The 113,950-nt window shown below is 70.2% G+C and carries 94 protein-coding genes (1 of these 94 cut by a window edge); 59 read left to right on the forward strand and 35 right to left on the reverse strand.

Features of this window, described 5'->3' with window-relative positions; all coding sequences use genetic code 11:
• The 7 genes from VFZ09_RS02945 to VFZ09_RS02975 form a co-directional block, all read left to right on the forward strand.
• On the forward strand, window positions 1-2,211 hold a 2,211-nt coding region (locus VFZ09_RS02945), incomplete at its 5' end, for an RHS repeat-associated core domain-containing protein (RefSeq protein ID WP_329725917.1).
• Complete coding sequence (locus tag VFZ09_RS02950) at window positions 2,201-2,704, forward strand: SMI1/KNR4 family protein (RefSeq protein WP_329725918.1); 504 nt, start codon at window positions 2,201-2,203, stop codon at window positions 2,702-2,704. The genes VFZ09_RS02945 and VFZ09_RS02950, both read left to right, overlap by 11 nt.
• A gap of 136 nt (window positions 2,705-2,840) precedes the next feature.
• Entirely contained in the window at window positions 2,841-3,149 is a 309-nt protein-coding gene (locus tag VFZ09_RS02955) for a hypothetical protein (protein ID WP_329725919.1), read from the forward strand.
• Between the two features lie 286 nt (window positions 3,150-3,435).
• On the forward strand, window positions 3,436-3,984 hold the full coding sequence (locus tag VFZ09_RS02960; protein ID WP_329725920.1) for a hypothetical protein: 549 nt from the start codon (window positions 3,436-3,438) through the stop codon (window positions 3,982-3,984).
• A gap of 49 nt (window positions 3,985-4,033) precedes the next feature.
• A complete protein-coding gene (locus VFZ09_RS02965; protein WP_329725921.1) occupies window positions 4,034-4,471 on the forward strand; it encodes a hypothetical protein in 438 nt (145 codons plus the stop codon).
• A 568-nt stretch (window positions 4,472-5,039) separates the two neighbouring features.
• Window positions 5,040-6,065, forward strand: coding sequence for a dihydrodipicolinate reductase (locus VFZ09_RS02970; RefSeq protein WP_329725922.1), 1,026 nt, complete (start codon window positions 5,040-5,042; stop codon window positions 6,063-6,065).
• A gap of 104 nt (window positions 6,066-6,169) precedes the next feature.
• The gene (locus VFZ09_RS02975; protein ID WP_329725923.1) at window positions 6,170-7,648 is read left to right on the forward strand and encodes a potassium/proton antiporter; all 1,479 of its coding nucleotides are present in this window, start codon (window positions 6,170-6,172) and stop codon (window positions 7,646-7,648) included.
• A gap of 9 nt (window positions 7,649-7,657) precedes the next feature.
• On the opposite strand, the gene kefC is transcribed toward VFZ09_RS02975, so the two are convergent.
• Entirely contained in the window at window positions 7,658-9,442 is a 1,785-nt protein-coding gene (kefC, locus tag VFZ09_RS02980) for a glutathione-regulated potassium-efflux system protein KefC (RefSeq protein WP_329725924.1), read from the reverse strand.
• 269 nt (window positions 9,443-9,711) lie between these two features.
• Between kefC and VFZ09_RS02985 the strand changes: the two genes are divergently transcribed.
• From VFZ09_RS02985 to VFZ09_RS03010, 6 genes are all read left to right on the forward strand, one after another.
• Window positions 9,712-11,091 carry a sigma-54 dependent transcriptional regulator gene (locus tag VFZ09_RS02985; RefSeq protein ID WP_329725925.1) on the forward strand — a complete coding sequence of 460 codons (1,380 nt, stop codon included), beginning with the start codon at window positions 9,712-9,714 and terminating at the stop codon, window positions 11,089-11,091.
• Between the two features lie 206 nt (window positions 11,092-11,297).
• A complete protein-coding gene (locus tag VFZ09_RS02990; protein WP_329725926.1) occupies window positions 11,298-12,950 on the forward strand; it encodes a chemotaxis protein CheA in 1,653 nt (550 codons plus the stop codon).
• Window positions 12,951-12,974: 24 nt separating this feature from the next.
• A complete protein-coding gene (locus VFZ09_RS02995; RefSeq protein ID WP_329725927.1) occupies window positions 12,975-14,669 on the forward strand; it encodes a methyl-accepting chemotaxis protein in 1,695 nt (564 codons plus the stop codon).
• Between the two features lie 12 nt (window positions 14,670-14,681).
• Entirely contained in the window at window positions 14,682-15,200 is a 519-nt protein-coding gene (locus tag VFZ09_RS03000) for a chemotaxis protein CheW (protein WP_329726041.1), read from the forward strand.
• Window positions 15,201-15,275: 75 nt separating this feature from the next.
• Complete coding sequence (locus VFZ09_RS03005) at window positions 15,276-16,181, forward strand: protein-glutamate O-methyltransferase CheR (protein WP_329725928.1); 906 nt, start codon at window positions 15,276-15,278, stop codon at window positions 16,179-16,181.
• Between the two features lie 3 nt (window positions 16,182-16,184).
• Entirely contained in the window at window positions 16,185-17,246 is a 1,062-nt protein-coding gene (locus VFZ09_RS03010) for a chemotaxis response regulator protein-glutamate methylesterase (RefSeq protein WP_329725929.1), read from the forward strand.
• Between the two features lie 83 nt (window positions 17,247-17,329).
• Here the strand turns inward: VFZ09_RS03010 and VFZ09_RS03015 are convergent, their stop codons facing one another.
• Genes VFZ09_RS03015 through VFZ09_RS03025 form a run of 3 tightly spaced genes read right to left on the reverse strand, consistent with a single transcriptional unit; the run spans window position 17,330 to window position 18,437 of the window.
• Window positions 17,330-17,671, reverse strand: a complete 342-nt coding sequence (locus VFZ09_RS03015; RefSeq protein ID WP_329725930.1) for a peroxidase — start codon at window positions 17,669-17,671, stop codon at window positions 17,330-17,332.
• A 30-nt stretch (window positions 17,672-17,701) separates the two neighbouring features.
• Window positions 17,702-17,944: a peroxidase gene (locus VFZ09_RS03020; RefSeq protein WP_329725931.1), complete on the reverse strand. Its 243-nt coding sequence runs from the start codon at window positions 17,942-17,944 to the stop codon at window positions 17,702-17,704.
• A 31-nt stretch (window positions 17,945-17,975) separates the two neighbouring features.
• On the reverse strand, window positions 17,976-18,437 hold the full coding sequence (locus VFZ09_RS03025) for a carbonic anhydrase (RefSeq protein ID WP_329725932.1): 462 nt from the start codon (window positions 18,435-18,437) through the stop codon (window positions 17,976-17,978).
• 139 nt (window positions 18,438-18,576) lie between these two features.
• Between VFZ09_RS03025 and VFZ09_RS03030 the strand changes: the two genes are divergently transcribed.
• The 12 genes from VFZ09_RS03030 to VFZ09_RS03085 all read left to right on the forward strand — a co-directional run bounded on the left by VFZ09_RS03030 (window position 18,577) and on the right by VFZ09_RS03085 (window position 39,220).
• A complete protein-coding gene (locus VFZ09_RS03030) occupies window positions 18,577-19,284 on the forward strand; it encodes a hypothetical protein (protein ID WP_329725933.1) in 708 nt (235 codons plus the stop codon).
• Window positions 19,281-19,847: a hypothetical protein gene (locus tag VFZ09_RS03035; RefSeq protein ID WP_329725934.1), complete on the forward strand. Its 567-nt coding sequence runs from the start codon at window positions 19,281-19,283 to the stop codon at window positions 19,845-19,847. The genes VFZ09_RS03030 and VFZ09_RS03035 overlap by 4 nt, the downstream gene beginning before the upstream one ends.
• The gene (locus tag VFZ09_RS03040) at window positions 19,844-20,821 is read left to right on the forward strand and encodes a hypothetical protein (RefSeq protein WP_329725935.1); all 978 of its coding nucleotides are present in this window, start codon (window positions 19,844-19,846) and stop codon (window positions 20,819-20,821) included. Before VFZ09_RS03035 ends, VFZ09_RS03040 begins: the two co-directional genes overlap by 4 nt.
• Before the next feature lie 115 nt (window positions 20,822-20,936).
• Entirely contained in the window at window positions 20,937-26,156 is a 5,220-nt protein-coding gene (locus VFZ09_RS03045) for a hypothetical protein (RefSeq protein WP_329725936.1), read from the forward strand.
• A gap of 45 nt (window positions 26,157-26,201) precedes the next feature.
• Window positions 26,202-27,476, forward strand: a complete 1,275-nt coding sequence (locus VFZ09_RS03050; RefSeq protein WP_329725937.1) for a hypothetical protein — start codon at window positions 26,202-26,204, stop codon at window positions 27,474-27,476.
• Between the two features lie 124 nt (window positions 27,477-27,600).
• The gene (locus VFZ09_RS03055; protein WP_329725938.1) at window positions 27,601-30,756 is read left to right on the forward strand and encodes a TonB-dependent receptor; all 3,156 of its coding nucleotides are present in this window, start codon (window positions 27,601-27,603) and stop codon (window positions 30,754-30,756) included.
• 15 nt (window positions 30,757-30,771) lie between these two features.
• A complete protein-coding gene (locus tag VFZ09_RS03060; RefSeq protein WP_329725939.1) occupies window positions 30,772-31,482 on the forward strand; it encodes a hypothetical protein in 711 nt (236 codons plus the stop codon).
• Between the two features lie 145 nt (window positions 31,483-31,627).
• Complete coding sequence (locus VFZ09_RS03065; RefSeq protein ID WP_329726042.1) at window positions 31,628-32,851, forward strand: TolC family protein; 1,224 nt, start codon at window positions 31,628-31,630, stop codon at window positions 32,849-32,851.
• Window positions 32,848-33,921 (forward strand): efflux RND transporter periplasmic adaptor subunit, encoded by a 1,074-nt coding sequence (locus tag VFZ09_RS03070; RefSeq protein WP_329725940.1) that lies wholly within the window; start codon window positions 32,848-32,850, stop codon window positions 33,919-33,921. Before VFZ09_RS03065 ends, VFZ09_RS03070 begins: the two co-directional genes overlap by 4 nt.
• Entirely contained in the window at window positions 33,921-37,028 is a 3,108-nt protein-coding gene (locus VFZ09_RS03075; RefSeq protein ID WP_329725941.1) for a CusA/CzcA family heavy metal efflux RND transporter, read from the forward strand. The genes VFZ09_RS03070 and VFZ09_RS03075 overlap by 1 nt, the downstream gene beginning before the upstream one ends.
• 117 nt (window positions 37,029-37,145) lie before the next feature.
• Window positions 37,146-37,829, forward strand: coding sequence for a response regulator transcription factor (locus VFZ09_RS03080; RefSeq protein WP_329725942.1), 684 nt, complete (start codon window positions 37,146-37,148; stop codon window positions 37,827-37,829).
• Window positions 37,826-39,220 (forward strand): HAMP domain-containing sensor histidine kinase, encoded by a 1,395-nt coding sequence (locus VFZ09_RS03085; RefSeq protein ID WP_329725943.1) that lies wholly within the window; start codon window positions 37,826-37,828, stop codon window positions 39,218-39,220. The genes VFZ09_RS03080 and VFZ09_RS03085 overlap by 4 nt, the downstream gene beginning before the upstream one ends.
• On the opposite strand, the gene VFZ09_RS03090 is transcribed toward VFZ09_RS03085, so the two are convergent.
• A complete protein-coding gene (locus tag VFZ09_RS03090) occupies window positions 39,203-39,883 on the reverse strand; it encodes a hypothetical protein (protein ID WP_329725944.1) in 681 nt (226 codons plus the stop codon). The genes VFZ09_RS03085 and VFZ09_RS03090 overlap by 18 nt on opposite strands.
• Window positions 39,884-39,941: 58 nt before the next feature.
• Here VFZ09_RS03090 and VFZ09_RS03095 point away from each other — a divergent pair, with 58 nt between their 5' ends.
• Window positions 39,942-40,667 (forward strand): hypothetical protein, encoded by a 726-nt coding sequence (locus tag VFZ09_RS03095; protein ID WP_329725945.1) that lies wholly within the window; start codon window positions 39,942-39,944, stop codon window positions 40,665-40,667.
• A gap of 9 nt (window positions 40,668-40,676) precedes the next feature.
• On the opposite strand, the gene VFZ09_RS03100 is transcribed toward VFZ09_RS03095, so the two are convergent.
• A complete protein-coding gene (locus VFZ09_RS03100) occupies window positions 40,677-41,330 on the reverse strand; it encodes an MBL fold metallo-hydrolase (protein ID WP_329725946.1) in 654 nt (217 codons plus the stop codon).
• A 135-nt stretch (window positions 41,331-41,465) separates the two neighbouring features.
• Here VFZ09_RS03100 and VFZ09_RS03105 point away from each other — a divergent pair, with 135 nt between their 5' ends.
• The gene (locus VFZ09_RS03105) at window positions 41,466-43,073 is read left to right on the forward strand and encodes a lipase maturation factor family protein (RefSeq protein WP_329725947.1); all 1,608 of its coding nucleotides are present in this window, start codon (window positions 41,466-41,468) and stop codon (window positions 43,071-43,073) included.
• A 12-nt stretch (window positions 43,074-43,085) separates the two neighbouring features.
• Here the strand turns inward: VFZ09_RS03105 and VFZ09_RS03110 are convergent, their stop codons facing one another.
• Entirely contained in the window at window positions 43,086-43,862 is a 777-nt protein-coding gene (locus VFZ09_RS03110; protein WP_329725948.1) for a lysophospholipid acyltransferase family protein, read from the reverse strand.
• A 190-nt stretch (window positions 43,863-44,052) separates the two neighbouring features.
• On the opposite strand from VFZ09_RS03110, the gene VFZ09_RS03115 reads away from it, so the two are divergent.
• Window positions 44,053-44,901 (forward strand): Ig-like domain-containing protein, encoded by an 849-nt coding sequence (locus VFZ09_RS03115; protein ID WP_329725949.1) that lies wholly within the window; start codon window positions 44,053-44,055, stop codon window positions 44,899-44,901.
• A 96-nt stretch (window positions 44,902-44,997) separates the two neighbouring features.
• Here the strand turns inward: VFZ09_RS03115 and VFZ09_RS03120 are convergent, their stop codons facing one another.
• From VFZ09_RS03120 to VFZ09_RS03160, 9 genes are all read right to left on the reverse strand, one after another.
• Window positions 44,998-46,713 (reverse strand): OmpA family protein, encoded by a 1,716-nt coding sequence (locus VFZ09_RS03120; protein ID WP_329725950.1) that lies wholly within the window; start codon window positions 46,711-46,713, stop codon window positions 44,998-45,000.
• On the reverse strand, window positions 46,710-48,716 hold the full coding sequence (traA, locus tag VFZ09_RS03125; protein WP_329725951.1) for an outer membrane exchange protein TraA: 2,007 nt from the start codon (window positions 48,714-48,716) through the stop codon (window positions 46,710-46,712). The genes VFZ09_RS03120 and traA overlap by 4 nt, the downstream gene beginning before the upstream one ends.
• Window positions 48,717-48,853: 137 nt before the next feature.
• Complete coding sequence (locus VFZ09_RS03130) at window positions 48,854-49,216, reverse strand: helix-turn-helix domain-containing protein (protein WP_043412376.1); 363 nt, start codon at window positions 49,214-49,216, stop codon at window positions 48,854-48,856.
• 533 nt (window positions 49,217-49,749) lie between these two features.
• Window positions 49,750-50,178 carry a hypothetical protein gene (locus tag VFZ09_RS03135; protein WP_329725952.1) on the reverse strand — a complete coding sequence of 143 codons (429 nt, stop codon included), beginning with the start codon at window positions 50,176-50,178 and terminating at the stop codon, window positions 49,750-49,752.
• The gene (locus tag VFZ09_RS03140) at window positions 50,175-51,182 is read right to left on the reverse strand and encodes a hypothetical protein (protein ID WP_329725953.1); all 1,008 of its coding nucleotides are present in this window, start codon (window positions 51,180-51,182) and stop codon (window positions 50,175-50,177) included. Before VFZ09_RS03140 ends, VFZ09_RS03135 begins: the two co-directional genes overlap by 4 nt.
• Before the next feature lie 23 nt (window positions 51,183-51,205).
• Complete coding sequence (locus VFZ09_RS03145; RefSeq protein ID WP_329725954.1) at window positions 51,206-51,757, reverse strand: hypothetical protein; 552 nt, start codon at window positions 51,755-51,757, stop codon at window positions 51,206-51,208.
• A 145-nt stretch (window positions 51,758-51,902) separates the two neighbouring features.
• Window positions 51,903-53,645, reverse strand: a complete 1,743-nt coding sequence (locus tag VFZ09_RS03150) for a GTPase (protein WP_329725955.1) — start codon at window positions 53,643-53,645, stop codon at window positions 51,903-51,905.
• Between the two features lie 84 nt (window positions 53,646-53,729).
• Window positions 53,730-55,031, reverse strand: a complete 1,302-nt coding sequence (locus tag VFZ09_RS03155; RefSeq protein WP_329725956.1) for a protein kinase domain-containing protein — start codon at window positions 55,029-55,031, stop codon at window positions 53,730-53,732.
• A gap of 3 nt (window positions 55,032-55,034) precedes the next feature.
• Window positions 55,035-56,399, reverse strand: a complete 1,365-nt coding sequence (locus VFZ09_RS03160; protein WP_329725957.1) for a sigma-54 dependent transcriptional regulator — start codon at window positions 56,397-56,399, stop codon at window positions 55,035-55,037.
• An 82-nt stretch (window positions 56,400-56,481) separates the two neighbouring features.
• Here VFZ09_RS03160 and VFZ09_RS03165 point away from each other — a divergent pair, with 82 nt between their 5' ends.
• The gene (locus VFZ09_RS03165; protein WP_329725958.1) at window positions 56,482-56,679 is read left to right on the forward strand and encodes a hypothetical protein; all 198 of its coding nucleotides are present in this window, start codon (window positions 56,482-56,484) and stop codon (window positions 56,677-56,679) included.
• Window positions 56,680-56,694: 15 nt separating this feature from the next.
• Window positions 56,695-57,831, forward strand: a complete 1,137-nt coding sequence (locus tag VFZ09_RS03170) for a thiol reductase thioredoxin (RefSeq protein ID WP_329725959.1) — start codon at window positions 56,695-56,697, stop codon at window positions 57,829-57,831.
• Window positions 57,832-57,847: 16 nt separating this feature from the next.
• Here VFZ09_RS03170 and VFZ09_RS03175 read toward each other — a convergent pair whose 3' ends face one another.
• From VFZ09_RS03175 to VFZ09_RS03190, 4 genes are all read right to left on the reverse strand, one after another.
• Window positions 57,848-59,224 carry a hypothetical protein gene (locus VFZ09_RS03175; RefSeq protein WP_329725960.1) on the reverse strand — a complete coding sequence of 459 codons (1,377 nt, stop codon included), beginning with the start codon at window positions 59,222-59,224 and terminating at the stop codon, window positions 57,848-57,850.
• Complete coding sequence (locus VFZ09_RS03180) at window positions 59,221-60,369, reverse strand: metallophosphoesterase (RefSeq protein ID WP_329725961.1); 1,149 nt, start codon at window positions 60,367-60,369, stop codon at window positions 59,221-59,223. Before VFZ09_RS03180 ends, VFZ09_RS03175 begins: the two co-directional genes overlap by 4 nt.
• Window positions 60,370-60,421: 52 nt before the next feature.
• Window positions 60,422-61,543: a helix-turn-helix transcriptional regulator gene (locus VFZ09_RS03185; RefSeq protein WP_329725962.1), complete on the reverse strand. Its 1,122-nt coding sequence runs from the start codon at window positions 61,541-61,543 to the stop codon at window positions 60,422-60,424.
• A 183-nt stretch (window positions 61,544-61,726) separates the two neighbouring features.
• On the reverse strand, window positions 61,727-62,275 hold the full coding sequence (locus tag VFZ09_RS03190) for a hypothetical protein (protein WP_329725963.1): 549 nt from the start codon (window positions 62,273-62,275) through the stop codon (window positions 61,727-61,729).
• 201 nt (window positions 62,276-62,476) lie between these two features.
• On the opposite strand from VFZ09_RS03190, the gene VFZ09_RS03195 reads away from it, so the two are divergent.
• From VFZ09_RS03195 to VFZ09_RS03225, 7 genes are all read left to right on the forward strand, one after another.
• A complete protein-coding gene (locus VFZ09_RS03195; RefSeq protein WP_329725964.1) occupies window positions 62,477-62,890 on the forward strand; it encodes a hypothetical protein in 414 nt (137 codons plus the stop codon).
• Between the two features lie 16 nt (window positions 62,891-62,906).
• Window positions 62,907-65,438, forward strand: a complete 2,532-nt coding sequence (locus VFZ09_RS03200; protein ID WP_329725965.1) for a putative metal-binding motif-containing protein — start codon at window positions 62,907-62,909, stop codon at window positions 65,436-65,438.
• 46 nt (window positions 65,439-65,484) lie between these two features.
• Entirely contained in the window at window positions 65,485-66,426 is a 942-nt protein-coding gene (locus VFZ09_RS03205; RefSeq protein WP_329725966.1) for an MBL fold metallo-hydrolase, read from the forward strand.
• A gap of 94 nt (window positions 66,427-66,520) precedes the next feature.
• Complete coding sequence (locus tag VFZ09_RS03210) at window positions 66,521-66,934, forward strand: hypothetical protein (RefSeq protein WP_329725967.1); 414 nt, start codon at window positions 66,521-66,523, stop codon at window positions 66,932-66,934.
• A gap of 123 nt (window positions 66,935-67,057) precedes the next feature.
• Complete coding sequence (locus VFZ09_RS03215; protein ID WP_329725968.1) at window positions 67,058-69,034, forward strand: PAS domain S-box protein; 1,977 nt, start codon at window positions 67,058-67,060, stop codon at window positions 69,032-69,034.
• Window positions 69,024-70,943, forward strand: coding sequence for an ATP-binding protein (locus VFZ09_RS03220; RefSeq protein WP_329725969.1), 1,920 nt, complete (start codon window positions 69,024-69,026; stop codon window positions 70,941-70,943). Before VFZ09_RS03215 ends, VFZ09_RS03220 begins: the two co-directional genes overlap by 11 nt.
• A gap of 130 nt (window positions 70,944-71,073) precedes the next feature.
• Window positions 71,074-72,516, forward strand: coding sequence for an IS4 family transposase (locus VFZ09_RS03225; RefSeq protein WP_329726043.1), 1,443 nt, complete (start codon window positions 71,074-71,076; stop codon window positions 72,514-72,516).
• A gap of 68 nt (window positions 72,517-72,584) precedes the next feature.
• Here VFZ09_RS03225 and VFZ09_RS03230 read toward each other — a convergent pair whose 3' ends face one another.
• A complete protein-coding gene (locus tag VFZ09_RS03230) occupies window positions 72,585-73,412 on the reverse strand; it encodes a hypothetical protein (protein ID WP_329725970.1) in 828 nt (275 codons plus the stop codon).
• A 297-nt stretch (window positions 73,413-73,709) separates the two neighbouring features.
• On the opposite strand from VFZ09_RS03230, the gene VFZ09_RS03235 reads away from it, so the two are divergent.
• The 4 genes from VFZ09_RS03235 to VFZ09_RS03250 all read left to right on the forward strand — a co-directional run bounded on the left by VFZ09_RS03235 (window position 73,710) and on the right by VFZ09_RS03250 (window position 76,402).
• Window positions 73,710-74,456, forward strand: coding sequence for a MotA/TolQ/ExbB proton channel family protein (locus tag VFZ09_RS03235; protein WP_329725971.1), 747 nt, complete (start codon window positions 73,710-73,712; stop codon window positions 74,454-74,456).
• A 103-nt stretch (window positions 74,457-74,559) separates the two neighbouring features.
• The gene (locus VFZ09_RS03240; protein ID WP_329725972.1) at window positions 74,560-75,045 is read left to right on the forward strand and encodes a biopolymer transporter ExbD; all 486 of its coding nucleotides are present in this window, start codon (window positions 74,560-74,562) and stop codon (window positions 75,043-75,045) included.
• Between the two features lie 14 nt (window positions 75,046-75,059).
• Window positions 75,060-75,644 (forward strand): biopolymer transporter ExbD, encoded by a 585-nt coding sequence (locus VFZ09_RS03245; protein ID WP_329725973.1) that lies wholly within the window; start codon window positions 75,060-75,062, stop codon window positions 75,642-75,644.
• A gap of 83 nt (window positions 75,645-75,727) precedes the next feature.
• Window positions 75,728-76,402: an HAD family hydrolase gene (locus VFZ09_RS03250; RefSeq protein ID WP_329725974.1), complete on the forward strand. Its 675-nt coding sequence runs from the start codon at window positions 75,728-75,730 to the stop codon at window positions 76,400-76,402.
• On the opposite strand, the gene VFZ09_RS03255 is transcribed toward VFZ09_RS03250, so the two are convergent.
• The gene (locus tag VFZ09_RS03255) at window positions 76,389-76,634 is read right to left on the reverse strand and encodes a hypothetical protein (RefSeq protein WP_329725975.1); all 246 of its coding nucleotides are present in this window, start codon (window positions 76,632-76,634) and stop codon (window positions 76,389-76,391) included. The two genes, VFZ09_RS03250 and VFZ09_RS03255, sit on opposite strands and share 14 nt — an antisense overlap.
• A gap of 179 nt (window positions 76,635-76,813) precedes the next feature.
• Here VFZ09_RS03255 and VFZ09_RS03260 point away from each other — a divergent pair, with 179 nt between their 5' ends.
• Window positions 76,814-79,294 (forward strand): MASE1 domain-containing protein, encoded by a 2,481-nt coding sequence (locus VFZ09_RS03260; RefSeq protein ID WP_329725976.1) that lies wholly within the window; start codon window positions 76,814-76,816, stop codon window positions 79,292-79,294.
• 1 nt (window position 79,295) lies between these two features.
• Here VFZ09_RS03260 and VFZ09_RS03265 read toward each other — a convergent pair whose 3' ends face one another.
• Window positions 79,296-79,862 carry a YqaA family protein gene (locus tag VFZ09_RS03265; RefSeq protein ID WP_329725977.1) on the reverse strand — a complete coding sequence of 189 codons (567 nt, stop codon included), beginning with the start codon at window positions 79,860-79,862 and terminating at the stop codon, window positions 79,296-79,298.
• Between the two features lie 130 nt (window positions 79,863-79,992).
• Between VFZ09_RS03265 and VFZ09_RS03270 the strand changes: the two genes are divergently transcribed.
• From VFZ09_RS03270 to VFZ09_RS03295, 6 genes are all read left to right on the forward strand, one after another.
• A complete protein-coding gene (locus tag VFZ09_RS03270) occupies window positions 79,993-80,655 on the forward strand; it encodes an LON peptidase substrate-binding domain-containing protein (RefSeq protein ID WP_329725978.1) in 663 nt (220 codons plus the stop codon).
• A 69-nt stretch (window positions 80,656-80,724) separates the two neighbouring features.
• Entirely contained in the window at window positions 80,725-82,614 is a 1,890-nt protein-coding gene (gene nadE, locus VFZ09_RS03275; RefSeq protein ID WP_329725979.1) for an NAD(+) synthase, read from the forward strand.
• Window positions 82,615-82,785: 171 nt separating this feature from the next.
• On the forward strand, window positions 82,786-83,802 hold the full coding sequence (locus VFZ09_RS03280; RefSeq protein ID WP_329725980.1) for a hypothetical protein: 1,017 nt from the start codon (window positions 82,786-82,788) through the stop codon (window positions 83,800-83,802).
• Between the two features lie 138 nt (window positions 83,803-83,940).
• On the forward strand, window positions 83,941-84,264 hold the full coding sequence (locus VFZ09_RS03285) for an FKBP-type peptidyl-prolyl cis-trans isomerase (RefSeq protein ID WP_329725981.1): 324 nt from the start codon (window positions 83,941-83,943) through the stop codon (window positions 84,262-84,264).
• Between the two features lie 9 nt (window positions 84,265-84,273).
• Window positions 84,274-84,654, forward strand: coding sequence for a thioredoxin (trxA, locus tag VFZ09_RS03290; protein WP_329725982.1), 381 nt, complete (start codon window positions 84,274-84,276; stop codon window positions 84,652-84,654).
• A 1-nt stretch (window position 84,655) separates the two neighbouring features.
• Complete coding sequence (locus VFZ09_RS03295; protein WP_329725983.1) at window positions 84,656-85,291, forward strand: HAD-IA family hydrolase; 636 nt, start codon at window positions 84,656-84,658, stop codon at window positions 85,289-85,291.
• Here VFZ09_RS03295 and VFZ09_RS03300 read toward each other — a convergent pair.
• The 3 genes from VFZ09_RS03300 to VFZ09_RS03310 all read right to left on the reverse strand — a co-directional run bounded on the left by VFZ09_RS03300 (window position 85,257) and on the right by VFZ09_RS03310 (window position 89,587).
• Window positions 85,257-85,610: a cytochrome c gene (locus VFZ09_RS03300; RefSeq protein ID WP_329725984.1), complete on the reverse strand. Its 354-nt coding sequence runs from the start codon at window positions 85,608-85,610 to the stop codon at window positions 85,257-85,259. The two genes, VFZ09_RS03295 and VFZ09_RS03300, sit on opposite strands and share 35 nt — an antisense overlap.
• Window positions 85,607-87,091, reverse strand: coding sequence for a PQQ-dependent sugar dehydrogenase (locus tag VFZ09_RS03305; RefSeq protein ID WP_329725985.1), 1,485 nt, complete (start codon window positions 87,089-87,091; stop codon window positions 85,607-85,609). Before VFZ09_RS03305 ends, VFZ09_RS03300 begins: the two co-directional genes overlap by 4 nt.
• A 93-nt stretch (window positions 87,092-87,184) precedes the next feature.
• Complete coding sequence (locus VFZ09_RS03310) at window positions 87,185-89,587, reverse strand: YfhO family protein (protein WP_329725986.1); 2,403 nt, start codon at window positions 89,585-89,587, stop codon at window positions 87,185-87,187.
• A gap of 60 nt (window positions 89,588-89,647) precedes the next feature.
• Here VFZ09_RS03310 and VFZ09_RS03315 point away from each other — a divergent pair, with 60 nt between their 5' ends.
• From VFZ09_RS03315 to VFZ09_RS03325, 3 genes are all read left to right on the forward strand, one after another.
• Entirely contained in the window at window positions 89,648-91,297 is a 1,650-nt protein-coding gene (locus tag VFZ09_RS03315) for a glycosyltransferase family 39 protein (protein ID WP_329725987.1), read from the forward strand.
• Window positions 91,298-91,416: 119 nt separating this feature from the next.
• Window positions 91,417-91,998, forward strand: a complete 582-nt coding sequence (locus VFZ09_RS03320; protein ID WP_329725988.1) for a Uma2 family endonuclease — start codon at window positions 91,417-91,419, stop codon at window positions 91,996-91,998.
• Between the two features lie 57 nt (window positions 91,999-92,055).
• Entirely contained in the window at window positions 92,056-94,251 is a 2,196-nt protein-coding gene (locus VFZ09_RS03325; RefSeq protein WP_329725989.1) for a hypothetical protein, read from the forward strand.
• 4 nt (window positions 94,252-94,255) lie between these two features.
• Here VFZ09_RS03325 and VFZ09_RS03330 read toward each other — a convergent pair whose 3' ends face one another.
• On the reverse strand, window positions 94,256-95,653 hold the full coding sequence (locus VFZ09_RS03330) for an FHA domain-containing protein (RefSeq protein WP_329725990.1): 1,398 nt from the start codon (window positions 95,651-95,653) through the stop codon (window positions 94,256-94,258).
• A gap of 219 nt (window positions 95,654-95,872) precedes the next feature.
• Between VFZ09_RS03330 and VFZ09_RS03335 the strand changes: the two genes are divergently transcribed.
• Window positions 95,873-97,447, forward strand: coding sequence for a sigma-54-dependent Fis family transcriptional regulator (locus VFZ09_RS03335; RefSeq protein WP_329725991.1), 1,575 nt, complete (start codon window positions 95,873-95,875; stop codon window positions 97,445-97,447).
• Here VFZ09_RS03335 and VFZ09_RS03340 read toward each other — a convergent pair.
• Window positions 97,413-97,868 (reverse strand): FHA domain-containing protein, encoded by a 456-nt coding sequence (locus VFZ09_RS03340; RefSeq protein ID WP_329725992.1) that lies wholly within the window; start codon window positions 97,866-97,868, stop codon window positions 97,413-97,415. The two genes, VFZ09_RS03335 and VFZ09_RS03340, sit on opposite strands and share 35 nt — an antisense overlap.
• A gap of 186 nt (window positions 97,869-98,054) precedes the next feature.
• Between VFZ09_RS03340 and VFZ09_RS03345 the strand changes: the two genes are divergently transcribed.
• Complete coding sequence (locus VFZ09_RS03345) at window positions 98,055-99,665, forward strand: sigma-54-dependent Fis family transcriptional regulator (protein WP_329725993.1); 1,611 nt, start codon at window positions 98,055-98,057, stop codon at window positions 99,663-99,665.
• Window positions 99,666-99,739: 74 nt separating this feature from the next.
• On the opposite strand, the gene VFZ09_RS03350 is transcribed toward VFZ09_RS03345, so the two are convergent.
• The 5 genes from VFZ09_RS03350 to VFZ09_RS03370 form a co-directional block, all read right to left on the reverse strand.
• Entirely contained in the window at window positions 99,740-100,240 is a 501-nt protein-coding gene (locus VFZ09_RS03350; protein ID WP_329725994.1) for a GGDEF domain-containing protein, read from the reverse strand.
• A 12-nt stretch (window positions 100,241-100,252) separates the two neighbouring features.
• Window positions 100,253-100,870: an EcsC family protein gene (locus VFZ09_RS03355; protein WP_329725995.1), complete on the reverse strand. Its 618-nt coding sequence runs from the start codon at window positions 100,868-100,870 to the stop codon at window positions 100,253-100,255.
• Between the two features lie 15 nt (window positions 100,871-100,885).
• A complete protein-coding gene (locus tag VFZ09_RS03360; protein ID WP_329725996.1) occupies window positions 100,886-101,329 on the reverse strand; it encodes a hypothetical protein in 444 nt (147 codons plus the stop codon).
• Window positions 101,330-101,435: 106 nt separating this feature from the next.
• On the reverse strand, window positions 101,436-101,828 hold the full coding sequence (gene panD, locus VFZ09_RS03365) for an aspartate 1-decarboxylase (RefSeq protein WP_329725997.1): 393 nt from the start codon (window positions 101,826-101,828) through the stop codon (window positions 101,436-101,438).
• Window positions 101,829-101,926: 98 nt separating this feature from the next.
• Complete coding sequence (locus VFZ09_RS03370) at window positions 101,927-102,769, reverse strand: LEA type 2 family protein (protein WP_329725998.1); 843 nt, start codon at window positions 102,767-102,769, stop codon at window positions 101,927-101,929.
• Window positions 102,770-102,858: 89 nt separating this feature from the next.
• Here VFZ09_RS03370 and VFZ09_RS03375 point away from each other — a divergent pair, with 89 nt between their 5' ends.
• The 3 genes from VFZ09_RS03375 to VFZ09_RS03385 are packed head-to-tail and all read left to right on the forward strand — an operon-like array spanning window position 102,859 to window position 106,281.
• Entirely contained in the window at window positions 102,859-104,376 is a 1,518-nt protein-coding gene (locus tag VFZ09_RS03375; protein WP_414640668.1) for an alpha/beta hydrolase, read from the forward strand.
• 1 nt (window position 104,377) lies between these two features.
• Window positions 104,378-105,112, forward strand: coding sequence for an ATP-binding cassette domain-containing protein (locus VFZ09_RS03380; protein ID WP_329726000.1), 735 nt, complete (start codon window positions 104,378-104,380; stop codon window positions 105,110-105,112).
• The gene (locus VFZ09_RS03385) at window positions 105,109-106,281 is read left to right on the forward strand and encodes an ABC transporter permease (protein ID WP_329726001.1); all 1,173 of its coding nucleotides are present in this window, start codon (window positions 105,109-105,111) and stop codon (window positions 106,279-106,281) included. Before VFZ09_RS03380 ends, VFZ09_RS03385 begins: the two co-directional genes overlap by 4 nt.
• A gap of 78 nt (window positions 106,282-106,359) precedes the next feature.
• Here the strand turns inward: VFZ09_RS03385 and VFZ09_RS03390 are convergent, their stop codons facing one another.
• Both VFZ09_RS03390 and VFZ09_RS03395 read right to left on the reverse strand, forming a co-directional pair.
• Entirely contained in the window at window positions 106,360-106,488 is a 129-nt protein-coding gene (locus VFZ09_RS03390) for a hypothetical protein (protein ID WP_329726002.1), read from the reverse strand.
• A gap of 61 nt (window positions 106,489-106,549) precedes the next feature.
• Window positions 106,550-108,382: a hypothetical protein gene (locus tag VFZ09_RS03395; RefSeq protein WP_329726003.1), complete on the reverse strand. Its 1,833-nt coding sequence runs from the start codon at window positions 108,380-108,382 to the stop codon at window positions 106,550-106,552.
• A 295-nt stretch (window positions 108,383-108,677) separates the two neighbouring features.
• Between VFZ09_RS03395 and VFZ09_RS03400 the strand changes: the two genes are divergently transcribed.
• The 3 genes in view from VFZ09_RS03400 to VFZ09_RS03410 are tightly spaced (at most 4 nt apart) and all read left to right on the forward strand, a layout consistent with a single transcriptional unit that may run on beyond the window.
• A complete protein-coding gene (locus VFZ09_RS03400; RefSeq protein WP_329726004.1) occupies window positions 108,678-109,865 on the forward strand; it encodes an HlyD family secretion protein in 1,188 nt (395 codons plus the stop codon).
• 4 nt (window positions 109,866-109,869) lie between these two features.
• Window positions 109,870-112,572 carry an ATP-binding cassette domain-containing protein gene (locus VFZ09_RS03405; RefSeq protein ID WP_329726005.1) on the forward strand — a complete coding sequence of 901 codons (2,703 nt, stop codon included), beginning with the start codon at window positions 109,870-109,872 and terminating at the stop codon, window positions 112,570-112,572.
• On the forward strand, window positions 112,556-113,950 hold the 5' portion of the coding sequence (locus VFZ09_RS03410) for an ABC transporter ATP-binding protein (RefSeq protein WP_329726006.1). Its footprint extends 738 nt past the window's final position; the window shows 1,395 of its 2,133 coding nt (coding positions 1-1,395); its start codon is at window positions 112,556-112,558; the stop codon falls past the right edge of the window. Before VFZ09_RS03405 ends, VFZ09_RS03410 begins: the two co-directional genes overlap by 17 nt.

Raw genomic sequence — 113,950 nt, forward strand, 5'->3', positions numbered from 1 at the left:
GGAGAGCGGACGGAGTACGGGTACGACGCGCAGTGCAACCTCACCCGCGTCCGCCTGCCCACGGGAGGGCAGGTGCGCCTGGAGTACGACCGGCGGGGCCGGAGGGTTTCCCTGCGGGACGCGCGCGGTGGCGGGCAGCGGGTGCGGTACGACCTGCTGGACAGGCCGGTGCGGGTGGAGGGGCCTGGCCACGAGGTGTGGGAGACCCACTACGACGCGGAGGGCAACCTCCTGGAGGAGAGAGGCCCGCTACGCCGGGTGAGCCTGGGTTACACGGGCTTCCACTGGCCCGCGTACCGCGAGGAGGCCGGCACGCGCCTGAGCTGGCGCCACGACGCCGAGGGCCGGCTGGTGGAGGTGAAGAACGAGGTGGGCGAGCTGTACCGCTACACCCGGGACGAGCTGGGGCGGGTGGTGCGCGAGGAGGGCTTCGACGGGGCCGCGTGGGACTACCAATACGATGCGGCCGGGCGGCTGAGACAAGCCATCCAGCCCAGTGGACGGACACGGCACTTCGCCTACGACGAGGCCGGCCGGCTGACACGGGTGGAGTACGGCGATGGCACCTTCCGCGCCTTCCGCTACCGGGTGGATGGGGCGCTGGTGGAGGCGGAGAACGAGTCGGGGAAGGTGGCCCTGACGAGGGACTCCCTGGGACGGGTGGTGGCCGAGAAACAGGCGGAGGGGGAGGTGACGTCGCGCTACTCGCCTTCTGGCCACCGTATGGAGGTGGAGAGCAGCCTGGGCGCGCACCAGAAGCTGCTGCGGGACGCACTCGGGACGGTAAGGGGGGTGACGTACAGCTCACCCGGCAGGCCGGAGTGGGCGGTCCGCATGGAGCGGGACGCGGGCGGGCTGGAGGTGTCGCGGTGGATGCCGGGCGGGGTGGTAGCCACCTGGAAGCATGACGAGGCGGGCCGCCCCACGGAGCGGCGCACCCTGGTGGGCGGTGGGACGGTGGCCCAACGCACCTGGCGCTGGCGTCCCGAGGGACAGCTGGCGGCCATGTCGGACGCGGCGCATGGCCACACCGAGTACGTCCATGACGCCTGGGGACGGCTGGTGGGGGAGAGACTGCCCGACGGCAGCCTCCAGCACCGGGCCATGGACGCGGTGGGCAACCTCTACCGACACCCCGGGATGAAGGACAGGCGCTACGGCCCGGGTGGACGGCTGCGGGAAGCGGATGGCACCCGTTACACCCATGACGCCGATGGCAACCTGACGGAGAAATACACGCCCGAGGGCACCTGGCGTTATGGCTGGAATGGAGCGGGCCTGCTCTCCGAAGTGCAGCGGCCGGATGGCCTGCGCGTGCACCTGGAATACGACGCGCTGGCCCGGCGCACGAGGAAGGTGGTGCTGGGCACGGAAGCGGAGGATCGGCCAGTACCCAAGCGCGAGGTGCGCTTCCTATGGGACGGAGATGTGCCCCTGCACGAGGTGGCCTCCTCCGAAGACGTCACCACCTGGCTGTTCGAGCCGGAGAGCTTCGCCCCACTGGCCAGGGAGGACGCCACGGGGCGCTACGCCGTGGTGGCGGACCACCTGGGTGCCCCCACTGAGATGTATGACGAGCTGGGGCAGCTTGCCTGGCGGATGCAACTGGACGCCTTTGGTGTGGGCAAGGCCGACGTGGCCCTGAAGCCGTGCCCCTGGCGCTGGCCGGGACAGTACGAGGACGAGGAGACAGGCCTCCTCTACAACCGCTTCCGCTACTACGACGCCTACGCCGGGCGCTACATCAGCCAGGACCCACTGGGGCTCGCCGCCGGGCCCCGCCTCTATGGCTACCCCGTGGATCCGCTCTCCGCCACCGACCCCTTGGGGCTGAGTGAATGTGATAATGCCGCAAAGAAAGTAAAACCCTTCGATATCGTTCCGTATCGTCCCACCAACTCCGGCTTGGAGCACCACCATGGCGTACTGGATGTATGGGCCAGCAAAAACATTGCAGGCTATATCTCCAGAGCCAGCGACTCCGTTTCCATGGCCCTGACGAAGACACAACACGACGCCACAAAAGCCGTATACAGGGAGTGGCTATTCGAACGGACCGGAAAGCGCGTGGGAGGAGCCGTGGATTGGTCCAGTGTTTCACCACGGGAGGCCCAAGCACTGAGTGAAAGAATGTTTGATGCGGCTGGCGTTCCCGCAGCAGCGCGCTCCGAGTATTACCAGGCATTCAATAGGTATATCCATGGCCTCTGATCATCCTGAAATCGATGCACTCGTCGAAGCCATCCGAAAGAAAAATGATTGCGTCGTGCGTCCCCCCGCCGGACTTCCGACCCCTCGCGCCGACCATCAGGTCCCCGGCGATCTGCTCCACTTCTATAATCGGTGCGGCGGATGCATCCTCTGGTCGTCGGCGCCCTACTCAGTAGAGATTGTAGCGCCGGGCGGGGTAGCTCGAAGCAACCCGGAAATAATTGGCGAGGAAGCGCCTGATGACATCACCGATTCCTGGTACATCATCGGGCGAAGCAGCTCTGGGGAGGCCATCAGCATTGATCTGGCTTCCTCCAGGCTCGGCAAGTGTTATGACAGCTTCTGGGATCGGCATGGTGTGCCGGGAAGCTGCCCTGTCATTGCTCGCTCTTTCACGGAGCTCTTGCGTCACCTCCTTGATGCACGCGGGGAGCATTGGTATTGGCTTCGCCCGGATTTCACTCCTCTGGGTGACGCCTATGCCGAGCAGTGAGGGCCCGCCGCGCTCCAGCTTTGCGCTCCTTCCCAAGAGTCCTTTCTAGAAATCGCTCCAAGAACGAGCAACAGCAAGATTCAAGCAAACAAAACCGATGACAGTTCCACCACTCGAGGTATTCGGAAAGCTTTTGATGACGCGTGTTCGCGATGAATCCATAGAACAATGGGATGGCCTCATTGCCGGACAATTGAAGGGAAACACCGCCGCGAGAGTAAATGAACTACTCGCTGGCTGGAGCGATGAGCAACGGGCGGTTTTGAATGCCTTGGTACCCGCGATCGTCGACACGACATTGCATCACCTGCTCTGGACCATTGAACAAGAGGAGACGGTATCCTTATCGATGATCGAGGGACCACAGCTTCGAGATGTGAGTGATGGCCTTGCTGGCGATCTCATTGGCTGGAAGAAGCGATACAGCAAGCAACGAGACTTTTGAAACAGGCATCTACTGCCGCACGAGGAGTCCTCCTCCAAAAACGTCCCCACCTGACAGCTTGAGCCGGAGGGCTTCGCCCCACCGGCCAGGGAGGACGCCACCGGGCGCTGAGCCACGAGCAACGCGGACAATATGCCCTCACCGTATCACTGACGACCAGGGCCCCGAGTCTCGAAAGGAGACGCCCGGACGTATGGTGTAACGGAAGTCAGTTGAATGTTCCTATATCTTACTGTGAGAACAATGGGATGGCCCGACATCCCCACCTCTAGTTCCAGGATCTGCCATGCCACTCTTCACCATGTGCGGGCACGACAACGATCTGAGCTTCTTCAAAGATAGAAATGATGTGAAGCGATGTTCGTCCTGCGGATTATTGGTAGCCAAGTGGAAAGAGAACCTCAGCGTCGTATCTGTCCCGCGGCGTTTACGGTACGACGTGTCGAGCAGCTACGATGGTGTCGTTGTCGTGTCGCAGCGCTTCCGCGATGTCTATGAGCGTACCGGTCTGACGGGTCTGGAGTTCACTCCGCTCACCGGCGGCTACTTCGCTCTGCGGGCGACCCATACCGTGGTCTTCGACTCGGCCAGGCGCGGGACGCGATTCGTCAAGAAATGTGACGCATGCGGCCAGTACGAATCGGTGGCTGGCGCGGCCCCAGCGTTCTTGGTGGATGGCGAGGCGATCGGCGAACTGGCATTCGCACGCACGGACTTGGAGTTTGGGTCCGGAGATGAGAGGGCTCCGGTGTTCGTCTGCGGCGCTCGTGCCGCCGAGGCCCTCCGAGGGGCGAAGCTGAAGGGGATGGACTTGGAGAAGGTTGAAGGCACATGAACCGGACGCCTTCGTAAGCACTCAGCAACACCCTGTGGAGCTTCCCTTCATGAGAATTTCAATCGGGCAAATCTACACAAAACCCGGTGTGAGCTTTCCTTTTTCGCATCGAATGCAGCGTTGGCTGGGAGAAGAGTTGTCGTCTGCTGCCAACGCCGCCGCCGAGTTCGAAAAGAAGTATGGCACCGGCTTCAATCTCGTGGTTCGTGTCAGTGCGGACACACAAATATCGGACAATCAGATAAAAGGGCCGACCGTCTTCAAGAGAGACAAGGATGTAGAATTCACCGTGTTCCTTCCATTCGATATCATTGTCGCGTCGGCGGGAGGATGTCGCGTTGCCGTGGATTATCTTCTGGGTGGAATCCGCACAGTCTTCCAGCAGGCTGGTATCGGCCTCGAAAGGTTGGATGAGAAAAAGGCGTTCATCCTCGAGCACATCTGTTCGGATCCGACGATGCTCACCATGCCTTGGCCCCACGGTTGAGGACAGGAAAACGGCACATCCAGCCTACATTCCGCACATCGCGAAGCTGCTTTCGTACTGATTTCAAAGGCGGCTCAATCAGGGCAGGCCTCAAATAATCGGGCCTCCGCTTGAAGCTCGAAGCTCGTTGATGGAAGGAGGACTCCACGGGGCGCTACGCCGTGGTGACGGACCACCTGGGCGCTCCCACCGAGATAGCTGGGGCAGAGCGCCTGGCGGATGCAACTGGACGCCTTCGGCGTGGGCAGGGCCGACGTGGCCCTGAAGCCGTGCCCCTGGCGCTGGCAGGCTTGATTCAAAGTCCTACGATAGAAAGAAGTCATCCCACCCGGCCCTACGGGAGAAGTGTAGTCCCGCCTACAGGTGCCCACTGCGGCGAGCAGCCGCGGGCTGATCGCGTGGGAGAGCAGCGGCAGCAGGGGTTGAGAGCAGGGGCGGTCAGGTTCACGGGCCCCTGCCTCACGAAGGAGTGCGCCGGTGCACAGTCCAAAGCGTTGGCACCTTTCCTTCAGTGGTCATTCCCCTGTGGGCGCAAGATGCACCCCCGGAACCTTCATGGGGGACATGCATGAGCAAGAGACCGATCCGGATCATCCAGTGGGGTTGTGGACTGATGGGGCAGATCCTCATCCGCACCCTGCGCGAGAAGGGCGGCGAGCTGGTGGGGGCCATCGACCACAACGCGGCACGCCGGGACCGGGACGCGGGTGAGGTCGCGGGCCTCGGGCCCCTGGGCGTCCGCATCCACCCTCCCGAGAAGGCCGAGGCCGTCTTGCGCGAGGCCCGCGCCGACGTGTGCATCCTGTGCACGCGCAGCACCATGGCCGAGATGGCGGACGCCCTGCGCATGGCCGCCCGTCACGGCGTCAACGCCATCACCATCGGTGAGGAGGCGTTCTACCCCTGGACCACCTCGAAGGCGCTGACCGAGGAGCTGGACCAGTTGGCCAAGGCCAACGCCTGCACCCTCACCGGCTCGGGCTACCAGGACGTGTTCTGGGCCAACCTCATCACCGTGCTGGCCGGCTCCACCCAGCGCATCGACCGCATCGTGGGGCTGACCCAGTACAACGCCGATGACTACGGGAGCGCCGTGGCCCAGAAGCATGGCGTCGGGCTCGACCTGGACACCTTCGCCACGAAGATTGGCGCCAGCAGCGCGCCCTCCTACGTCTGGAATTCCAATGAGTGGCTGTGCGCCCGGTTCGGCTGGCGCATTCGCGACATGTCCCAGCAATTGCTGCCCACCACCCACACCGCTTCCCTGCGCTCGCCGAGCATGGGCCTCGAGATTCCCGCCGGGCATGCCACGGGCATGAAGGCGGTGGTGGTGACGGAGACGCACGAGGGCCCCGTCATCGAGACGCACTGCGTGGGCAAGCTCTACGCACCCGGCGAGGTGGACCTCAACGAGTGGACGCTCCGGGGCGAGCCCGACACCACGGTGACCATCCGCCAGCCGGCCACGCCCGCGCTCACGTGTGCCGTGGTGCTCAACCGGTTGCCCCAGCTGCTGTCCGCGCCCGCGGGCTTCGTCACCACCGACCGCTTCGAGCCCGCGCCCTACGTCACCCGCCTGGAGACGCCGGCGTAGCCCCCGCGCCAGCGGCTCGAGCCGTACGCCGGTGCACATTCCCGGGGGCGGGCGCGCTTCCGCCCCCGTGCATTGGCCCGGCTCCATGCTAGAGGCGTCCGGGAATGCAGCTCTACGAGCCCACGGCGACGGCCTTCCTGCTCACCGCGCTCGGTGTGCTGATGGGCGGGAGCGCGCTCTTCAGCCGTGCCGCCGGACGTTTCGGCGTCCCCGTGGCCCTGCTCTTCATCCTCCTGGGCGTGCTGGGCGGCTCCGAGGGCCTGGGTGGCATCGCCTTCGAGAACTACGGCTTCACCTTCCGGCTGGGCACCGTGGCGCTGGTGCTCATCCTCTTCGACGGTGGCCTCAACACCCCGCTGTCCGCGATGCGCCAGGGCCTCAAGCCCGCGGCGCTGCTGGCCACCGTGGGCGTCATGGGCACGGCGGCCGTCACCGGTGTGGCCGCGCACCTCTTCGGCTTCGAGTGGAAGCAGGCCCTGCTGCTCGGCGCCATCGTCTCCTCCACGGACGCGGCGGCCGTCTTCTCCGTGCTGCGCGGCAGTGGCCTGCACCTCAAGCGCCGGGTGGGCGTGACGCTGGAACTGGAGTCCGGCCTCAATGACCCCATGGCCGTCATCCTCACCATGGCGCTCACCGGGGCGCTCGTGAGCGGCGAGCCCCTGGGCTGGCACATCCTGCTGGAGGCCGCCGTGCAGATGGGGGTGGGCGCGGCCCTGGGCGTGGGCTTCGGCTACGCGGGCCGGCTCCTGCTCACGCGCGTGCACCTGGCCGCCGGTGGCCTCTACCCCGTGCTCACCCTGGCGCTGGCCTTCCTCGCCTTCGGCCTGCCCACGCTCTTCAACGGCAGCGGCTTCCTCTCCGTGTACGTCGCCGCCGTCGTCATGGGCAACCAGTCCTTCCCCTACCGCAGTGGCCTGTTGCGCGTGCATGACGCCATGGCGTGGCTCGCCCAGGTATGCATGTTCCTCATGCTCGGCCTGCTCGCCTTCCCCACCAGGCTCGTGGAGGTGGCCTGGGTGGGGACGGGCATGGGCCTGGTGCTGGCCTTCCTCGCCCGGCCCCTCGTGGTGATGCTGTGCCTGCTGCCCTTCCGCTTCCCCCTGAAGGAGTCCGTCTACGTGGGCTGGGTGGGCCTGCGCGGCGCGGTGCCCATCATCCTCGCCACCTTCCCCGTGCTGGCCCGGGCCCCGGGGGCCTTCTCCATCTTCAACGTGGTGTTCTTCATCGTGGTCGTCAACACGCTCGTCCCCGGCGCCACCGTGCCGTGGCTCACGCGCTGGCTGGGGCTCGTCTCGCTCGCGCCGCCTCCGCCCCCGGCCGCGCTGGAGCTGACGTCCATGTACCAGCTCGACGGCGAGGTGGTGCCCTTCTACGTGGACCCCGCCTCGGCCGTGGCGGGCGCCACCATCGCCGAGCTGCCCCTTCCCGGCTCCGCCGTGGTGACGCTCATCTTGCGCGGCAAGGAGCTGGTGCCCGCCAAGGGCGCCACCCAGCTGCTGCCCGGCGACCACGTCTACGTCTTCTGCAAGCCCGCGGAGCTGGCCGAGGTCCACCTCCTCCTCGGCCAGCAGATGGACGAGTGAGCCGGCCGCTCAGGCCGACTTCTTCTGTTTCTGCTCGTCCTTCTCGAAGAGCTCCTGCAAATCCTGTCGCGCCGCCTTCGCCAGCTCGGTGAGCTTCTTCACGTCCTTGTGGTGCATGTACGAGGTGCGCAGCAGCGCCTCGTCGTGCTCGCGGAAGCGGTCCATCGCCGTCTTGGCCTCCGACCAGGTGAGGCCCAGCTCCTGGAGGATGCCGCCCGTCATCTCCAGGCTGCCCGCGTACGTCTCGCGCATGACGTGGTGGATGCCCAGGTTCATCAACTGGTAGGCGTGCTGCCGGTTGCGGGCCCGCGCGAAGATGGTGAGGTGCGGGAAGTGCTGAATCACCGTCTCCGCCGTGCGCACCGAGGCCTCCACGTCGTCGATGGCCAGCACGAACACCCGGGCCTTGTCCGCCCGCGCCGCCCGCAGCAAGTCCAGCCGGGAGGCGTCCCCGTAATGGATTTTCGTGTTGCCGAACTTCTTGAGGAAGTCGATGTGCTCGGGGCTGGCGTCCAGGGCGGTGAAGCCGATGTGCTTGACGTGCAGCAGCCGGCCCACCACCTGCCCCACGCGGCCGAAGCCCGCGATGATGACGGGGTGGTCCTCCTCGGCCGCCACGTCGAAGTCGCGCTGCTCCTTCTTGTGGAAGCGCGGCCGGACGAAGCGGTCATACACGAGGAAGAGCACCGGGGTGACGGCCATGGAGAGGCTCACCACCACCACGAGCAGGTCCGCCAGCTCCCGCTCCATCACCCGGAAGCCCACCGCGAGCCCGAAGAGCACGAAGGCGAACTCGCCGCCCTGGGAGATGACCACCGCCAGGCTCAACGACGGCTCGTTGCTCTTGAAGGCCCACCGGCCCAGCGCGTAGAGCACCAGCGCCTTGGCCAGCACCAGCCCGAGCACCAGCGCCACCACGCGCACCGGGCCGCTGGCCAGCAGGCCGATGTTCACCGACATGCCCACCGCGATGAAGAAGAGGCCCAGCAGCAGGCCCTTGAAGGGCTCGATGTCCGCCTCCAGCTCGTGGCGGTACTCGGAGTCCGCCAGCAGCACACCGGCGAGGAAGGCGCCCAGCGCCATGGACAGCCCCACCTTGCTCACCAGCAGCGCGGTGCCCACCACCAGCAGCAGCGCCGTGGCGGTGAAGAGCTCCTGGCTGTGCAGCGAGGCGACGAAGCGGAACACCGGCCGCAGCACGTAGCGGCCTCCCAGCACCACGCCCGCCAGCACCCCCACCACCTTGAGCGCCGACACCCACCCGGGCTCCGTCGACTGCGCCACCGGCTCGCCCAGGAAGGGCAGCAGCGCCAGCAGCGGGATGACGGCCAGGTCCTGGAACAGGAGGATGCCGAAGGAGGCCCGCCCGTGCTCCGTGGTCAGCTCGTTCTTCTCCGCGAGCAGCTGCAGCGCGAAGGCGGTGGAGGACAGCGACAGCCCCAGGCCGGCGATGAGCGCGGTGGCCGGCTTCAGCCCGAGCGCCATGCCCACCGCCGCCAGCACCGCCCCCGTGGCCACCACCTGCACCCCGCCCAGGCCGAACACCGACTTGCGCAGCTCCCACAGGCGCGAGGGCTGCAGCTCCAGGCCGATGATGAACAGGAACAGCACCACGCCCAGCTCGGCGAAGTGCAGGATGCTCTCCACGTCGGAGATGAGCCCCACGCCCCACGGCCCGATGACCATGCCCGCCGCGAGGTAGCCGAGCACCGAGCCCAGCCCCAGCCGCTTGAAGATGGGAACGGACACCACCGCGGCCGCCAGGAAGATGAGCGCCTGTTGCAAGAAGGACATGGCCCCCTTCATGACATTGCCGCTCGAAAGAGGGCAAGGCGCGTGGTCGTTGAAAGGGGGCCCGGTGGAATGGCACCCGGGCCCTTTCCTGTTGGTTTCACCTCATACATCGGACCCGACCCATTCATGCCGCTTCATTCCTTCGACACACCGGGCCGCGGCCATCGTCCAATGTATCGTTCAGGAGCATCACGGCCCGGTCTCCGTGGGCAACGGACCCGAGGGTGGAGCCGGGGTCCGGGTATATCTCCCGGCCGAGGGGGAGCCGAGTGCAGCGCCGCATCCTGGTAGCCGATGACGAGCCGGCGGTCCGCTTCGGCCTCCGCCACTTCTTCGAGGCACACGGCCTGGAAGTGGTGGAGGCGCGGACGTGCCATGAGGCGCGCGAGCTCTTCCGCGGCTACCGGCCGGACCTGGTGCTGCTGGACTACCGTCTGGCGGATGGCACCGCGTTGGAGTTGCTCCCGGAGATGCGGGCGATGGACCCCTCCATCCCCGTGCTGGTGCTCACCGCGCACGTCTCCATCGAGACGGCCATCCAGGTCATCAAGCTGGGCGCGGAGCACTTCCTTCCCAAGCCGGTGGACCTGCCCACCCTGTGGGTGATGGTGGAGCGGCTGCTGGAGACCCAGCGCACCCGCCGCCAGCAGGAGGCCCTGGCCGCCAGCCGGGCCGAGGAGCTCAACCCCTTCCTGGGCACCAGCCGCCTCATCCGCGAGCTGGAGGCCACCGCCCGCCGCGTGCTGGACAGCGACCGCCCCGTGCTCCTCCAGGGCGAGACGGGCAGTGGCAAGGGCGTGCTCGCCCAGTGGCTGCACCTGCACGGCCCCCGGGGCGGCGGCCCCCTCGTGCAGCTCAACTGCGCCGGGCTGCTGCCGCAGTTCCTCGAGACGGAGCTCTTCGGCCACGAGCGCGGCGCCTTCACCAGCGCCGTCAGCCGCAAGCACGGCCTGCTGGAGGTGGCGCACCGCGGCACCGTCTTCCTCGACGAGATGGGTGACATGGACCTGCAGGTGCAGCCCAAGCTCCTCAAGGTGCTGGAGGAGAAGCGCTTCCGCCGGCTGGGCGAGGTGGAGGACCGCTCGGTGGACGTGCGCCTCATCGCCGCCACCCACCAGGACCTGGCCGAGGCCGTGCGCACGCACCGCTTCCGCGGCGACCTCTACTTCCGCATCAGCACCCTGCCGCTGCACCTGCCCGCGCTGCGCGAGCGGCCCGAGGACATCCCCGTCATCGCCCGGGAGCTGCTCGTGCGGCTCTCCCGCGAGCTGGGCCGCCCCGGGTTGGACCTCACGCCCCAGGCCGAGGCCGCCCTGCGCGCCTGGCCCTGGCCCGGCAACCTGCGCGAGCTGCGCAACGTGCTCGAGCGCGCCGTGCTCCTCGCCTCCACCCCCACCCTGCGCCTGGATGACCTGCGCTTCAACCACGCCATGGCGCGGGCGCTCTCTCCCTCGCCGCTGGAACCCCGGGGGCCCGCGTGCGAGGACTCGGAGTTGGAGCTGACGCTGCGGGAGGTGGAGCGCCGCCACATCGAGCGCGTGCTCGCCGCCGAGGGCGGACACGTGGAGCGGGCGGCCAGGCGGCTCGGCATTCCCCGCAGCTCGCTGTACCAGAAGCTCAAGAGCCTGGGCCTGTCGTCCAAAGTCTAGAATCCAGATTCCAGCGGGAGGTGCGGGCGGCCTCCCCTCGCTTGCTCCGCGTGGAGGCGAGGGGAGAAGCGGGGCGGCATGTCTGGATTCTGGAATCTGGAATCCAGCGGCTGGACAGAGCGCGCGAGGGGGGCGCCCCGGGACGCAATTCCAGGGAGTTGTCATCCGCCGAACAATGGCGTGGGGATTGCTGTTGACGCGGGCAGATGAATCCCGAGTTGGAGAAGGTTCACGCCGTCTTCCTCACCGAGACGGAAGAGCAGCTCGTCAGCCTGGAGCAGGAGCTGTTGGCGCTGGAGGCGTCTCCTGGACCGGAGACCTTGCGAGCGGTCTTCCGTACCGTCCACACCCTGAAGGGCGGTACCGCCGTCATGGGCTACACGGCGGCGGTGGAGCTGGCCCACACGCTGGAGGAGCTGCTCACCCGGCTGGAGGCCGGGGTGCTGGTGTTGCACTCGGGGCTGGGGACACTGCTGCTGCAGTCGGTGGACGCGCTGCGCGAGCGGGTGGGCCTGCGGCCCGTGACCGAGCCGGACCTGCGCCTGCCGGCCAGTGACGTGCACAGCCTGCTGGCCTCCACGGTGGCGGCCTCGCGGCCCATGGGCCAGGGTCCGGCGTCCGGGGGCGCGGAGTGGCACGGGCCCGGGGCGTCCGCCGGGCCCGCCGAGCCGTCCCCGGCCCGCGAGCGCACGCTGCGCGTGGGGTTGGACCGGCTGGACCGGATGTTGGATCTCACCGGGGAGATCGCCATCGCGCGCGGGCGGCTCGCCACCCTGCTGGCCCAGGCGCACCGCTACACGCCCGAGCAACTGCTGGAGGCGCACCGCGAGGCGGATGCGCTCTACCTGGACCTGCAGGAGCTGGTGATGAAGGTGCGGATGGTGCCCATCGGCCGCACCTTCCAGCCCTTCACGCGCACGGTGAGGGACTTGTGCCTGGCCACCGGCAAGCGGGTGCGGCTGGAGATGAGCGGCCAGGAGGTGGAGGTGGACACCACCGTCACCGAGCTCATCCGGGATCCGCTCACCCACCTCATCCGCAACGCGATGGACCACGGGATGGAGACGCCCGAGGTGCGCGAGGCGCAGGGCAAGGAGCCCACCGGCACGCTCGCGCTGCGCGCCTGCCACGAGGCGGGCAACATCATCATCCATGTGTCCGACGACGGAGCCGGGCTGGACCGGGCGCGCATCCTGGCGCGGGCGCGCGAGCGCGGGCTGGTGGGCCCGGAGGAGACGCCGGAGGACGACGCGCTCTTCCGCCTCATCTTCGAGCCGGGCTTCTCCACCGCCGAGCGCGTCACGGAGCTGTCGGGACGCGGCGTGGGCATGGACGTGGTGAAGCGCAACGTGGAGCAGCTGCGCGGCACCATCACCGTGGACACCGCGCCCGGCAAGGGCACCACCTTCGGCCTGCGCCTGCCGCTCACCCTCTCCATCATCGAGGGCTTCTCGGTGGGGATGGGGGAGGAGACGTACGTGATTCCGCTGGAGCACGTGGTGGAGTGCGTGGAGCTGCCGCCCGGCGAGTGCCGCCCCGGCCGCACCGGCGTCTTCAACCTGCGGGGCGAGCCGCTGCCCTACCTGCGCCTGCGCGAGCACTTCTCGCTCGGGGGCGAGCCGCCGCCGCGCGAGAGCATCGTCGTCATCGGCTATGGCCGGCGCCGGGCGGGCATCGCGGTGGATACGCTGCTCGGCCAGGGCCAGACGGTCATCAAACCCCTGGGCAAGCCGTGCCAGGGCCTGCCCGGGCTGGCCGGCTCCACGCTGCTGGGCGATGGCCGGGTGGCCCTCATCCTGGACGTGCCCGCGCTCCTGCAACAAGCATTGAAGGCCGTCCCCGCTGCCGCCGTGGCCTGAACCTCGCTGCTCTCCGGAGTCGCCATGACCTGGTTCAACAACCTGAAGATCGCCTCCAAACTGCTCGTCGCCGTCCTCCTGCTGTGCGTCAACGCCGCCGTGCTGGGGACGGTGGCCATCCAGCAGCTGGAGCAGATACGCCTCGCGTCCGAGGAGGTGACCCAGAGCTGGTTGCCGGGCATCCGTTTCATCTCGGATGCCAACACCCACCTCGGCGCGCTCCGCAACACGGAGCTGCTGCTCCTCTCCTCGGCGGATGCCGCCCAGAAGGACGGGCTGGAGCGGCGGATGCGCGAGGCGGACGAGGCCCTCCGGCACGACTTCGAGCAGTACGCGCCGACCATCGTGCTGGAAACGGATCGCCGCTTGTTCGAGGAGGCCCGGGCGCGGTTGCGGGACTACAGGGCGGAGCACGAGAAGCTCGTCCTCCTCGCCCAGCAGGGGACGGACACCGCGGAGCGGCTCCTCGGCGCCAGGGAGCGCACCCGGGTGGCCTATGACGCCCTCTCGGCGAAGCTGGATGAGCTGGTGGCGCTCAACCTCCAGGCCGGAAAGGACGCCACCGGGCGCGCCAACGCCGCCCATGAGGAGATGAAGCGCTCGATGTTCTTCATGTGCGTGCTCTCCGGCGTCCTCTTCGTGGTCATCGGCGTGATGCTGTCCCGCTCCATCTCCCGGCCGCTGAGCGACGCGGTGGGGGTGGCGGACCGCATCGCCGGCGGAGACCTCTCCGTTCACATCGACGTGCGGCGCGAGGACGAGGTGGGGCGGCTGCTGGCCTCCATGCAGCGCATGGTGCAGAAGCTCTCCCAGGTCATCGGCGAGGTGCGCGAGGGCGCCAACGCCCTGGCCTCGGCCTCCTCCCAGCTCTCGGCCTCCTCGCAGAACCTGGCCCAGGGCAACAGCGAGCAGGCCAGCAGCGTGGAGGAGACCACCTCCAGCCTGGAGCAGATGACGGCCAGCATCGGACAGAACCGCGGCCACGGCCATCAGATGGAGCAGATGGCCGTGCAGGGCGCCAGGGACGCGGAGGAGGGGGGCCGGGCGGTGCGGGAGACGGTGGAGGCCATGGGCTCCATCGCGGAGAAGATCTCCATCATCGAGGAGATCGCCTACCAGACGAACCTGCTGGCGCTCAACGCGGCCATCGAGGCGGCGAGGGCGGGAGAGCACGGCAAGGGCTTCGCGGTGGTGGCCACGGAGGTGCGCAAGCTGGCGGAGAGGAGCCGGACGGCGGCGAAGGAGATTTCCGGGCTGGCGACGAGTAGCGTGCAGGTGGCGACGCGCTCGGGGCAGTTGCTGGAGGCGCTGGTGCCGTCGATTCGCAAGACGGCGGACCTGGTGCAGGAGGTGGTGGCGGCGTCGGCGGAGCAGACCAGTGGCGTGACGCAGATGAGCAAGGCGATGCAGCACGTGGGAGCGGTGACGCAGCGCAACGCGTCGGCGTCCGAGGAGCTGGCGTCCACGGCGGAGGAGGTGTCCTCGCAGGCGGAGGCGCTCCGCGAGCTGGTGTCCTTCTTCCAGCTCGAGGCGGACACCGAGCGCTCCTGGCGCCGGGTGTCCCCGCCTCCTTCCACCGGGCGGCCGGGTGGGCGGGTTGCCTCCGCGGGGCGTGGGTTGAAGGCCGCGGCGGAGGGCCTGGGCTCCATGACCCCGGCCACCCGGGTTCCCGTTCCCTCCGCGCTCCCGGACGAGGACCGCGAGTTCAAGCGTTTCTAGAGGCCCACCGTGATGAAGACACAGACGCCCGCCGCCTCCACGCAGTACCTCAGCTTCATGCTCGCCGGAGAGGAGTACGCGCTCGGCATCCTGCAGGTGAAGGAGATCATCGAGTACGACACGGTGACGCGCGTGCCGGGGACGCCCTCCTGGGTGAGGGGCGTGTTCAACCTGAGAGGCAGCGTGGTGCCGGTGGTGGACCTGGCGGTGAAGCTGGGCATGGCGCCGTCCACGCTCAGCCGGTGGAGCTGCATCGTGGTGGTGGAGGTGAAGCTGGGCGGCGAGCGCGTGGTGCTGGGACTGCTGGCGGACGCCATCGGACAGGTGATGGAGCTGGAGCCCTCGGCGGTGATGCCGCCGCCCTCCTTCGGCACGCCCGTCCCCGTGGACTACCTGCTGGGCATGGGAAGGTTGGGCACGGGCAGGAAGTTCGTCCTGCTGCTGGACATCGACAAGGTGCTCAGCAGCCAGGAGGTCCTGGCGGCCAGGACGCTCCGGGCCCCGGTGGATGCTTCCTCCAGCACCTCCTGACGAGGCACTTCGCACCATGACCTGGTTCCGCAACCCGAGGAGCTCCTCGAAGCTGCTCGTCGCCTTCGGTGTGGCATGAGCGAGGCGCAGCGGGAAGAGAGCACCTTCGTGCTGCCTCGTGAGTTCGCGCCGCCCACCGAGCGGGAGTTCGCCGGGTACCAGCGGCTCGTCTACCGCGAGGCGGGCATCTGGCTGTCCGAGGCGAAGAAGGCGCTGCTGGTGGGGCGGGTGTCGCGGCGGCTGCGCGAGCTGGGAGGGATGACCTTCGGCGCCTACCTGAAGCGGGCGGAGGAGGACGAGACGGAGCGGGTGCGGCTGCTGGACGCGCTCTGCACGCACGAGACGCACTTCTTCCGCGAGCCCCGGCACTTCGAGCTGCTGGAGCGCGAGGTGCTGCCCCGGTGGCGGGCGCACGGGGACACCGGCACGGGCGAGGGGCGCCGCGTCCGGGTGTGGAGCGCGGGGTGCTCCTCGGGTGAGGAGCCCTTCTCGCTGGCCATGGTGCTGCGCCACCACCTGCCCCCCGAGGAGGGCTGGGACATTCAAATCCTGGCGACGGACCTGTCCACGCGCGTGCTGGAGCGGGCGCGCCAGGCGCTCTGGCCGGTGGACAAGGCGGAGGAGATTCCGAAGCCGTACCTCCGGGCGTACATGCTGCGCGGGGTGGGCAGCCAGGAAGGGAAGATGAAGGCGGGCCCGGAGCTGCGCTCGCTGGTGCGCTTCCAGCGGGTGAACCTGAATGACGGGCGGGGCGTGGTGGGGCGCTTCGATCTCATCTTCTGCCGCAACGTGCTCATCTACTTCGACACGGCCTCGAAGACGCGGGCGGTGGAGCGGTTGCTGAGCCACCTGTCTCCCCAGGGGTTGTTGTTCCTCGGACACTCCGAGAGTCTCACGGGCCCCGGTTGGGGTGTGCGCACGGTGATTCCCACCGTCTATGCGCCGAGGCCCTTGACCCGGGATGCCACCCGGCGAGGGTGAGGCATGGCTCCCGTGTTGCGAGTGCTCGTGGTGGATGACTCGGCGGTGGTGCGGCAGGGCGTGCTCTCGCTCCTGCAGCACGTGCCGGGCATGGTGGTGGAGGTGGCGTCGGATCCGCTCATCGCGAAGCAGAAGATGAAGAGCCAGCGGCCGGACGTCATCCTGCTGGACCTGGAGATGCCACGCATGGACGGGCTGACGTTCCTGCGCGAGCTGATGCGGGAGCAGGAGCCGGTGCCGGTGGTGGTGTGCTCGGGACTGGCGGGGCCGGGGACCGAGACGGCGGTGCGCGCGCTGCAGGAGGGCGCGTTGGAGATCATCCCCAAGCCGCAGCTGGGTGTCGGCGAGTTCCTGCGCGAGTCCCGGGCGCGGCTGGTGCGCTCGCTACGGGACGCGGCCCGGGCCCGCTCGCGGCTGGTGCGGCGGGGGACTCCGGTGAAGGAGGAGCCGGAGCGGCCACCGCCCTCGATGCTGACGGTGACGACGGACCGGGTGGTGGCGGTGGGGGCCTCCACGGGCGGCACGGAAGCGCTGCGGCAGTTGCTGGAGCGGATGCCTCCGGACTGCCCGGGCATCGTCATCGTGCAGCACATGCCGGAGCAGTTCACGTCGGCCTTCGCGAAGCGCTTGCACCAGCTGTGCCGCATCGAGGTGAAGGAGGCGGAGCAGGGAGACCGGGTGCAGCAGGGCCGGGCGCTCATCGCGCCGGGCAACCGGCACCTGCGGGTGCGGCGCACCGGCGGCCACTACCAGGTGGAGCTGATGGACGGAGGGCGGGTGTCCGGCCACAAGCCGAGCGTGGACGTGTTGTTCCAGTCGGTGGCGCGAGCGGCGGGGGAGAACGCCATCGGCGTGTTGCTGACGGGGATGGGCGAGGACGGCGCGGACGGGCTGCTGGCGATGAAGCAGGCGGGCGCGGACACGCTCGCCCAGGACGAGGCGAGCTGCGTGGTGTTCGGCATGCCGCGGGCGGCCATCCAACGGGGCGCGGTGGACGAGGTCGTCTCCATCACGGGGATGACGGACGCGGTGCTGCGCCGCGCCCGCCGCGTCCGCGTGCACTGATTCATGACGACGACTCATGACGACACCGCGTCCATTTCCCCTCGCCCTCCGGGAGAGGGGATATTGAGGGGATATGGGTCAGCTCAAGGACCCTTCTTGTCTCCAGGCGCCGGGGGCGCGACATAGCCCCCCTTGGAGAGCCGCTCGGCGCTGCGCTCGTAGACCTCGGCGGGGTGCTCGCGAACGCCCGTGGCATCCGCCCACCGGTTGTAGAAGTTGAAGAGCGCGCAGACGGTGATGGCGTCATACACGGCCTCGTCCGTCCAGCCCGCCGCCTTCACGGCCTCCACGTCCTCCTGCCGGATGTGCTCCGGCTCGCGATTCACCTTCTCCAGGAAACGGAACAGCACCCGCTCGGCCTCCGGAATGGGAGCCGTGTCGAGGTTCTCCAGGATGGCCTGGACCTTCTGCTCATCGCCCAGCATTCGCGCCGCGACCGCGGCGTGGGAGTTCGTTCAAAACACACACTGGTTGCGCCGCGAGGTGAAGGCGGCGATCAGCTCGCGCATGCCCGCGGGCAGCGGCGAGGGCCCACGCATCGCCGCCTGGGTGAACTGCGCCAGCGCCTCCGTCATCTCCGGCTTGAACGCGAACAGGTACCAGAGCCCGGAGGGCGCCGCTCCGCTGCCGCGCGCGCGCCGGATGAGCTCCGAGTAGGAACCCGTGCCTTCGTGCGTCTCGACGTCCTTGAGGAACATGCGCCCAGTGTACCAGAGCGGCCCGGAAGCCTCAGTCCTCCTGGATGGGCTCGAAGCGGATGGCCGTGCCGTGCGGGCGCACGAAGTAGAGGTGCACGGTGACGGTGGGGAAGGCCTTGCGCAGCTCCGAGGCGGCGGTGCGCAGGTCCGTGAGCTGCTGCTCGGCGACGAAGTCCGCACCGAGCGAACCGTGGCGGGTCTGGTAGTAGCCGCAGCCGGCATGGGCCAGCAGCAGCACCTCGGAGATGTGGTGGCCGCGGATGAGGAAGTGCGCCGCGCGCGTCACCATGTCGCTCTCCAGGTAGTCGGCGGACCACCGGTTGAGCAGCCCGGGGCCTCCCGGGAGCGTCAGCGTGTCGATGCGGTCATGGCCCAAGTGCTTCGCCAGGTCCTCCACCGCGTCCGTGAAGCGTCCGTCCGAGCAGTAGACGGCGAGCACGTGGGGGTGGGTGGCCTCGTAGGGGACGTGTGAGATGAAGGGCGGAGCGGACATGTCCCCAGGCTACTCCGGGCCAAGCCGCCCGCCAGCCAACCAGGATGGACTCTGACGGCCCCAGCCCTGTTCATGCCATGGTCCTGTCCGCTGCTGCTGCCGAGTGGAGTCCTTCTGGCAGGGAGGGTGGAGCACGGGAATGGACGAACAGGCCATCTTGCAAAAGGTTGAGCACTGGTATCGGACAGGAGCCGAGCAGGCACTTGCCGAGGTTCTGCCCTGGCTCGAACGCTGGCTTCCCATTCCCCAGGGAGTCGTATGCGCTCTCGGTGCCGCGGAGGTGGAGGCCCTGCGCATGGAGGTGCTCGAGGAATTGTTGGTGGGTAATCCGGAGCAACCCCCCCGGTTGTTGGGGGCGGAACGGCCTCGTGCCTTCGCCCGGGTCGTCTTCAAGAATCGTCTGTGGGATGCCCTTCAGGCACAGGTGCGTGAGCCGGACGTCCGTGACTCCGGTATTGCCGCCGAGATCGCCGCACGGACCCATGCGCGAGGCCCACCAGATATCGAACTCCTGCTGGAGGACAGGGAGGAGCAGTTGCGACTCCAGCATGCCGTGGAGGCGCTGGCCTCGTTCCGGCTCGATGAGCGTGCGGCGCTGCTGCTCTTGCACTCGCCCGACCGGCTCTCCAATGCGGACTGGGACGGTCTTGCCCTCAGGCACCCACCGCCTCCACCCGAGCGGCCAGAGCAGGTGCTCGACCGGAGTGAGATTGCCACCCTGCTCTATCCCCAAGCCCCTCCTGAGCAGGCCTACGAGCGCACGGGAAAGCTCATCCAGAGGGCTTACGGCAAGCTGCGCCGCGTGCTCGGCGTACCCGACGAGGCCGAAGAGAAGGAGATGCCATGACCGCACCCGCCAGGCTACCCGACAATGTCCATGCCCTGCGGCGGGGCTGGCAACGGGAGAAGCATGTGCTCAAGCACCTGTATCGGTGGACCGAGCGCTGGGACTTCATCGTCGAGGGCTTGCCTTCCCACCTGCGTGAGCGAGCCCTCCAGGCGGGGTGCTCCCTCATCGACCGCGTGCAGCGGGGTTCGGAGCGCCGTGAGCTCGTGGCTCCCTCCTGCAGGCAACTCCTGCAGAAGGACCATGATGCATTCTACATGCCCACCTACATGCGCTCCGTCGACACGGCGCGTGCCAGAGGGCGTGCCAAGTCCCTGGGTCCCTCCAGTGGGCGGCTTTTCCTCGTGGGCGACAATGGGGTGCTGGTTGTCGTGACGGAGGGTTTCGATCAACGCCCATCCCGGGTGCTCTCGGCCTATCGCTACCACGGCCTGCCTCCCGAGCAGCACCGTCCCGAGAAGTTCGTCGAAGCGGCCGTGGACTACTGGCGGGACAAGAAGGTGCTGTCCGAGGGCGCCCTGGCGAAGGCGCGGGCGCTTCAGGATGACGAGGAGTCCCCATGAGCACGACTCATCCCTGGATTTCCTCCGCCCAGGAGGAACTGCTGGAGCTGGAACTGCGGCACGCGGCGCGAGGGCTCGAGCCTCGTGCCGCCTACCGGGTGCTCGTTCTCGAGGCACGCCTCGCCCAGGCCCGTGCCGCTGGATGGGAGGCCGGGCTTCGTCGCGGCCAGGAGGAGCTGGCGCGTCTTGCCGCTTCGGCCGCGGCGCTGCCCGACCCGCGTCTGCTGCTCGAGCGCCTCGAGGCGCTCCTGCTCGGCGACGAGGACCCCTTCGGGGAATTGATGGATGCCCTGCTCGACGTGGACAACGCGGCAACGGTCGATGATGCCCTCGGCCGCACGCAGGCGGCTCGCGAGCTGGTGCTCATGGCGGATGCACGGGTCTCGCTTTGCCCGGCCCGTGTTGGCGCGTTGGGAGAGCTGGCCGAGCAGCGTCTCGAGACCCTGTCTGGACAGGCGAGTGTCTGGAGCCTCTGGCAGACGGTCGCGCAGGCGGCCGTTCAGGCCGTGGCCGAGGTGTTGCCTCCTGTCACCCCGGCTCCGGACTCGCTGTCCCGCAGCCGCCTGCTCGCGCGGCTGCGCAAGGCGCGCATCGTGGAGGATGTGTCGGCGGCCCCCCTTCTCGCGCCCCTGTTCGCCGTGGCGGCGGCGGAGGGGCGTGAGCCTGGCGTGGAGACATTCTCCCAGGGGGCGGTGGACCTCTACCTGGAGGACGGAGAGGTGCGTGTGCTGGTGGCGCTGCCCCGGGGGAAGAAGCCCGTGGGAGACGTGGCGCTTCGCGTGAGCATGGAGGAGCGCTCCATCACCTGGAGCTTCCGTATCTGGAACTGGTCGAAGTCGGCCGTCATCGCGCGCCTCGGGAAGGTCGAGGAGTTGCGCGAGCGGCTGCGGCGCGAGGGCTTCTCCGCGCCCCTGACACGGCTCCAGTTCATGGTGAGCCTGGCCCTGGAGGACGTCCGCGATGATGACACGTGAGACGTGGGCGCTTGCCCGCGCGGTGCTAAGAGGCGAGGGCGGGGCTCCCAGGATTCCTCCTCTGCGGGTCGCGCTCGCGTCGGCCCTCCCACGGGTCGCCGAGGAGCTCCGATGCATGGAGAAGTCACCCGGAGCGGCCGCTGCCCCGGGGCTCACCGCGCTCTGGTTGTCGCTCGAGCCCGATCAGTTCGACGACGAGGGCTTCGGCACCCCGCAGCTGGGCGCTGGCTGTCTCGAAGCGGCCGAGATCCTCGGCATCCAGCTTCCTCCCCGGCCGTTGCCCTCGCGGCGGGCCTGGTTCAAGGAGTCCCAGGAGCGCTTCGCCGACTTCCGGAGCCACCGGCGGAGTCTGGCCTGGCCGCGTGTGTTCGCCCCGGTCGTGAATGCTGCTCCCGTCAGGGTGTTCCACGCGGTCCTGCCAGGAGCGCCTCGCGAGGAGGATGACGCCATCCGCGAGACGGCCTCGCTCGTGCAACGCTTCCTCGGTGTCGCCACTCCCTCCTGGGCTCTGGAGGGGGACGCACCCGGCCCGTCGAAGATGGCAGCGCTCTTCGTCCGTGCGCTCCTCGAACGGTGGCCCGAGGCGGGAGGGGTGCTGGCCTCGGGAGCGCCCGGTGGCCTGGGGGAACTCCTGGATCTCGGCATCACAGGCGCGCTGGATGCGCGGGGGCTCGCGGTTCCGGTAGGGGGGCTGGAGGACAAGGTGCGGAGCTTCTTCACGCGGTGCCCCGAGGGCCGCCTCTTCGTCCCCGCTTCGCAGTGGCGGCAGGCGCGTGCCTACCTCGACCAGCGCTACCCTCCAGAGAAGGAGGGGTCCTCTGACGAGCAGTCGATGCGTGGGTGGCGGCTCCAGCCCTTCCGGAGCGTGCTCGAGCTGCTCATACGCCTGGGGCTTTCGACGCCCGCGCTACCCGACACCCAACTCTTCGAGAAGCTCCGTCAGGCTTCCCAACGCATCCCGCTCTGGAACAGGGACATGCGAGCGGTCTCGGAGACCCTCGAGCTCCAGCTCGTCCGCCATGGCGAGAGGCCGCGGACCCGGGGGGCGACTCCGGGAGTCCGAGAGGCGGAACTGCTGGGGGAGATTCGTGAGCACACGCTCTGCGAGCGCTCGCGCACCGCCTATATCGAAGGAGGCCCCGGCAGTGGGAAGTCCATCGTGCTGCGCAGGCTGAATGCCCGGCTGTACCAGGAGGACAAGCTGCTCGGCCCGGCCTTCCGCATCGAGGCGCGCCCGCTCGTCAGGGCCGGTCTCTCCCTGGACGTGGCGCTGCATGGCGCGCTCAAGAGCTGGCTTCGTCTCGAGGAGTGCCAGCGGCTGCTGGAGCTGGCTTGGTCACCCGAGCTCGCCGGGAGTGTGTGGTTGCTCATCGATGGGCTCGACGAGGTGCCTGGAGACGAGCGAGGTGCCATCCGCGAGTTCATCTCCCGGTGGCCCGGTCCGTCCATCCTGGGCTCGCGGCCCCTGCCCAATGAGGTGTCGGGTTCTCCTCACGTTCGCGTTCAGCCCCTCGACGAATTCCAGCAGAAGCAGCTCTTCGAGATGGAGGGCAAGCCAGGGCACCTGGATGTCCTCACGGGCAAGCAAGCCCTCCGGACGCGAGACCGGCGCAAGGAGATGGTCGCCGACCTGTGCTCGACTCCGCTGGGAGTCTCGCTGCTGGCGATGCTCTCCGAGGAGGAATTGGGAGAGCGCCTGGATGTCCCCGCGGTGCTCGAGCGGTGCATCGCCAGACTGATCGAGCGCGCGCAGTCCGCCGGACGCATCTCGAAGTCCACGCGGCTGACGGTTCTCTCCCAGGGGGGGCTCGGCATCCTGGGCGCCGCTGCCTGGTCGATGATTCGCAGGGGTGATGGCACGCTGACCCTCGAGGACCTCGCGGCCATGAAAGGCCCCAAGGAGACCCGGGACGCCGTCTACGAGGTGCTCGAAGACAGCGACTTCGTCCAGCGAGCGGGTCCGGACCTGTACCAGTTCTCCCACAAGAGCTTCGCCGAGTTCTGCGCGGCCTACCACCTCATCGGGCAGCCCGCGGCGGAGGAGGAGCTGCTCGCCCTGGTGGGGGAACCGGGGGCGGAGGCCGTGGCCTTCCACTTCGGAGCACGGCTCTCCGAAACCGGGCGGCTGACGCGCTTCATCCAGCGGCTGACGAACAATCCCCGCCGTCCCATGTCCTCGCTCGCGCTCGCGACGAGGCTGCTCGTCGCGAATGGTCCGGACCGCGTCGAGGTGGGGGCCGCGCTCGAGACCCTCGGACGGCGCCTGCGCGTGGTAAGCCATTTCGACACGCCAAAAGGACACGGTCTCTTGCTCCCGGGAGAGCTCGAGGAGGATGGCGAGCTGTGGCTTGCGCTCGAGCGGTGGGGCGGAGCGCTGCGGCCTCATGCCGATGCGTTGATCGCGGTCTGCCCACCCGCTGTTGGACGGTTCCTGCGCGGAGAGCTCCCCCCGCTGCGGTACGTGCACGAAAATTTCTATCAGCGGCAGAGCGATGAGCATGCGGCTGCCTCCCTCGCGGAGGAGCTCGCCACGCGGCTGGGCCTGGAGCCGCCACTGCCGGTGCTCATCCGGTTCGGATGCGCCGAGTCCCTGCTGCTCGCCAGACCTCCAGGCCCCTGGCTGCTCGAACTCGAGTCGTTGTTCGAGGCACCCCAGGATGAGGCTCGTGACGACGTGGCCTTCAAGGCGACCTCGGTGTGGGCCCGGCGAGCTTCCGAGCGGCATCTCGAGTATCTGGAGGCGTTGTCCCGGTGCATCCCGGCCGCGGTGGCGCCTGTCCTGGAGACGGTGCGGCGCCAGGGCACCTGGGAGCAGAAGCGCGAGGCGCTCCTGCGTGCCGCCCTCAACTCCCTCGAGCTGGGGGAGACGGACAAAGAGGGAGACTGGATGGCCAGGGTGCGCTTCGCCCGGCAGGCGACGGGGATTCCCGCCGAGCGGTGGTTGGCGCAGTGGGAGCTGCTCTGGACCTGTGGGCTCGTTGGGGACACGTCTCCACGAAGCAAGCTCCTCGAACCGCTCTACGCGGAGTTCATCGACGATGCGTGTGGCCCCGCCCGGTGGCGCGCCCTCATCGCCCGGGCGAACCTCCAGGGCTCCGTTGACGTGGAGTTGCTCCACAAGTCGCTCCACGATGGGTTCCGCGCCGTTCGAATCGCGGCGATTCGCCAGCTCGTACGCCAGGGAGAGGCCCTCGGCGTGGACGACGTACGGCTCGCCCTCGTCTCGCTGGATGATCATGAGCGTTGGGTGGCCTTCGAGGCCATTGGCGCCGGGAAGACGGCTCCGATCGAGCTGCTCCTCGCGGTGCTCACGCGAGAGAAGCCGCCACGCCCCGAGCCCCAACGCTACGAGGCCTGGCTTCCAACGGAGACGCCGTGGGAGTTGGCCGTTAGCGAGGGAGGTGAGGAAGCGCGCAGGCATCTGCTCCAGGAGGTCGTGCAGCGGGTGCGGGAACGGCCCTGGCCGCAAGCGCTCCTCGCCATGCTCGACGGTCCTTACGCCTCCGTGGCCGAGGAGGTCTTTCCCACGAGCAGCATGGACGCGCCGCTCATGAGGACGCTGTTGGAGGGGGGCAGCCCGAGCCAGCGCCGGTTCGCCGTCAGGCACCTCCCCTGGGGCGAGGAGGAGCTGCTCGCTCCCTATGTGGAAGACGCGGATCCGGAGATCGCCAAACGGGCACGTGAGCTGCTGGAGCGCAAGCACAAGTCCATGCGCTCGCAGTCCGAGTCGGACATCCATCGGTCCGAGGAGCGCGAGCGTGACAAGAAGCAGCGGGCCAGGGAGACCCGTTCCTTACTCTCCCTGGACAGGGTGGCACGCACCGGATCATTCGAGGAACTCTGGGGCCTCCTGCCGCTGCACCGGTTGCCCCTCTACTCGGAGTCACAGAAGGCCTACTTCGCCGACGAGAAGAAGCTTCGGGCGGAGGGCGAGGGGCGCTGGCCCGTCGAGAGCATCTCCGACCGGCAGCGCAAACCCATCCTGCAGCGGCTCCGTGAGCTCTACCGGCCGCATCTCCAAGCCCTGCTGCTCGAGGGACTGAAGGATGAGGACTTGAAGCCGTTCTCCATCTCCCTGCTGCGGGACAACCCGTCCGGGGAGGAAGTGCTTTCGCTCATTCCCGCCGGAGGCGAGTCGCTGGAGAGTGCTGTCAGGATTCTGGGCGGCACGAGCCAGTCCTCCACGGCCGCCCAGCGCCTGCGCGAGCTGCTTCTGTCCGGACGGCTGCGGCCGAAACCCGTGAAAGGGGAGCCCTGGCATGATCCCGTGGCCCAGGCTCGTCATGAGAAGGAGCGTTTCCAGGGGGACGCATGCCTTCAACTCGCGTCACTCGATGGCGTCATGGGGTTGCTCCCGCTCCTGGAGCCGGATGTCCCCAAGGACTGGCGGACCAGGGCCCTCAACCACCTCTCCGTCATGCTCTGCCATTGGGAGCGCCCACCCGCGCGTGGGCACGAGGCGCTCGACTGGGCCCGCAGGGGCGCGGTGAACGCGGGGGATGAAGTGCTTCGGGAGCAGGCCTTCCGGTTGTTGGCGTTCTTCGGGGATGCTGAAGATGCGGCCCGATGGCGCCCCGCCTTGGAGCAACGGGAGCTGCCGCCCCGCCACCTCGCGGCTGTCATCCGGCTCGTCGCACGGTTCGGAGTGGAGTCGGAACTCCCGGTGTTCAGGTCGCTGTTGGAGCATTCGACCGAGGCGGGCACCGAGGCGGGAATCGCACTGGCGCGGGTGGGAGGCGCGAGCGTGGTCGAGGAGCTCGTCCAGTTGCTGGAGTCACCGCCCTCCACCTTGCGCTCCGAGTGCCACCCGCTCGAGGTCCCCAGATGGCATTCGGCCGCGGCGGAGACCGTCATCCGTTTCGGGGATGGCCCGCAGGCGAAGCGCTGTGCTCGGGTGCTCGCGAGAGATCACGGAGTCTGGCACGTGGCCGCCCGCCATCTACGGCTTCCCGAGCACCTGCTGTTCTTCGCCGAGCATGTGGGCTCCAAGGATCCTGGCGCGGACCATGATGACGGCTATGACGATGCGGAGCGCTTGTTGAAGCGCATGATCGCACGGGTCGGCGCCGGGCCTGCCCACCGCGTCATGCTCGAAGCCTGTCTCTGGGGACATCCTTTCAGGAGCGCTTTCGAGGACTTCGTCGAGGAGAAGCTCCAGGCCAGTGATGGCGAGCTGCTTCTGGAACGGCTTCGAGAGCAGCCGGATCATGGCCTCATCCTGCTCTGGTTGAAACAGCTCTCGGTGGAAGAGGAGTTGATCGATGCGGTGTGGCGGGAGAAGGCCGTCCCCTGGTGGCTCCCCGTACCTGCCTCCGATTCCGCTCCCCCAGCGTGACCAGGGATTCAATGGAGACCGCCAGCTGGTGCAAGCTGCGCCGCCATGAACCCTACCGCCACGGTGTTGATGTTGTCGCTGCTGGGCGCTCCGCCCGCTGCTCCCCAGGATCCGCTCTGCGCGAAGCGCGCGCCCTGCCGCGTCGTGGAGACGCTCGACGCGGGCAAGGACGCGCAGGGCCGCGCGCTGCAGGTGAAGGCCCTGGAGCTCGGGTGGGCGGACGCGGACACGTCGGCCGAGTTCGTCGGGCGCAAGTTCGGCCCGAGTGGCCGCAAGGAGGATGGCTCCCGTGAAGAGGGCCTGTGCGAGGCCCGGGAGTGGTGGCTGATGCGCCCGTCCCAGCCCGCCCAACTCCTGCTGTCCGTGTGCAATGACGGCTATGGCTCCGCGGGCGTGGGCGAGGACCTGGTGACGGTGGCGGACAACCGCTTCACGCACGAGCAGAGTGGCGGCAGCCGCCAGCGCTGGTCCGTCTCGCGCACGTTGCAGCTCTCCCCGCTGCGCCTCGTCATCGAGGGCCACCGGAGCACCGATGGCATGGACGCGGAGCAGAAGGAGAGCGGGGACTACTGGGACGCCGAGCAACTGCGCGGCGAGGTCGTCCGGGCCGCCCCCGAGTGCGAGGCGGGGCAGACCTCGCTGGGAGAGCGGACGCTGCCGTTCCTCCCCCAGGTGCAGGTGGACAAGGCGTACCTGGAGGGCGGGTGGAAGCAGGCGGGGCTCGGCGCGTGCGGCTTCGAGGCGGGCAACTTCCTGCTGGGCACCCAGGACGATCCGAAGGACGCGGGGCTGAAGGCGCTGCTGGTGGCGCCGGACACGCTGCTCGTCGAGGTGCGGGACAACAAGTGGACGGGCCCGAGCGCGAAGTGGCTCAACGATGACCACGTGGAGCTCTGGCTGGCGCCGCAGCCGCCCCAGGACCTCACCGGTTGCGGCAAGCCCTCGCGCGAGCAGCTGCCCTCGCAGTGGGGCATCCGCGTCGTCGATGGACAGGTGTTCCCGGCCTTCGGCTCGCCCAAGCAGACGCTCCAGGTGGAGCGCGCCGAGCTGCCCGGCAAGAAGGGCTACCGGATGAAGCTGAAGCTGCCCACGCCCTTCCAGGCCATCAGCGTCGTGTACAGCGACAGCGACAGCGGGAAGAAGCAGGAGCGGATGCTCGCCACCAGCGCGGTGAAGTTCGGCCGGCCCGAGACGCTCAACCCCATCCGCGTGGTGCCTCCGGCGGAGGCCACGTGCGCGGTGAAGAATGGAGCGCTCACCGTGGTGCCCGGGCCGGCGAAGAAGACGGAGCCCGACGTCGCCGTCCTGCGCATGGAGTAGCGCGGCCGAGCCTGGAGGCGTTGGAGGCGCCCATCTTGTCTTTCCGTGGAATCACAGTGTAGCACGGAAGACAGTGGCGCTGGCCCGCATGCCGTGGGCCGGCGCCCGACAGAGGGCCCTTCCTTTGAATCGACGTCTCCAGACAACCCAGGCGCGCGTCCTCGTGGCCGCGCTGATGCTGGGCGTGTGCATGTGGATGCCACCCGCCCTGGCGCAGCAGAGCACCTCCGTGCTGACCGGCACGGTGGTGGACGCCAGCAACAAGCAACCCGTCGCGGACGTGGTGGTGACCGCGACCTCTCCCTCCCTCCAGGGCGAGCAGCTCGCCGTCACCGACGCCACCGGCCTCTACCGGCTGCCGCAGCTGCCTCCCGGCGTCTACACCCTGCGCTTCGAGAAGGAGGCCTTCCAGGTCCTCGCGCGCGACAGCATCACCCTGCGCCTCAACAGCACCGTGCGCTTCAACGCGGAGCTGCTGCCCGAGGGCATGTCGGTGACGGTGGACGTGGTGGCCGCCGCGCCCGCCGTGGACGTGGGCTCCACCCGCACCGGCGTGAGCGTGGACACGGAACTGATGAACCGTCTGGCCGTGGTGCGCCCCGGCTCCAAGGGCTCGGCATCCCGCTCCTTCGAGAGCCTGGCCGAGCTGGCCCCCGGCGCCAACGCGGATGCGTATGGTGTGTCCATCGGAGGCACCACGTCGCCGGAGAACGGCTTCCTGGTGGATGGCCTGTCCACGGGCAACCCGGCACTGGGCATCCTCGGCACGCCGCTGTCCGCCGAGTTCATCCAGGAGGTGAACGTCATCACCGGTGGCTTCATGCCCGAGTTCGGCCGCTCCACGGGTGGCGTGATGACGGCCGTGACGAAGTCCGGCTCCAACCAGCTCCACGGCTCGGTGTTCGGCAACCTCGCGCCGGGCTTCCTCGAGGGCACGCCTACCCGCATCGCGCGCGAGGGCACCGTCATCACCACCCGCCAGCAGCTGTGGAACCTGGGGGACTTCGGCGCCACCCTGGGCGGCCCCCTCGTCCAGGACAAGCTGTGGTTCTTCGCGGGCGTGGCGCCCTCCTTCACGCGCCGGGTGCTCGACCGCGGCCTCAACGCCTTCGTGCTCGGCGAGGACGGCACGGTCCTCAAGGGCGAGGACGGTTTCTCCCTCACCACGCCCATCCCCAACGGCGCCACCCGCTACTTCGCGGACCAGCGCTCCGTGCAGTACCTCGGCAAGCTCACCTGGCAGCTGCACACCGACCACAGCCTCTCCCTGTCGGTGTATGGCACGCCGGGCAGCTCGGGCGGCAACGGCCGTTTCGGCTACAACCTCGACAGCGGCGCCGTCGAGGTGGAGAACATCAACGGCACCTACGAGGCGCTCGCCCACAGCTATCAGCAGGACGCGCGTGACATCTCGCTCAAGCTGTCCTCGTCCTTCCTGGACAAGCGCGTGCTGCTGGATGCGAACGTGGGCTGGCACCACCAGTACGACAACACGATGCCCGTGGACGGCAGCGGCATCGGCAATGCCGCGGGCCTGTCCGGCACGCCCCAGTTCGAGATGCGCCGCACCGGCACCCGCGCCGCGCCCAACTACTACTCCATCAACGACTTCGAGCAGCTGGCCGACCCGTCCGTGTGCGACCCCGCCGGCACGACGAACGCCGTGCGCTGCCCCGTGGCCAACTACTTCCTGGGCGGCCCCGGCTTCCTGCTGGACCGCACGGTGAACCGCTACCAGGCCAACGCCGTGGGCACCCTGCTGCTCAACGCGATGGGCCACCACGTCATCAAGGCCGGTGTGGACGCCGAGGTGATGACCAACGTGGACGCGCGCGCGTACTCGGGCCGGCGCCTCATCCAGGAGGCCACGGATGGGAAGACCTTCACGGACTTCCGCGCGTTCGGCTACCTGCTGGGGCCGGACCAGGTGGAGATCCAACCGCAGGTCAACACCTCCACCCGCGCCGACGCCGTGGGCGCCTTCCTGCAGGACAGCTGGAGCATCCTGGACCGCGTCACCCTCAACGCGGGCCTGCGCTACGACACGCAGACCATCTACGGCACCGGCGGCGACGTGGCCTTCGAGCTGCCCAACCAGCTCTCCCCGCGCGTGGGCGTCGTCTACGACTTCACCCAGAAGGGCCGCTCCAAGCTCTTCGCCAGCTACGCGCGCTACTACCAGAACGCCGTGCTCGCCATGGTGAACTCGCAGTTCTCCAACATCACCCGCATCCGCGCCACGCGCAGCCGCGCGCCCCTCGGCGGCGGTCCGGGGTGTGATCCGCTCACCCAGGCCGCGCCCTACACGGAGTGCGCCGACACGCGCAACATCATCCCCAGCGGCGGCAGCACCACCATCAGCCGCCTGTACAACCAGACGTTCGCCATCAACAGCCCGGTGGATCCAGACCTCAAGCCCCAGTCCTCGGACGAGTTCGTCGTGGGTGCCGAGTACGAGGTGATTCCTCGCGGCACGCTGGGCGCCAGCTACACCCGGCGCTACATGAACGACGTCATCGAGGACATGTCCACCAACGAGACGACGAACTACTTCATCGGCAACCCGGGCCGGGGCATCGCCGAGGCGTTCGACAAGGCCGTGCGTGACTACGATGCCGTGTCCGTCTACTTCAACAAGGCGTTCGCGGACCTGTGGCTCGTGCAGGCCAGCTACACCTGGTCCTATCTGCGCGGGAACTACTCGGGCCTCTACCGCCCGGATGCCAACCAGCTCGCGCCCAACGTCACGTCGGACTTCGATCTCGTCTCGATGATGCAGAACAAGGAGGGCCCGCTGCCGTTGGACCGCACGCACGCCATCAAGGTGTTCGGTGCCCGCGAGTTCGTGTTCTCGCCCACGACGAGCCTCGACGTGGGCCTGTCGTACCGGGGGACCTCGGGAGCGCCGCTCAACGTGCAGGGCGCGCACTCCATCTACGGCGTGGGGTTCAGCTTCATCCTGCCGCGCGGCAGTGGTGGCCGGCTGCCCTGGGTGCACAACGTGGATGCCCACGTGGGGCTCAACTACAAGCTGGGCCGGGGACTCACGGGCTCGCTGACGCTCGACAGCTTCAACCTGTTCAACTTCCAGGCCGAGACGTCGCGGGACCAGAACTACACCTTCGACACCGTCGACGCGCTGGTGGGTGGCAAGCCCGCGGACCTCGAGACCGTGAAGAACCGGGGTGGCAGTGCGGTGACCCTCAACCCCAACTACGGAAAGCCCACCTCCTACCAGACGCCCCGCAGCATCCGCTTCGGCGCGCGCGTCTCGTTCTGATCTGGAGTCCCCATCATGAAGACACATCGAGCCCTTGTATGGATGGTGCCGCTGGGATGCGCGGCCTGGCTGGGAGCGTGCGGCGTGGAGCAGCCGGCGCCGCAGTGCACGGTGGGCCGCGGCGACCATGCCGTGCGCTACACACTGAAGACGGGAACGGGTGCGTGCGCCCGGAAGACGGCGGAGATCGTCGGCGCGCAGGTGTTCCGCGAGCCGGGCTCCGGCGTGCCGCCCTCGCTGGTGCTGAAGCCGAAACCGCTGGCGGACAACGAGGGGAAGGACGCGGACCCCACGCACTCCGTCACGTCGTTGGGAGACTTCACCACCGAGTACCCCACGCAGGAGCGGGTGTGCGAGGTGCCGGAGATGACCGAGGCGCGGCAGGTGGTGAGCCCGGAGCCCGGGACGACGGTGGAGGTGAGCTACCGGTGGAGCGGCCTGCGCATCCAGGGGCAGGCGGCGATTCCGGGCACGCAGTGGACGGCGGAGCTGACGTACACGGAAGGGGACTGCACGGCCACGTACGAGGCGGTGGGCCTGTTCCCGGCCATCAAGTGCGAGCGCCAGGAGAAGGACGCCGATGGGAAGACCATCACCGTGCGAGACCCGCGCATCTGCGAGCAGCCGCGGCCGGGCTTGTCGATCGACCCGGCGTTCCCCGTCAGCTGTGACGAGAGCACGAACCTGTGCGTGCTGGACGGCCAGCCGCCCGTGTTGAAGCCCTGAGCCCATCTCCCCTCTCCCCTCGGGAGAGGGACGGGGTGAGGGTGCCCGTCACCCGGGTTCCCACCCCGAGCGAGAACCGTGACTCTGAGAAACCTCTCAGAGTCCTCTCAAGCGCCCCTGACGCGAGGCCTTTACGGTGCGCGTCATGGTTGCCGTCCTCGCCGCGCTCCTGTTGGCCGCTTCGCCCCCGGAGGTCACTCCGCTGACCTTCGAGGAGGCGCTCGCGCTGGCCGGGCGCACCCCGGGTGCCGAGAGCGCCGCCCGTGCCGCCGAAGTCCGCCGTGCCGAAAGCGCGCGGCTCTCTCCGTTCGTCTTCAACCCTCAAGTCACCGTGGAGCCCGGCTACCGCCAGAGCGCGGGCGCGCGCGGTGCCGACTTGCGCGTGGGGGTGAGCCAGACCTTCAGCCTCTCGGGGCAGACGGGCGCGCGGGACACCACCGTGCGCGCCGAGCAGTCCGTGCTCGACGCCGAGGCCCGCGCCGTCCTGCTCGCGCGCCGGCTGGCCATCGCCGAGGCGTGGCTGCGGCTCTGGGCGGCCGAGCAGGCCAGCGCCCAGAGCGCGCAGGAGCTCCAACTGGCCGGGACCTTCCGCGAGGCGGTGCGAGGGGCGGCGAAGCTGGGGGCCTCCACGAAGCTGGAGGAGGCCGAGGCCAGTGCGTACCTCGCGGAGGCGCGGCTCGCCGGGCTGGACGCGGAGGGCCGGGTGGCCGAGCGCCGGGTGGAGCTGGCGAGGCTGCTCGGGAAGGATCCATCCCAGCCCCTCCAGGCCACGGGCGAGCTGCCCGAGGTAGAGCTGCCCCCGGAGGCCGAGTGGGCGCCCCTGGTTGCGCGGGCCTCCCGGCTGCCGGAGGCGGAGGCGCGGAAGCTCGAGGCCTGGCTGGAGCGGGCACGGGCGGCCGAGGCCCACGCTTCACGGGGCACCCTGCTGCAAGTGGGCGTGGCCGGGCTGCGCGAGTTCGACGGGGCCGCGGGAGGGGCCCTCACGCTGACGCTCACGCCGTCCCTCTTCGAGCGGGGAGAGCGGGACCGGGGCACGCTGCTGGCCACCGCCGAGCGGCTCGAGGGCGAGGCACGGGACGCGGGCCAGCGCGCCGCGGCCGGGCTGGTCCTCTCGCTCCATGAAGTGGAGCACGCGCGCGAGGTGTTGGCGGCACTGAAGGGCGAGCTGCTGCCCGCCGCCGAGGAGGCCGCCCGGTTGCGCGAGCTCCTCTTCCGGTCCGGGGACGCCACCGTCCCCGAGGTGGTGCTGGCGCGCCGCGCGCTGGCCGCCGCCCGCATCCGTCTGGGCCACGCTCGCGCCGAGGAGGCCCGGGCGCGTGTGACGGCCCGCTTCTTCCTCGACACCCTTTCCGGAGTCCCCACGCCATGAGCCGTTCCGCGCTCCTCTCTTCCGTCCTCCTGCTGGGCGCGGCCCTGGGCTGCTCCTCGCCACCGCCCGCCGTGCCCGCGGCGCCCGCGCCCGCGCGGTCCAGCGCGAGCAGCGCCTGGGTGCACCCGCGTCCTCCGCGCGGCGTGTCCCTCACCGAGGCCCCGGCCCAGGTGCTCCCGCCTCCCGAGGGCGCGGCGGCGCTCGGCCTGCCCTTCCGGGGGAGTGTCGCGCGCATCGCCGTGCGGCCCGGCCAGAAGGTGCGCAAGGGCGAGGTGCTCCTCGAGGTGCTCCTGCCCGAGGTGGTGCGGGCCGCGGGGGACTACGAGGCCGCCTCCCTGCGCCGCGAGGCCTATGAGCGCCGCACGGCGCAGCTGAAGGCGCTCCAGGAGCAGGGCATGGCCCGCGTCTTCGAGCTGGCCGAGGCCGAGGCGAATCTGGCGGAGGCCCGTGCGGCGCAGCAGAGCGCGCGGGCCCTGTTGAAGGTGGCGGGGCTGGAGGGCCCGGCCGCGGCCGGAGTGGCGCAGCGGGGGACGGTGGCGCTGCGCAGTCCGGTGGACGGCGTGGTGACGGAGGTGGAGGCGGTGCTGGGGCAGACGTACGAGGCGGGCGGGGCGCCTCTGGTGCGCGTCGCGGGCGAGGGCCCCGCGCGCCTGGAGGCCCGGCTCTCGCTGGCGCTGCCGGAGGACACCGCCTTCGAGTTCTCCGCGCCGGGCCTGGAGGCCGTGCCGGTGCGGCTGGTGGGGCGAGCGCCGTCGGTGGACGCGCGGGATGGGACGCTGGCCGCGTGGTTCGAGCCCGAGCCGGTGCGCTCCCTGCCGGCGGGCCTGCGGGGGACGCTGCGGGTGAGGGCGGACGGGCTGCCGGAGGTGAAGGTGGTGCCCGCGCGGGCGCTGGTGCTGGAGGGCGGCGAGGTGGCGGTGCTGGTGCGCGAGGGCGAGGGCCACCGCCGTCAGCCGGTGAAGGTGGTGGGACAGTCCGGTGTGGACGCGCTGGTGCACGGGCCGTTGAAGGAGTCGGACGCGGTGGCGGCGGATGCCGCGCGCGTGCTCATGACGGGAGGGGAGGGGTGATGATGGAGCGGCTGGTGAGAGGCTCGGTGAAGCACCGGGGCTGGACGCTGGGGCTCACGGCGCTGTTCGCCGTGCTGGCCTCCCTCGTGGCGGCGAGGATGGAGCTGGACGCGCTGCCGGACATCTCCACCAACCAGGTGCTGGTGCTCACCCGCGCTCCGGGCATGACGCCCGAGGAGGTGGAGCGGCTGGTGACGCGGCCGGTGGAGACGGCGCTCGGAGGCATGCCGGGCCTGGAGGGACACCGCAGCCTGTCTCGCTACGGCATCTCCTCGGTGACGGCCGTCTTCGGGGACGGCGTGGACCCGTACCGGGCGCGGCAGCTCGTGCAGGAGCGGGTGAACGCGCTGGCCGGCGCACTGCCTCCGGGCGTGGAGGCCCCGGAGCTGGGGCCCCTCACGGGAGGCCTGGGGGAGATCTTCCACTTCACCCTCAGCTCGTCCCAGCGCACGTCGGCGGAGCTGCTGGAGCTGGCGGAGCTGCGGGTGGCGCCGCTGCTGCGCGGGGTGCCCGGCGTGGTGGAGGTGAACAACTGGGGTGGGCAGCAGCGCACGCTGGAGGTGCGGGCGGACCCGGTGAAGCTGGCGCAGCGCGGCCTGACGCTGGAGGCGCTGCGGCGGGCGCTGGAGGACGTGTCGGGGAGCGTGCCCGGGGCGAGCCTCGCGACGGGGGACCGGCAGGTGCTGGTGCGCGCGGTGGCGCGGCCTCCGGGCCCGAGCGAGCTGGGGAGCGCGGTGGTGGAGGGCGCGAATGGCCAGACGGTGCGGCTGGCGGACGTGGCCGAGGTGGTGCCGGGGGCGCTGCCTCGCATCGGCACGGCGGTGGCCAACGGCCGGGGCGAGACGGTGTACGTGATGGTGCAGATGTTGCGCGGGGCCAACGCGCTGGACGTGATGGAGGGCCTGCACGCGCGGATGGAGCGGGTGCGCGAGGTGCTGCCCGAGGACGTGCGGGTGGACGAGGTGTACGACCGGAGCACGCTGGTGCGCGGCACGCTGCGCACGGTGGGGAAGAACCTGCTGGAGGGAGGCCTGCTGGTGGTGGCGGTGCTCTTCCTGCTGCTGGGCAGCTTCCGGGCGGGGCTGGTGGTGGCCTCGGCGATTCCGCTGTCCATGCTGGGCGCGGCGGTGGGCATGGTGCTGCTGGGGATTCCGGGCAACCTGATGAGCCTGGGGGCCATCGACTTCGGCCTGCTGGTGGACGGCGCGGTGGTGATGGTGGAGGCCGTCTTCCACCATGTGGGGCACGAGCGGACGGACCGCAAGGGGTGGCGGGAGAAGGTGGCGCACGTGACGGGCTCGGTGGCGCGGCCGGTGTTCTTCTCGGTGCTCATCATCCTGCTCGTCTACGTGCCGGTGCTGGCGCTCAGCGGCGTGGACGGGAAGATGTTCCGCCCCATGGCGATGACGGTGATGCTGGCGCTGGCCACCTCGCTGGTGCTGTCGCTCACCTTCATTCCGGCGGTGGCCAGCCTGGTGCTGCGGCCCGAGGACATTCCCGAGCACCCACCCCTGCTGGTGCGCTTCTTCGACAGGGTGTACCGGCCCGTGTTGGACCACATGGCCCGGGTTCCGCGCCGGGTGGCGCTCGCGGCGGGGGTGCTGCTCGCGCTGGGCGTGGGCCTCTTCCTGCGCGCGGGCAGCGAGTTCGCCCCGCAGCTGGACGAGGGGGACATGGTGGTGCAGACGACGCGCGCGGCGGACATCCGCCTGGAGGCGGCGGCGCGGGAGGCGGGGCACCTGGAGGCGGTGCTGCTGAAGCACATCCCCGAGGTGACGCAGGTGGTGTCGCGCGTGGGCAGCCCGGCGGTGGCCACGGACATCATGGGCCTGGAGCAGGCGGACGTCTTCGTGCGGCTGAAGCCCCACGCCACCTGGCGGCCGGGCCTCACGCGCGAGGCGCTCATCGAGGAGATGGCGGCGGTGCTGGAGGCCGAGGCTCCGGGGAGCGAGCCGGCCTTCACGCAGCCCATCCAGATGCGTTTCAACGAGCTGCTGGGCGGCACGGTGACGGACGTGGCGGTGAGTGTGTACGGGGAGGACCTGGGCGAGCTGCGGCGGCGGGCCGAGCAGGTGGCGGCGGAGGTGGCGCGGGAGCCGGGAGCGGCGGACGTGCGGGTGCTGGCGCCGCCGGAGGTGCCGATGCTGGAGGTGGTGCCCCGCGCGTTGGACGCGGCGCGCATGGGCTTCAGCGTCCGCGGGGTGCTGGAGGCGGTGCAGGCGGTGCGCACGGGGCTGGAGGTGGGGGCCACGTATGACGGGGCGGTGCGGGTGCCCATCGTGCTGCGGCTGTCGGGGGCGGAGGGGGCCTTCTCGCTGGCGGAGCTGCCGTTGCCGGTGGCCTCGGGAGGCACGGTGCCGCTGTCGCGGGTGGCGGACGTGAAGCTCGTGTCAACGCCCGGGCTGGTGAACCGGGAGGACGGACAGCGGCGCCTGGTGGTGGGCTTCAACGTGCGCGGCGCGGACCTGGGTACGGTGGTGGCGCATGCGCGGGCGCGGGTGGCCTCGGCGGTCCGCCTGCCGGACGGCTATCGCCTGGAGTGGGGCGGCCAGTACGAGACGCTGACGGAGGCGGCGCGGCGGCTCTCGCTCGTCATCCCCGCGGTGCTGGTGCTCATCGTGGCCGTGCTCTGGTTGACCTTCCAGCGCCTGCGTCCGGCGCTCATCATCTTCACCCACGTGCCCTTCGCGTGCGTGGGGGGCGTGGTGGCGCTCGTGCTGCGGGGGATGCCGGTGTCCATCTCGGCGGCCATCGGCTTCATCGCCCTGTCGGGCATCGCGGTGCTCAACGGCGTGGTGCTGATGTCGAGGCTGCTGCACCACGAGGCCGGCGGCCTGCCGGTGAAGGAGGCGGTATTGCTGGCGGCGCGGGAGCGCTCGCGGCCGGTGCTGATGACGGCGCTGGTGGCGGCGCTGGGCTTCGTGCCGATGATGCTGGCCACCGGCGTGGGCGCCGAGGTGCAGCGCCCGCTGGCCACCGTGGTGGTGGGCGGGCTGGTGACGTCCACGCTGCTGACGCTCGTCCTCCTCCCGTCGCTCTACCCGTGGTTCGCGGGCGCGCGGGCCGGGAAGACCCGTCTGGAGGACGGTGTCCTGGTGGAAGTGTAGCGACACCCCTCAGTGACTCCAGCCCGCTCGCCCGAGGTGCGGGCCGCCGCGCCGTTACCGCTTGGAATGGGGAGGGCGGTAGGAGACGCTGACGGGCCGTGTGAAGGAGGCCCGCGCATGAAGCTGCTGCTCGTCGAGGACGAGGAGAAGATGGCCCGGCTGCTCCAGCGGGGCCTGACGGAGGCGGGGCACCAGGTGGACGTGTGCCAGCGGGGCGAGGACGCGCTGGAGCAGGCGCTGCAGATTGCCTACGACGCCGTGCTGCTGGACTGGAACCTGCCGGACCTCGACGGGCTGGCGGTGTTGCGGCGCTGGCGCCAGCAGGGGCTGCGCACGCCGGTGTTGATGCTCACCGCGCGGGGCACGGTGGGGGAGAAGGTGGTGGGCCTGCGCGCGGGGGCGGACGACTACCTGGTGAAGCCCTTCGCCTTCGAGGAACTGCTGGCGCGGCTGGAGGCGCTGCACCGCCGGGGAGATGCGCAGGGGCCGGCGCAGCAGGTGGGCCCGCTGGTGCTGGACTCGAGGCGGCGGGTGTTGCGGCATGGAGAGCGGGAGCAGGTGCTGACGGGGCGGGAGTTCGCGCTCTTCGCCGAGCTGGCCAGCCACGTGGGCGAGGTGCTGGCGCGCTCCACGCTGCTCAGCCACGTGTGGGGTGACAGCTTCGATGGGCCGCCGAACATCGTGGACGTGTACGTGGGGTACCTGCGCGGGAAGCTGAAGAAGCTGGACGTGGAGCCCGGGGTGTCCATCCAGTCGGTGCGAGGCGTGGGCTTCCGGCTGGTGGTGGAGGAGCGCGGGTGAGGCTGGCGACACGGTTGTGGCTGCTGGGGGCGCTGGTCCCCATGGTGGGCATCCTGTTGACGCTGACGCTCGCGGGGGAGCTCTTCGAGGCGTGGTTGGCGCGCTCGGTGGACCGGGGGTTGCTGGCGCAGGCGGCGGTGGAGTCAGTGAGTCTGCTCGATGGACCGGGAGGCCAGCCGCACCTGCACATGCTGAGCTCGCCGCTGGAGCACGATGTGCGCCCCTTCGCGCCGGTGGCCGAGGTGTTCTCTCCGGAGGGCCAGCGGCTGGTGTCCTATCCGTCCACGGAGGAGGGAGCACATGGGCCGGCGCCCGCGCCGCATCCGCCGGGAGAGCCGCCGCGCTTCGAGACGGTGCGGGACGTGGAGGGCGAGCGGTGGCGGCAGCTCACCCTGGGCATCCGGGCTCCGGCGGGTGGGGTGTACACGCTGCGGCTGTCGGCGTCGCTGGCGCAGCAGGACTCGGCGGTGCGGGCCTTCCACGCGGTGACGCTGGCGGTGGCGGCGCTGCTGGGGGTGGTGCTCTTCGGACTGCAGACGTGGCAGGCGCGGTGGCTGGCGGGGCGGCTGAATCAACTGCGGGGGCTCATCGGCCGGCTGCGCGAGGGCGAGCTTCCCGCGGGCGCGAAGGAGGGGCGCGGGGGAGACGAGGTGTCCGAGGTGGAGGGGGCGTTGCGGGAAGCCTCGGCGCGGCTCCACGAGGCGCGGGAGGGGCAGGAGCAGCTCATCGCCCGGGCGGCGCACGAGCTGCGCACGCCGCTGGCGTTGATGCGCACGAGCCTGGACCTGGCGTTGTGGAAGGAGCGGGACGCCCAGTCATTGCGCGAGGCGCTGGAGGAGACGCGGCGCGAGGTGGAGCGGCTGAGCGCGCTGGCGGGGAACCTGCTGGACCTGGCCTCCTTCGGGCGAGGGGGTTGGGAGGTGCGAGCGGGAGACCTGCGCGAGGTGGTGGAGGACGCGGCGGCGGCGGCGCGTGCCGAGGCGGAGGGGCGGGGCGTGTGGATGACGGTGGAGGGGCCGGAGCCCGCGCCGTGTACCTTCCATGCGGCGTCGGTGAGGCAGGCGGTGGACAACCTGCTGTCGAACGCGCTGCGGTACGCGCCGAAGGGGACGGAGATCTCGGTGCGGCTGGAGCGCGAGGGGGCGAGGTGGAGGCTGTCGGTGAGGGACCAGGGGCCGGGCATTCCGGCGGAGCACCGCGAGTCGGTCTTCCGGCCCTTCCACCGGGTGGAGCCGAAGGGAGGGGGAACGGGCCTGGGACTGGCGGTGGTGCAGGAGGTGGCGAAGCGCCACGGAGGGCGGGCCTGGGTGGCGGACACGCAGGGCCCGGGAGCGGAGGTGGTGCTCGAGCTCCCGGTGGAAGGCCCGGGTACCTCAACCGTTGCCGCGTGAATCCCCTCTCCCGAGCACCACATCCAGCCGGCAGTGCACCTGGAGAGACAACCCCACCTCCTCGAGGGACACGGGGGCCTGCTCCACGGCGCCCGCGGGAGCGCAATCCACCACGTGAAGCGGAGCCTCGGCCGAGCCCAGGGCGGAGGCCACCTCGCGAGCACGCTCGACGAAGCGGCGGAGCAGCTCGGCGCGATGAAGCTCGGGCTGCGAGACGAAGGCCTCCACGGAGCCGAAGCCGAAGCGGGGCTGCTTCTTCGACTCGCGGCTGTCGCGCTCCATCTCGTGGCACACGCGCACCAGCGAGCCCACGCGGGAGCTGCGCGCCCAGAAATCCAGCTCGGCGGGGAGGGGGAGCACCAGGAGCCCATCCACGGCGACGAAGGTGCGGTCCTCGTCCTCGGGGAGCGACAGCTTCTTCGGGGCCGAGCGGTTGAAGCGCGTGTCCCTCGGCCGGAGCGTCACCTCGGTGCCGGTGGCCTCGCGGGCGCGGCGTTGGAGCTGCTCGCACGCGCGCTGCAGGAGGGGCAGGGTCTGCTCGATGCCCTCCGACTCGAGGGAGACGGTGAAGGCCACGCGCAGCTGGTCTGGCCGGACGACGAGCTCGGCGCGGAGGGGGGCGGGCTCATGCAGGGAGGGCGCGTACTTCTCTTTGTAGGACATGGCGGACGGCGAGCCTACCTGCTGGCAAGCTGCGCGGCACATTCCACTGGAGTCCCTCATGCAATTGCGTCACCTCGTCTTCCCCGGTTGTGTGGTGCTCGTCTGTCTGTGGACCTCGTGTGGCCGCTCCTCGGTCTCGAGCGCCGTGGCCAGCTCGTACGAGCCCGAGCCCGTTCCCCCCCTCGCGGCGGTGGAGGAGGGCCTGAAGGTGAGGCCGGACGTGCTGCGCGTGTCCTTCGCCTTCCGGCAGGAGTCGGAGTCGCTGGAGCAGGCGGTGCCGAAGCTGAAGGCGGCGGTGGAGCGGTACGTGCGCGCGGCGGCCGAGGCCTCGAAGGTGGAGGTGGCGGTGAAGATGAAGGACGTGGGCCTGGACTCGGGCGGCAAGCGGATGGCTGGAAGCGGAAGCGACGGGATGGCGCACGGGGTGCTGGAGGTGGCGCTGCCCGAGGCGCAGGACTTCTGGGCGCGCACGGCGCTGGTGGCCACGCTGGTGAAGGTGGGGAGCCAGGAGGCGGCCGCGGCGGAGAAGGCGAACACGGGCCTGCGGGCGTCGTTCGGCTTCCCGGTGGCGCAGGTGCGCGACCCGGAGGCGCGCCGGGACGAGCTGATGAAGCGGTGGGTGGAGCGGGCGCGGGGCTTCATCGCCCAGGCGCAGTCCGAGCGGGCGCCGTTGCAGCTCGCCGCCTGCGAGCCCCCGGGCGCGGTGAAGCAGGAGCCCGAGTCGGTGGATGAGGTGGTGCTCTCGTTGGCGGTGAGCTGCCGGCTGGACGCGGTGGCGAAGTAGCCGCTCCGCTCAGCGGGGCTCGGGTGGGGCGGGGGCCTCGGTGTCCTCGTCCAGGGCGCGCCGGAGGGCGGAGGCGCCGTCCTGGAGGATGGGGCGGCCGTGCGCGAAGCAGAGCACCTCGACGGGCAGGTGGTCGAGGATGCGCTGGATGCTCAGCCGGGTGCGGCCGGGCTCGTCCTGGTACTGGCTCTCCACGAAGCGCGGCGTGCCGTTGTCGACGTGGGTGAGGAGGTCCGAGAGGAAGATGACGCTCCGGGGCCGCTCCATCCAGAGGGCGAACATGGACTCGACGGGGCCGGGGGTGTGGTAGGCCACGAGGCCGCCGGGGAGGTTGTCGCCCGCGTCGTAGGTGGCATCCGGCGAGTCCTCCAGGCCGTAGGCGTCGCGGGGGGCCCACACGGGAGCGCCGAAGAGCTTGCGGAAGTGCCAGGCGGCGCGCTGGTGGTTGCCGGCGGTGAGGACGATGGCCTCTACCCGGCCGAGCTTGCGCAGCGCCTTGTCGTCGATGGGCAGCGGGTCGATGAGGGTGACGGAACCATCCTCGGCGACCACGGCGTAGGCCTCGCTCTCCACGCCGCCGATGCGGTCATCCTTCACACTCCAGCGGTGGATGCCGGGGAGCACCTGCACCGTCCGGTGGGCTCGTTCCTTGGGCTCGCTCATGCGGCAAAGCTAGGCACCCGCGTACACGGCGCGTGGAGGCCCGGCCGCTCGGGCCCTTCCGGGGCGAGGGATTGGGCTCTCCCGGCACGGGCCTTCCGCTGCTCCCAGCTTTGACGAGAGAAGGAGGGGAGCCCCATGCGTGCTGTCCGCCCCCAGGGCGCCAAGGCGTTCTTCCGGATGCTCCGTGAGCTACCCGCCCGGCGGCCGGGCAGGCGTACGCGAAGACGCGGGGACGGGCTGCTCGTCAGGCTCGCCGAGCGCTCGGTGGCGCCGCCGCGGCACCGGCTCGTGCGCCAGGTGTTCTTCCGGGCCCTGGGCGGCATCTACCTCATCGCCTTCACCTCGTTGGCGCGGCAGGTGCGGGGCCTCTATGGCTCGCGCGGCATCCTGCCCGTGAAGGATCTGACCTCCTCGCCCCGGATGACGGCGATGGGGCACGAGCGGTACCTCTGGTACCCCTCGTTGTTGTGGCTGGATGCGTCCGACCAGACGCTGGTGCGCGGCCTGCGTGCGGGCCAGGTGCTGTCGCTGGCGGTGATGGCGGGCGTGGCGCCCCAGGTCTCGCTGACGGGGCTGTGGGCCCTCTACCTCTCGTACGTCTCGGTGGGGCGGGAGTTCCTCTCGTTCCAATGGGACGCGCTGCTGCTGGAGATGGGGCTGCTCGGCCTGCTCACGGCGCCGATGGGACTGAGGCCCGGGCCGGGCCGGTACGAGCCCACCGCGGCGCAGGTGTTGCTGTGGCGAGCGCTCCTCTTCCGCCTCTACTTGGGCTCCGGGGTGTCCAAGCTGAAGTCCGGCGACGAGACGTGGCGCCAGCTCACCGCGTGCGACTCCTACTATGAGACGGCGCCGCTCCCCACGCGCGGCGGCTGGTACGCGCACCACCTGCCGCACCAGGTGCAGCGGTTCTCCACGGCGGCGGTGCTGGCGTTGGAGACGGTGGCGCCCTTCCTCGTCTTCGCGCCGAGGCAGTTGCGGCTGCTGGGTTTCTGGCTCTTCACCGGGCTGCAGGGCGTCATCATCGCCACCGGCAACTACGGCTTCTTCAACGTGCAGTCGCTGGTGCTCGGGCTGTGGCTGCTGGACGACGCGTCGCTGCGGCGCTTCCTGCCGGCCCCGCCGCCCGCGAGGCCGAGGCCCTGGTGGCGCACACTGGGTGCCTGGCTCCCCGCCGTGCCCTTCCTCGTCCTGGGGATGAATGAAATCCTGGCCCGCTTCAACCGTCCCCGCGGCGCGCCACGGTGGCTGGAGTGGCTGGAGATGCGGGCGCGTCCGCTGCGCGCGGTGAATCCCTATGGCCTCTTCGCGGTGATGACGGTGCGCCGGCCGGAGCTCGCCATCGAGGGCTCCGACGACGGCGAGACGTGGCACGAGTACACCTTCCGCTACAAGGTGAGCGACCCGGAGCGGCCCCCGAGGCAGGTGGCCCCCCATCAGCCGCGGTTGGACTGGCAGATGTGGTTCGCGGCGCTGGGCTCGCCGCCCGTCTGGCTGCTCGCCTTCATGCTGCGGCTGCTCGAGGGCTCGCCGGACGTGCTGAAGCTGCTCGCCATCAATCCCTTCCCCGAGCACCCGCCGCGCTACGTCCGCGCCACCCTGTACGACTACCGGATGACGGACCGGGAGACGCACCGGCGCACGGGGGCGTGGTGGAACCGCGAGCGGTTGGGGCTCTACCTGCCCCCGCTGAGTCTGGCCCCGGGGGGGACGGCGAGCCGGTTGCAGTGGCACGCCGGGGAGTGAGCGAAGGGGGGCTCAGCGGCCGGGCTCGGGGGGAGGGGCGTGGGCCGCCGGGCGCTCCACGGGGGCGGGGGCCTCGTCCTCGGCCTCGGGGGCGGGGCCGGCGTAGACGCCGCGGTACTCCGGGGGGAGCAGCCCGGCCACGCGCCGCATCATCGCGTCGGTGAGGGCCTGGCGCGGGTCCTCGGCACCGGCGGCCTCGGCCTCGAGCTCCTCGAGGAGGAAGGGCGTGCCGAAGCGGACGGTGAGGTGGGCGCGGCGCACCTGCTCCCGGCCCATGTCCCGGTCATCGATGGGCATGAACTTTTCCGTCCCGGTGAGCGCCACGGGGACGATGGGGACACCGGCCCGGCGGGCGATGAGGGAGGCGCCCTTCTTGGCCCGGGTGAGGGCGCCGGTCCGGCTGCGGCCGCCCTCGGGGAAGATGAGGACGGAGTGGCCCGCCTTGAGCGTCTCGACGGCGCGTTTGATGGGCTCGATGTCCGAGGAGTTGGGGCGGATGAAGATGGTGTCCACGGCCTCGGTGCCGAGCCGGGTCATCACGGTGCCCTGCAGTTTGATACCGGCCAGGAAGTACACCTTCCGGGGCCGCAGGGCGCGGACGAGCGTGAAGCCATCCGCGTTGGACAGATGGTTGCAGATGAAAAGGCAGGGCGGGGGAGGGAGGTTCTCCCGGCCGAGGACCTCCTCGGTGGTGCGCAGGTGCCAGAGGGAGTCCATCAGCGTGCGCACGGCGGCCCGGCGAGGGCGTGCGGGCAGGACGGAGAGCAGCGTGAAGACGTTGTGGATCAAGGCCGGTGACCCCCTGGCTCGAACCTCCTCGTCCAAGATGTGCATTCCAGCGTCGGGTACCCGGCGGAAGGGGGCAACCGGGCGGACGGGCGCACTTGCAAATCATTGCGAACTGGCCGTATCGAAATACAGTCATGCGCGCCGCTGTTCGTGAGGCACGCTCGTACGCCCGCAAGCCCCCCTGACCTCCGTGAAGACCCCGACGTTCACCCGCTCGCTGCTCCTGTCGTCCGCGCTGCTGCTCGGTGCCTGCCGTTCCGCGCCCGAGTCGCTCACCCTCTCCATGCCGGAGAACCGGCCGCTGCATGCCCATGGGGAGTCCGTGGTGCTGCAGGCGGTGGCGCTCGATGGAAATGGCCAGCCGGTGGAGGACCCGAAGCTGAGGTGGGTGAGCTCGGCGCCGGAGGTGGCCACGGTGGAGAACGGGGTGGTGGTGGCGCGCAAGTCCGGCAAGGCGAAGATCTCCGCCGCGGCTGGAAAGGCGCGGGCCTCGGTGGAGGTGCAGGTGTCCATCCCGAGCCTGGTGGACATCCGGGTGGATGGGGCGGACTTCCTGCTGGCGGGCAACTCCATCGCCATCTCCGCGGTGGTGAAGAACGAGCTGGGCAAGCCGCTGGTGGACGTGCCGCCGGTGTGGACGACGAGTGACCCCACGGTGGCGCGGGTGGAGAACGGGCGGCTGATGGGGGTGGCGCCCGGGAAGGCGACCATCACGGCCACGGTGCCGCCGCTGAGCCGCAACCTGCAGGTGCAGGTGGTGCGCTCGGACTTCGCGCGGGTGGAGGTGGATCCCACGCACCTGGTCTTCGCGAAGGTGGGCCAGAAGTTGCAGCTGCGCGCCAAGACGTTCAACAACCGGGGCGTGGCGCTGAGTGACGTGCCCGTGACCTGGTTCAGCTCGGACTGGTCGGTGGCGACGGTGTCGGCCACCGGGCAGGTGACGGCGGTGGGTCCGGGGCGCACGGTGGTGACGGCCACGGCAGGCAGGCGCAAGGCCGCCGCCGAGGTCGTCTTCGAGGTCAAGACGGCCCAGCGCTGAGCCGTCGCTGCCTGAATCCACTTCTACGCGCGTAGAAGTGAAACGGAGCATGGAGGCTCTTCCACGCTCCGTTGGGAGGCTTGGGGTGTCTGGCTGCTACCGCCTACCCTTGGTCCCCTTGACGGGCAGCACCTGCTCGGCGGCGGGGTCCGGCGGGCAGGGCGGCATCACCGTGCCCTCGACGGGGGGCATGATGGTGAACTCGACGCGGCGGTTGAGGGCCATGTTCGACTCGGAGTCGTTGGCGGCCAGCGGGCGGCTGCGGCCGAAGCCCGCCGAGCACAGGCGCTCCACGGCGATGCCGCTGTCGAGCAGGAAGTTCATCACGCTGGCGGCGCGGCGGCGCGACAGGTCGTAGTTGTACGCGTCCGTGGCCCGGGCGTCCGTGTGGGCCTCGACGAGCACGCGCTGGATTTCCAGGTGCTTGAGCAGCTGGTCGGCCACCTCATCGAGGATGGGGAAGGACTCGGGGAGGATGACGTCCTGGTCCGTGGCGAAGTGCACCTGGTCGAGGATGACGATCTTGTTCCCGTCGATGCGCGTGAGCGGGCAGCCGTCGCGGCCCTTTTGGCCCTGCGGGTGCTCGGGGCAGCGGTCGAGCCGGTCCGCCACGCCATCGCGGTCCTGGTCCGATTCGGGGCAGCCCCCGTTGTCCTCGAGGCCGGGGGAGGTGGGGCAGCGGTCGAGCCGGTCCACCATGCCATCACGGTCCTGGTCCGTATCGGGGCAGCCCCCGTTCTCCACGGGGCCGGCGATGGACGGGCAGACATCGCCCTTGCCGATGACGGAGTCGCCATCGGGGTCCACGGGGGGCTCGGGAGGATCGATGTAGCGCTGGATGGCCGCCGTCTCGGGGCCGGGGGCCCAGAGGAGGGAGGTGAAGAGGCGCAGGGTGGGCGCCGTCAGCGAGCAGCCGCAGCCGCCGCCACCGCCCACGGTGACGTGGAGGCCGAGCGCGGTGTTGTACCAGCGCAGGCCGACGAGCAGCTCGGCGGGAATCTGCTGGGGGTCCTCCGGGAGCTTCTTCAGGGGCGTGCTGCCGGAGAGCATGCCCACGGCGTTGATGCCCCAGCCGCGGATGAGGGGCAGCTCGGCGCCGAGCCCGAAGGTGGCGGCGCTGCCCCACTGCACCCCGGCGAACTCGTAGTCCGGGCGCAGCCACAGGCCGGTGTTGAGGGCCAGCAGGGCGCCCGATTCGAAGCGGTAGTCGAAGATGAGCCCGAGGTTGCCGGTGACCGCGCCGTCACTGGCGAAGGCTTCCTGGAGACCGGTGGGGAAGCCCAGGCCGAAGGTGAGCGCGGAACCGAACCCCGCGTCCTCGGGCTTGCCGCGGCGCAGGCCGGGGACGGCGACCTTGCCGTTGAGGCGCAGGTCTCCGGGCGTGAAGGACTGGATGAAACCCTCGGTGCCGATGGCCTCCAGGTTGTCACCGGCCTGGGCGAGCACCAGGGGCATGTCCACGCCGAGCTCGGCCCAGCCGAAGAGGCCCACGGAGGCCACGGCATCGAGCTGGAGGCGGTTGCCCACCACGCTCATGACCTTGGAGTTGGTGCCCGCGGCGACGAGCACCAGCGGATCCAACGCGAGGTTGAAGAAGGCGCCGCCGGAGACGGCGATGCTCTTGTCCAGCTCGAGGGGGCGGGACGGGTCGTAATCGCCCATGGGGCGGGACTGGCCGACGATGACCAGGTCCCGGGGCGCGCCGACGGGGCGGAAGGCCTGCACGTCGAAGCGGGTGTCCTGGGCGGAGGCGTTCCCGGAGGCGGCGAGCCCCAGGGCGAGTCCGAGGGCGATGGGGGCGGAGTGCTTCACGCGGAGCCTCGCGAGCGGAGGGCGAGGAAGGCGGCCAGGAGGAGCAGCAGGCCGAGGCCGCCGGGAGTGCTGTCCGCGGTGGTGCCGCAGCAGAAGCCGCCTCCCTGGGGCTCGGTGCCGGGCATGCGCCGGCCGCGCTCACACTGCTGGGTGTTGGCCGAGCAGTGCTGGACGCCGAGGCAGTCGTTGCTGTCGACGCAGGAGGTGGTGCAGACGTTGAGGGCGGTGTCGCAGGTACCGCCGCAGGGGCAGTGGGCGTCGGCGAAGCACTGGACGCAGGCGTCGCCGTAGCACACGGTGCCCTCGGCGCAGCTCACCGAGCAGGTGGAGGCGGAGCAGGTGCGCGTGGTGGGGTCGCACGTGCCGCCGGGGCCGCAGTCGGCGTTCTCGCGGCAGCCCACGCAGGAGCTGCCCCGGGTGGTGCCGTCCGTGAGGCAGAAGGGCTGCTCGCCGGGGCAGGACTCGCAGCGCTCACCGCAGCGCCTGTCCGTGGTGCAGGAGGCACACTCGCCACTGACGCAGAACTTGCCGTCACCGCACTCGAGGTCCGAGCGGCACTCGACGCACACCTGGCCGTCCATGCAGTAGGGCCGGTCCGAGGGGCACTTGACGCACTGGGAGCCGCAGCGCTCGGAGGTGTTGCACTCGGCGATCTGCTCCACGCAGCGGCCGTTGGCGATGTCGCACTTCTTGCCGCCGGAGCAGTCCGCGTCGCCGGTGCACTCCACGCAGCTGGGCGAGGCGCCGGGGGAGGCCGCAGCGCACTGGAGGCCGCCGGGGCAGCAGTTGCAGGAGGTGCCCGCGCAGCTGTCGTTGGTGGAGCAGGGCTGGCAGGTGTTGCCGGCGCAGGTCTCTCCGCGAGGGCAGTGGTCGTCGGTGACGCACTCGTGGCACTCGTTGTCGGCGCCGCAGAACTCGCCCTTGGGGCAGTGCGCGTCGGTCTTGCAGCCACGGCACTGGTTGGTGTCCGGGTCGCAGCGGCCGTTGGGGCACTGCGTGTCGTTGTCGCACTGTGCGCAGGTGAACGTGCCGTTGCGGTTGAGGCAGAGCGGGGTGGACGCACCGCACGGCGAGCAGCTGGGGCCGCAGAAGATGGAGGAGTCGCAGGGCGCGCACAGCGCCGCGCCGTTGCAGTAGTAGCCTGGACCGCACCCGTTGTTGCCAGCCGTGTTGGCGTACTGGCGGTTGCACTGCTCGCACTTTGCAGGATCCGAATACGACGGGCGCCCGCTCTCCGTCTGATAGAAGGCGGTGGGCTGCATCAGGGTGAAGCCGTCGTCCTTCAAGCTGATGATGGGTAGCTGCGTCGCCTCGTGGTCAATGTCCGCATACGTGCCGATGAAGGTGGACAGCTCCAGGGCCGAGTCACCACCCAGAGCCGCGTACAGGAGCTCGACGGGATAGAGCCCCGGCTTCTTGAAAGTGACGCGATTTGTGGTGTGCCAGCTTGAGAAGCCTCGGATGGGCGTCCGCTCGATGACTCGGTGGCCGGTCTTCTGGTCGTAAATGACGAGCGACACGCCGTCATCTGTGTAGACGCCAAAGTGGAGCGGCTTATCCACCAAGTCTGGCGTGACGTTCAGGTAGCCGCGCAGACGGGTCCCGAATGGAGTGCTGGTATCATTCCTGTAGAAGGGACACCCGCCCGACGCGCACCCGGCAACGGCATCGGTGAAGTCGCCAAAGCTCTGCCGCTGCACGCTCTCCAGGTTGTTGTTCGATAGATCGAACGTGGTGCGGAGCACGGAGGTGGCCGGCTTCATCGCACCCGTGTCCATGAAGACGTTGAAGTAGTAGCTGTAGCTCGACGCGTCGCTGCGGAAGTCGGCGTCTGGACTCGAGGACACCTTCGATGCGGTGCAGAGACCTGTTCCCGGCAGCTTCGGCGAGGCCGCGACCGGGTCTCCATCAATCACCACGGCGGGCAGCGGCTGCGGCTTGCGGCTCTGGGCATGTGCCACCCCCGCCAGCGTCACCAGCAGTGCCACCAGCAGGACGGCCATTCTTCGGAAGGGATGTAGGTACACGGGGGCACACGCAGCATCCCCCGGCCTACTTCTGCGGTCAAGTTGAAGGCCGGGGTCACTGTATAGAGGGAACCCGACTCTACCCCGGCTCCCGGTGGGCCTCCAGCGGCGGCCTACTCCTTCTTGAGCGCCACCGCGAGCCGGCCCAGCAGCTTGATCTGCCCGGAGTCGAGCTGCCGCAGCACACGCAGCACCGCCCGCACTTCCGGCTTCTCACCCTGCTCGCTCGGCGGGTCTGCGAGCCGCAGCGAACCATCCGGCCCGGCCAGCCCCAACAGCTCGTCCGCTGAAATCCTCAGCGCGCGGCACAGCCGCAGCAACGTCGGAACGCTCGGCACCATGCCGCCGCGCTCGATTCGTCCGTAGACCTCTGTCACGAGATCCACCATTTCCGCCACATCCGCCTGGGTGAGCTGCGCACGCAGACGGGCCGTCCGGGCGGCCTCTCCAATCGTCTTCGCCAGTTTCTTGTCCATACCTGAACCCACCCTGAAATGTAGGCAAGGCGGAATACGACGCATCAGGTTGTCGGAACAGGACTGCAAAGGTCATTTCTTCAACCCTATTTTTGAAGTCACCCTGTCCTGCCCTGGTTCCCGTGAAGGCCGGCCCCTGCCGCCTTCTTCTCCAGCGTCCAACCCGCTCATCCCTCTGGGAAACCCATGTGCGACGTGTCCCTACCCGCCTCGTGTGGTCCGCGAGATGCGGTTGGACCCACTGTGCACGAGGGGTCTGACACGGTGGGCGTTCAGGAGGAGATGCGGCAGGTCGTCCCGGCTGCGCGGAGCCGTACGGGACCGGAGGTCGGGCCGACCGGGCGGATCGGGTCGGGCGGACGTGAGGCCCGGTGGGGTGCCACCTTCCTGGGCGCGGGCCGGGGAGAAAGGGTGGCGGTCGCTTCGGCACCGTTCATCCAGGGGCGGGGGTGCATCACGCGCCGGGCCGCAGACGCGGGCCTTGCACCGTGGAGGAGCCGGGAGCGGATGGAGACAGCGGAGCCGAGGCGGGCTCAGGCGTCGGCGGGCAGGTAGACGCGGTGGTCATGGGGCAACTGGCCCGAGCCGGCCAGCTCCAGGTACTCCTCGAGGCTGCGCACGGTGGCGATGACCTCGGGGACGCCGTCGCGCGTCACCAGCACCGCGCCGATGGTGCCGGGCCCGGCGGCGAAGATGGCCGAGAGGGCGGCCTTCTGCTCGGGGCTGGGTTGGGCCCGGACGTGCTCCGCGATCATCACCACCAGACCCATCAGCGCGGTCGCCACCACGACCACTCCTGGCCAGTCGATCTTCCAGGGAGAGCCCGGATGGTAGGTGCTCCGGCAGTACTCAAAAGCCGTGACGAGCCCGAAAGCGAACGGCCATACCCTCAATCCGAGCCGCCACAACGAAAGACGCTTCTTGCCGCCCATCAGTCCCAGCACCTGGCCTGCTCCCTTCATCGCCCGCCACGTGAGGGGCGATCCAGGGCTCGGCGGACCCCTTGCTCCACCTGCTCGCCCGTGAGTGCGTCCACGACATAGTACCCGGCGAAACCGACGATGAATCCCACGGCGTTGCCGAGCAGGGGAACCTCGGAGCCCCACAGCGCGCCCACGAGGCCCGCCGCGACCGCGGAACTGAGGCTACCTGAAATGAAGGCCCGCGTTCCCGTGGCGACGTAGTCCGTGCGGCTGTGCTCCTCGTCATCCAGCGCCAGCGACGCCAGCGTGAAGACAGAGGCGGCCACGGCACCTCCCGCGAAGCCACCCATGGCCCTGCCCGCCCCCGTCGCCCACCGGGTGTTCATCCCCTGGCCCATGAGCTTGCGCGACAGCTCACTGCCCGCCTTGGACGTGACCAGGTTCTGGGTCGCGCCGCCTACCAGGCCTGAAGTTCCTCCGGTTGCTCCTGCCTTCAGTACGGGCACGATGAAGTCCGGTCGTTTCTCGTAAACGATATGGCCGAACTCGAAGAGGACGCTCACCACGGCACCCCCTGCCGCGCCGCGTCCGCCCGCGATGGCAGCGGAGACGGCATGTCCACGCACGCCGCCGCCATGGCGGGCCACCATCAACAACTCCGGGAAGACCCACCGGTCTATCTGCGCGGGAGTCATCCGCGGATTGGCGGTGGCCACCTGCTGGCGGAAGCGCTCCAGGTGGATGAGGTGCTGCGTGGTGAGCCCATTGCTCTGCACCCGGCTGGCGATCTTCTCGCGCAGGGCGCGCAGCGCGTTGTCGGCCCGCTGGCGCACCGGGCCCGGAGTCCCCGTGCTCCTGCGCGCGTTCTCCAGCGCCTCGTACGTGCGGTACACCGTCCCGTTGAGCCGCACCGGCTCGTGCTCCAGGAACCTGTCGGCTATCTCCCGGTAGGCCTGCTTGCGGTAGTTGTTGGCGTCCCGGAGCGCGTCCTGGAAGGGCTTCACGTCATCCGCGTTCACGGAGATGTACCCGTTGCGCAGCAACAGGGCCTCGCCCGCGGAGGGCGTCAGGTGGGGATACAGGGCCGCGCGTGCCCTGGCGTAGGCGGCCGGCGCAGGCCCACCACGTCCCGTAGCCCCCGCAGGTAGGTGGCGAAGGCTTCCCCGCCGTCTTCCGAGCGCACGCTCGTCTTCACCGAGCTCAGCCCGCCCAGGCGGTTGCGCAGGTCGAAGATGGGGTGGTTGTAGCGCAGCGCGTTGAGGTCCTGCTGGGCAACGAAGCCGCCGTGCTGAGCCGAGAGCTCGCCGAGCCTGCCGCGCCAGCCGCTCCGGGAGAGCGGAGTCAGGCCTGGGCTCTGGGAGAAGGCGCTGGGGGCATGACTCTCGAAGCCGGGGAGGTGATGCAGGCTGTTGATGTATCCGGACAGGGCCGAGGACGTCACCTTCGGGATGGAGTGACGCCACGGCCACTCCTCGAGCTGTTGCCGGGTGAGGACTTCGCCCGAGGAGCACGGGCGCTCGCCGGGCGGCACCTCGACGACGGCGAGGGCTGCTCCGCAGGGGACGAACTGGAAGTACTCCCCCGTCCGGCTCATTCCACCCTTCGTCGGAGCGCCCATGTGCTGCCCTCCCGGAACACCGGTATCCCGAGGCCCCCATCCTGGCCGCAGCCGTGCTCCAGGGACAAGGGGAGGCGCGTCCCGGGTTCTCCATCGGGCATCGCACGCATTCAGGGCTGTACGAGGGGTCTGACACGGCGGGTGCTCAGGAGGAGATCCGGCAGGTCGTCTCGGACAGGGTGGAGGCGGTGCGCGCCCAGGAGGAAACCTGGGTGTCCAGGTGCTCGAGGAGCCCGGCGAAGAAACGGCGCTCCAGGGCCTGGGCGAGCGTGGCGCCGTGGGCATCGGCCCACTTCTGGGTGAGGCGCTCGCGGATGTCCGCGCCCAGCGCGTCCACGAAGCGCTCCAGCAGGGGCGTGGACAGGAGCGTGCCGGCCCAGATGACGGCGTCATGGCCGAGGCCGCCGGTGGCCACCGTCACCACCGCGGCGGCGCCCGAGGGCACCGAGTAGACGAGCGTGGTGAGCGTCTGCAGCACCTCCTCGCGCAGGCCGCCCTGCAGCTCGTGGCCCACCAGTCCCCGGCAGAAGGCGTAGAGGCTCTCGCGGTCGGCGGTATGGGCTTGAATCGCCTCGAGGCCCAGGGGCTCCTCCAGGCGGGCCAGGGTGGGCGGGCCGAAGGACTCGGAGAGCAGCTCGCGCGTCCGGGCGTCTCCGTGCCAGGCGGCCACCTCGGGGGCGAAGAGCTCCACCAGGCGCCGCACCCCATCGCGCAGGGTGTCCTCGGTGAGCTGGCCCGCGGGGGCCGGAGTGGGCTCGGGGCCGGTGAAGGAGCGGCGCACCTGGCGCGAGAGGAAGGTGAGGGCGGTGGCCAGCCCCCGGAAGGGCAGGCGCACGTAGCGGTGGAAGGCACTGCGCGCGTCCAGCTCGTCGCGGAAGGCCTCCACCAGCACGTCCGCGGGCACCGCCTTGAGGGCCGCGTGCCGGCCCACTCCGAGCAGCTCGTGGCGCAGCCGCTGGCGCAGCCGCTCCGGCTCATGGGCGGCGCGGGTGGCGGCCCGGGCCAGTTGCTCCATCTCCGCGCGCGCGTCCCGCAGCGAGGCGGCCAGGGCGCGGGCCTTGAGGGCCTGGGCGTGCTCGGCCTCGCCCAGCAGCGCGGTGAGCGCGGGGGCCGCGTCCAGCGGATTCGTGGCGAGCGGTTTCTCCCCGGCCTCCACCTCGGGCTGGTGCGGGGCGAGGTAGCGCGCCAGGGGCGGGTGGCCCACGTCCGAGGCCAGCTTCTCCAGGTGCCCGCGCGCCACCTCCTCGCGCGTGGCCTCGTTGTAGACGAGGAGGTAGGGGCGGCCGTGGCCCACGCCAGCGCGCAGGAAGTCCACCAGCGCGGCGTTCTGGTACGTCTGCCGGCTGACGACGAAGACGAGCACGTCCACGGTGACGAGCAGGGCCTCGGCGCGCTCGCGGTTGTCGCGGTAGACGCTGTCGAAGTCCGGCGTGTCCATCACCACCAGGCCCCGGGGCACGGCGCCGGCGAGCACGAGGTAGAGGCGCCCGGCGGGCCCGGGCTGGTCCACCGGCGCGGCCTCGCCCGAGGCCACGGGGACGATGTCGTAGCGGCTCGTGAGGAAGTCCTTGAGCGAGCCCGTCCAGGTGTCCGGGTGCGCGGCGGCGAGGCACTGCTTGGTGAGGCCTCCCTCGGGGCGGGCCGGGGACAGGGGCGTGCCCACCAGCGCGTTGAAGAGGGTGGACTTGCCCACGTTGTTGGGCCCGGCGATGGCCACCAGCAGCAGGGGGGCGTCGGCGCCGCCCAGGCGGGGCAGCAGGTCGCGCCGCAGCCGCTCCACGAGGCGTCGGGCGGTGTCCGCGTCGGAGGGCTCGGGGAAGCGCTCGGGGGGCGGGAGGGCGTCGCGGGCGGACTCGAGGGCGGTGCGCAGGTGGGCGAGGTCGTTCATCCGGAGGCCGGAGGACAGCACGTGGCGGGCCGGATGCCCACGGAAGACGTGCCAGGTCTGTCGGCCCTGGACGAATGCGCCCCCTCAACGGCGCGAGCGCAGGGCCCGGCCCACCTTCCGGGCCAGGTCCGTGGGGTCCAGGGGGAGCGGCACGTAGTCGTACACGCCGCTCGCGACGGCACGGGACATCAACGAGAAGTCCTCGCCACTGCCGCAGAGCAGCACGGGCGGCGCGTGGGGCCGGGTGGCCAGGGTGCTCGCCAGCGCCAGGGCTTCCTCCTGGGCCTGATCGCTCCGGGGTACCACCACCAGGGCGTGGAGGCCCTCCAGGGAGTCGCCCTCGCGGCAGGGCACCACCCGGTAGCCGGCCACCGCCAGCGCGGTGCCGATGCCGTGGGGCGGGGCGGAGCCCTCCGGCTCGATGACGCCCACGGGCCGTGCGAGCACCTCGGGCGTGGGCGCGGGAGGTGGAGCGGGTGGAGGCTGCGTGCGCTCCTGCTTCTTGCCCTCACCGCGCAGGGGCGGCGGAGCCAGCGACTCGCGCAGCCGGGCGGCCAGCTCCCGCGCGCTCGCCGGACGCTGGGCCTTCGTCTTGGAGAGGCACGCGAGCACCAGCTTCTCCAGGGCCTCGGGAATGCCCCGCTCCGGCCGGAGCTGGCGCACGGGCGGAGGCGGGCGGTAGAGGTGCCCGCTCATCACCTCCACGGCGGGCGACTCTCCGAAGGGGGGCTGGCCCACGAGCAGCTCGTGCAGCAGGCACCCCACGGAGTACAGGTCCGCGCGCCCATCGGGCGGCTCCCCGCGGCAGTGCTCGGGAGACATGTACGCGGGCGTGCCGAGCACCTGTCCGCTCCCGGTCAGCCGGGCCTGTGGCTCCTCGTGCACGAGCGCGGCCAGCCCGAAGTCGAGCACCTTCACCGTGGGGGCGGACAGCTCGCCCACCCGCATCACGTTGGAGGGCTTGAGGTCGCGGTGCACCATGCCCAGGCCGTGCGCGGCCTCCAGCACGTCCAGCACCTGCGCGGCGAGCTCCACCGCTGCCTTCACCTCCAGCTGGCCATGGGTCTCCAGCACTTCGTCGAGCGGGATGCCGAACACCCGCTCCATGGCGAGGTAGAGCACCTCCCCGTCGGCGCCGTGGTCGAAGAGGTGCACCACGCCCGGGTGCTTCAGCCGGGCCAGGAGCTGCGCCTCGCGCTGGAAGCGGGCCACGGCGCCGGGCGTCTTCGCCACATGCGGGTGCAGCACCTTCAGGGCCACGTAGCGCTCGAGGCCCAGCTGCTCGGCCTCGTACACCGTGCCCATGCCGCCCTGGCCAATCTTCCCCGTCACCTGGTAGCGCCCGGCCACCACCCGGCCCGGCCGGAAGTCCCCCGCCCCCGCCATGGGCTACTCCCCCGAGCCCTTGATGCGGTCCAGCTTGCGGTAGAGCGTCTTGCGGTCCAGCCCCAGAATCTGCGCGGCGAGCGACTTGTTGCCCTTCACCTCCTCCATGACGCGGAGGATGTAGCGGCGCTCGACCTCCTCCAGCGTGGTGAGCTCCGAGGGGTCTCCGCTGGCCACCACCACGTGCGAGGCGCGGTAGGCGCGAATCTTCTCCGGCAGGTCCTCCACCGTGAGGCGCTCGGCGCCGGTGACGGCCACCGCGCGCTCGATGCAGTTGCGCAGCTCGCGCACGTTGCCGGGCCAGCTGTAGCTCATCAACCGCTCGGCCACGGCCTCGTTGAGCCCCGTCACCCGCTTGTCCGCGCGCGCGGCGAAGTGCTCGATGAAGTGCTGGGCCAGCAGCAGGATGTCCCCTCCGCGCGAGCGCAGCGGCGGCAGCTCCATCTGCACCACGTTGAGGCGGTAGTAGAGGTCCTCGCGGAAGCGGTTCTCCTCCACCATGCCCTCCAGGTCGCGGTTGGTGGCGGCCACCAGGCGCACGTCGAAGGACACCTCGCGCTCCCCGCCCACCGGCCGCATCACCCGCTCCTGCAGGGCGCGCAGCAGCTTGGGCTGCAGGCCCAGGGGCATCTCCCCCACCTCGTCGAGGAAGAGCGTGCCGCCGTGGGCCTGCACGAAGAGGCCCGAGCGCGCCGCCTTGGCGTCGGTGAAGGCCCCCTTGGCGTGGCCGAACAGCTCGCTCTCCAGCAGGGCCTCGGGCATGGCCGCGCAGTTGACGGCCACGAAGGGCCCCGAGGCGCGCCGGCTCTTCTCATGGAGCGCCCGGGCCACCAGCTCCTTGCCCGTGCCGCTCTCGCCGTTGATGAGCACCGTGGCGTCCGAGTCCGCCACGCGGCCGAGCAGGTCATACACCTTGCGCATCGGCGGGCTGGAGCCGAGCAGGCCGCCCAGGCGCTGGGACTCGGTGACGACCTTCTTCAGGCGCACCACCTCGCCCTTGAGGTGATGGTGCTGCACGGCGCGGGCGAGCGTCAGCGCCAGCGCCTCCAGGTCCACCGGCTTGGTGATGAAGTCATAGGCGCCGGCGCGGATGGCGGCCACGGCCGTCTCCATGCTGCCGAAGGCCGTCAACACCACCACCGGCAGCTCCGGCAGGTTGGCCACCACGCGCTCGCACAGCTCCGTGCCGCTCAGCCCCTGCATGTTCAGGTCCGTGAGCACCACGTCGAAGGGCTGCTCCATCAGCAACGGCAGGGCCGCGTTGGGCTCGCCCAGCGTGGTGACGGTGAAGCCGCGCCGGGTGAGGCGGTTCTGGAGCATCTCCAGCATGCTCGGGTCGTCGTCGATGAGAAGGACTCGGCCGCTCATCGGGGCACCATATCCCACTCCCGGCACCGCCGAGGCGCCTTGCTTTCTCCCCTGCCCGCCCCCGGAGTAGGGTACCGGGCTCATGAGAACACACCTCTCCAGCCTGCTCGTGGTGGGCCTGCTGGCCTGCTCCGCCGCGCGCACCTCGGCCGTGTCCGAGCCCGCGGCGTCGCATGCCCGGGCCTCCCTGCCGTTCATCGAGGATGACTACTCGCGCGCCCTGTCGGAGGCGAAGTCGAGGGGATTGCCCCTCTTCGTCGATACCTGGGCCCCGTGGTGACACACGTGCCGCTCGATGCGTGCCTTCGTCTTCACGGATGAAGCGCTCGCGCGGCACGCCGGACGGTTCGTCTGGCTCGAGATCAACACGGATGTTCCCGGTAACGCGCTGTTCCAGGAGAAATACCCGGTAGAGAACTGGCCCACCCTCTTCATCATCGACCCGCGGGAGGAGAAGGCCCTCGTGCGCTTCGCGGGCAGTGCCACCGTGCCGCAACTCGAGAAGCTCTTCGAGGACGGTGAGCGGGCGTACCGTGGCGTCGCCCAGGGTCCCGAGGCGCTGCTGGCGCGCGGCGATGCCCTCTATGGCGAGGGCAAGGAGGCCGAGGCGGCGGACGTGCTCGCCCAGGCGCTGGCCGAGGCTCCGGCGGACTGGTCCCGCCGTGGCCGCGCGCTGGAGTCCACCCTCATCGCCCAGTACGGCGCGAGCCGGCACGAAGCCTGTGCCCGGACGGCGCTGGCGGAGCTGCCCAAGGTGCCGCACTCGGCCTCGTGGGCGAACGCCGCGGCGCTCGGGCTGTCCTGTGCGTTGCAGGTGCCGCGGGGCACCCCGGATGCGCAGGCGCTGAGGGACTCACTGGAGGCGAAGGCGCGCGAGGCGCTCTCGCCGGACATCGTCATGCCGGGGGATGACCGCTCGGGCGTGTACGACGTGCTGGTGCAGGCCCGCTCGGAGGCGAAGGACGAGGCCGGGGCGAAGGCACTCGCCGGGCAGTGGCTCACCTTCCTCGAGGGCGAGGCGGCCAGGGCTCCGACGCCCGAGCAGCGCACGGTGTTCGACTCGCACCGCATCGGCGCCGCGATGGTGCTGGGAGACCTGATGCGGGTGGTGCCGGCCATCGAGCAGAGTGAGAAGGACCTGCCGGACGACTACAACCCGCCCGCGCGGCTGGCCAACCTCTACCGGCGGCTGGGACGGCTGGACGATGCACTGGCCGCGAGCACCCGGGCGCTGTCGAAGGTGCGGGGCAGCCGGCGGTTGCGCGTCCCCTCGGAGCGGGCGGACATCTACGTCGCCCGGGGGGAGAAGGACGAGGCAGTGCGCACCCTGGAGGAGGCGATCGCCTATGCGAAGACGCTCTCCGGGGCCCAGGCCTCGCCGCGCATGGTGGACGCCCTGGAGAAGAAGCTGGCGGCCACGAAGGCGAAGTGAGGGGACGGGCCCGTGCTCAGGGCCCGTCCTCGTCGAACAGGTCGCCCGGGTCGTTCTGCCACCGGGCGAGCTGTTCCCGGGTGGGGAAGCCCTTCACCTGGTAGCGCTCGGGGTAGAGCCCCTCCACCGGCGCGAGCAGCTGTCCGGCCACCCGCGACACATCTTCCCATCGGGCAATGCCCACCGGTGGGGCCTCGGGGCCGAGCGCCGGATCCATGAAGAAGATGACCTCGGCGCGAGGAAGCACGGCGTCCACGCCCTTGAGCCAGACGGCGTAGCTGAGGCTGCGCCCGCGCTCGTCCTGGTACGGGGTGTAGGCGGCCACGAAGAGGTCCACGCCCTTCTCCTCGTAGAACTTCTCCAACTGCTGCGTCTGCTCGTCGTAGTCGCGCGCCCGGGTGAAGAGCTCCAGCTTGCGGAAGTCCCTCCAGGCGTTGCTGAGCCGCTCGGGCATGAAGGGCACCCAGCCCTCGGGCGCGAGGCGCATGGCCCGGCCGTCCAGCGCGCGCGGCGCCATCATCGCCCCCAGGGCCCGGGTGGCCACCTGATTCAGCCCGTCCTCGTCCTCGGAGCCGGTGATGAGGAGCAGGTCGCGATGGGGCACGAGCACCACTGGCGTCCCCTTCACCTCGCAGCGCCGCACCACCTCGTCGAGCAGCATGCGTGAGGCCGCGTAGCTGTCCTCCCAGGGGGCCTTGCAGGTGCCGGGGGCGAGCTGCTCGAGGGGCTCGGTGCTGCGCGGGCGCAGGTTCTCCACCGCCATGCCGAGCGCCTGCTCGAAGGAGACGCCCCAGCGCGTCAGCTCCTCGGGCCCGAGGTAGCGCAGCGTGTCCGGCCCGTCGAAGGCCAGGCCCACGCCGAGGAAACCTCCCAGGGGCTTCCATGCGATGGGCAGCGGCTTGCCCGGCGGGCCCTTCATCACCAGCCGGAGCTGCTCGAAGAAGGTGCGGCTGCGCACCACCGGCAGCAGGTTCGGCCGGGCCTCGGCGAGCGTCGCCGGCAGGTCTGGCAGGTTCTGCACGCGGGCGAGCCGGGCGAGGACCTCGTCCCGTTTCTCCGGTGGCACGGCGTGGTACTCGTCGAAGAAGTTGGCCAGGAACACCAGCGTCCCATCCGGGCCCCCGAGCCGCAGCACGAAGCCCTCTTCGTCGTAGTGGATGGGGCGAGTCTCGCCCGAAGCACGCAAGGCCTCCATGGCTCGCCGGGCGAAGGCATCCCGCTCCGCCTGCTCCTGCTCGGGGGACGTCTCCTCCTGGCCCTCGGAATGCTCCGAGAGCTGCGCCTCCGTGGCCCGCGCCTCCCGGGTGGTCGCGCGCAGGGGGGCCGCACACCCGCCCAGTCCCATGCTGCCCACGAGCGCCAGCCCCACGAGTCTCCGTGTCGTGCTCATCATCCCTGTCCTTCCTGGTGCCCGTTGAGGTCGAAGAGCTCGAAAGCCTCCACGGGCGACTCGCGCATGCCGCCGTCGGTGAAGATGAGCACCGCCTCGCCGGGGCCGGTGGGCGGAGGGGTGCCGAGGCTGTACTGGAGCGTGGTGCCGTCGGTGACGAGGTAGCGCAGCACGCCGTCCCGGTAGCCCTCGCGCGGCATCGCGAGCAGCTCACGGGTGCGCTTGTCGCGCGTGTGGCCCACCACCTGGGTGAGGCCGGGCGGGAGCCGGTGCGGGTCGAAGCGGCGCCGGGGCGTGGCGGCGCGGTGGGCGGCGTCCTGGGGGAGCAGGCTGGGGCGGTGGTAGAAGATGCCGCGGCCCTCGCCGTACGTGGCGCTGCCGGGTTGGTGCAGCCCGGGCATGGAGAAGGGCCCCTCCTTCCAGTGGGCCACCGCGGTGGCGAGCGCCTGGTTCAGCGCGTCCGCCACCGTGGGCGCGTGGGCCTGGTGGGACTCGGGCAGGCCCACCACGCGCAGGTCCTCTCGCGTGACACCCGCGTGCAGCACGAGCAGGTGCTCCGCCGCGGCGTGGGCCACCCGGAAGCGCCCGGCGCGCAGCAGGTACGCCACCCAGTCCCGCTGCACCTCGCGGAAGTTGCCGAAGTCACGGGCCGCCAGCTCCACGTTGGGCAGCTCCGGGTAGCGGGTGAGGAAGTCGCGCTCGCGGGCCTCGTCGGTGTCCTCTCCCCGGTAGATGCCATCCGCCTCCGCCTGGGCGGCGGCGAAGCGCGCGTCGGTGAAGCCGGCGAGCTCTCCCACGCGGCCGAGGTCGTGGTTGCCCAGCAGCAGCACCGCCTGGTCCGCCGGGTGCGCGGCCATCCACGCCACCAGGTGCAGCGCGCTCGTGGCCGCCTCCTCGCGCTCGGCGGGCCTGCCCCAGTCGAAGTGGTCCCCCACCGAGAGCAGCTGTACCTCGGGCCGCAGCCACCCGTCCGGGCCGAGCAGGCCCTGGTGGTCGAGGATGGCGAGGAAGCGGGTGAAGTCCGCCTGCGGGTCGCCAATGGCGAGGCGCCGGGTGCGGCGCTGGCCGTCGGGCGGGGTGGAGTGGGGGCCACGGCGGACGGCGTCGGCGGCGCGGGCGAGGGCGGACGGGAGACGGGAGGAGCTCACGAGGCCCCATCCTAGTCCCGCCCGCGAGCCGGTGCCCGGTTGCCCGCCCCGCTCAGGAGGCCAGGAAGCACTTGGCGATGAGCGCCGAGCGGCTCTCCACCTGCGCCTTGGCGAGGATGCGGGTGACGTGCACCTCCACGGTGCGCTCCGCGCAGCCCAGGTGCAGGGCAATGGCCTTGTTGGACTCCCCGCGCACGAGCCGGCCGAGCACCTCCATCTCCCGGGCGGTGAGCCCCCAGCCGGAGCTGAGCGTGTGCACACGGGCGAGGGCCTGCTGGGGCTCGCCCTGGACGATGGCCAGGTAGTGCGCGGGCGCGCCGTTGAGGCGCAGGGGGGTGAAGGTCAGCTCCGCGCCTGGCGGTTCGCCCTTCAGGTGCTTCTTCAGGGCCTCCGCCACCAGTCCGGCGTCCTGCTCGAGCCGGGCCCGCCCCATGCTGTTGGCGAACGCCACCCGGCCGGTGGACGTCACCACGTACGCCGCGTGGCCGAGCGACTCCAGCGACGCCTCCAGGGCCGCCTGGAGCATCCCCGCCTCGCGCAGGCGCGCCTCCAGCGCCAGCCTGCGCTGCATCGAGGGGATGAGCTCGCGCAGCAGTTGCACCTCCCGCGGATTGAAGGGCTCCGAGCGCATCGCGCCCACCCACCCCAGCAGGGCCGGGCCGTCGCAGACGAGCACACGCAGGAACGTCATCCGCTCCAGTCCGCACTCCTGGAGGAAGCCGCCGATGGAGGCGCGCACCTGCGTCTGGATCCGCGCCTGCTCCTCCGAGGGGATTCCGAGCGACTTCCAGAGGGTGAACCGGTCATCCCGTGGCGCGGCCGGGTGCGCGGAATCCGGCCCGGGCGCCTGGAACTGCAGCTCCCGGTTACGCTGGGAGGGTTGGGGGTTGGCGGGGTTGAAGTACCCCCAGGGGTCGCGCCGGGTGCCCACGAAGCCGTCCAGGGACGCGTAGGCCGCCTCCGGCGTGATGGGGAAGCCGGAGAAGTGCAGGTAGCTCACCTGGTAGCGCTCGGGCCCCACGTCCACGCCATACGCGAGGCTACGCTCCGCGCGCAGGGCTTCCCGCAGGGCTTCCACCAGGGCGGGCAGGACATTCACTCCCGGCTCCACGAGGTCGAGCCGGGCCCGCAGGTCCTCCAACAGTCGTTGATCCTGCGAATCCAATGGTTCCAAGCTAAATCCGACTATCTATAGGCGTGTTGACGGTATTGCCAAGGAGCACCTTCAAGGATGCGAAGGACTGACACCCACGGTGGAGTGTCTAAGTATTTCCCCGCATGGAATGAGGACATGCAGTCGCAGGCCGCGTGACCCGGTTCCCAGGAGTGCCCGGGCCGGGTCACATGACGCAATTGGCTAACCCGCGGTGATTTCGCGCTGGATGAAGCGCCGCCGGTCCGCCTCGGGGCGCGAGTACACGCCCGACGCCGCGCCAATGAACATGCCGAGCACGTGGAGCGCGGTCCACCGCCAGAAGCCAAGGCCATACATGAAATAGAGCAGGTCCGGCGTGTCGAAGCCGTAGAAGAAGGCGATGGTCGCCGGCACCGCCACGGAGGCGAGGGCCGCGGCCACGAACGCGCGCTTCCACCGCCGGGCGAAGAATCCGCCGAAGACGCCGCCCAGCATGCCGTTGAGGAACGGCATCCAGAAGGTGATGAGGCTCACGAACACCATGGTGAGGGTGCCGATGACGAGGCCCCGGTTGTGGAACACGAGGCCCTCGGTGGGCACCTCGCGCACGAGCACCTCGTGGTAGCCGCTTTCCTCGATGTCGGGCATGGGCTCGGAGGCGGTGGTGCGCACCTCGCGGCCTCCCAGCAGGCCCCGCTGGCACTGGCCGTCCTCGAGGACCTCGCGGCGCGTCTTCGGTTTGGGATTCTGGGGATCGATGAAGTCGGACATGCGTGCTCTCCCGGTGGGTGGAGGCGGAAGGCTCCGCCGCTGGTGATGCCGTTGAAGATGCGACATCCCGGTGCGGGCGACAGGGGGGGCCGCCCCAGGGGAGGGCAGGCGTGGGGGCGGGCGTCACGGGGCTTGGCGGCCGGGTGCTGGCCGGTATGCTGCGCCTCCCTCGTGCCCTTGTCTGGCCGGATGGAGTCCCCCATGCGTTCGATGCGTCCCCTGCTGTGCGTTGCCCTGATGTCCCTCGGCGTGCTGTCGGCCTGCGCGCTGCGCCCGTACTACCGGCAGGTCCTGCCGCCCGACATGTCCGCGATGAAGCCCGCGGCGGCCCAGGGCAAGGGCGAGACGGTGCTGCTGCGGGTGGTGGAGCCGGGGACGGGGCGGCCCATTCCGGGCGCGCGCATCCTGCTGAGCATGCACCTGGGACGCGTGTCGCTGGTGAGTGACCAGGAGGGCCTGGTGCGGATGCCGGTGACGCCGGAGCTGCTCGCGGAGAATCCCCTGGTGGAGGTGGTGCTGCCCGCGGGCGTACAGGGCTACACGTTCCAGCCGGTGAAGCAGGAGCCCGAGGCCGCACCGGCCGGCGAGTTGGCGCCGCAGCAGTCCCAGGATTGAGGTAGGCTCCGCGTCCATGCGTCACGCATGGATTGCCGGATGCCTGCTGCTGCTCACCGCCTGTTCGAACAAGGTGACGGACAGCGCGGTGGCCCTCACGGTCAAGTACCCGGGCTACACCCCCCTGTGCCTTCGAGTGACCGCCTCGGATGCGGCGGCCTCGGAGCGCCGGAGCGAGGAGCTCATCTCCCAGTCCAAACTGGCCACGGACGAGGACCGGACGCTCATCCTCGCCGTGTACCGGGAGAAGAGCTGGAGCCAGCAGTTGCAGGTGGCGGTGGCCTCCTACGCCACGGCGGACTGCACGGGCTCGGCCATCGAGACGCGCCAGCTGGACACGGCGGTGACGCTGCCCGAGAAGGGCTCCGTGCCGGCGGAGCTCGCGCTGCTGGCCCAGGACGCGGACAAGGACGGCCATGCCGCCCGCGCTCCGGGGGTCGAGGGCACGGACTGCGACGATTCCCGGGACACCGTGCACCCTGGCGCCACGGCGGTGTGTGACGGGCCGGCCAACCTCGGCACGGACTTCAACTGCGACGGCAAGCTGGACTGCAACGGCGGGACCTGCACGAGCGCGGCCATGTGCGGCTCGGGTTTCTGCGTGGGAGGCGTCTGCTGCGACAGTGCCTGCGATGAGCCGGCGTCGCAGTGCCGGGGCGCGGGGACGTGTGGTACGGGCACCTGTTCCTACCCGGTCAATGCCGGCGCCTCCTGTGACGACGGGAGCAAGTGCACCAGCGGCGATACGTGCAACGCCAGCGGGACGTGCACGGGCTCGACGACGAAGACGTGCAACACGCCGCCGGGCCAGTGCTTCGATGCGGCGGGCACCTGCGAGCCCTCGACGGGCGATTGCAAGTACGCGCCCCGCCCCACCACGGCGTCCTGTGACGATGGGAAGAAGTGCACCGTCGATGACAGGTGCGATGGCAGCGGGGCGTGCGTGGCGGGCTCGCCGAAGACGTGCAACACGCCGCCGAACACGTGCCGCGAGGCGACGGGCACCTGCGAGGAGGCGACAGGCGATTGCACGTACGCTGCCCGCGCCACCACGGAGTCGTGCGACGACAAGAACAAGTGCACCGACAACGACAAGTGCGATGGCCTCGGAACGTGCATGGGCACGGAGAAGACGTGCGATTCGCCGCCGAGTCAGTGTCACGCGGGCACGTGCGATCCCTCCTCGGGCTCGTGCAACTACGCGCCCAAGCCTGTGGCTGCGACGTGTAACGACGGCCAGGTCTGCACGAAGTCGGACCAGTGCGATGGCGCGGGGAACTGCGGCGGCACGCTCGACTGCTCTCCGCCGAGCACCTGCGAGAAGGCCCGCGCGCTCTGTGCCGCCGATGGCACGTGCCAGTTCGAGGTGGACTCCGCGCAGGTGGGGAAGATCTGCAGCCGCCTGGATGGGAAGAAGGGGACGTGCCAGGTGGATGGGGAGTGCAAGCCGTTCCAGTTCAGCTACACCGTCACGAGCAACTTCGATCCGGTGGCCATCGCGTCCGAGACCATCAATGACCTGGACATCTCGTGTGGTGCCACCTTCGACTCCTCGGGCACGCCGGCGTGGACGTTCGCGCCGGGCTGCAGCTTCACGCCGCCCACGCACGTGGTGACGGCGGACGACGTCGTGGTGATTGCGGTCCGGAACCTCACCGTGAATCAACCCCTGCGGGTGGTGGGCTCGCGGCCGGTCGTCCTGGCGGTGTATGGCGATGCCACGCTGAACGACGAGATCCTGGCCCACTCGGCGCGTGCGGAGTCGCGGGGCGGCGCCGGGAGCGGCGTGGGGTGCACGGGACGGACGGGGGGGGCCGGCAATGTCAGCGGGAATGATGGAAGTGGTGGTGGAGGAGGTGGCCTCGCGACGGAGAGTGGCACCGGTGGCGCCAATGATGACGGCTCCGCGGCAGGAGGTTCGAAGGGGGGCGCCCTGCTGACGAGCGGTTTCTCTCCGCTGGTGGGCGGCTGCCAGGGGGGCGCGGGAGGCGGCATCACGGGCACGACTCCGGGGGCGGGAGGCCGGGGAGGTGGGTCGCTGCAGCTCTCCGTGGCGGGCACGCTGACGCTGGCGAGCGTGGTGAGCGTGAGTGGCGCCGGAGGCGGAGGGGGTGATTCCACCGTCAACAACGCGGCGGGAGGTGGCGGAGGCGGTAGCGGCGGAATGCTGGTGCTCGAGGCCAGGAATCTCGTGGTCGAGGCCTCCGCCCGGGTCACCGCGAATGGCGGCGCGGGCGGTGAAGGCTCCGACGCGCAGGGCGGGACGCAATCCCCGGGAGTCGCGGGAGCGGATGGAAGTCTCGTGACCGCCACTCCGGTGGCGGGAGCTGACGGCGGTGCGGTGAATGGAGGCGCGGGAGGCGCGGGTGCGGCGGGGAGCGCCGGTCCTGGCGATGGTCTCGCGGGAACGGGCTCGGGTGGCGTCCATGGTGCTGGAGGCGGTGGAGGTGGTGCCGCCGGTCGCATCCTCCTGCGAGGCGCGTCGAGCTGCTCCGCCATTCCCGCGGGGGCCGTCATCAGCCCGGATACTTCGCCCAACTGCCCTTGAGCGGCATATGGTGTGGAGCGTCTCCCCAGGGAACGGAACGCTCCACATGAAGAAGTTTCTCCTCTCCGCGTTGTTGGTGGTGCCCGGCGTGGCGTCGGCGCAGTTCGACGAGGCCTCGCTCGCGAAGGTGCAGGTGAAGTCCACGCCGGTGGCGGGCAACGTGCACATCGTCGAGGGCGCGGGCGGCAACATCGGCGTCTCGGCGGGTCCGGACGGCATCCTCATCGTGGATGACCAGTTCGCCCCGCTCGTGCCGAAGATTCGCGTGGCGCTCGGCAAGCTGACCAAGGGCAAGGCCAAGGCGCCCGAGTACGTGCTGAACACGCACTGGCACTTCGACCACACGGGCGGCAACGCCCTCTTCGGCCGCGAGGGCACCATCGTGGCGCACAAGCACGTGCGCACGCGGCTGATGAACGGGCTGGAGAGCGCGGCCATGGGCATCAAGATTCCGCCCGCGCCCAAGGAGGCACTGCCGGTCATCACCTACGACCAGGGCATCTCCCTCTTCTTCAACGGCGAGGAGATCCAGGTGACGCACCTGCCCACGGGCCACACGGATGGCGACAGCATCGTGTACTTCACCCACTCCAACGTGCTGCACATGGGAGACCAGTTCACCGGGGACAAGTACCCGTTCATCGACCTGGAGAGTGGCGGCTCGATGGAGGGCTACCTGCGCAACGTGGAGCGGGTGCTGCAGACGCTGCCGGCCGGGGTGAAGATCATCCCGGGGCACGGTGCGGTGTCGGGGCGGCAGGAGCTCGAGACCTTCGCGCAGATGCTGCGCGACACGGTGGACCTGGTGAAGGGCAAGCTGGCCGCGGGCAAGACGCTCGAGCAGGTGAAGGCCGAGGGCATGCCCGAGAAGTACAAGAGCTGGGGGGACGGCTTCCTGAAGCCGGAGCAGTGGCTCACGATCGCGTACCAGGGCCTGAGCGGGCAGAAGCCGGAGTCGGCGAAGAAGCCGGAGGAGCCGAAGAAGTAGGGCGTCCCTCGCGCCGGGCACGTCCGGGCCCCGGATTGAATCAATCGGGAGGGGCCCCGTCTGAAGGAGCAGGAACGATTGGGAGGATAAGACGATGATGCTCCGGCACGGACTCTTCACCCTGGCTCTCTCCACACTGCTCCTGGCTCCGGTGGCCGCTCGGGCCGATGACTGGGGCCGGCACGACGCCTCGCCGGTGGGCCAGCCCGGGCAACGGATGCACACCGGAGGCCACTACCGCCCGGCGCCCCCGCCTCCTCCGGTCCAGCCTCCGCGCTCGCACCGGCCGCGCCAGTCGGGCCGCTATGAGCTCCAAACGGTCCAGAAGTTCGTGCCGGGCCACTACGAGCAGGTCTGGGTCGAGCAGAACTGCAGGTACCGCCCGCGCCGCCACGTGACGAAGTGCGAGGGGGGCCATTACGAGCAGCGCTGGGTGGAGGGCTACTACCAGTCCGTGCAGGAGTGGGTCTGGGTCCCCGTGTACCGGGGCCCCTATGGCCGCGGCTGAGACGCACGCCCGGTGGAAAAGCCACCGGGTTGCGAAGACGCGGCGGACGCGCGGTCCGGCACCGGACAGGGAAGTCCGGGTCACGGACTGCCCCTGAGGCCGGAGCCGGGTTAGACTCGGGGCGTGTCTTCCCACGAGCCATCCCTCGGCGTCGTCCTGGTGCCCGCGGCCTCGGCCGCACGCGAGCCACTCGCTCGCGCCGCGGCGCAGGCCGGCCTGCGGGTGGTGGAGACGCCCGAGCAGGCCACGCTCGGCCTGGTGGACCTCACCACACCGGAGGGCGCCTCCGCCCTCTCCACGCTGCTCGCCACGCCCGCGGGAGCCCGGCTCTCGCTGGTGGCCCTGGTGGAGCCGGGAGAGGCGTCCTTCACCTTCCTGGAAACGCTCAAGCCCGCGGAGGTGATGTCCGCGGGGGGCCTGCCCCACGAGCTCGCCTGGAGGCTGCGGCGCGTGGCCGAGCGTCACCGCGAGCGCCAGGAGCTCATGCGGCGGCAGCAGGACCTGTCCCTGCTGGTCGAGCTCACCGCGGACTACGCCGAGAGCTTCGACGTGGAGGCGCTGCTCCATGACGTGACGCGCCGGCTCGCTGATCGGCTCGGGGTCAGCCGCGCGGCGCTGGTGATGCTGGACAAGAACGGGGAGGGGGCGCGCGTGGTGGCCGCCAGTGATGCTCCCAACCTGGAGGACATGCGCATCGACCTGGACCGCTACCCGGAGGTGCGCGAGGCGGGGCGCACGGGCAAGCCCGTCGTCGTGGAGGATGCCTCGCACCACCCGCTGCTGGAGGGCGTGCAGAACGAGGTGGCCGCGCGGGGCATCCAGGCGCTCGCGGCGCTGCCCCTGCACATCCGGGGCGAGGTGCGCGGGGTGCTGTTGCTGCGGGCCTCGGGGGGGAGCCGGCGCACCTTCGCGCCGGATGAGATCGACTTCCTCAACACGGTGGCGCACGCCACGGCGGTGGCCCTGCGCAACGCCTCGCTGCTGCTGACGGTGCGCGGGCAGACCGAGCGCGAGATGTCGGCGCGCATCGCCGCGGAGGCCAAGGCCGCCTCGCTCGAGACGTACCACCTCTTCTTCGCCAACGTGCGCGAGGGCGTGGCCATCCTCGACGACAAGGCGTGCGTGCTCAGCCTCAACCCCGCGGGCGAGGCCATCCTGGCGACGCCCTCCGAGAGCGCGTATGGCCGCCACCTGGTGGACGTGACGCAGCCGCTGGACGAGTCGGTGCTGATGGAGCTGGTGACGGCGGCCCGTCGCGGCGAGTCCCGCTCGGACGTGGACCTGATGGTGCGCGCGCCCAATGGCCAGCGCCTGACGCTGAGCTTCTCGGCGGCGCCGCTGGAGGACGGCCGCCGGGCCATCATCCTGTCCTTCCGGGACGTGACGCAGGCGCGCCAGCTGGCGGACGAGCTGCGCCACACCAAGGACTTCCTGGAGCGGCTCATCGACTCCTCGGTGGACGCCATCGTCGCCGCGGACATGCAGGGCCGCATCATCCTGTTCAACAAGGGGGCCGAGGCCCTCTTCGGCTACGGCGCTCCCCAGGCGCTCAGCGGCATGCACGTCAACCAGCTCTACCCGAACGGGGTGGCCCAGCGCATCATGACGCAGCTGCGCAGCCCGGAGTACGGCGGGCGGGGCCGGCTGTCGGTGTGCCGCCAGGACGTCGTCAACCGCACCGGGCATCTGGTGCCGGTGAACATGACGGCCTCCATCGTCTACGAGGGCGGCCGCGAGGTGGCCAGCGTGGGCATCTTCACGGACCTGCGCGACCGGATGGAGCTGGAGCGCAAGCTGTCGGACGTGGAGACGCGCCTGGAGGAGAGCGAGAAGAACGCGGTCATCGTCGCCCTGGCCGGCACCGCCGCCCACGAGCTCAACCAGCCCCTCACCTCGGTGATGGGCTACGCGGAGCTGCTCAAGCGCCGGCTGAAGGAGGAGGACACCTCCTACAAGCCGGTGGACATCATCTACCGCGAGGCCGAGCGCATGGCGGAGATCGTCCGGAAGATTGGCCGCATCACCCGTTACGAGACGAAAGCCTACATGGGGTCCCAGCAGATACTGGACCTCGACAAAGCCAGCTCCCATGACGACTGAGTCGCGTCGCCTGCCCGTGCCGGAGGGCCCCTCCGCCGAGGCCTTTCGAGCCTTCTTCGAGACGGTGGAGCTGCCCGCGGCGCTCTGCGACCCGCGGTTGCGCCTGAAGCTGTGCAACAACGCGTTCGCGCGCTTCTGCTTCGACCATGGGCTGACGGTGGAGCAGATGATGGAGGGCCTGGCGGAGGCGCGGGTGCCCGAGGACGGGGCGGCGTGCGTGGTGGAGGTGCCGCTGCCGCAGGGGGGCGTGGTGGTGATGGAGCTGGCGCGGCGGGGCGAGTCCGTGTCGGTGGTGGGGCGGCGCGAGTCGGAGCTGATGCGGGGCCAGCTGGTGGTGGTGGAGCAGGCGCTGCTGGAGCAGGCGCGCACGGAGGGGGTGCTGCTGGACCTGGGGCGCAGCGTGGCCGAGGCGGGCAGCGAGGAGGAGCTGGTGGCCTCGGTGGCGCGCGGGGTGAAGGAGCTGTTCCCCGGGCGCACCTTCTGCATCCGCATCATCGACGCGCGCACCGGTGGGCTGACGAGCCTGTACGCCGAGGGCCGGTTGAAGGAGGGCTCCCGCGAGCCGCTGGTGCTCAAGCGCACGGCGGTGGAGAAGATGCACCTGACGGCGGAGTCCATGCCGGTGGGCAAGGTGGTGGTGGCCGCGCTGGTGCCGTTGCTCTTCGAGAGCAGCACGGGTGGGGTGAGCGCGCCGCTGGTGGCCAGCGGGCAGCTCTACGGCGTCATCAACCTGGAGTACCCGTCCTCGCTGCGCGAGGAGCCGGATCCGCCGCAGGACGAGCGGGTGCTGGTGCAGCTGGCCAACCAGGTGGCGGTGGCGGTGAAGAACGCCAAGCTCATCGACGAGCTGACGTTCGTGCGCAAGTACCTGGAGGAGCTGCTGGAGAAGGCGAACGCGCTCATCCTGGTGGCCAACCGGGACAAGAAGGTGGTCGTCTTCAACCAGGCCATCAGCCGGCTCACGGGCTTCAGCAAGGAGGAGGTGCTGGGGCAGGACGTCTTCGCGCTGGTGCCGGAGGACGAGCACCTGCGGCTGGCCTCGGTGCTGGCGGCGGCGATGCGGGGCGAGGCGGTGCCCAACTTCGAGCTGCGGTTGCGCACGCGCACGGGGGAGGCACGGGCCTCGTTCGCGACGTCCTCGGCGCTCACCTCCCAGGGCGAGGTGGAGGGGGTGATGGCCATCGGTCAGGACGTGACGGTGGTGGCGCAGCTGGAGCAGCGGGTCATCCACGCGGAGAAGCTGGCGTCCATGGGGCAGCTGGCCGCGAGCGTGGCGCATGAAATCAACAACCCGATGACGGCGGTGGTGGCGTACTCGGAGTCGCTGCTGCAGCGGTCGATGATGATGGGGAGCGCGGGGGCGGCGGACTCGGAGAAGCTGCGGAAGATATTGGAGAGCGGGCAGCGGATTCTGCGCTTCACGAAGGACCTGACGTCGTACGCGAGGCCGGCGAAGGACAAGGTGGAGCGGGTGCAGCTCAACGCGCTGTTGGACAAGGCGGTGGGCTACTGCGAGCACGTGGTGGCGCAGGCGAGGGTGAAGGTGGAGCGCGACTATGGGGAGCTGCCGCCGTTGCATGCGGTGCCGGCGAACCTGGAGCAGGTGTTCGTGAACCTCATCACGAACGCGTGCCACGCGATGGAGGCGGGGGGGCAGGTGTGGCTGCGGACGAGGCGGGAGGGGCGCGAGGCGGTGGTCTGGGTGAAGGACACGGGAAGCGGCATCGCGCCGGGGAACCTGTCGCGCATCTTCGACCCCTTCTTCACGACGAAGACGGAGGGGAACGGGACGGGGCTGGGGCTGTCCATCGTGCAGCGCATCGTGGAGAAGCACGGGGGCAAGCTGAGCGTGGACAGCGAGCTGGGGCAGGGCACCACCTTCACCGTGCGCCTGCCGCTCGCGGATTGACCCCTACCACCCCAACAACCCCCGCCGCCCAAGAACCCCCGCCGCCCAACAACCCCTCTCCCCTCGGGCTCATACTTACCCAAAAAATAGGGCAGGGGATAGGACGGGAGAAGTAGGCTGTTGGGCCATGATGGAGAGTGGACAGCAGCTGGAGGGAGTACTGGAGAGGGAGCTGGCAGGCTCCGGCCTGGGCCACAAGGCACGGCATAAGAGGCTACTGCGGATAGGACAGGCCATGAGCAGGGCCGCGTCGGCGAGCTTTCCGCGACAGTTCGCCAAGGATGAGGCGGGGTTGAAGGGGGCCTATCGGTTCTTCGCCAACCCGGAAGTGACGCCGGAGGCAATCCTGCAGGGGCACGTCGCGGCGACGCGAGAGCGGTGTAGGGCCAGGGGCAAAGTGCTGTGCATCCAGGACACCACCGACCTCATTTTCAAGCATCAGGTGGAGGGCGCGGGCCGAATCAATCAGCTGCCCAGGGTACGAGGCTTGTGGGTGCACACGACGTTGGCGGTGGATGCGGGGACGCATGAGGTAATGGGCGTGCTGGGGCAGATGGTGTGGGCGCGCCCGGACAAGCCCAAGAGGAAGAAGAGGAAGAAGGAGGAGACGGCCGCCCAGCGCAAGAAGCGCCCCCGGGAAAGCCAGCGCTGGGGCGAGGCGGCCTACCGGGTGTCGGATGTGCTGGAGCCGTTGCCCGCCCAGGAGCGTCCCTGCGTGGTGCACGTGCTGGATGCCGAGGGCGACGTCTTCGAGACGCTGGAGGTGATAGAGGCGCTGGGAGATTCCTTCGTCATCCGAGTCACGCGCAACCGGTTGTTGGCCTCCGGCCAGAGGCAGCAAGCAGAGGAGGCAGAGCGCGAATACCTGCTGGACAAAGTGGCCCAAGCGCCGGTGCTCGGGCACAAGGTGGTACAGGTGCCTGGGCGCCCCGGCCAGCAGGAGCGCCAGGCCGAGCTGGAGATTCGCGCCTGCCGCGTGAGCGTGAGACCACCGCGCAACCGAGGACGTGCCGGCCAGCCGCTCGAGCTCAACGTGGTGCTGGCGCGTGAAACCCGGCCCCCCGAGGGGCAGAAGCCTCTGTACTGGTGCCTGGTAACGGGCGAGCCCATCGAGACGCTGCAGCAATGCCTGCAGGTAGTAGAGGCCTACGAGGGCCGCTGGTTGGTGGAGGAGTTGCACATGGGCTTCAAGAGCGGCTGCGGCACCGAGACACGCCGTCTCCAGCACGGCGCGCGCCTGAGCAACTTCCTGGCCCTGGCTACTGTCGTGGCCTTCAGCATGCTCTCGCTACGCGATGCCGCACGCCGCCCTGAGCCTCCCCCAGCCTCTGAGCACCTGTCCGAGATTCAGCTCCAACTGCTGGGCGACCTGTGTCCCGAACTGCCGCCCAACCCCAACGCCTATGACGCGTTGCGCGCCATGGCGATGCTGGGCGGCTTCATCGGCCGTAAGGGCGACGGCGAGCCCGGTTGGCGCACGCTCTGGCGTGGCTGGGAGAAGCTTCAGCATGCGGAAACCATCTACCGCATGCATCTCCACCGCCTCTCCTCTCCCAAGGCTGATTCTGGGTAAGTATGAGCCCCTCGGGAGAGGGACGGGGTGAGGGTGCCAGGACCCCGGGTTCCCCCCCGTGGCTCCACTCAGCTCCCGTCCTCGTCATCCAGCTCGCGGGTGAACTCCTCGTTGGTCAGGAGACCCTTGCGGGCCATGATGCGCATGAGGGCCCAGAACTTGCGTTCCAGCTCCTCCACGCGGTCCACGGGCTCGGAGGGAGCCGACTCCCCGAAGAGCGAGTCCAGCGCGGCGCTGACGTCCCCGGTGGAGGGCCTGGCGGCGGTGGCCTTGCTCTGACCGCGCTTGAGCCGGCGCTGCTGTTCGCGCTCCTGGATGAGCTGCTCGAGCGAGACGCGGCGTGTCGTCTCCCCGGGAGGGAGCTCCTCGCCGACGATGATCTCCTCGACGTCGTCCTCCAGCGCATCGGGGATGGGCTCTGGAGCCTGGGTGGGCTCCGGAGCGGTGGCGGGAGGGGGCCGGTGGTAGTAGCGCTGGATGGCGGTGCGCACGGCGGACAGGGGCGCGACGCGGGGGCTCACCTTGAGGCCGGTGGTGAACTCCAGCTCCTGGAGGCCGGCGGTGTCGAGCGGGTCGGCCATGGCCACCACCAGCAGCCGGCGCCCGCCCACGTTCTCCAGGGCCACGGGGAACAGGTCATGCTGCTCGCAGAAGCGCGAGCGCAGCAGGTGGATGGCGCCCCAGTCCGGGGGCCGGTTGGCCAGGTCGATGACGGGCACGCCCAGGGCCTCGCTCAGCGCGTGGGCCAGGGTCTTCTCGGTGATGGCGCCCAGGGACACGAGCGCGGCCCCCAGCCGCTGCCGGGTCCGCTGTTGCGCCTGGAGCGCCGCTTCCAATTGGGCCGAGGTGATGGCCCCCCTCTCCAGGAGCAGCTCGCCGATCCGCTTTCGGGCCATGATCGGCCGCCCTTAGCCCCACCCCCCTGGCCCGTCAAGCAGGCGACGCAGCGCGACAAACACCGTCCGTCCGCCACCAGACCAGCCGTCCTGCCGGTGTCCGATCGCAAAATTCCCGTGGGATTTCAGCAACTAAGAGCACGGGGCGTGCCTTGACACTCCAGGACCGCCGTTCCTAAAGTCCGGCTCCAATTCCATGCCATTCCCGGTAAGGGACCCGTGTGGGTGTCCGTACGGGAACCAACCGGCTGGCTAGGCCCGCCATGTCGGGCAGCCCCTCTCTGGAGGCCATAAGCGATGAACCTGGGGTTTTTGACGAATCTGACCATCCTCGCCAACGCCGGCGGTCACGGTGCCGAGCGCAGCCTGTTCGAGGAGATCGCCAAGCGCTGGGAGGCGGGTCAGTGGGGTATGTATCCCATCGCCGTCTGCCTGGTGTTCGCGCTGGCCATCATGATCGAGCGCGGCATCATGCTGTTCGGCAAGGCCTCCATCAACAAGGACGCCTTCCTGCGTGGGCTCAAGAAGCACATCTACGCCGGTGACCTGGACAAGGCCATCAACTACGTGGCCGGCCAGAAGCAGACGCCGCTCACCCAGGTCATCAAGGCCGGCCTGATGAACGTTCCCAAGGGCGAGGAGGAGGTCCAGGCCGCCCTCGACGAGGCCAGCCTGCGCGAGACGCCGAAGATCGAGGCCCGCACCGGTTACCTCGCCATGCTCGGCAACGCGGCGATGCTCGCGGGTCTGCTCGGGACGGTGTCCGGTCTGATCGCCTGCTTCGAGGCCGTGGCCAACGTGAACCCGGCCGACAAGGCGACCATTCTCGCCAACGGTATTTCCGAAGCCATGAACTGCACCGGCTTCGGTCTGCTCACGGCCATCCCGGCCGTCGTGGCCTTCTCCATCCTCTCGGGCCGCGCCACCTCCATCGTCAACGACATCAACGAGACCAGCGTGGCCGTGCTGAACCTGATCGTGAACAACCGCGACAAGTTCAAGAACGCCACCGTGTCGGCCTCCGCGCGGGATTCCGAGGAGTAGAAGTTCACTCCTGCGGGGAACCTGGAATCCGGGCGCGTTGTCGGTGGGGATGACGCGCGCCCTTCATCGTTGAACGTCGTAGCGCGGGCGGAAGGAGAGTGCCATGGCCGGTGGAATGGATCTCGGGGGAGGTAAAGGCAAGAAGTCACTCGACGTTGCCATCAACCTCACCCCCTTCATCGACCTGATGGCGGTGACCATCAGCTTCCTCATCATGACGGCCGTCTGGACCCAGATTGGCCGTCTGCAGGTGGCGCAGGCCGGAGGGCCCGCCACCGAGGAAGAGCAGAAGCAGGAAGAGCAGACCAAGACGGTCCAGCTCACGCTGTTCGTCACGCCCACCGAGCTGCGGCTCGCGGCGGACCAGAGCGAGTTCCCGCCCATCGAGGCCAAGCGTGGTGAGAACGGCAAGCTGGACCTGGCGCCGTTGATCGCCCGCTTCAAGGAGCTCAAGGCGCAGTTCCCGGATCAGTCGGCCATCACGCTGCAGACCGAGGACAAGGTCCGGTACGAGGACCTGGTGCGCATCATCGATCAGTGCATCGGCGCCGGCCTGCCCCAGGTCTCGGTGTCCGCCATCATGGGTTAGGGAAGGCAGCCACCATGGCCATCAAGGTTCCCGGCAAGCGTTACGGCAAGCGGCTGCAACACTCCAAGGTGTTCGGCCACGGTGCCCACCACGGCAAGCACGGCGGCAACGCGGACGTGCTGATCACGCCGCTGGTCGACATGTTCGTCATCATCGTGCTCTTCCTCATCGCCAACTTCTCGGCGACGGGCGAGGTGCTGATGATGACCAAGGACATCCAGCTGCCCGAGGCGGTCAACGTCAAGGAAGTGGAGATGCACCCGGTGGTGATGGTCTCCGGCGAGGAGGTCTCCATCTCCGGCAACGTGGTGGGCCGGGTGCAGGACCTGGTCAAGGAGGAGTACCTCAACATTCCCGCGCTCGAGGAGAAGCTGCGGGACATGAAGAAGCAGTTCGAGGATCTCCACGCCATGGCCGAGGGCAACACCAACGCCTTCAAGGGTGACGTGAACATCCAGGCCCACAAGGACGTGGAGTTCTCCATCATCAAGCGGGTGATGTTCAGCTGCGCCAGCGCCGGCTACAACAACATCAACTTCGCCACCCTGCAGAAGGGCGAGGCCGGCGCCGAGCCGCCCACGGCCGCCGCCACCCCGTAATCGGCCCTCGCGCCCGAAGTGACCACGCCCCGCGCTCCGGACTTGTCCGGGCCGGGGCGTTGGTGTTTCCAGGGGGCATGCCCATGTACCCGCGCGCCGCGCTCTTCGACCTGGATGGCACCCTGCTGGACTCGCTGCATGACATCGGCGCGGCGATGAACCACGCGCTCGTCACCCACGGCCTGCCCGTCCACCCGCTGGCCGACTACCGCCGCTTCGTGGGCGAGGGCGTCCGGGTGCTGGTGGCCCGCGCCGTCCCCCCGGGCCATGAAGACATCCACGAGGCGGTGATGGCCGCCTACAAGGCCTTCTACGCCGAGCACCTCCTGGACCACACCCGGCCCTACCCCGGGGTGCGTGAGGTGCTCGCCCGGCTGCGGGGCGAGGGGGTGAAGCTGGCGGTGTTGAGCAACAAGCCCGACGCGGCCACCCGTCAGCTGGTCGCGGCCCTGCTGCCGGACGTGCGCTTCGGCGCCATCTACGGCGAGCGGGTGGGCGTGCCGCGGAAGCCGGACCCCACGTCGGCGCTCGGGATTGCCTCCGAGCTGGGCGTGGCGCCCGGGGACTGCGCCTTCATCGGCGACACGGCGGTGGACATGGAGACCGCGCGCGCCGCCGGCATGTACAGCGTGGGCGTGACGTGGGGCTTCCGCGGCGTGGAGGAGCTCCAGGCCCACGGGGCCCGGGCGCTCGCCCACTCGGCGGACGAGCTGCTCCAGGCCCTCGCGAGCGTGCCCCGCGCCGCTACACGACCTTGACGCGGTGGGGGAAGCCGCTGGACAACTCGGCCCGCTGCTTCTCCTCGGCGCGGCTGTGCGCCGTGGCCGCGGCGATGAAGTGGCACACCCAGCCGAGCAATCCACCGGTGCCCAGCCAGAAGCCGGGGGTGATGATGAGCCAGAAGAGACCCCGGAAGATGTCCCCGTTGTAGAGCTGACCCAGTCCGGGGATGAAGAACGACAGCACGGCGGCGATACCAGGGCGGGACATGTGGCGTGTTGCCTCCTTGTCCTTCCCTACGAAGGCCGCGCCCATCCATTGCACCCCACTGCTTGCACCCCCCTGCTTGCACCCCCAATGACAGGCGGTGAACTCCGCCCGCTCATTTGTCGGGTAGGCAAGGAGACGAGCAGGGGGACCGTTTTCCCCCACGTGCCCGGCGGGGTAGCATGACGCGTCAACACCGCTGGCGGGCCAGCGCGTGTACGGGGGGCATCGCCATCCAGTCGCATCCACAGCGCCTCGACCGCTCATCGCCGTCCGGCATGCGGGGTATCGCGGAGATGCTCGCGCTGGGAGTCGTGTACCTCGCCGCCTGCTGGCTGGGGCTGACGCAGGCCACCATCGCTGGGGCCGCGAGCCCGGTGTGGCCCGCCACCGGCGTGGCGCTCGCGGGCCTGCTCCTCCTGGGCGTGTCCCGCTGGCCGGCCATCTTCGTGGGCGCGTGCGTCGCCATCCTGTGGTTCGGCTCCGGGGGGCCTTCCGCCTCGACGCTGGCCATGGGCGTGGGCAACACCCTGGAAGCGGTGCTGGGGGTGCTGTTGCTCAGGCGCCTGGGTTTCTCTCCCTCGCTCGCGCGGACGCAGGACGTGCTGGCGCTCACCGCCACGTCCGCCACGTGCTCGCTGGCCAGTGCCCTGGTGGGGGCGCTGAGCCTGGTGTTGACGGGCGGGGTCGCCTGGGGGGGCTTCCTCCTCACCGCGTGGGTGTGGTGGCTGGGCAACGCCATGGGCGCCCTGGTGGTGGCGCCGGTGCTGCTGCTGCTCTCCCGGCCGCGCCCGGAGCCGCGCCGCCGCGAGGCGCTGGTGCTCGCGGGGCTCACCCTGGTGGCGGCCCTGTGGTCCTTCAGTGGCGGCCGCGGCGGCTCCCCGCTGGCCTACGCCCAGGTGTTCCTCCTCTTTCCCCTGGGGGTGTGGGCGGCGCTGCGCTTCGGCTCGCAGGGGGCGGCGCTCTCCACGCTCTTCATCGCGGCGGCGTCCATCTGGGGCACCGTCACCGGCCATGGCGCGTTCATCTCGCGCGAGGACGGGCGGACGGTGGACCTGCTGGAGCTGCAGCTCTTCCTGGCCGTCATCGCCTTCACCGGGCTGCTGCTGGCCGCGTCCCGGGCCGAGCGCAAGAGCGCCAGGGCCCAGATGGAGCTGCTGGCCACCGCCGTGCGCAGCGTGCAGGAGGGCGTGCTCATCTGCGAGCTGCGCCCGGGCGAGGAACTCCAGCTGGTGTACGCCAACGAGTCCTTCCGCGCCATGGTGGGCTGCTCCCACCAGGAGCTGGCGGGCCGCTCGCCCCGGGAGCTGTGTGGAACCGGTGTGGAGCCGGAGGTGCACCAGCGGCTGGAGGAGGCCCTGCGCGAGCGCGACTTCTTCCGCGGCGAGGTGGTGCTGGCGCACAAGGACGGCTCGCGGGTGTACAGCGAGGTGCAGCTGTCCCCGGTGCGCAACGCGGACGGCCAGGTGCTCTACTTCGTGGCCACCTACCGCGACATGACGACGCAGAAGCAGCTCCAGGCGAAGCTGGTGTCCGCCGAGCGCATCGCCGCCGTGGGCACCCTGGCCGCGGGCGTGGGTCATGAGATCAACAATCCACTCGCCTACCTGATGCTGAACCTGGAGGGAGTGGCACAGAGTCTGGCCCGGGGGCCCGAGGGGCTCGCCGAGGCGCGGGCCAGCCTGGAGAGTGCCCGCGAGGGCGCCGAGCGCATCCGCGTCATCGTGCGCGATTTGAAGGTGTTCAGCCGGCAGCAGGGGGAGGAGCGGGCGATGCTGGACGTCAACGAGGTGGTGGTGCCGGCGCTGCGCATGGCGGCCCATGCGGTGCGGCCCCGGGCCCGGCTGGTGGAGGACTTCGGCCAGCCTCCCAAGGTGCTGGGCAGCGAGGCGCGGCTCGGACAGGTGATGCTCAACCTGCTCGTCAACGCGCTGCAGGCCATCCCCGAGGGAGACCCGGAGCACCACGAGGTGCGCGTGCGCACCGGCCGCGACGACTCGGGCCGCGCCCTGGTGGAGGTGTCCGACACCGGCTGTGGCATGCCCGCGCCCGTGCTGGCGCGCATCTTCGACCCGTTCTTCACCACCAAGCCCTGCGGGGAGGGGACCGGATTGGGACTCGCCATCTGTCAGCAGATCGTCCAGGCCCACGGCGGCGAGCTGCGCGTGAGCAGCGAGGAGGGCAAGGGCTCGCGCTTCACCGTCCTGCTGCCCTCCGCCGAGAGCCGGCCCGCGAAGACGCCCCTGCCCGCGGCGCCCACGCCCGCGCCCGTGCTCCCGCCGCGCCGGCGCATCCTCATCATCGACGACGAGCCGCGCCTGGCCCAGTCCATGCGCATGCTCATCGAGCCCTCGCACGACGTGTTCGTCACCACGCGCGGCGCCGAGGCCCTCGCGTGGGTGAACGAGGGTCAGCGCTTCGACCTGGTGCTGTGTGATTTGCAGATGCCGGGGACCACGGGCATGGACGTCTACTCGCACCTGCGCGCGCACGTGCCGGAGCTGGCCGAGCGGCTCGTCTTCATCTCCGGCGGGGCCTACACCCAGGCCACGCGCGACTTCGTGCGCTCGGTGCGCAACCGGATATTGGAGAAGCCGGTGCGGCCCGACGAGCTGCTGGCCACCATCGACGAGGCGCTGGCCACCACCTCGCCGGCGGCCTGACTCAGACGCGCAGCCACTTGCGGGCGGTGGGCCCGAAGTACCGCATCACGCCGGACACCAGGAAGAAGCGCACCGAGCGGCCCAGCACCGCCGCCAGGAAGAAGCGGTCCAGCGGCACGCCCACCATGCCGCTGCCGATGGCCACCACCTTGAAGGGGGTGGGCAGCACCGAGCACAGCAGCGCGAGCGCCCAGAAGTTCTGCCCCAGCAGCTCGCCCAGCGTCGCGTCGATGCCGAAGCGCGTGATGCGCATGTTCAGGTCGATGTTCAGGAAGCTGGCGGCGCCCTCGTGGACCAGGTGTCCCAGGTAGTACCCGATGAAGCCGCCGAAGAGGCTGGCCACCGTCCCCAGCAGCGCGTAGCGCAGCCACTTCTGGGGCTGGGCGAGCACCATGGGTACCAGCAGCGCGAAGGGCGGAATGGGGAACACCGAGCCGTCCACCACGGACACCAGCAGCATGGCGGCCACGGCGTGCTTCGTGGAGGACAGCGCCTCCACGCGCAGGTAGAGACGGCGGTACCAGGAGAGCTTCTCGGGGGCGGCGGCCACGGGGGTCGAATCGGACATCGCGGCCGCGCACCCTAGCGGAATGGGGGGACTTTACCAGCCTTCCGTCCCAGGGCTGACGCCTGCCTGTCAGGTGGGGATGCGCCGCGTTCTCCCGGGCGCTATAGGGGGGGAGAACGGTGTCCATGCCATGACCACGGCCCTCGAACGCATCGCCCTGACCACCCACGCGGTGAAGGTCTTCCCCCTCCCCTCGGCGGTCCTCTTTCCGCACGCGGCCCTGCCCCTCCACATCTTCGAGCCGCGCTACCGCGCCCTGGTGCGCGACGCGCTCGCCGGGGACAAGGTGATGGCGCTCGCCCAGCTGCAGCCCGGCTGGGAGGGCCAGTACGGCGAGCGGCCTCCCATGCAGCCCATGATGTGTGCCGGACTCATCATCTGGCACGAGGAGCTGCAGGACGGGCGCTACAACATCCTCCTGCAGGGCGTCAGCCGCGCCCGCCTGCTCGAGGAGCTGCCGGCCGGTGAGCAGCTCTACCGGCAGGTGCGGGTGCAACTGCTGCCGGACGGCGACTACCAGGGGCCCGAGGAGGAGAGGCTGCGCCAGGCCGTCTTCGAGCTGGCCGGGCGGGTGCCGGCCTCGTTCGCGGAGAACCTGCTGCCGGTGGTGGCGCGCTCGCACGGGGGCGCCCTGGCGGATGTGGTGGCCGCCGCCGTCGTCCCGGAGCCGGAGCGGCGCCAGGAGCTGCTGTGCGAGCTGGACGTGCGCACCCGGTTGAAGTCCGTGCTGGACGACGTGGGCGAGCTCATCGCGCGCCTCAGCCCGGTGAAGCCGGTGGGACCGCTGAACTGAGTCCTTGCATGCCGCCCCTCGGGAGCGTCTGCTAGCGCTCCACCAACTCGAGAGGGAGGAGCACGTTCCATGCGGCTCGTGAAGATGGGGCTCGCCAGCGTCAACACCACCGTGGGGGCCTTCGGGCGCAACGTGGACAAGGCGCTCGACCTGGCGCGCCGGATGGCCGCCGAGGACGTCACCGTGGGCGTCTTCCAGGAGCAGCTCGTGGGCGGCTACCCGCCCGAGGACCTGGTCCAGTGGCAGGGCTTCGTCGACAACCAGTGGCCGCAGCTCGAGCGCTTCGCCCGCGAGACGGGGGCGCTGTCCACCGTGTTCCTCGTGGGCGTCGCCGTCAACCACCAGGGCCTGCGCTACAACTGCGCCGCGCTCGTGGCGGGCGGGAAGATTCTCGGCCTGGTGCCCAAGGAGAAGCTGCCCACCTACAACATCTTCTACGAGGGGCGGACGTTCTCCCGCGGCTACCCGGGCATGCGCGAGGAGTTCCGCGGCGTCCCCTTCGGTGACTTCCTCTTCCGCTTCGACTTCGGACTGGTGGCCCCCGAGGTCTGCGAGGACATCTGGAGCCCCGAGGCCCCCATGCGCCGGCGCACCTACTCGGGCGCCGAGCTGGTGGTGAACCTGTCCGCCTCGCCCTTCCGCGTGGGCCAGGGGGACACCCGGCGCGAGATGCTCGCCACCCGCGCGGCGGACCACCAGTGCACCGTCGCCTACTCCAACGCGCTGGGCAGCAACGACGGCATCATCTTCGACGGCGGTGGCTGCATCAACCAGAACGGCAAGCCCGTGCTGGAGGAGCCGCGCTTCCAGGAGGGCTTCGCCGCGGCCGTGGTGGACCTGGACCGCACGTTGCGCCTGCGCGCGGAGAACACCACCTGGCGCAGCGACCGGGAGGCGTGGCTGCGCGAGGGCGGCAAGCTGGTGCCCACCATCGACTGCACCGCGGCCTTCACCAGCCGGCGCGAGAAGCTGCGCTACCCGGTGCCCGCGCACCGCAGCTTCTTCCTCCCGGGCCCCGACACGCGCCGCTCGCCCCGCGAGGTCCTGTGCGAGGACATCCTCGACGCGCTCTCCCTGGGCATCGGCGACTACTTCGAGAAGACGCGCGCCTTCAAGGTCATCGGCATCGCGCTCTCGGGTGGGCGTGACTCGCTGCTCACCCTGCTCATCGCCCACCGCTACGCCAAGCGCGTGCGGCCGGACAATCCCGGCAGCCTGCTGCGCGCCTTCTACATGCCCAGCCGCTACTCCAGCGACGCCACCCGCGAGGCCGCGGAGACGATCGCCCGGGAGCTGGGGGTGCCCTTCCTGGTGGTCCCCATCGAGGAGGCCTTCGAGCGCGAGCTGAACATCGCGCGCACCATGCTCGCGGGTGGAGAGGTGACGCCCATCACCGAGCAGAACATCCAGGCGCGCCTGCGTGCCCAGCGCATGTGGAACTGGTCCAACTCCAGCGGCGGCCTCTTCCTGCAGACGGGCAACATGAGCGAGCGCGCGGTGGGCTACACCACCACGGGTGGAGACCTGATGGGCGCGCTGGCCGTCATCGCCAACGTGCCGAAGACGGTCGTCATGTACCTGCTGGACTACCTGCTGGAGCAGACGGGCTCCGAGGGCATCCGCAAGGTGCTGGCCAGGCCGGCCGGGCCGGAGCTGGCGCACAACCAGGTGGGCGAGGAGGAGCTGATGCCCTTCCCCATCCTCGATGCCTGCTTCTACCTCTTCGCGGGAGAGAAGCTGGTGCCCTCGGAGATGCAGCCCGCGCTGGAGGCCATGTTCCCCGAGGTGGAGAGCGCGCGGCTGCGCGGCTACGTGGAGAAGTTCATCCGGCTCTTCCTCCAGTCCATCTACAAGTGGGTGCAGGCGCCGCTGTCGCTGCACATCGGCAACCTGGACCTGGACCGCGAGCGCGCGCTGCAACTGCCCGTCGTCACCAGCAGCGACTGGACGAAGGGGTAGCAGCGCCACCCCCTAATCTGTTCACGCTCCGCGTCCCCGCCATCCCCACCTCGCCCGGCTGGATGCTTCCCGGTCGAGGTCCCGGCGCACGCCGCGTCCGGATTCAAGCCTTGCCGCGAATCTTCCCGGTAATGAAGTTCCCGTCAGCCACCCGACGGACGGAGGTTCCGGATGAAACTGAAGATTCTGGCTGGGCTCGTGACGGCGCTTTTCTACGGCAACGCTGCCATGGCCCAGGACGTGAGCGACACCGACATCAACAAGGACCAGGGACAGACGTCCCCGGACAACATCGGCGGCGCGGGCCAGGATGACACCCTCATCCTCGACCAGGAGGACGTCGCTCCCGTGCCCGACACCGGGGTGCAGGACGAGGGCGTGGGCGGCGCCGGACTCGAGGGCCAGGACGCCTACGGCGGCTCGGGCCAAGCCAACCAGCAGAACGTGCAGCCCAAGAGCAGCACCATCCCCATGCAGGGCCAGAACGGCATGACCCTCTTCTGCACCCCGGTGCAGCAGGGCCAGGCCACCGGCGGCAGCGGCACCACCCCGCAGGGCAACGAGCAGTCCTCGCTGCAGCGTGACTACGATGTCCAGGTCGGCCAGGTCGACGACATCAACAACGATGCCTTCGGCGGCTCCGGCTACGACATGAAGGAGAAGGACGAGGGCCAGCAGAAGGCCGACATGCGCGGCCTGTCCGTGCTCGTCGGCGCCGGCGTCGAGGGCTACACCGGTGGCCTCGCCCCGGAGATCAACCCCGGCCCCACCGTGGGCGTGATGGCCGGCCTGCGGCCCAGCAAGGTGTTCGGCCTGGAGCTCGGCTACAGCGGCTCCGTGAACAACCTGGATGCCGACGTGGGCGGCAGCGGCCCGGACATCGTGCGCAACGGCGCCGTGGCCAACGTCACCCTCGGCCTCACCGCCGCTCCCGTGCAGCCCTACGTGCTCGGTGGCTTCGGCATGAACTGGTACAACATCCGCAACGGCCAGGCGCTCGGCTTCACGGATGACACCAGCTCGCGCGTCCCGGTGGGAGTGGGTCTCCGGACCCACATCGGTGACTTCACCGCCGATGCCCGCGTCAACTACAACATCCTCCTCAACGAGGACTTCGCCCCGGCCGTGACCGACCGCTTCACCACCGGTAGCTACCAGGGCACCCTCAACCTCGGCGGCACCTTCTGAGCCGAGCGTGTGATGGCGGCATGACAGTCCAGCGGCGCGGTGCCTCCACGAATGGGCACCGCGCCGTTTTTCCTTCCGAGAGAGCAGCGAACGTGCCACCCCCGCGTTAAGGTGGGGGCTTTCACGGGAGACAAGTGCATGAGCTTGCAGGTGGATGATGTGAAGGTGGGCACGGGCGCCGAGGCGACTCCGGGCAAGACGGTGACGGTCCACTACGTGGGGACCCTCACCAATGGCTCGAAGTTCGACAGCAGCCGGGATCGCAACCAGGGCTTCACCTTCCGGCTCGGCGCGGGCCAGGTCATCCAGGGCTGGGACAAGGGCGTGGCCGGCATGAAGGTCGGCGGCGTGCGCAAGCTCACCATCCCCCCCGACATGGGCTACGGCGCCCGCGGCTTCCCGCCCGTCATCCCGCCCAACTCGACCCTCGTTTTCGAAGTGGAACTGCTGGACGTCCGCTAGGAGGCCACCATGGCCACGTTGGAGATTGGCAAGGAGAACTTCGAGGCCACGGTGTCCAAGCAGGGCATCGTCATGCTCGACTGGTGGGCGGCGTGGTGCGGTCCCTGCCGCGCCTTCGCTCCCGTCTACGAGAAGGCCTCCGAGAAGCACCAGGACGTCACCTTCGGGAAGATCGACACGGACGCGCAGCCGGAGCTCTCCGGCATGTTTCAAATCCGCTCCATCCCCACGTTGATGATCTTCCGCGACGGCATCCTGCTCTTCGAGCAGGCCGGAGCCCTGCCCGCCGCCGCCCTGGAGGAGCTGCTCACCAAGGTGCGCGAGCTGGACATGGACGAGGTGCGCCGGGAGATCGAGAAGCGCAAGAAGGAGCAGGAGCCGCGGGCCTGAGATGGTTCCCAGCGCCGTCTTGTTCGACATGGATGGTGTCCTCATCCGCAGCGAGGAGGCCTGGCTGCGGGTGCTGGAGGACGCGGGACGGCGCTTCCGGGGCAGTCCGGTGACGCGCGAGGAGTTCGCGCCCACCTTCGGGCAGGGCACGGCCGAGGACGTGCGCGTCTTCGGTCTGCGCTGTACCCCCGCCGAGCTGGATGCCTTCTACGTGGAGCACCTGCCCGCCCATGCCGGCGGCGTCTGGGTCAACCCGGACGCGCGCACGCTGCTGGAGTCCCTGGCCGCGCGGGGCCTGCGCCGGGCGGTGGTGACCAACACGGTGTCCCCGCTCGCCCGGACGTTGCTCGGCGCCGCGCGCCTGCTCGACTTCTTCGAGGTGCTGGCGTGCGCGGACCTCGTGGCCCAGGCGAAGCCGGCGCCGGACCTGGTGCTGTACGCGCTCGGCCGGCTGGGCCTGCCCGCCGGGTCGGCGGTGATGGTGGGCGACTCGCGCTTCGACCGGGGCGCCGCCGGGGCCGCGGGCGTGCGCTTCGTGGGACTCGGCCTGGACGGCGATGCCCGCATCGAGCGGCTGGGAGAGCTGCTGCCCCTCCTGCCTCTCACAAGGGGCCCGGCGTCTCCTGGAGCGCGTTGAGGTAGTCGACGATGGCGTCCACCTCCGCGTCGCCGAGCATCTGCTCGGTGAAGGCGGGCATGGCGCCCACGCCCTTGCGAATCTGCGTGCGCATGGCGAAGCCCGGCAGCGGCTTGTTGGCGATGCCCGGGCCCAGGCCGCCCGCTCCACCCGGGTGGCAGCCGTTGCACTCGCGCATGAAGAGCACCTGTCCCTGCTTCTGCCGCTCGGTGAGCTGAAGGGGGGGACCGAAGGGCACTCCCCGGCGCGCGGGGCCGCATCCGCCGGAGGCCAGGGCCGCCAGGGTGGTGAGTGCGAGCAGACAACCGGTGGCCTTCATGGGCCCTCCTTCTTCGCCGTGGGGGTGATGCGCCAGAGCACACCCGTCTCCCGGTAGGGCTTGATGTCCTTGCCGAGCACCGTCATCACCCCGAAGTCGACGACGTAGAGCGCGCCGTTGTCCGGGTTGAAGCGCACGGCGATGGGGCGCTCGAGCCCCCCGGTGCCCAGGTGCGAGCCCGGGCCGCCATTGCCCTTGTCCTTGTTGGCCGCGAAGTCCTGGATGACGCCATTGCCGACGTCCACCCGCACCACCTTGTAGCCCACCGGCGACATCACCTTGCCCGTGTCGGGCGCCTGGTCGCCGAACTGCGCGACGAAGGCCAGCCCCCGGTGGCCAAAGGCGCCTCCCCGCGAGAAGTCCACCCCGTTCGAGGACGAGTGCACGCCGAAGAAGGCCACCGGTTGCGGCGGTGGGGCGGGGTGCTCGGCGAGGAGGAACTGGGGCGGGTGCTCCTGGCCGGACGGCTTGAACCACTCCTGGTTGATGGGGCGGCCTCCCACGAAGTCCGGGAAGCCGTACCAGCGTCCGGGCTCCACCGCCCAGAGGTAGTCCCCGGCGCCGAAGACGGGGCGGCTGCCGCGCTCGTCGTGGCCGTTCTCCGTCACGTAGAGCTGGCCCTCCGGAGAGAAGGCGAGGCCGTACGGATTGCGGAAGCCCCACGCCACCAGCTCCGGCGAGGTGGCACCGGGCGCGAGCCGGAAGACGGCGCCGGAGCAGGGCACCTGGCCGCGGATGACCTGGTCCGGCTTCGTGGCCGTGCCGAAGGGGACGAAGGCGCCCGTGGTGGCCTTGTCACTCGGGTCGGGCGTGCGCGGGTCGTCGCTGGTGAAGTTGATGCCGCGCAGGATGATGTCGCGGCAGGGGATGTCGTGGAACCCGGCGTCGCGCGACATCCAGTTGATGCTCTCCGCGTTCGCGCTGTCCGGCCCCACCACGCCCGCGTTCGTCGCGGTGCCCACGGAGAAGTAGATGGCCCCGTCCGGACCGGCCGCCGGCCCGTTGGTGTGGTGATCTCCCAGGCTGGGCAGGTTGGAGACGATGGGCGTGAGCTTTCCGTCCGGGGTGATGCGGACGATGCGGCCACCGCCCTCGGTGCCGCCCTCGGCGACGTAGAAGGCGCCCTGGTGGAAGGCCACGCCCGTCCACGGCGGGTGCTCGCCCGTGGCCACCACCGTGTGGCCGCCGTCCGGGTTGATGCGCAACAGGCGCGGCTCGGTGAAGTCCTCGCCGTAGGAGTAGCCCGCCTCGATGACGTAGGGCGTGCCCTGGTCGTCGAAGGTGACCGACGTGGGGTAGGTGAGGCCGGTGGCGATGGGCTCGATGCGGTAGCCCTCGGGCACCGCGATGGCGGCCGGGTCGATGCGGCGGGGCGGCTTGAACTCCTCCCGCGTCTTGTCTCCCGCGGTGAGGTGGAAGCAGCCGCCGAGCAGCAGCGCACTGGTCACGAGGGCCGAACGTCGGAGGAGGTCGGAGCGCATGATCGGCGCTCGACGGTAGGGAACCCCGTCCGGCCCGGACAGCGCATTCCGGAGCCAGGGTCACGTGCGGAACATTGCCGGGGCGCGGCGGGCCTACGCCGGTGGGGTGGCTCGCCTCGGGGCCCCGCGGCGCTCGAGGAGCACGGCGAGCCCGAGCAGGCCCAGCGTCCCCAGGGAGATGAGGGCCCCGAGCCGCTGGCCGGGCGTGTGGTACGTGAAGGTGACCCGGTGGACGCCCGCCGGGACGAGCACCCCGCGCACCAGCACATTGGCCGGAAGGATGGGCGTGGGTTGTCCGTCCAGCGTCGCGCTCCACCCGCTGTACCAGGCGTCGTTGAGCACCAGCGCCGCCGGTGCGCGCGCGTCCACCTCGAGCTCCACGGACTCCGGCGCGTACTGGAGGAAGCGCACCTGTCCGAGCCCCCCGGTACCGGGTGCTGACTCGGTGGGCCGTGGTGTTTCCGGCGTGCACTCGAGGAGCGCCTGCTGGCCGGGCTGGAAGGCGCGTGAGCCGAGCTGCGTGCGCGCGGCGCTCTCGTCCGTCACGCACACGGGCGTGGCCAGGTAGGCGCGCGGCAGCACGCGGGGATTGCCGATGAGCAGCGCCTCCATCCGGGGATCCTCGGCGACGACGACGTCCGGGTTGCCGCGCATGCTCGCGAAGTCCTTCGCCTCCAGGGAGATGTAGCGCACGTTGTAGAGGCCGAAGAGGCGTCCCATCCAGGTGGAGAACGAGTCGAACGTGGTGATCAACCCTCCGAGCCGCCGGGAGTGCGCGGGCAGGTAGCTGTTGCCGCTCTCCAGCTTCCAGAGCGCGGTCGTGTTCGGCGCGAGCGTCGACACGAGGCCGAGCGCGGTGACATCAAGGAGACTGAGTCCGGGAGGGAGCCGGCTCGGCAGCGGATTGTTCACCGCGCTGAAGACCCGGGGCCGGACCGTGCCCGCGTCCTTCTCCCGCTGCAGGACGACGTCCACCAGTCCCGAGGGCTGCTCCAGCAGGTCCGTGTAGGTCACCTGGTACGTGCCCTCGTTGGCCAGGTAGAGGACGACGAACTGGAGCGTGAGCAGGGCTCCCGTGCGCAGCGTGAGCCGGTGCTCCTGGAGCAGCATCAGGCCCATCAAGCCGAGCGAGCCCACCGCCACCAGGGATGCCTGGAGGAAGTTGTCATGGAGGATGCGCAGGGTGCGCGCGTCGCCGTTCTTCCAGAGCGCGCCCACCACGCCTTCCGAGAAGACGTGCCACTGCCACTCGCCCAGCGCGAGCAGGCCGCATACCCCCGCGAGCCCGAAGCCGACGAGGGCGAGCCGCCGCGCCAGGGCGGGCTCCCGGAGGACGCTCTCCAGTCCGGCTCCGGCGCCCAGCGCGCACGCGAACAGGAAGTAAGGGAGCAGCTTCTCCGGGTAGCGGAAGGAGCTCCAGAAGGGCACCCACCGGTAGAACCAGCCATAGAGCGGCAGGTGCAGCGCCAACGACAGCGCCAGGACGAGCAGCGCGAGCCCGGTCACCTTCCACGTCAGCGGGTGGCGCCGCCACGTCCACAGCGCGCCCGCGAGCAGCAGCAGCGCCGGAAGCCCCAGGTGCACCGAGGGCACCCAGAAGGTGCCCATGCCCGACTGGAACAGCTCATTCGCCAGGGGAGAGGAGGCGGCCCGGGCCAGCTCCGGATCGATGAAGAGCGGCCCGAAGGCCAGCTCGAGCAGCCGCAGGGGATGGAACGAGAAGAGGGTGGCCTGGGCGAACGTGCCCGCCGTGGGCTGGGCGTCCTTCAGGATGCCGAGCACCGGGAGGATCTGCACCGCGGACAGCAGCGCGCCGAGCACGATGAGCACTCCGGCCCGGGGCGCCATGCGCAGCACGTCCGCGCGGCTCGGGCGCAGCAGCACGAGCCCCAGCAGCATGCCGTTGCACAGCGCGAAGCTCTGCGGGTCGCCCGCGAGGAGCACCAGGCACAAGGGGAGCGCGGTGGCGGTGGCACGGCTCGCGGAGGGCTGGCGCAGGAAGCGCTCGGCGCCCCAGAGGGCCCAGGGGAACGTGGCGGCCGCCATGAGGTAGAGCAGGTTGTTGCTGATGCCCACCATGTAGCCGCTCAGCGCGTAGGTGAGCCCCGAGAGCAGCGCGGCGCCCCGGCTCATGCCCCACAGCCGGGCGAACAGGTACGTGCCTCCCAGGGCCGCCACGTAGGACAGCAGGGTGATGAGCTTGAGCGCCGAACCCAGCGGCAGCAGCAGGTAGAGCAGGTTGGCCGGGTGGAACGCTCCGGAGATGAGCATGCCCGTGTAGGGCTGCCCCATGCCGTCGTAGGGGTACCAGCCCGGGAACTGGAACTGCGAGACGCGCTCGGCCCAGTACTGCTTGAGCGGGTAGTACACCCGGAGGATGTCTCGCGCGATGAAGACCTCGTCGGTGAGGCTCGCCCGGTGGAAGTAGAGCAGCGGCAGCACGACGATGGCTGCCACCACCGCGAGACGGATTCTGGCCTGCTGGGTGAGGGGCATGGGCTCGGGGCCGCACCTTACACTTCCCTTCGCCAGCGGGCTGGTATCGTCCGGCCCTCCATGTCACGCGACACCCGGGCCAATGCCCTCGCCTTCGCCGCTCTCGGGCTCCTGCTCGTCCTCCACACGCTGCTCTTCTTCCCGATGCGCGTGGACGATGCCTTCATCCTGTTGCGCTACGCGGAGAACCTCGCGGCGGGCCACGGCCCCGTCTTCAACGTGGGCGAGCGCGTGGAGGGTTTCACCAGCCCCGCCATGGTGGTGCTCGAGGCGGCCTTCCTGCGCCTGGGCCTGGAGCCGCTCCTGACGGTGAAGGTGCTCGGTGTCGTGTGCGGGCTCGTGCTGGTGGGCGTCAGCATGGCCCTCGCCCGGGAGCTGAGTGGTTCGCGGGCGGCCGGGGTGCTCGCGGGGCTCCTGGTGGCGCTGCACACGGGCGTCGCGGTGGCGTGCGTCAATGGACTCGAGACCGCTCCCTTCGCCGCCTTCGTCGCGCTCGGACTGTTCTTCCATGTGCGGGCCCGCTCGGCTCGCGATGAGGGGCTGGCCGGTCTGGCGCTCGCCCTGGCCATCCTCTTCCGTCCCGAGGGCGCTCTGCCGCTCGCGTTCATCGGCGTGAGCGCGCTGTGGCGCTGGCGCCGCGAGCCCGATCGCTGGCGCCGCTGGGTGGCCCTCGCCCTGCCCACCCTGGTGCTCGTCGTGCCCGTCTCCGCCTACAAGGCCGCCTGGTTCGGCTCGCTCACCCCCAACACGTTGCTGGCCAAGGTGCCGCTCGACTCCACGGGCCGCCTCGCCTCCGGCCTGGACTACCTCGCCGGCTACGGCGTGGAGCACTCCGGGTACCTCGCGTTGCTCGGCTTGTGGGTGCTCGCGTTCAAGGGGGACTCGCGCTTCCGGATGCTCGCCCTCCTGTTCACCGTGTGGGCCGCGTACATCGCCTCCGTGGGCGGGGACTGGATTCCCCACTTCCGCTTCCTCGTCCCGCTGGTGCCCATCGCCGCCGTCGCGACCGCCACCGCCCTCGTGCTGCTCTGGAGATTGCTCGGCGAGCGGATGCGCGAGGGCGCTCGGACTCCGGCCCGGGCGGGGCTCGTGTTGCTCGTGGCCGCGGCCCTGATTCCTCCCGCGGTGGTTCAGGCCCAGGAGGTGTTCATGCAGGTGCGCGTCGACACCGGGGCCTCGGTCCTGGCGCGCGAGCCGCTCGGCGCATGGCTCTCGTCCGTGGGCGGGCCGGGTGCCTCGGTGGCGATGCTCGACGTGGGCGCCGTGGCCTATGGCACCGGGCTGCGCGTCATCGACACGGGCGGCCTGACGGATGCGCGCATCGCCCGCGTCATCCACGCCAGCAAGGGGACCTACCAGGGCCACCTCTTCTTCCCGGACAACGCGGGCTCGCGGGAGATCGCCCGGGTGGTGCTCGGCGACAAGCCCTCGTTCGTGGTGCTGCGTCTCAATGGCGAGCTGCCCTGGATCCTCGACGAGCGGCTGCGGGGCGAGGACGGCCGGCCTCTGCCCCTGCGCGCGGCCTACCAGCAGGACCGGGCCATCTTCGAGGCCCCGAGCTTCGCCGAGGAGTACGAGTTCCTCTGCAGCCAACCCTCGGATCCCAGCACCGAGGGCTGGGTCTGGCACTACAACGTCTTCGTCCGGAAGGGCCTCTCGCTCGCCCGGCGGCCCCGCCCCGATGCGCAGGGCGCCACGCGCTGCTTCTGAGCCCTCCTGCCTCCGAGCCGTGCCGGGATGGGGGCCTGACTTGACCCGAGCGGTCATCGGTTGCGATGATACCGCTGAAGTCGAGTGGGGCGGCGTTGCCCGGAGCGGGAGGAGTGGAGATGGGGAAGGGGAAGAAGCCAGCGACCTATGAGGACATTGAGGCGCTGCCGGTGGGGTGGGTGGGGGAGATCATTGAGGAGGAGCTGGTGGCCTCGCCGAGGCCCGCGATGGGCCATGCGCGGGTCTCCTCAGTGCTGGGGACGGTGCTGGGCGGCCCGTTCGACCTGGGGCAGGGCGGGCCCGGTGGGTGGTGGATCTTCGATGAACCAGAGATCCACTTTGGCCGGAACGTGCTGGTGCCGGACCTGGCGGGCTGGCGCCGTGAGCGCTTGCCGAAGCCGCCTGCTCCCAACGAGCCCTTCATGACGGTGGCACCGGACTGGCTGTGCGAAGTGCTCTCTCCGTCCACCGGGGCCATGGATCGCGCGCGCAAGCTGCCGCTCTACCACCGCGAAGGCGTGGGTCACGTGTGGCTGGTGGATCCGCTCGCGCGCACCCTGGAGGTGCTCCGCCGCGAGGCCAGGGGCTGGCTGCTCGTGGCGACGCACACGGGCAACGAGCGGGTACGCGCCGAGCCCTTCGGGGCGGTGGAGCTCGGGTTGGAGCTGCTCTGGCTCCCCGAGGGACCGGCCGGGCGGTGAACAGTCGGAAGCCCCCAGCGTTTCATGCGGGGGCCATTCTGGTGCAGGCTTGTGTCCATGGCGTTGGAACGGGTCCGGTCCTGGTGGCGGGGCGAGACGGCACAGCCCCTGCGTCCCGTGGTGGAGTGGCTGGGCCGCTACCCGCTGCTGGTGGTGCTCCAGTTGCTGCCCGTCTGCATCGTCTGGGGTGGGTTCGAGTCGCTCGGGTTGCCGCGCCTCTTCCTGCATGACGTGCCCCGGGTGACGTTCGTCGCGGGCTTCATGGCGGCGATGTTGTTGGGGCAGTTGTGCTTCGTGGGCTACCTGCTGGACGCGGACGAGAAGTGGGCCCTGGCGCCCCGGCGGGGCAAGCCGGGTGGGGTGCCGCCCTCCGTCCGTTGGTACTTCTTCCGCACCGGGACCTATCCCGCCTGGCTGGTGGTGCTCAGCATCCCGAGCCTCATCGACCGGCAATTCGCCTTCCTCTTCGGCATCCTGTCCGCGCTGTGCGTCACGCTGCTGCTCACGCGCGGCGCCGAGTGGTTGCAGCGCTGGTGTGAGTCGGACCGGCAGCGCCACGGGTGGCTGCGGTGGATAGAAGCGACGTTCTTCCGCAGGCGCTCGACGCTCATCGTGGTGCTGCACGTGCTGCAGGGCGGGCTGCTCGCCATCTTCCTGCTGGGCTACCTGCTGGTGGCCGCGCACGTGGCCTTCACGGGCAACCACGGGTGGGTGTCACCGGCCGTGGTCATCTGCGTGGCGATCGGCCTGGTCGGCGCCCTCTACGGCGCCATCCGCTTCTTCTTCCCCGAGCGGCACATGGGCGCGCTCCTCGTCTCGGGCGTCCTGGTGGTGTTCACCGGGCGGGGCTGCGCGGACATCTCCTATTACGACGAGCTGGCCCTGTCCCAGCCGCCCGCGTACGCGGGAACGAGCCTCGCGCCTCCCCGTGACGCGGGGCTGCTGGGGGACGAGGCCGTGCTGGACGCGTGGCTCGCGCGCATGCGGGCCGAGCCCCCTCCCGGCGCGGCGTGGCCCACGCAGGGCGAGGTGCAACCCGCCTCGGGGCAGGCGGTGCCTCGCTGCGAGCCGGGGCCGAGGCCTCGGCTGGCCCTGGTGTCGACGAGTGGCGGCGGCATCCGCGCCGCGGCGTGGACGGCGCACGTGCTCTCCAGGCTTCAGGGCCCGGACGGGGTGCCGGGCTTCCACCGCTACGTGCGCCTCGTCACCGGGGCCTCGGGCGGCATGGTGGGGGCGGGCACCTGGGTGACGGGGCTCTACCCCCAGGGCATGGCGGCTCCGGACGCGCTGCCCATGATGATGCAGAAGGACAGCCTGTCGTCGGCGGCCATCGCGCTGATGCTGCCCTTCGGCGAGGGCCGCGGCCGGGCGCTGGAGAACGCCTGGGTGCGGCACACGGACGGCCTGCTGGGGCGCACCTTCGGGGACCTGCGCCAGGGCGAGGCGGAGGGCTGGCTGCCCTCGCTGGTGTACTCGCCGATGCTGGTGGAGGACGGACGGCGGCTGCTGGTGAGCAACCTGGACCTGTCGGCGCTGACGTCCTCGGAGGCGAGCTCGCTGGTGGTGGAGCGCAACGGCGACGGGCCCCAGGAGAAGGCGCTGTCCCGCCTGTCCCTCTCCGGGGTGCAGCTCTTCCAGCTCTTCCCCCTCAAGCAGCGGGCCTTCCCGGTGGCGGCCGCGGCGCGCATGAGCGCGTCGTTCCCCTATGTCAGCCCGGCCAGCTCGCTGCCCACCTCGCCGCGCGTGCGCGTGGTGGACGCGGGCTACTACGACAACTACGGCGTGGACCTGGCGGTGCAGTGGCTGCACGCCCATCGCCAGTGGGTGCGCGAGTGCACCTCGGGCGTGGTGCTCATCCAGATTCGGGATCATCTCGGCAACGGCCGGCGCACGAAGCTGCAGGTGGCTCCGGCGGACGGGCTGCTGGGCGGGCTGACGTCACCGCTGGAGGCGGTGCTGCGGGCGCGCGAGTCCAGCATGTCCTTCCGCAACGATGAGCTGCTGAGCCTGGTGCAGGACGAGCTCAACGCGAGCGAGCCGTGCTTCTTCACCACCGCCATCTTCGAGCTCGGCGAGACGGCCCCGCTGAGCTGGGCGCTGACGAATCATGACGTGGCGCGGTTGGAGCACGCGGCGTCCAGCTCCGCGCTGCGCGAGCGGGTGGCCGCGGTGCGCGAGTGGCTCACCGCGGGCCCGGATGCACAGCAGCGGGCCCGCGAACGCGGCTTGTGTCCCGGAGGACGCGAGCTGTAACCCCTCAGACGCCGGGGATGACGGGGCGCAGCGCCGCGGCGAACTCCTCCTCGCCCTCGTAGACGGGGTGCCGCACCCACGTACGCGCTTCCACTCCCCCGCGCAGCAGTTGCGTGCCCGTCTCGTGCTCCAGCGTCCACTCCGGCACGTCTCCCACCAGGTACTCCACGCCCCACGGCGAGGCGCACTCCTCCCAGTCCTCCTGGGGAAGGTTGCCCCACGGGTAACGCCGCCCGTCCGTTCCGCGTGCCGACATCTCCCACTCGTCCGCACTTGGGAGGCGGATGTGCGCATTCTCGATCTTCGAGAACTCCTCGCACAGGCGCTCGGCCTCCTTGAAGGAGCCGAGCCACACCTGCTCGTGGTCAAGCTCGACACGGGTGGGTTGTGGGTTACCCACCCACTTGGCCAGACGCCTGTCCACAGGCACCTGGGCCACGAAGAAGCCGGGGGAGGTGACGCGGCGCACGGGGTTGGCGCCCAGCAGGTGCTCCACGGGGGCGATCCACCGCAGGGGCAGCCCGGAGCGCTCCAGGAAGAAGCGGCCGTCCTGCTGCACCACGCCCCGCGGCAGCTGCCGGGGCATCTTGCCCATGGTGAGGGCCGTGGTGAGCGAGTACAGCAGCATGGACGCCGGGTCCGTCACCTCCAGCTCGCCCCTCAGCAGCTTCCACAGCGGCTTGAGCGGATCCCTCCCCGGCACACTGTCCCCTGGGTGACGGCGCTCCTGGAGGTATCGGATGACCCCCTGCCAGAGGGCCTCGAGGAAACGGCGCTCGCGCGGCTCGTCCACCTCCTGCAGCAGGGTGGGCAGGTCCGAGGACTGGAGGGCGGGCAGAAGGTCACGGGCCCGCAACTTCGCTGCCGCCAGCACCGCCGTCATGCGGACTTCCAGGTCCGAGTCCTTCAGGGCCGCGCGCAGCACCTCGTCGAAACGGGGGTTGGGACCCTGCTCCAACATCAGCCAGCGCAGCGCCTGCCGCCGCTCCTCGAGCGTGGACAGACCCCGGGACACCACCGTGTTCTCCCGGGATTCTCCGGGCTCCTGCGTGGGCCCTGGGTATGGACGGACCCCCAGCTCCTGGGGCGCGGCGGACAGCCCGCGGCCCACCAGGGATTGCACCCGCAGGACGTACGGGCCAATGACCAACTCGTCCTCGAACTTCAGCACGCTGGGGTGGGCCACTGGCCTCCCATTGAGCCACGTTCCGTTCTTCGAGCCTTCGTCCAACACGATGGCGGCTCCCTCGATGGCGACCAGTCTGCAGTGGGTGCGCGAGACGCTCCCGTTATCGAGCACGAGATCGTTCGTCGGATCCCTCCCGATGGCGATCTCTCGCGAAGCCAGGGTGCCCGTCTTCATGCTGCTCTCTCCGATGAGCCCGACAGTGATGTTGAACACGCGTGCTCCTCTGGGTGGAGGGTGGGGGAAGGCCGGTCCAGCTCTCCGGCTGCCTCCGAAACTCCAAGCACGATGCGTGCCAACTACTAGGCTTTACGGACTACCCCGTACATCCGGACCTTTCCGGGCCCGGCGGGGCCCCCTATACCCCGAGTCGCCGACAGGTGCCTGTCAAAACTGCTATCAATCGTGACAGTGGCGCAGCAGGCGGGAGGGCCGATGACGACCGGAGATGGTGAGTCACCCCCCACCCCGGGCGGGCCCTCGCGCAGCAGGACCTGGCAGGCGCTCCCGTCGACGCGCCGGGAGGACGAGGCGTCCGCCGGCGACACCCGCAACGAGCGGTTGCAGCGCGAGCCCCGGGAGGCCAGCGCGGAGCAGCCCCGGGGCTGGGAGGTGCCCTACCGGGAGCCCCGGGCCCTGCTCGTGCAGCGCGAGGGCATTGAAGACCTGACGGTGCCGCTGTACCCGGACCGTTCGTACGTCTTCGGGCGGGCCCCCGAGTCCACCGTCGTCTTCCCCAATGACGCGGTGTCGCGGCAGCACGGGCGGCTGTCCTTCCGCGAGGATCAGCGCTGGGTGTACCGGGAGCTCAACTCGAAGAACGGGAGTTTCCTCGGGCGCCAGGAGGAGCAGAGCGTGGTGGACGCCCGCCTGCACTTCCAGCGGGTGGGCCCCTCTCGCGACCAGGTGCTGGAGGCCGGGGACGTGGTGCTGCTGGGCAACGGCAAGAGCCGCATCACCCTGCTGGCGGAGGTGCCGCCGGGCGTGGAGGCCGGCCCGCGCCCGGGGAAACAGGTCTCCTCCGCCACGATGGAGTTGGAGCGCTCCATCGAGCGCTGTGCCCGCCACCACCTGCCGGTGTTCCTGTTGGGGAAGTCGGGCACGGGCAAGACGTTCATCGCGCGGGAGATCCACCGCCGCAGCGGCGTGGAGGGCAACTTCGTCATCCTCAACTGCGGACGGCTGCCCCAGGACATCAACGCGCTCACCAGTGAGCTGCTCGGACACGTGAAGGGCGCGTTCACCGGGGCGTCGCTCGCGCGGGTGGGCAAGCTCTACAGCGCCAACGGGGGCACGCTCTTCCTGGACGAGGTGGAGTTCCTCTCCAGCGTGGCGCAGGACTTCCTGGTGGACGTGCTGGAGGGCACGGGCGGACTCGCGCCGCTGGGCGCCCCCGCGGACTTCCGCGAGCCCCCGCCGCGCTTCCGGCTCATCTCCGCCTCCAAGGTGCCCCTGCGGCAGACGGCGCTGCGGCAGGATCTCACGCAGCGGCTCGCCACGGGGGACTTCATCATCCTGCCCACGCTCGAGGAGCGGCACGAGGACATCCCCCACCTGGTGGAGAGCTTCCTGCACCAGCTGAGGGTGGAGCAGCAGTACGACGCCGAGCTCACCCGCGAGGCCATCGCCTTCCTGCAGAAGGCGAGCTGGCCGGGACAGATTCGCGAGCTGGAGTCGACGGTGCGCACGGTGGTGGCCCGCGAGGCGGCACAGCAGGAGCTGGAGGGACTCGCGCGCCACCGCACGCTCGTCACGCTGGAGTCGGTGCGGACCTACCTGCGGCAACGGGAGCTGGGCTTCGGCGGCCCCGTCTCCGAGTCCGTGCAGCAGGTGACGCGGCCCTCGAAGGAAGGGCTCGCGTCCGTGCGCAAGCGCCCGAGCGACCTGACGGGCGAGGACATCCGGCGTGCCCTGGAGAAGCACGAGGGCAACAAGACGCGGGCCTCGGTGGAGCTGCGCGTCGCGCTCAACACCCTCAAGGCGCGGATGAAGGCGCTCGGCATCGAGTGACGAAGCGGGGCAGCGGCACCGGCAGCCGCTGGAGGTGGGCCCAGTCGAGGAAGGGCTCGCGGTGCGCGGGCCGGGCCGGCGGGAGTGGCTCCGCGTGCAGGTGCGTCCGCCCGGTGGTGCAGCGGCCCACGAGCGACTGCACCCGCAGCACGCAGTGGCCCACGACGAGCTCATCGTGGAAGGCGAGGAACGTGGGATGGGTGAGGGGCTCGCCATTGAGCCAGGTGCCGTTGCTCGAGCCCTCGTCCATCACCACGGCTCCGCCCTCGACGGCCACCAGCCGGCAGTGCACGCGCGAGACGAGCTCGTCCTCGAGCACCAGGTCGTTCTCCGCCGCCCGGCCGATGCTGACCTCGCGCGATGCCAGGGTCCCCGTCTTCCGCTCACTCGTTCCGAGCCGCCCGACAGTGATGACGAACATGGTGTGCCCTCCTGGTGGATGGACCCTGCTGGAGCACGGTCCGTGCCGGGCGTGACGCGAGGGAGAATCCCGAGTTGTTTCAAGGACTTGTGATAGGTCGCAGCGGGGTGACAGGGGGACCTGTCAGCATGGACTCGTCAAAGCTGCTATCAACTCTGATGGCAATCAGCCGAAGGGGGGCGCCGCATGACGACCCGGGAGAGGCGTGGCGAGGAGCAGGGCGGGCAGGAGCAGGCGGAGGAGGGCGGAGCGCTGAACGGCCCCTCGCTGGAGAAGACCAGCATCTCCATCCAGGCCATCACGGACCCCGCGCTGGAGGAGACGCCGGAGGACGGCCTGTCCAGCACGAGTGATGGCCGGCTGAGGACGTTGGGCGCGCCGGCCCCCGCGCAGGAGGTGGAGGCGGCGCCGTACCGCGAGCCCCGGGCGCTGCGCGTCCAGCGGGAGGGCATCGAGGATCTGATCGTCGCGCTGTATCCGGACCGCTCGTACGTGTTCGGACGGGCGCCCGAGTCCACCGTCGTCTTCCCGCACGACGCGGTGTCGCGGCAGCACGGGCGGCTGTCCTTCCGCGAGGACCACCGCTGGGTGTACCGGGATCTCAACTCACGCAACCACAGCTTCCTGGGCCGCAGCGACGTCCAGGTGGAGGGCGACGAGCGCAGGCACTTCCAGGAGATCCGCGCCTCGAGGGACCAGGTGCTGGAGGCCGGAGACGTGGTGCTGCTGGGCAATGGCAGGAGCCGCATCACCCTCCTGGAGGAGGTGCCGCACGGACTGGTGGCGGGCTCGCGCTCGCAGCAGGGGAAGTCGCCCGAGACGGTCCGGCTCGAGCGCGCCATCAACGTCTGTGCCCGGCACCAGCTCCCGGTGTTCCTGCTGGGGAAGTCGGGCACGGGGAAGACGTACATCGCGCGGGAGATCCACAGCCGCGGCCGGCTCGAGGGCAACTTCGTCATCCTCAACTGCGGCCGGCTGCCCCAGGACATCAACGCGCTGACGAGCGAGCTGCTCGGACACGTGAAGGGCGCGTTCACGGATGCGTCCTACGCGCGAGTGGGCAAGCTCTACAGCGCCAACCGGGGCACGCTCTTCCTGGACGAGGTGGAGTTCCTGCCGCGCATCGCCCAGGACTTCCTGGTGGACGTGTTGGAGGGCACCGGCAACTTCGCGCCGCTGGGGGCTCCCGCGGACTTCCGCGAGCCGCCACCTCGCTTCCGGCTCATCTCCGCCTCCAAGGTGGCGCTCCAGCAGACCGGGCTGCGGCCGGACCTCACGCAGCGGCTCGCGACGGGGGACGTCATCATCCTCCCCACGCTCGAGGAGCGGCGCGACGACATCCCGAGTCTGGTGGAGACCTTCCTGCACCGGCTCAAGGTGGAGCAGCAGTACGACGCCGAGCTCACCAGCGATGCCATCGCCTACCTGCAGAAGGCGAGCTGGCCGGGGCAGATTCGCGAGCTGGAGTCGACGGTGCGCACGGTGGTGGCCCGCGAGGTGGCGCTCCAGTCGCTCGAGGGAATCGAGCACCGGCGGACCGTCATCACGCTGGAGGCGGTGAAGACGTATCTGGGCCAGAGGCAGATGGGCTTCGAGGGCGAGGGTTCCGCATCCATGGCTCGGGTGACCCTGGAGGTGCCCGTGACCGCGTTGCGCAAGCGGCCCGTGGACCTGACCGCGGAGGACCTCCGGGAGGCACTGGCGAAGCACCAGGGCAACAAGACCCGCGCCGCGCAGGAGCTGGGCATCGCGGTCAATACGCTCAAGGCCCGGATGAAGGCGTTCAGTATCGAGTGAGTGAACACGGTGGGCCGCCGGGCACATGCCCTGACTCGCGCCCATTTCCCCTCGCCCGGAGGGCGAGGGAGTCATCAGCGCACCACCACCCGGTTCCGCCCCGCCTGCTTCGCCTGGACGCACGAGGCCTCCGCTGCCTCCAGCAGGTTGCCGTAGGGCTCTCCGGGCCTCAGCCCCGCGATTCCCACCGACACCGTGAGCTGGAAGCCACCCGTCTGCGAACGGAACCGCCGGTCCGCGAGCCGCCGGCGCAGCCCCTCCGCCAGCCTCACGCTCATGTGCGGCGCCACCGCGTACAGGCTCGCCGCGAAGGCATCTCCCTCCATCCGGCCAATCGGCCCCCGCCCGTCCAGCTCCGCCGCGAGCTCGTCCACCAGCCCGCTCAACGCCGCGTCCATCGCCTCGCGGCCGTGCGCGTCGTTGCCTTCCTGCGTCTCGTCCACGTCCACCCAGAGCACCGTCAGCGGCATCCGCGCCAGCGTCGCGTCCGACACGGCTTTCGCCAGCAACGACTCGAAGTAGGGGCGCAGGTAGGCCCCCGTGCTCGGACAGACTTGTGGGGCGCGTTCAGTCATCGGCGAGTGGACTCAGCCCGCCTTGCGCGAGGCCGCCTTCGTCTTCGCGTGCGCCTTGTCGAAACCCTCGTAGAAGCGCACCGCGTGGTCTCCCACCTTCTGGATGTGCTGGTTGTTCAGGTACGCCGTCACCGGCGCCGCCACGAACGGCATCGCCCGCCCCAACGTCTGCAGGCCTCCCTTCGTCAGCAACACCTCCGCCACCTTCCCCAACACCCTCGGCCCCGAACGCTGAATCGGCCCCACGCCCGTCGTGTACCCGTACAGGTCCAACAGCTCGTTGCGCGCCCGCTCGCTCTTCAGGTTCACCTTGTACAGCGTCGCCACGTCCACCAGCAGCGTCAGCTGCAGCCACGCCATCACCGTCAGGTCCGCCGGCAACCCCAACAGCCCGAACGCCCCGAACACCCCTCCCGTCATGCTCGCCACGTGCTTCTTCTCGTCGATCATCCGCTGCGCCCGCTCGCGCAGCCCCGCCGACGGATAGCGCTGCTCCAGCTCCAACACCCGCTTGCGCGCCTTCGGCACTTCCTGCTGCACCAGATCCGACAGCTTCGTGTCCGCCAGCTTCTTCAGCTCCGCGGGCGTCAGCTGCTTCACCTTGTCCGCGATGGGCTCATAGAAGGCCATTCGTCTCTCCCTCCCTCAGTAACCCCGCTCGGCGAGGTAAAGGTCCACCAGCGCGCCCTCTTCGTACCAGGCGTGACGCATCTCCGCGTTGAACCAGCGCGAGTCCGGCTTCGCCGTCCGCACTTCCAGCTTCACCCGGTTGGGCGCCGTGTCGATGACCGCCGCCCGCGCCTTGCACGCCCCGCCCGGCTCGTCACCATAGCCCCCCTCCAGGCACACCTCGTCCCCCACCGACAGCCGGCGCGTGTACTCGGTGGCCAGGTACTTCGCCTCGTCACAGTTGCCCCGCACCGACGAGCGCCCATGCTGCGCGCACCGGTCCTTCTGTGGCGAGCGCACCAGCGGCACCGCCCCCACGAGCGGATCCTCATCGTTGGGGTTGGGCCGGAAGGCCTCTTTGTCGGTGAGACAGCCCGCCAGCACCCACAGCAGGCCCGCGCAGGCCCAGGTCCACTTCATCGCTCGCTCGCCTCCGGGGCGGAGGACCGCCCTTCATGGACGCACGAGCATGGCAAGCCCGCGCCGGAGCGTAAAGCGGTGGGACGCACCGAGCGTCCAGCGCCGTTCAGGCGATGCGGCGCGCCGGACCCGGAATCTCCTCCGTCCGGCCGGGCACGATGCGGTTCTTCTCGTCCACGAACACCACCGTGGGCTTCCAGTTGAGCGCCTCGTGCTCCTCCACCTCGGCGAAGGTGGCCAGGATGACCAGGTCCCCCGGCTTGTTGAGGTGCGCCGCGGCGCCGTTGATGCAGATGACGCCGCTGCCCGCCTCGCCCTCCAGCGCGTACGTCTCCAGCCGCGTGCCGCGCGTCACGTTCCACACCGCCACCTTCTCGAAGGGCAGGATGTCGGCGGCGCGCAGCAGGTGGCTGTCGATGGTGACCGAGCCCTCGTAATCCAGGTCGGCCTGGGTGACGGTCGCACGGTGGATCTTCGACTTGAAGAGGATTCGGCGCATGGGGGGACCCGGAAAGATGCGGCGCAACCGTAACGGCTGAGGCGCCGGGGGACAACCTTCAATGACTCGTCCGCCCGGCTGCCCCCTCGCCCTCCCCGCTAACGCCGGAAATTCAGGAGTTGAGAAACGTCCAGGGGCACGTTCTGCCCGCCCGACACCAGCTTGCCGTCCCACTTCACCTGTGCGCTGCCGCCCGAGCGCAGGGCGCTGGCCGCGCTCGCCGCGCTCAGGAAGTTGATGGTCAGCGGCAGGGTGACCTGCTTCGTGCCACCGGGCTCCAGCAGGCCCAGGTCACCCGTGTTGAGGTTGCCCACACTGGCGCCGGCCACCTTCAGGCCACCGCTGATGCCGGCCACCGGCAGCGGGAAGCTGTTGCGGTTCTTCACCACGAGGGGGAACTCCACCGTGGCGCCCTGCAGCGTGACGTTTGTGATGCGCGGGGCCTCGAACTGCACCTGCGGAATCTTGGGGACCTCGAAGACGCCCTCGTGCTCCAGGGGGAACTTGAGCACGCCGATGGGCGTCTGGATGCCCAGGCTGCCCTGTGCCTTGTAGCGGGCGCTGTCCTTGGTGAGGAACGTCGTCACCACGGGGGCGATGTCCGCGAACTTCACGTTGGCCGGGAAGGTGAGCTCCGACTTGCCCCGGGCCGCGATGTTGAGGCCCTTGGGCGGCGTGCCGGCCACCACCTGCTTGTCCTCGACGAAGAAGGCGTAGTCGATGGAGGCCAGCGACAGCCCCAGCGGGTTGGGGTTTTCAATCTGGTAGACGAGGTCCACCGTGGCGTCGGAGAGCGAGGCCTGGGACAGCCGCGCCGTCTTGAAGGTGAGGCGGGGCTTCTGGAAGGCGTTCTTCAGCATCTTCTGCATCGAGGCGCAGCCAGCGAGCAGGACGAGGCCGAGGGTGGCGACGAGGAGGAGGGGTCGGTTCTTCAGGTTCATGGTCATGGGCATGTCAGCGGACGGATGAGCCGCCGGGCCATTCAAACCGGCTCGTGGAGCGGACCGCCACTCTCCGTGTGACAACATGCATGGGGCCGGGGAGCGGTGGTAAGTCTGGTGCCGTGAGAAAGCTCGACTCCGGTTCCCGGCTCCTCCTCGCCGCCCTGTGTGCCCTGCTGTCGCTGCCCGCCTGTACACGGAGTGCGGGTGCGGAGACCTCGCGCAAGATGGCCCTCGAGCCCTGCCGGCTGGAGGGCGTGGGACGCCAGGCCCTGTGTGGCACCCACGAGGTGTGGGAGGACCGCGCGGCGAAGAAGGGCCGCAAGGTGCCGCTCAAGGTGGTGGTGGTGCCGGCGCTCGCGGCCTCGCCCGCGCCGGACCCGCTCGTGCTGCTGGCCGGTGGCCCCGGACAGGGCGCCGCGAAGCTCGCCGGACACATGGTGCCCGTGCTCGAGCGCATCCAGCGCAACCGCGACCTCGTCTTCGTGGACCAGCGCGGCACCGGAGACTCGCGGCCGCTCGCGTGCGACCCCGTGCCTCCCGATGCGCCGCTGGCCAAACAGTTCGACTCCAACTTCTATGAAGAGGAGTTCCGCAAGTGCCTGGCGGGCTACGACGCGGACGTGCGCCTGTACACCACGCCCGTCGCCATGGACGACCTGGACGAGGTGCGCGAGGCGCTCGGCTACCAGAAGCTGAACCTGTACGGCGTCTCCTACGGCACGCGCGCGGCGCTGGTGTACATGCGCCAGCACCCGGAGCACGTGCGCACGGCCATCCTCGAGGGCGTGGCGCCCATGTCGCTGCTGCTGCCCCTCTACGTCGCGCGCGACAGCCAGCGCGCCCTGGAGCTCCTCTTCACCCATTGCGAGCAGGACGCCGAGTGCAAGAAGCGCTACCCGGACCTGCGGGGCCGCTTCGAGGCGCTGCTCGCGCAGCTGCAACAGGCTCCGGTGCACACGAAGGTGGAGCACCCTCTCACCGGCGTGCCCGAGGAGCTCACCCTCACCCGGGAGGGCTTCACCGGCGTGCTGCGCGGACTGCTCTACATGCCCGAGGCGGCGTCGCTGGTGCCGCTGGTGCTGGACAGGGCCACGCAGGGGGACTGGCGGCCGCTCGTCGCCATCCACCACAGCATGAGCAGCGGCATCAACGGCAACATGAGCCAGGGCATGTTCCTCTCCGTGGTGTGCGCGGAGGACGCGCCCCACATCACCCCCGAGGCCATCGAGCGCGAGACGAAGGGTACGTGGCTGGGCTCGGCCGGGGTGAGCAACCTGCTGCTGCCCTGCGCCTTCTGGCCGAAGGGCGAGCTGCCCAAGGACTACCGCGAGCCCGTGAAGTCCGACGCGCCGGTGCTGCTGCTCTCCGGAGAGTTGGATCCCGTGACGCCGCCCTCGTGGGGCGACGACGCGAAGAAGACGCTGACGCACAGCCTGCACGTGACGCTGCCCGGCGTGGGCCATGGGACGAGCTCCATCGGGTGCGCCCGCGCGCTGATGGAGGACTTCGTGAACCGCGGCAGCGTGGAGGGCCTCGCGTCGAAGTGTGGCGAGGGCCTCAAGCGTCCTCCCTTCTTCACCTCCTTCGCTGGCCCGGTGCCCTGACATGATCGAAGTGACGAACCTGCACAAGCGCTTCGGCGCGGTGACGGCGGTGGAGGACGTGAGCTTCCGCGCCGAGGACGGCGTGGTGACGGGACTGCTCGGGCCCAACGGCGCGGGCAAGACGACCACGCTGCGGATGCTCTACACGCTCATCCGGCCCGACAGGGGCAGCGCGAAGGTGGACGGGCTGGAGGTGGCGGACAAGCCGCTGGAGGTGCGCCGCTCCATCGGCGTGCTGCCGGACGCGCGCGGCCTCTACCCGCGCCTGACGGCCCACGAGCACATCCACTACGCGGGCGAGCTGCACGGCCTGTCGGGCGCCACGCTGGACAAGCGCATCGCCGAGCTGGTGGAGCTGCTGGACATGAAGGAGATCGAGCACCGGCGCACCGAGGGCTTCAGCCAGGGCGAGCGCATGAAGGTGGCGCTGGCGCGGGCGCTGGTGCACGGGCCTCGCAACGTGCTGCTGGACGAGCCCACCAACGGGCTGGACGTGATGAGCACGCGCGCGGTGCGCACGCTCATCCGCCGGCTCAAGGAGCAGGGGCACTGCGTGGTGTTCTCCAGTCACGTGATGCAGGAAGTGGCGGCGCTGTGCGACCGCATCGTGGTGGTGGCGAAGGGGCGGGTGGTGGCGGACGGCACTCCGGACGAGCTGCGCACGCGGACGGGGAAGGACAGCCTGGAGGAGGCTTTCGTGACGGTCATCGGCAGTGACCAGGGGTTGATGCAGTGAGGGCGCTCCTGACGGCGGTCTTCCGCAAGGAGATGAGGGACCATCTGCGCGACCGGCGCTCGGTGTCGAGCGTGCTGGGCGGCTCGTTGATGGGGCCCGTGCTCTTCGCGGTGATGTTCTCGGTGCTGGCCTCGTGGAACCGGCAGGACAAGCCGCTGGAGCTGCCCGTGGTGGGGCGGGCCCACGCGCCGAGCCTGATGGCCTTCCTGGAGCGCTACGGCGTCCAGCTGTCCGACGCTCCGCCCGACTACGAGTCGCGCATCCAGGCCGGCACGCTGGACGCGGTGCTCATCGTCCCCGAGGACTACGGGAAGGACTTCGCGGCGGGACGCTCGGCGAAGGTGCAGCTGGTGATGGACAACTCGCGCAACAAGGCGCGCTTCACCATCCGGCGGACCCAGGCGCTGCTGAGCCAGTACGCGGGAGTGCTCGGCACCCAGCGGCTGATGGCGCGCGGCGTGGCGCCCGAGCTGGCCTCGCCGGTGCGGGTGGAAGAGGTGGACCTGGCCACACCGGAGCGGCTGGCGGCGAGCATCCTCAACATGATTCCGCTCTTCCTCGTCATCTCCTGCTTCATGGGCGGGTTGAACGTGGCCATCGACACCATGGCGGGCGAGCGGGAGCGTGGCTCGCTGGAGCCGCTGCTGCTCAACCCGGTGCAGCGCGGGACGCTGGTGGTGGGCAAGTGGCTGGCCACCACGGTGTTCTCCTGCACCATGGTGGTGGTGGTGGCGGTGGCCTTCATGCTGGTGGCCAGGCGGGTGCCGCTGCAGGACCTGGGCGTGAAGGTGAGCCTGGACGCGGTGGCCGCCGCGGCCATGGTGGGCTCGGTGCTGCCCCTGGCGCTGCTCGCGTCGGCGATGCAGATGCTCGTGGCCACGTTCGCGCGCTCGTTCAAGGAGGCGCAGACGTACCTCCAGCTGCTCATGATGCTGCCCATGATTCCGGGCATGATGCTGGCGCTCTCTCCCATCCAGAGCCAGACGTGGATGTTCGTGGTGCCGGTGCTGGGCCAGGAGCTGCTGGTGTCGGAGCTGATGCGCGGCGAGCCGCTGGGCGCGCTGCCCTTCGTGCTGAGCACGGTGGGCTGCGTGGCGCTGGCCGCGGTGTGCCTGGCGGCCATCTCCCGGCTGCTGAGCGACGAGAAGATCGTCTTCGGCCGCTCCTGAGCCGCTCCCGAAGACACGGTCGCCAGCGGGCGGGGGCCCACCCACTGGCGGCTGGAGTCGAGCGCGTCTGTCCGGGGACTACTTCACCACGGTGGTTTTCTTCGGGAGGGTGGGGAAGCCTCCTCCAGGCAAGCAGCCGCGGCCGATGATGGAACCCGTCTGGATGGTGGACAACAGCCCGCCACGAATCGTCGTCTTGATCTTCATGTGTTCGCTCCCTGTGATGAGACCTTCACATGGATGGAGAGGCGAAACGGCGTTTGTGACTTCAATTCCCGGCGATGGAGCAGTGCGTGGTGTCCTCCGTGGTCTCGAGGGCGATGCCCACCTCGTCCCGGAGCACGTCCATCAGATGGGGCAGCACGCCGAAGGTGCCCACGCGCAAGCGGTGCTGGAGCGCGAGATCCTCGCTGGTGAGCTTGCGCTCCGGATGGGGCCGCTGGAGCAGCGCATTGACCTGACGCTGGACACCGTCCAGGGCCCGGAGCACCGGACGCTCGATGGCCAGGAAATCGGCGATGGCATCCGCCACCGTGTCGAGGACGTCCCTCCGGGTCCCCGAGGGTGAGCCCGCTCGCGCGTGGAGCAGCTCCCGGAGCAGCGTGCGGGTCCGCGCATCCATCTCGTCCCTCGCGGGCGTGAACACGTCCCGCAGGTGGAGCAGCGTGTCCTCCCGGAAGCCCCGCATGCCGCGCTGCGCCCGGTCGAACATCTCGATGTAACGGGCCTCGGCCCAGTCCCGCTGCGCCGCCTGCTCCATGCGGGTGGGCAGGATGAGCTCCCAGTCCCGCTCGACATGCTCCCGCAGCCGGCCCAGGACGCTGCCTGGCGCGTCCTCCACCGGGAGCAGGGCCTCGCGAATCACCTCGTAGGCGCGGGCCATGTAGCTCCAGAGGTTGAACTGGAGCGCGTAGAGCTGGAGCCCGAGCTGCCCGTAATCCACCGCCGCGGGGATGTCGGCGTTCCACTCCGGCACCGCGGGCGGCGCCCCCGTCACGGGCTTGCCCTCCATCAACGTCGCGAAGAGCTCCTCCACCATGGGCTGTGGACCCGCGCAGACGCCCCGGCCCGAGATGAAGAAGTTCCCGTACTCGACGAAGCGGTACAGCTCGGCCGGCGTGATGGGGGTGTCGTACGGCATCGGCCGCTCCGGGAGGAACATCAGGTAGGCCAGCACCATCCGCACGCCGTCCGTCACCCGGAAGATGGAGGACAGCACCGGCTCCAGCGTGCCGTTGGGCACGGGCGCGTTCCCTCGCATCAGCAACAGGGTCGGCAGCGCCAGCACGTCGCAGGCCAGGGCGTGCAGGTCCCCCATCCGCCAGCGCCCGTCCGGGAGCAGGGGGTAGCGCCGCAGGAACTCCTCGCGGACCCGGAGCAGTCCCTGCATCATCGGCTTCCAGTAGCGCGTCATCGCCTTGAGCGCCGTCACGTTCATCTGCGCCTCGTTGCGATAGCGGCTGCCCGGGTACTGGCACATGCGCCACTCCGTTGGAATCTTCATCCGCATGGCGTTGGGGAAGACGTTCATCTCCCCCACGTGCCGCCCCTCCGCATCCAGCGCCGGGTGGGCGATGCGATGCACCGGCATCACCGTCTCCAGATGGCCCAGCTCCAACGGCCGCCCCGTCAATCGCTCCATGACCCGGGCACAGTCCGGGTTCCACCACAGCGGCTCGGTGGGCGCTTCCCGCCGCGCCTCGTCCTCCATCAACTTCCGGTGGAACTCGCTCTCGGTGGGCGGCTTCCCCGGGGGCTCGCGCGTGAGGAACCCCTCGGCCAACAGGGCCTCGAGCAGCCGTTTCACCCGCTCCCAGGCGTAGGGCTCTCCCGTGCTCCACGCCGTGGCGCTGCCCGCCATGAACTGGTCCTGTTGCATCAGCGTCTCCCCGAAGGCGAACAGGTCCGGCTCATCGAAGGACACCTCGTCGTAGCCGAAGTGGATGAGCAGCTCCGGGTGGCCCTCCTCGTTCGTCACGTACTCGCTCGTGAAGCGGCGCCGCAGGGGCACGTACAACACCTCGTGCGGATCCAACGGCACGGCTTCCCGAGCGGATTCCTGCTCCACCTGGGGCTCCTGCGACACGGCTTCCTGATTCATGCGAGCGCTCCTGGGAGCGGGCCCGGGATGGTCACGCGCGCACGGGCCGCTCCAGACGAGGGTGGACCTCGAGGGGACTGAGCACCGGACAGGGCCTTTGTGATGCTCATTCCCGTGGGTCCGGCCTGCCTGGAGGGCGAGCGGGCTGAGCCTCACGAGCGGGGGCGTCCCTCACGAAGCCAGCGGGTGCCCTCCATCCCCGCGGTGCCGATCGGATGGGACAGTGCAATCACGCACGAGGGTGGGGGGGGGCTCATGAGGGTCCTCCGTGGGGTTCTCCATGAAGGTTGAAGGCTTGTTCCCACGCACATGGCGCGCGCTGCTGCGACGGCGGGGCCGGCCGGTGCTCTGGCTGCTGCCGGTGGGATTGATCGCCATCTGGGGCCTCTGGTTCCTCCAGGCCCGTGTCACCGTCTACGAGCGCAGCGCACAGGCCCGGCTGGAGCTCCATCGCGAGGTGTATGCGATCGATGCTCCCGTGGATGGGCAGGTGGTGGCCACGCAGGTGGAGCTCCACCGCTCCGTGCACACGGGAGATGTCCTCGTCGAGCTGGGGCATGACGAGCAGGCGCGCCAGGTGGCGGAGGCGGAGGCCTCGCTTCAGGGATTGGGCCCCCAGTTGGACGCCGCTCGCGCGGAGCTGGCGGCGGAGCAACTGGCACTGGTGGAGCAGAAGGGGCAGGGGACCGCGGGAGTGGAGGAGGCGCGGGCCCGGCTCACCGATGCCGAGGCGGTGGCGCGCCGCGCCCAGAAGGAGGCGGCCAGCTTCGAGCAGCTCTTCCAGCGGGGCGTGGTGAGCGAGATGGAGTGGAGCCGGGTCCGCACGGAGTGGGAGCGCTCCCAGGCCGCCGAGCAGGCCGCCCGGGCTTCCCTGATGCGGGTGAGATCGGAAGGGAGCCTGCAGTCCTCCGACCGGCTCACCCGCCTCGCCTCGTTGCGCGGGGAGATCGCCCGGCTCGAGTCGGAGGAGCGTGTCGCGCGCGCCACCCTGGAGCGTCTGCGCGACGAGCTGGAGGGCCGGATCGTTCGAGCGCCAGCGGACGGAGTCCTCGGCGAGACGAGCTCCGTGCGAGTGGGCGCGCAGCTGAAAGCGGGGGATCCCATCGCGACGGTCGTGGCGGGCGGGCCCGTGCGCATCGTCGCGCAGTTCACCCCGGAGGCCCTGGGGCGGATCCGCGAGGGCCAACGGGCGCGCATGCGGTTGGAGGGCTTCTCCTGGACGGAGTTCGGAATGATCGAGGCCTCCGTCGTCGCGGTGGCCAGTGAGGCGCGCGACGGCCTGGTGCGGGTCGAGCTGTCGGTGGACGAGCTGCCACGAGGCATCCCGCTCGAGCATGGTCTGCCAGGCACCATCGAGGTCGCGGTGGGCGATTCCACGCCGATGCGGCTCGTGCTCCGCACCATGGGGCAGGGACTCGATGGCCCGGCTCGGGCCTCGGCTCCGGCGCAGGCGCGGGTCCAGCAGCCGAAGGGCGGGAGCTGAGTCCATGGCGGGTAGACCACGTCTCCTCATTCCGGAGGTCATCCAGACCTCGGCCATGGACTGCGGCCCCGCGGCCCTCAAGTCCCTGCTCGATGGCTTCGGCGTCCCCGTCAGCTATGGCCGGCTCCGCGAGGCCTGCCAGACCGATGTGGACGGCACCTCCATCGACGTCATCGAGGAGCTGGCCGTCACGCTGGGGCTGGAGGCGGAGCAGTCCATGCTCCCCCGGGACTATCTGTTCCTCGACGAGACCCGGGCCCTGCCGGCCATCGTCGTGGTGAGCCTCCCGAACGGCAGCCTGCATTTCCTGGTGGTCTGGAAGAAGTGGGGCCCCTTCGTCCAGGTCATGGATCCCGCACGCGGGCGGCGGTGGATGTCCGTGACCGAGCTGATGGACCAGCTCTTCATCCACGCGATGCCCGTCTCCGCCGAGGGGTTCCGCGAGTGGGCCGCCACGGATGAGTTTCTCGGAGGTCTGCGCCGGGGGCTGTCCTCCGTCGTCGGTGGGCCCCGCTCGGAGCGGCTGATTGCCCAGGCGCTCGAGGACCCCACCTGGAAGGGCATCGCCTGCCTGGATGCGACGGCGCGGCTGGTGCGGACGCTCGTGGAGGGCGGCGGCGTGCAGTGGGGTGAGACCGCGGTGGCGTTCCTCGAACAACTCCTGCGCGAGGTGCGCACCGCCCTGGACGAGGGCCGTGCCCAGCAGCTCATCCCCTTCACCTACTGGACGGCGTTGGGACGGCCGGACGCCGAGCAGCTCTCCCTGCGCGGCGCCGTGTGCGTCAAGGTCAGTGGGCTGCGCGGCGAGCGCGGCGCGGATGAACCACCGCTGCCCCCCGAGCTCGATGCCGCCTTGCGCGAGGCTCCCACCCACCCGCTGCGTGAGCTGGTGGCCCTGCTGCGCCGGGATGGGGTGCTCGCGCCCGCGGTGCTCGCCGCCATCGGTGTGTCCGCGGCCGTGGGTGGCTTCCTGGAGGCCCTGCTCCTGCGCGGGGTCATCGACGCGGGGCGGTACCTCACCACCTCGGGACAGCGCCTCGCCGGAGTCGTGACGCTGATCGCCCTGCTGGGCGTGCTGCTCATGCTCGAGTTGCCCCTGTCGCTCGGCACGCTCCACCTGGGGCGGCGGCTGGAGCTGCGTCTGCGGCTCGCCTTCCTCGACAAGATTCCGCGCCTGGGCGACCGCTACTTCCGCAGCCGGCTCGTCTCGGACATGGCGCAGCGCTGCCATGGCATCCACCAGGTGCGCACCGTGCCAACCCTCGCCGTCACCCTGTTGCGCGCCTCCGCCGAGCTGCTCGTGACGCTCGCGGGGTTGATGTGGCTGTCCCCACGCAGCGCCCTGTTGATCCTCCTCTCGGGTGGAATGTCGGTGGCCGTCCCCGTGCTCGCGCAGCGCTCGTTGCTCGATGCCGATCGCCGGATGCGGGACTTCGATGGCGTGCTTTCGGGCTTCTACCTGGACGCCTTGCGCGGGTCCGTGGCCCTGCGCGCCCACCGGGCCGGGCCCACGCTGCGCCGCGCCCAGGAGGAGCCGCTGCACGAGTTCATCTCCGCCGCCCGCACCCTGCTGCGCCGGAGCACCACCGCCGAGACGCTCGCCTCGCTCGTCGCCACCGGGGGCTCGGTGGCCATCGTCGTGCACGCGCTCTCGCGAGGGCTTCCTCCCGGCGCGATCCTGCTGCTCGTCTACTGGGCGCTCGCCCTGGTGACGCTGGGCCGGCAGATCGCCGAGGGCTTGCGCCAGTACCCCGCCGCGTCGTCGCTCACCGGCCGCCTCATGGAGCCGCTGCTCGCTCCGGACGAGGTGGACACGTCCGTCGCGCTGGCCACACAGCCCCGGACGGAGCGGCCCGTGGAGGCGGCTCGGGGCGTGGGCTTCTCGCTGCGTCAGGTGGACGTGAAGGCCGCGGGCCACACCCTCCTGCACGGAATCGACCTCTCGGTCCGGCCCGGTGAGCACGTCGCCATCGTGGGGCCCTCGGGGGCGGGGAAGTCGTCGCTGGTGGGCCTCCTGCTGGGCTGGCACCGGCCCTCCGCTGGACACGTGGAGGTGGAGGGCGAGCCGCTGGAGGGCGAGGCCCTGTGGCGGCTGCGGCGGGAGACGGCGTGGTTGGAGCCGGAGGTGTCGCTCTGGAACGAGCCGCTGGTGGACAACCTCACCTATGGCACCGACCCGGCCGAGGTGCTGCCTCGGGTGGGGCGGGCCCTGCACCAGGCCGACCTCGTCGAGCTGCTCGACACGCTGCCCGAGGGACTCCAGACGCGGCTGGGCGAGGGCGGTGGCCTGCTGTCGGGGGGCGAGGGGCAGCGGGTGCGTCTGGGCCGCGCGTTGCTCCGTCCCGGGGTGCGGCTGGCCATCTTCGACGAGCCCTTCCGGGGGCTGGAGCGGGACCGGCGCACGGCGCTGCTGGAGCGGGCGCGGCGGGAATTCGAGGGGGCCACGCTGCTGTGCATCATGCACGACATCGCCGAGACGCTCTCGTTCGACCGCGTGCTGGTCATCCAGGACGGGCAGCTCGTGGAGGACGACGCACCCCGGACGCTCGCGGCGCGCGCGGACTCGCACTACCGCGCCCTGCTGGACGAGGAGGCGTCGATCCAGCGCGAGCTGTCCGCGCGGGACGGGTGGAGGCGGCTCGTCCTGGAGCAGGGCGTGCTCACCGAGCGACGTGGGGAGGAGCGGGCGAATGCGCAGGGTGAGTGACGTGGAGGCGGTGGTCTGGCCGCTGGAGCGCGCGGGTGATGCGATGGAGGCGTTGGCGAGAGCGGCTCGGATGCCGCTGCCCAACCCGTTGCCCACCCTCTCGCGCGCGGTGCCCGCGGAGCATAGCCGCGTGGGCGAGTGGATGGACGGCGTGGCCCAGGCGTTGGGGCTCGAGCTGCTGCCGCACTACACGCGCCACGGTGAGGTCGAACAGGTGTTGAGCCGTGCGGCCCCGGCGCTCGTGGAGCTGACGGGCGCCCGGGTGATCGCGCTGCTCCGGCTGCCGTCCTCGGGACGGACCGCGCGCGTCATCGCGCCGGATGAGACGGTGCACGAGGTTCCGCTCTCCTCGCTGACCGCCGCCGCGCAGGCGCGCGTCGAGCACATCCAGGGACCCTTGGTCGATCACGTCCTGGCGCAGACCGCTCTGGAAGAGCCCCATCGGACCCTGGCCCGGAAGGCGCTGCTGGGGGCACAGCTCGCGAACATCTACCTCTTCGCCGCACGCACGCTCCGGCTGCCTCCGGGAGCCCGCATGCGCCATCACCTGCGGGCACTGAAGGCCGGACGGCGGCTGGTGCTGCTCTTCGTGCTGGCGGCCATCGTCCAGGTGTGTGTGCTCTCCAGTTGGTGGTTGATTGGCCGGGGCGCGTTCGAGGGGCAGTTGGATCCGGGGTGGCTCTGGGCCTGGGCGCTCATGGGGCTGACGCTGGTGCCGCTCCAGGCGGCGCTGACCTGGGTGCAGGGCTCGCTGGCGATGCAACTCTCCGCGCTGATGCGCAGGCAGTTGCTGGCGGGGGCGCTCGCGCTGCCCGTGGACGAGTCCCGGCGCGGAGGGATTGGCGAGTTCGTCGGGAGGACCTTCGAGAGCGCGGGCATGGAGCAGCTGGTGCTGACGGGCGGCTTCGCGAGCCTCCTGGCGGTGGTGGACCTGGTGCTGGCCGCGAGCGTGATGGTGACGGGCCCCGCGGGCTGGTACGGGCTGGTGGCGCTGGGCGGCTTCTGCGGCGTGCTGGCGGTGCTCGTCATGCGCCAGGCGGTGCGCTTCCGCGCGTGGACGGATGCGCGGATCGCCATGACGCATGCCCTCATCGAGCGCATGCTCGGCCACCGGACGCGGCTCGCGCAGGAGCGGCCGGAGCGGTGGCACGACGCGGAGGACCAGGAGCTGGCCCACTACGCCGAGGCCTCCGAGCAGTTGGATGCAGCCACGGCCCGGGTATCGGCACTCGCCAGGAGGGGGCTGCTCCCGGTGGCGATCATCGCGACGCTCCCCGCCGTGCTCTCGGGGGCCTCGACGGCGAGGATCGCGGTGGGCGTGGGCGCCGCGCTGCTGGCGGCGCGAGCCGTGGGCTCCCTGTCCGTGGGTGTCCTGGCC

The organism is Archangium sp., from assembly GCF_036277355.1.
Taxonomy (GTDB): domain Bacteria; phylum Myxococcota; class Myxococcia; order Myxococcales; family Myxococcaceae; genus Archangium.

What these genes read in the sequence shown, in the direction of transcription:
- VFZ09_RS02950 (WP_329725918.1), top strand. Translation starts at nt 2,201, where the DNA reads ATGGCCTCTGATCATCCTGAAATCGATGCACTCGTCGAAGCCATCCGA.
- VFZ09_RS02955 (WP_329725919.1), top strand. Translation starts at nt 2,841, where the DNA reads ATGACGCGTGTTCGCGATGAATCCATAGAACAATGGGATGGCCTCATT.
- VFZ09_RS02960 (WP_329725920.1), top strand. Translation starts at nt 3,436, where the DNA reads ATGCCACTCTTCACCATGTGCGGGCACGACAACGATCTGAGCTTCTTC.
- VFZ09_RS02965 (WP_329725921.1), top strand. Translation starts at nt 4,034, where the DNA reads ATGAGAATTTCAATCGGGCAAATCTACACAAAACCCGGTGTGAGCTTT.
- VFZ09_RS02970 (WP_329725922.1), top strand. Translation starts at nt 5,040, where the DNA reads ATGAGCAAGAGACCGATCCGGATCATCCAGTGGGGTTGTGGACTGATG.
- VFZ09_RS02975 (WP_329725923.1), top strand. Translation starts at nt 6,170, where the DNA reads ATGCAGCTCTACGAGCCCACGGCGACGGCCTTCCTGCTCACCGCGCTC.
- kefC (WP_329725924.1), bottom strand. Translation starts at nt 9,442, where the DNA reads ATGTCCTTCTTGCAACAGGCGCTCATCTTCCTGGCGGCCGCGGTGGTG.
- VFZ09_RS02990 (WP_329725926.1), top strand. Translation starts at nt 11,298, where the DNA reads ATGAATCCCGAGTTGGAGAAGGTTCACGCCGTCTTCCTCACCGAGACG.
- VFZ09_RS02995 (WP_329725927.1), top strand. Translation starts at nt 12,975, where the DNA reads ATGACCTGGTTCAACAACCTGAAGATCGCCTCCAAACTGCTCGTCGCC.
- VFZ09_RS03000 (WP_329726041.1), top strand. Translation starts at nt 14,682, where the DNA reads ATGAAGACACAGACGCCCGCCGCCTCCACGCAGTACCTCAGCTTCATG.
- VFZ09_RS03005 (WP_329725928.1), top strand. Translation starts at nt 15,276, where the DNA reads ATGAGCGAGGCGCAGCGGGAAGAGAGCACCTTCGTGCTGCCTCGTGAG.
- VFZ09_RS03010 (WP_329725929.1), top strand. Translation starts at nt 16,185, where the DNA reads ATGGCTCCCGTGTTGCGAGTGCTCGTGGTGGATGACTCGGCGGTGGTG.
- VFZ09_RS03015 (WP_329725930.1), bottom strand. Translation starts at nt 17,671, where the DNA reads ATGCTGGGCGATGAGCAGAAGGTCCAGGCCATCCTGGAGAACCTCGAC.
- VFZ09_RS03020 (WP_329725931.1), bottom strand. Translation starts at nt 17,944, where the DNA reads ATGTTCCTCAAGGACGTCGAGACGCACGAAGGCACGGGTTCCTACTCG.
- VFZ09_RS03025 (WP_329725932.1), bottom strand. Translation starts at nt 18,437, where the DNA reads ATGTCCGCTCCGCCCTTCATCTCACACGTCCCCTACGAGGCCACCCAC.
- VFZ09_RS03030 (WP_329725933.1), top strand. Translation starts at nt 18,577, where the DNA reads ATGGACGAACAGGCCATCTTGCAAAAGGTTGAGCACTGGTATCGGACA.
- VFZ09_RS03035 (WP_329725934.1), top strand. Translation starts at nt 19,281, where the DNA reads ATGACCGCACCCGCCAGGCTACCCGACAATGTCCATGCCCTGCGGCGG.
- VFZ09_RS03040 (WP_329725935.1), top strand. Translation starts at nt 19,844, where the DNA reads ATGAGCACGACTCATCCCTGGATTTCCTCCGCCCAGGAGGAACTGCTG.
- VFZ09_RS03045 (WP_329725936.1), top strand. Translation starts at nt 20,937, where the DNA reads ATGGAGAAGTCACCCGGAGCGGCCGCTGCCCCGGGGCTCACCGCGCTC.
- VFZ09_RS03050 (WP_329725937.1), top strand. Translation starts at nt 26,202, where the DNA reads ATGAACCCTACCGCCACGGTGTTGATGTTGTCGCTGCTGGGCGCTCCG.
- VFZ09_RS03060 (WP_329725939.1), top strand. Translation starts at nt 30,772, where the DNA reads ATGAAGACACATCGAGCCCTTGTATGGATGGTGCCGCTGGGATGCGCG.
- VFZ09_RS03065 (WP_329726042.1), top strand. Translation starts at nt 31,628, where the DNA reads ATGGTTGCCGTCCTCGCCGCGCTCCTGTTGGCCGCTTCGCCCCCGGAG.
- VFZ09_RS03070 (WP_329725940.1), top strand. Translation starts at nt 32,848, where the DNA reads ATGAGCCGTTCCGCGCTCCTCTCTTCCGTCCTCCTGCTGGGCGCGGCC.
- VFZ09_RS03075 (WP_329725941.1), top strand. Translation starts at nt 33,921, where the DNA reads ATGATGGAGCGGCTGGTGAGAGGCTCGGTGAAGCACCGGGGCTGGACG.
- VFZ09_RS03080 (WP_329725942.1), top strand. Translation starts at nt 37,146, where the DNA reads ATGAAGCTGCTGCTCGTCGAGGACGAGGAGAAGATGGCCCGGCTGCTC.
- VFZ09_RS03090 (WP_329725944.1), bottom strand. Translation starts at nt 39,883, where the DNA reads ATGTCCTACAAAGAGAAGTACGCGCCCTCCCTGCATGAGCCCGCCCCC.
- VFZ09_RS03095 (WP_329725945.1), top strand. Translation starts at nt 39,942, where the DNA reads ATGCAATTGCGTCACCTCGTCTTCCCCGGTTGTGTGGTGCTCGTCTGT.
- VFZ09_RS03100 (WP_329725946.1), bottom strand. Translation starts at nt 41,330, where the DNA reads ATGAGCGAGCCCAAGGAACGAGCCCACCGGACGGTGCAGGTGCTCCCC.
- VFZ09_RS03105 (WP_329725947.1), top strand. Translation starts at nt 41,466, where the DNA reads ATGCGTGCTGTCCGCCCCCAGGGCGCCAAGGCGTTCTTCCGGATGCTC.
- traA (WP_329725951.1), bottom strand. Translation starts at nt 48,716, where the DNA reads ATGGCCGTCCTGCTGGTGGCACTGCTGGTGACGCTGGCGGGGGTGGCA.
- VFZ09_RS03130 (WP_043412376.1), bottom strand. Translation starts at nt 49,216, where the DNA reads ATGGACAAGAAACTGGCGAAGACGATTGGAGAGGCCGCCCGGACGGCC.
- VFZ09_RS03135 (WP_329725952.1), bottom strand. Translation starts at nt 50,178, where the DNA reads ATGAAGGGAGCAGGCCAGGTGCTGGGACTGATGGGCGGCAAGAAGCGT.
- VFZ09_RS03145 (WP_329725954.1), bottom strand. Translation starts at nt 51,757, where the DNA reads ATGGGCGCTCCGACGAAGGGTGGAATGAGCCGGACGGGGGAGTACTTC.
- VFZ09_RS03150 (WP_329725955.1), bottom strand. Translation starts at nt 53,645, where the DNA reads ATGAACGACCTCGCCCACCTGCGCACCGCCCTCGAGTCCGCCCGCGAC.
- VFZ09_RS03155 (WP_329725956.1), bottom strand. Translation starts at nt 55,031, where the DNA reads ATGGCGGGGGCGGGGGACTTCCGGCCGGGCCGGGTGGTGGCCGGGCGC.
- VFZ09_RS03160 (WP_329725957.1), bottom strand. Translation starts at nt 56,399, where the DNA reads ATGAGCGGCCGAGTCCTTCTCATCGACGACGACCCGAGCATGCTGGAG.
- VFZ09_RS03165 (WP_329725958.1), top strand. Translation starts at nt 56,482, where the DNA reads ATGAGAACACACCTCTCCAGCCTGCTCGTGGTGGGCCTGCTGGCCTGC.
- VFZ09_RS03170 (WP_329725959.1), top strand. Translation starts at nt 56,695, where the DNA reads ATGCGTGCCTTCGTCTTCACGGATGAAGCGCTCGCGCGGCACGCCGGA.
- VFZ09_RS03175 (WP_329725960.1), bottom strand. Translation starts at nt 59,224, where the DNA reads ATGATGAGCACGACACGGAGACTCGTGGGGCTGGCGCTCGTGGGCAGC.
- VFZ09_RS03190 (WP_329725963.1), bottom strand. Translation starts at nt 62,275, where the DNA reads ATGTCCGACTTCATCGATCCCCAGAATCCCAAACCGAAGACGCGCCGC.
- VFZ09_RS03195 (WP_329725964.1), top strand. Translation starts at nt 62,477, where the DNA reads ATGCGTTCGATGCGTCCCCTGCTGTGCGTTGCCCTGATGTCCCTCGGC.
- VFZ09_RS03200 (WP_329725965.1), top strand. Translation starts at nt 62,907, where the DNA reads ATGCGTCACGCATGGATTGCCGGATGCCTGCTGCTGCTCACCGCCTGT.
- VFZ09_RS03205 (WP_329725966.1), top strand. Translation starts at nt 65,485, where the DNA reads ATGAAGAAGTTTCTCCTCTCCGCGTTGTTGGTGGTGCCCGGCGTGGCG.
- VFZ09_RS03210 (WP_329725967.1), top strand. Translation starts at nt 66,521, where the DNA reads ATGATGCTCCGGCACGGACTCTTCACCCTGGCTCTCTCCACACTGCTC.
- VFZ09_RS03220 (WP_329725969.1), top strand. Translation starts at nt 69,024, where the DNA reads ATGACGACTGAGTCGCGTCGCCTGCCCGTGCCGGAGGGCCCCTCCGCC.
- VFZ09_RS03225 (WP_329726043.1), top strand. Translation starts at nt 71,074, where the DNA reads ATGGAGAGTGGACAGCAGCTGGAGGGAGTACTGGAGAGGGAGCTGGCA.
- VFZ09_RS03230 (WP_329725970.1), bottom strand. Translation starts at nt 73,412, where the DNA reads ATGGCCCGAAAGCGGATCGGCGAGCTGCTCCTGGAGAGGGGGGCCATC.
- VFZ09_RS03235 (WP_329725971.1), top strand. Translation starts at nt 73,710, where the DNA reads ATGAACCTGGGGTTTTTGACGAATCTGACCATCCTCGCCAACGCCGGC.
- VFZ09_RS03240 (WP_329725972.1), top strand. Translation starts at nt 74,560, where the DNA reads ATGGCCGGTGGAATGGATCTCGGGGGAGGTAAAGGCAAGAAGTCACTC.
- VFZ09_RS03245 (WP_329725973.1), top strand. Translation starts at nt 75,060, where the DNA reads ATGGCCATCAAGGTTCCCGGCAAGCGTTACGGCAAGCGGCTGCAACAC.
- VFZ09_RS03250 (WP_329725974.1), top strand. Translation starts at nt 75,728, where the DNA reads ATGTACCCGCGCGCCGCGCTCTTCGACCTGGATGGCACCCTGCTGGAC.
- VFZ09_RS03255 (WP_329725975.1), bottom strand. Translation starts at nt 76,634, where the DNA reads ATGTCCCGCCCTGGTATCGCCGCCGTGCTGTCGTTCTTCATCCCCGGA.
- VFZ09_RS03260 (WP_329725976.1), top strand. Translation starts at nt 76,814, where the DNA reads ATGACGCGTCAACACCGCTGGCGGGCCAGCGCGTGTACGGGGGGCATC.
- VFZ09_RS03265 (WP_329725977.1), bottom strand. Translation starts at nt 79,862, where the DNA reads ATGTCCGATTCGACCCCCGTGGCCGCCGCCCCCGAGAAGCTCTCCTGG.
- VFZ09_RS03270 (WP_329725978.1), top strand. Translation starts at nt 79,993, where the DNA reads ATGACCACGGCCCTCGAACGCATCGCCCTGACCACCCACGCGGTGAAG.
- nadE (WP_329725979.1), top strand. Translation starts at nt 80,725, where the DNA reads ATGCGGCTCGTGAAGATGGGGCTCGCCAGCGTCAACACCACCGTGGGG.
- VFZ09_RS03280 (WP_329725980.1), top strand. Translation starts at nt 82,786, where the DNA reads ATGAAACTGAAGATTCTGGCTGGGCTCGTGACGGCGCTTTTCTACGGC.
- VFZ09_RS03285 (WP_329725981.1), top strand. Translation starts at nt 83,941, where the DNA reads ATGAGCTTGCAGGTGGATGATGTGAAGGTGGGCACGGGCGCCGAGGCG.
- trxA (WP_329725982.1), top strand. Translation starts at nt 84,274, where the DNA reads ATGGCCACGTTGGAGATTGGCAAGGAGAACTTCGAGGCCACGGTGTCC.
- VFZ09_RS03295 (WP_329725983.1), top strand. Translation starts at nt 84,656, where the DNA reads ATGGTTCCCAGCGCCGTCTTGTTCGACATGGATGGTGTCCTCATCCGC.
- VFZ09_RS03300 (WP_329725984.1), bottom strand. Translation starts at nt 85,610, where the DNA reads ATGAAGGCCACCGGTTGTCTGCTCGCACTCACCACCCTGGCGGCCCTG.
- VFZ09_RS03305 (WP_329725985.1), bottom strand. Translation starts at nt 87,091, where the DNA reads ATGCGCTCCGACCTCCTCCGACGTTCGGCCCTCGTGACCAGTGCGCTG.
- VFZ09_RS03310 (WP_329725986.1), bottom strand. Translation starts at nt 89,587, where the DNA reads ATGCCCCTCACCCAGCAGGCCAGAATCCGTCTCGCGGTGGTGGCAGCC.
- VFZ09_RS03315 (WP_329725987.1), top strand. Translation starts at nt 89,648, where the DNA reads ATGTCACGCGACACCCGGGCCAATGCCCTCGCCTTCGCCGCTCTCGGG.
- VFZ09_RS03320 (WP_329725988.1), top strand. Translation starts at nt 91,417, where the DNA reads ATGGGGAAGGGGAAGAAGCCAGCGACCTATGAGGACATTGAGGCGCTG.
- VFZ09_RS03325 (WP_329725989.1), top strand. Translation starts at nt 92,056, where the DNA reads ATGGCGTTGGAACGGGTCCGGTCCTGGTGGCGGGGCGAGACGGCACAG.
- VFZ09_RS03335 (WP_329725991.1), top strand. Translation starts at nt 95,873, where the DNA reads ATGACGACCGGAGATGGTGAGTCACCCCCCACCCCGGGCGGGCCCTCG.
- VFZ09_RS03340 (WP_329725992.1), bottom strand. Translation starts at nt 97,868, where the DNA reads ATGTTCGTCATCACTGTCGGGCGGCTCGGAACGAGTGAGCGGAAGACG.
- VFZ09_RS03345 (WP_329725993.1), top strand. Translation starts at nt 98,055, where the DNA reads ATGACGACCCGGGAGAGGCGTGGCGAGGAGCAGGGCGGGCAGGAGCAG.
- VFZ09_RS03350 (WP_329725994.1), bottom strand. Translation starts at nt 100,240, where the DNA reads ATGACTGAACGCGCCCCACAAGTCTGTCCGAGCACGGGGGCCTACCTG.
- VFZ09_RS03355 (WP_329725995.1), bottom strand. Translation starts at nt 100,870, where the DNA reads ATGGCCTTCTATGAGCCCATCGCGGACAAGGTGAAGCAGCTGACGCCC.
- VFZ09_RS03360 (WP_329725996.1), bottom strand. Translation starts at nt 101,329, where the DNA reads ATGAAGTGGACCTGGGCCTGCGCGGGCCTGCTGTGGGTGCTGGCGGGC.
- panD (WP_329725997.1), bottom strand. Translation starts at nt 101,828, where the DNA reads ATGCGCCGAATCCTCTTCAAGTCGAAGATCCACCGTGCGACCGTCACC.
- VFZ09_RS03370 (WP_329725998.1), bottom strand. Translation starts at nt 102,769, where the DNA reads ATGAACCTGAAGAACCGACCCCTCCTCCTCGTCGCCACCCTCGGCCTC.
- VFZ09_RS03375 (WP_414640668.1), top strand. Translation starts at nt 102,859, where the DNA reads ATGGGGCCGGGGAGCGGTGGTAAGTCTGGTGCCGTGAGAAAGCTCGAC.
- VFZ09_RS03380 (WP_329726000.1), top strand. Translation starts at nt 104,378, where the DNA reads ATGATCGAAGTGACGAACCTGCACAAGCGCTTCGGCGCGGTGACGGCG.
- VFZ09_RS03390 (WP_329726002.1), bottom strand. Translation starts at nt 106,488, where the DNA reads ATGAAGATCAAGACGACGATTCGTGGCGGGCTGTTGTCCACCATCCAG.
- VFZ09_RS03395 (WP_329726003.1), bottom strand. Translation starts at nt 108,382, where the DNA reads ATGAATCAGGAAGCCGTGTCGCAGGAGCCCCAGGTGGAGCAGGAATCC.
- VFZ09_RS03405 (WP_329726005.1), top strand. Translation starts at nt 109,870, where the DNA reads ATGGCGGGTAGACCACGTCTCCTCATTCCGGAGGTCATCCAGACCTCG.